The organism is Micromonospora sp. DT233, assembly GCF_049841815.1.
In the GTDB taxonomy this organism is placed as follows: domain Bacteria; phylum Actinomycetota; class Actinomycetes; order Mycobacteriales; family Micromonosporaceae; genus Micromonospora.
This window is the reverse complement of record NZ_JBNCLB010000012.1, coordinates 1-115343: the sequence shown is the minus strand read 5'-3', so window position 1 is coordinate 115343 and position 115343 is coordinate 1. Positions and strand designations below refer to the sequence as shown.

The following is a 115343-nucleotide window of genomic DNA, read 5'->3' as shown; positions in this document are numbered from 1 at the left end:
GGCCGAGGCGATCCGGCTCGCTCGTGGCCCGTCGGGCCGCCCCTACCCGGTGGGGCACCCGGTCGACGTCAACCTCAGCCACACCGGTGACGTCCTGCTCGTGGGGCTCAGCACCCGGGGGCGCATCGGCGTCGACATCGAGCGGGCCGACCGGTGGCTCGGCGGTCCCGGCGCGCTGCGCCGGCTCTGCTCCGACCGCGAGCGGGCCGCCCTCGCCGGCCTGCGCGGCGCGGCGCTCGACCGCCGTCTCGTCGGACTCTGGACGATGAAGGAGGCGTGCGCCAAGGCGTTGGGCGTGGGCCTGGCCCTCGACCTGCGATCGCTGTCGTTCGACCTCGACCGGCGGGCCGGCGGGACGCCGGCCCACGACCTGCCCGGTGGCCCGGCCGCCTGGTCGGTCACCCCGCTGCCGGTGGGCGCCGCGCACGTCGCCGCGGTCGCCCGCTGGCACGCACCGCCCGCCGAGCTTGCGCCGGGGGCGCACCCATCCCGACATGGAAGGTTCACCTCATGACCGAGACCATCACGACGGACGTCTGCGTCGTGGGCGGCGGCCCGGCGGGGTTGACCTTCGCCCTCGCCCTGGCCGCGCGGGGCCACCAGGTGGTCGTGCTGGAGAAGAACCGCTCCTTCGAGCGGTCGTTCCGGGGTGAGTCGATCGCGCCCGACTCGGTGTGGCTGCTGGAGCAGTTGGGCGTGCTCGACGCGCTGCGCCGGCAGCGCATCCTCGACGTGCGGCAGATGGAGCTGCGCGACGCCGGCGCGACGGTGCTGCGGGTCGACTTCCGCACGCTGGCCCAGCCGGCCCGGCTGCCGGTGGAGGTGCCGCAGCCGATGCTGCTCGGCACGCTGACCGAGGCCGCCGAGCGGCATCCGGGCTTCACCCTGCTCCGGCAGGCCGCCGCGACCGGGCTGGTGGTCGCCGACGGCCGGGTGCGCGGGGTGGACGCGACGACCGAGCGGGGGCCGCTGCGGGTACGCGCCCGGCTCACCGTCGGCGCCGACGGCCGGTACAGCAAGGTCCGCGACTGGGCCGGCCTGCCGTACCGGAAGCTCCCGCTGGGCCGCGACTTCCTCTGGTTCGTCGCGCCCTGCCCAGCGGTCTGGACCAACGACACCTACCGCATCCGGATCAGCGGCAACCAGCACGCCATGTGCATCCCGACGTATCCCGACCTGGTGCGGGTGGGCTTCAACATCCCGAAGAACGGGCTGCGTCAGCTGCGCGCCCAGGGCATCGGCGCGCTGCACGCCCGCATCGACGAGCTGGCGCCGGAGCTCTCCGACGCGGTGCGCGAGGCCGTGCCCGGCTGGTCGCAGACCGCCCTGCTGGAGATCTTCACCGGCGTGGTGCCGCGCTGGGGCGTGCCCGGCCTGGCCCTGCTCGGCGACGCCGCCCACACGCTGACGCCGGTGCTGGCCCAGGGCATCAACCACGCCATCATCGACGGGATCACGTTCGCCAGGATGGTCGGCCACGCGCTCACCGGCACCAGCGTGGACGAGCGGCTCGACGAGGCGACCGCCGGCTTCCAGCGGATGCGTAAGCCCTCGGTCGACCGGGCCCGGGGGTTGCAGCTGCGCCAGGAGAAGCTCTTCGCCCTGGCCAGCGCGCCCGCGCAGGCGTTGCGCCGCACGGTGTACCGCCTCGTCGACCACACCCCGCCGCTGAAGCGCCGGATCTGGACCGGGCTCTACCAGACGCCGATCGGCGGGACCGACGGCCCCGACGTGCCCGCGGCGGGGCTGCACCCGGCCCATTGACCGGGCCCGTGCCACCATCGCAGCGAGCAGGACCGACGGAACATCATCGAATGCAACGGAGCGGACAACTGGTGCGGACCATCGACACGTCGATCATGATTCTGTCGCCGGCGGAGCGGGTGTGGGAGATCCTCACCGACCTGCCCCGCTACGCCGAGTGGAACCCGTTCGTCCGCCAGGCGGTGGGGCGGGCGGCGGTGGGGGAGGTGCTGACCCTGTTCATCCAGCCCCCAGGGGACAAGGGCATGACCCACCACCCGACCGTCACGGTCGCCGAGCCGGCGCGGCACCTGCAGTGGCTCGGTCGGGTGGCCGTGCCGGGGCTCTTCAGCGCCCGGCACGAGTTCCTCCTGGAACCGGCGGACGGGGGCACTTTGGTGCGCCACCGCGAGGAGTTCACCGGCCTGCTCGTGCCGTTGCTCACGCGCACGCTGAACCGCACCGAGAGCGGCTTCGAGCAGCTCAACCGGGCCCTGAAGCAGCGAGCCGAGGCCGGGACGGACTGAGCGGCCCGCACGCGGGGCGGCGCCGCCGATCCGGGAAGCGGGCGGCGCCGGAGCCCGACCCGACACCGGTGGCTCCGGCGCCGCCGCGCGTGGTCAGCGTGGGCTGTGCGAGATCGCCCCGACCACCGCCAGGGCGCGCAGGTTGTGGGCGCGGCGCACGCTCATCACCCCGAAGCACGCGGCGAGCACGACCAGCTCCGGTCGGGGCCACGCCCCGGTGACCTCGGCCCGTACGTCCGCGCCCATCCGGGCCGACTGGTGCACGTCGATGCGGTTGCCGCCCGCGCTGAGCACCGCGTCGTAGCGACGGCGGCTGCCGCGCAGCTCCCAGGTGGCCGGCGTGGGAAGGCCGGCGATCCGGGCGCCCCGGCCGTCGAGCACGATCAGCGGGGCCTCCTCCGTGCCCACCGTCACCCGGTGGTAGCCGCGGTCGGTCCAGATGCCGAACCTGCCCTCCGGTGTCTCGATCTCACCACCGCGCATGCTCCAGTGGGCACGCAGCGCGGCGAGCTGGTTGCCGCCGGCGTCGGTGAGCCGGAAGGCTCCACCGTTCTTGCTGACCGTGAAGACAGTCACGCGGCTTCCTTTCCGTTGCGGGTGGGGAGGTGCGGGCGACCGGAGGGGAACCGTCAGCGCCGCCGGGAGGAGCTGCGGAAGGCCGGGATGATGACGGCCGCCGCCGCCAGGTGCATCGCCGCCAGGGTGGCCTTGGCGCCCGTGGAGTCGCCGCCCAGCGGGCCGAGCAGGGAGACCAGGAGCACGAGGACCGCGATGACCGTCCAGATCGTCCGCCCGGCGGCGGTCAGGCGCTCCAGCAGGGCCAGCAGCGCCCAGCCGGCCAACCCGGCGACCACGGTGGCGGCGATCACGGCGCCGACGCCGACCTCCTGCCGGGTGTCGCCGCTGCCCACCGCCAGGGACACGTCCAGCGCCCGGGCGATCAGCCAGATCGCGACGGTCACCACCGTGGCCACGGCGATGGCGAGCAGCCGCTTGCCGGCGGAACCGCCGCGTCGGGTGGGAGCTGGGGGGGCCTGCCTGGTGCTCGACATCCGTCTACCTCCGATTGGCGGTCGGGACGGGGGCCGGCCCGGATTCCGCGAAAAACGTGGTGGGTCTGGATCGTATCGGCGCATGTCCACCCCCAGCTTCGGCGGGCGAGCCGCCGCCGGTAGGTATGAGGGAAACCCTTAGCTCTGTCCCGCCCGCCATTGTTTCCGGTGGTGCCGGCGCACGATGCTCGGTGCGCGGCACCCCCAGCGGACCGAGGGATCGGCGATGACGACGACCACAGACGACGTTCCGGGCGTCCCCGATCGATGGATGACTATCGATCTCGACGCCTGGACGCGACACGTCGTGCGGCGCCACTTCGACCCGGAGACCGGCAGCCCGTACTGGCTCAAGCGCGCCGTCGAGCTGGCCTTCGACCCGCGCGACATCACCGCCTACGACCAGCTTGCCGCCCTCGGCCACACCGACCCGCGCGGCGTCGACCCGGTGGACCTGCTCCCGCAGGTCGCGTCGACCCCGCCGGCCGGCCGGCTGTGGGAGTCCACCGGCACGCTCCGTGGACCCTGCCGCTTCGTCCACACCGCCACGATGACCCTCCACCGGGAACACTGGCAGGCCCGGCACCTGCGGTCGGCCGGCTTCGCCCCGGGGCGTACCTGGCTGCGGGTCTGCCCCGGCGGGCCGCACGCGCTGGGCCGGGGCGCCGGCCAGCTCGCCCGGCACCACCGCTGCACCGTGCACACCGTCGGGGTCGACCAGCGCTGGATCCGGCGACTGCTGCGCGACGGTCTGGTCGGTGCGATCAACGCCTACGTCGACCACGTGGTGGGGCAGATCGTCGACGTGCTCCAGCAACGGCCGGTGGACTACCTGGAGGCCGCCCCCGCAGTGCTGACGACGCTGCTGTCCTGCCGTCCCGACCTGGTCTCCCGGCTCGCCGGGGTGGACCTGACCGGCACCCACCTGACCCCGGGGACGTACCGGGACGTGGTGGCGGCCCTCGACGGGGGCGTGGTGGGGCACCGCTACGTCGGCGCCGCCGGGTACGCCATCGGGCTGCCGGTGCACGACGGCGGCGAGCTGATGCCGTACCTGCCCGCGTACCCGCAGGTGACCATGGCCGTGGTGGACCCCGCCGACCCCACCCGCACCGTCGGGTACGGCGAGCTCGGCCGGCTCCGGCTCACCGTGCTGCACGAGGACCTCTTCCTGCCCAACGTGCTGCAACGGGACCAGGCGCTGCGGTACCGCCCGCCGGCGGGCTGGCCGTGCGACGGGGTGGCGAACGTGGCCCCGTTGCAGGCGATGTTGACGCTGCCCACCGGCCTCTACTGACACCCCACCGACCATGACGATCGCAGTGGTCACCGGTTACGGCCCCGGCCGCCGGGCGATGAAACGGTTCGCGGCGACTCGCCACCGTCGCGGCGCAGTACGTCGACGGCTCGTCACCCGCGAGTCGTCGCTGTCCGGCGGGACCAACCTGAGGAGAAGGTACGGATGGACGTAGGACTCAAGCGGGAACTCGAGCAGAAGGTCGCCGCGGGCGACCGGCTCAGCCGGGAGGACGGCATCGCGCTCTACGCGAGCGACGACCTGGCCTGGCTGGGCGGCCTGGCCCACCAGGTGCGGACGAAGAAGAACGGCGACGCCGTCTTCTTCAACGTCAACCGGCACCTGAACATGACCAACGTCTGCACCGCCTCGTGCGCGTACTGCTCGTTCCAGCGCAAGCCGGGTGAGAAGGACGCCTACACGATGCGGATCGAGGAGGCGGTGCGGCTGGCCAAGGCGATGCAGAACGAGCAGCTCACCGAGCTGCACATCGTCAACGGCCTGCACCCGACGCTGCCCTGGCGGTACTACCCGCGCTCGATCCGGGCGCTCAAGGAGGCGCTGCCGGCGAACGTGGCCGTCAAGGCGTTCACCGCCACCGAGATCCACTGGTTCGAGCGGATCTCCGGGCTGAGCGCCGACGAGATCCTCGACGAGCTCATCGACGCCGGCCTGGAGTCGCTGACCGGCGGCGGCGCGGAGATCTTCGACTGGGAAATCCGCCAGCACATCGTCGACCACCAGACCCACTGGGAGGACTGGTCGCGCATTCACCGGCTGGCCCACAGCAAGGGCCTCAAGACCCCGTGCACGATGCTGTACGGCCACATCGAGGAGCCCCGGCACCGGGTCGACCACGTGCTGCGGCTGCGCGAGCTGCAGGACGAGACCGGCGGCTTCCGGGTCTTCATCCCGCTGCGCTACCAGCACGACTTCCACGACTCCGCGGACGGCAAGATCCGCAACCGGATCCAGGCGCGCACCAAGATGGCGAGCCCGGCGGAGTCGCTGAAGACGTTCGCGGTCTCCCGGCTGCTGTTCGACAACGTCCCGCACGTGAAGGTGTTCTGGGTCATGCACGGCCTGCAGACCGCGGGTCTCGCCCTGAACCACGGCGCCGACGACATCGACGGCTCGGTGGTGGAGTACAAGATCACGCACGACGCCGACAACTACGGCACGCCGGACAAGATGTCCCGCGAGGGGCTGCTCGACCTCATCCGGGACGCCGGGTTCCGGCCGGTGGAGCGCAACACCCGCTACGAGATCCTCCGCGAGTTCGACGGCCCGGACACGGCCGTCCGGGAGAGCCCGCAGCCGATGCGGGTCTGAGCGACCACCCATCCGGACACGACCAACGATCAGCAGGTGATGACATGACCGCAACCGAAGAGGCCCTCGAGGTCTGGATCGACCAGGGGCTGTGCACCGGGGACGGCATCTGCGCGCAGTACGCGCCGGACGTCTTCGAGTTGGACGTCGACGGCCTCGCGTACGTCAAGGGCGAGGACGGCGACCTGCGCCGGGAGGACGGCGCCACGGTGCTGGTGCCGGTGATCAGCCTCAAGGACGTGACCGACTCGGCCGGCGAGTGCCCGGGCGAGTGCATCCACGTGCGCCGCCGCAGCGACGGTGTCGAGGTGTACGGGCCCGACGCGGACCCGGTATGACGCGCCCCGCCGAACTGCTGCCCGGCGAGGCCGCCCCGGCGTCCAGCGACCACCGGGGCGCCTTCCGCGCCCCCCGACCCCGGCCCCGGGTGGGCCACATCCAGTTCCTCAACTGCCTCCCGCTGTTCTGGGGGCTCGCCCGCACCGGCGGGCTGCTCGACCTGGACCTGACCCGGGACACCCCGGACGGGCTGAGCGACGCGCTGGTCGCCGGCGACCTCGACATCGGGCCGATCAGCATGATGGAGTTCCTCCGGCACGCCGACGACCTGGTGGTGCTGCCGGACATCGCCGTCGGCAGCGACGGGCCGATCATGTCCTGCCTGCTCGTCAGCCGGTGCCCGCTGGAGCAGCTCGACGGCGCCCCGATCGCGCTCAGCTCGACCAGCCGCACCTCGGTGCGCCTGGCCGAACTGCTGCTCAACGAGTCGATCGGGGTGAAGCCGGAGTTCTTCGTCCGGCCGCCGGACCTGGCCACGATGCTGGCCGAGGCACCGGCCGCCGTGGTCATCGGGGACACCGCCCTGCGGGCGGCGCTGCACGAGGCCCCGGCGCTCGGCCTGCAGGTCCACGACCTCGGGCAGATGTGGCAGGACTGGACCGGGCTGCCGTTCGTCTTCGCCGTCTTCGCGGCCCGCCGCGAGTTCGTCGAGCGGGAGCCGGAGATCGTCCGGGAGGTGCACGCCAGCTTCCTGGCCTCCCGGGACCTGTTCCTCACCGAGATGGACGACATCTGCGCGCAGGCCGCCCGCTGGGAGGCGTTCGACGCCGAGACGCTGCGCCGCTACTACCTGACCGCGCTGGACTTCAGCCTCGGCGACCGGCAGCTCGCCGGCATCGCCGAGTTCGCCCGGCGGGTCGGCGGACCGGACGCCGGCTTCGCGCCGGACGTCCGACTCCACCTGCTCGACGCCCACCGACCCGTGCTGCCCGGCGCAGCCGTCACCCCCTAGCTGGAAAGGCAGCCACCGTGCCGACATCCACCAGTATCGACATCGCCGAGGTCCTGGACCGGGCCGCAGGCGGCGGTCGGATCACGCCGGCCGAGGCCCTGGACCTCTACCGGTACGCCCCCCTGCACGCCCTCGGACAGGCGGCCGACGCGGCCCGTCGACGCCGGTACGCCGGCACCGAGCACATCGCCACGTACATCATCGAGCGCAACATCAACTACACCAACGTCTGCGTCACGGCGTGCAAGTTCTGCGCCTTCTACGCCCCGCCGAAGAGCGAGGCGGGCTGGATCCGCGACCTCGACGACATGCTGCGCCGCTGCGCGGAGACCGTCGAGCTGGGCGGCACGCAGATCATGTTCCAGGGCGGGCACCACCCCGAGTTCGGGGTGGAGTACTACGAGCGGCTCTTCTCCACCGTCAAGCAGGCGTTCCCGCAGCTGGTCATCCACTCGCTGGGCGCCTCCGAGGTGGCGCACATGGCCAAGGTCTCCGGGGTGTCGGTCTCCGAGGCCATCGTCCGGATCCGCGACGCCGGTCTGGACTCGTTCGCCGGGGCCGGCGCGGAGCTGCTGCCGGCCCGTCCGCGTACCGTGATCGCCCCGCTCAAGGAGTCCGGCGAGCGCTGGTTGGAGATCATGGAGGTGGCCCACGGCCTCGGTCTGGAGTCCACCTGCACGATGCTGATGGGCACCGGCGAGACCAACGCGGAGCGCATCGAGCACCTGGCCATGGTGCGCGACGTGCAGGACCGCACCGGCGGGTTCCGGGCGTTCATCCCGTACACCTACCAGCCGAACAACAACCACCTCAAGGGCCGCACCCAGGCCACGCCGCTGGAGTACCTGCGGCTGATCGCCATCGCCCGGCTGTTCCTGCACAACGTGGCGCACATCCAGGGCTCCTGGCTGACCACCGGCAAGGAGCTGGGGCAGCTCTCCCTGCACTACGGCGCGGACGACCTCGGCTCGATCATGCTGGAGGAGAACGTGGTCTCCTCGGCCGGGGCGAAGCACCGGTCCAACCTCGGCGAGCTGATTACGCTGATCCGGGGCGCCGACCGGGTGCCGGCCCAGCGCAGCACCACGTACGAGCACCTGCGGGTGCACGACGACCCGGCGGCCGACCCGGTCGACGAGCGGGTGGTGTCGCACCTGTCGTCGATCGCGGACGACGCGCCGCGGGCCCGCCGGCAGCTCCCCGTGCTCTCCGCGTCGTGAGCGGGGTGCGTCAGGGCCGGCCGACGCCGGCGCGGATCGATCGGACGGAAGGCGGCAGGGGATGAGGGTGCTGGTCACCGGCGGGGCCGGCTTCATCGGCTCGCACTACGTCCGGTCCATGCTCGCCGGGCGCTACCCCGGCTACGAGGACGCCTCGGTGACCGTCCTGGACAGCCTGACGTACGCGGGCAACACCGCCAGCCTGCCGATGGGGCACGAGCGGCTGCGCTTCGTCGAGGGCGACATCCGCGACGCCGAGCTGCTGGCCGGGCTGCTGCCGGGGCACGACGCGGTGGTGCACTTCGCCGCCGAGTCGCACGTCGACCGGTCGCTGACCGGCGCCACCGCCTTCGTCTCGACCAACGTGGTCGGCACCCAGCAGCTGCTGGACAGCTGCCTGCGGGCGGAGGTCGGCACGGTGCTCTGCGTCTCGACCGACGAGGTGTACGGCTCGATCGAGTCCGGTTCCTGGGACGAGGACGAGCCGCTGCTGCCGAACTCGCCGTACGCGGCGTCGAAGGCGGGCAGCGACCTCATCGCGCGGGCCTACCACCGCACCCACGGGCTCGACGTGCGGACCACCCGGTGCTGCAACAACTACGGCCCCTACCAGCACGTCGAGAAGCTGATCCCGCTCTTCGTCACCAACCTGCTGCAGGGCCTGCCGGTGCCGCTCTACGGCGACGGCCGCAACGTGCGGGAGTGGCTGCACGTCGACGACCACTGCGCGGGGATCCAGTTGGTGCTCACCGGGGGGCGCCCCGGCGAGATCTACAACATCGGCAGCGGGTTCGAGGCCAGCAACGCGGAGATCACCCGGCGGTTGGTCGAGCTCTGCGGCGCCGACCCGGGTCTGGTCCGGCAGGTCGGCGACCGCAAGGGCCACGACCTGCGCTACTCCGTCGACACCGGGAAGATCGAGAAGCTGGGCTACCGGCCGGCGATCGACTTCGACGCCGGGCTGGCCGAGACGGTGCAGTGGTACCGGGACAACCCCGGCTGGTGGAAGTCCTGACCGTCGTCGGGTCAAGGGGGACGGGGGCCACCGGCAGCACGCCGGTGGCCCCCGTCGATGTCGGCGTCGCCGCCGGTGGTGTCACCCGAGGGCCAGCGCGGCGGCCCGCACCTCCCCGATGACGGTCTCGACCGCCGCGTCGGACAGGTGCGGGCCGACGGGCAGGCTCAGCACCTCGTCGGCCAGCCGGGTCGCGCGCGGCAGCGCGCCCGCCGGCCAGCCCTCGCGCCCCGCGTAGGCCGGGCTCAGATGGGTGGCCACCGGGTAGTGGATCATGGTTTGCACGCCCGCCTCGGTCAGCCGGTCGCGCAGCGGCTCCCGGGCCGCGCAGCGCAGCACGTACTGGTGCCAGACGTGCTCCGCCCAGGGGCTGACCTCGGGGGTGACGACGCCCGGCAGCCCGGTGAGCGCGCGGGTGTAGCGCTCGGCGATGCTGCGCCGACGCTCGTTCCACCCGTCCAGGTGGGGCAACTTCGCGGCCAGCACGGCGGCCTGGATCTCGTCCAGCCGGGAGTTCGTGCCGCGCAGCTCGTGGACGTACTTCTCCCGGGAGCCGTAGTTGCGCAGCAGCCGCAGCCGGTCGGCGAGGGCGGCGTCGTCGGTGACGACCCCGCCGCCGTTGCCCAGCGCGCCGAGGTTCTTGCCCGGGTAGAAGCTGAACGCCACGGCGTGGCCGGCACCGACCCGACGGCCCCGGTAGCGCGCCCCGTGGGCCTGCGCCGCGTCCTCGACCACCGCGAGGCCGTGCCGGTCGGCGACGGCCGCGATCGCGGCCAGGTCGACCGGATGGCCGTAGAGGTGGACCGGCAGCACCGCCCGGGTACGCCGGGTCACCGCCGCCTCCAGCCGGTCCGGGTCGAGCAGGAAGGACCCGTCGCCGGGCTCCACGGGCACCGGCCGGGCGCCGATGGCCGAGACCGCCAGCCAGGTGCCGATGAAGGTGTGCGAGGGCACGATCACCTCGTCTCCGGCCTCCACCCCGACGGCGCGCAGCGCCAGCTCCACGGCGGCCAGGCCGGACCCCATCGCCACGCAGTGCGCGTTCTCGCAGTACGCGGCGAAGGTCGCCTCGAAGATCTCCAGCTCCGGCCCGAGCAGGTAGTGCCCGGAGCGGGACACCCGCAGCACCGCCGCGTCGATCTCGTCCTGCAGGCCGGACGCGAGGTGCAGGTTGCGCAGGTCGAAGAACGGGACCCGGGTCGCCGGGGCCGTCGCGCTCGTCATCGTCGGTCTCCCTCGGCGACGCCGGCCGGCAACAGGTCGGCCGCGTGCTGGTCCAGCCAGCCCTCGATCACCAGCGCGCCGCGCGCGGGGCCGCCGGCGGCCAGCAGGGCCGTACGCATCCGGGTGACCTGCCGCCGGACGTGGGGGTCGGCGGTGATCTCCTCGACGACCGTGCGCAGTCGCGCCGGCTCCAGCCCTTCGCCGGGCAGCGTCCGGCCCAGGCCGAGTGCCTCGGTGCGGGCGCCGTTGACCCGGTCCTCCGGGGTCCAGGTGACGACCACCAACGGTGTGTCGAAGTACAGGGCCTCGAGCATGGTGCTCATCCCGGCGTGACAGACGACCGCCGAGGCGTGGGGCAGCACGGTACGGAAGGCGATCCACTCGTGGACCTCGACGTGCTCGACGGGGGGCGGGCCGGCCGGGAGGTTGCCCGGACCCACCGTCATCACCACGTGCCAGCCGGCGTCGGCGAACGCCGTGCCGCAGGTGCGGAAGAAGTCGGGGTGGTCGTTGACCTCGGTGCCCAGGGTGATCAGCACCACCGGACGCCCGTCGGCGGGCGGCGTCCACGAGCCGGTGTCGGGCCGGTCCGAGGCCAGGCTGTGCCCGACGAAGGTGAACCGGTCGTCGAACGTCTCACCCCGCGGCTGGAACTCCCGGGGCAGCAGCACGAGGTTGCGTTCGGAGAAGTTCGCCATCAGCGACCAGACCGCGTCCGGCTCCTCGCCCTGGGCGGTGAGGTGGGCGGTCAGCAGGTCGATGCAGCGCTGGACGTTCTCCGTGGCGCCGTCGAAGACCTCCTGGGCCAGCGAGAAGTGCTCGTTCGACGCGACGTACGGGAAGAGTTGCGCCGTGGGCCGCCCCCAGGCGCGGGCGGCGCTGCGCGCGGTGAAGAAGCTCTCCAGGTCGTGCAGGACGAGGTCCGGCACGTCGTCGCGGAACGCCTCCAGGGTGCGCGGCAGGATCACCTCCATCGACTCGCGCAGGAAGGTCAACCCCAACGCGCCGATGTCCTCCCCGGTGACCGCGCCGTCGCCCAGCCGGGTGCGCCGGGAGGCGTAGACCACGGCCTCGGCGCCCACCGCGAGCACGTCGGCGGCGTACCGCTCGTCGACGACGTGGGTCACCCGGTGGCCCAGCCCGACGAGGAACCGGCTGAGCTCCAACGTCGGGTTGACGTGCCCGTAGCCCGGAAACATGAAGATCGCGACATGCTTCAACGTGGAAGTCTCCTCAGTGAACTGATCTGCCTGGCCGGCGACCGGTCCTGGTCACCGCTCGTCGAGCTCCGCCTGGGCGAGCTGCATGACGTAGCTGCCGTAGCCCGACTTGGCGCTGGCCTGGGCCCGGCGGTAGCAGGTCTCCGCGTCGACGAATCCCCGGCGCAGCGCGATCTCCTCGATGCAGGCGATCCGCACGCCCTGGCGGTGCTCGAGGACCTGCACGAACTGGCCGGCGTCCAGCAGCGACTCGTGGGTGCCGGTGTCGAGCCAGGCGAACCCCCGGCCCAGGTCCACCACCCGGGCCTTGCCCCGCTGCTGGTAGTGCCGGATCACGTCGGTGATCTCCAGCTCCCCGCGCGCCGACGGGACCAGGTTCTTGGCGATGTCGACGACCTTGTTGTCGAAGAAGTAGAGCCCGGTGATGGCCCGGTTGGTCCGCGGCCGTGCCGGCTTCTCCTCGATCCTGACCAGCAGGCCGTTCTCGTCGATCTCGCCGACGCCGTACCGCTGCGGGTCGGAGACCTGGTAGCCGAAGAGGACGCACCCGTCGAGGACCTGGGAGCTCTCGTCGAGGAAACCCGACATGCCGGGACCGTGGAAGATGTTGTCGCCGAGGATCAGCGCGACCGTGTCGTCGCCGATGTGCTCGGCGCCGATGATGAACGCCTCGGGGAGCCCGTTCGGCTCGGGCTGCACGGCGTAGCTCATCCGCAGGCCCAGGTCGCTGCCGTCGCCGAAGAGCCGGCGGAACAGCGGCTGGTCCTCGGGGGTGGAGATGATCAGGATGTCGCGGATGCCGGCGAGCATGAGCACGGAGAGCGGGTAGTAGATCATCGGTTTGTCGTAGACGGGAAGCAGTTGCTTCGACACGGCAACCGTCACCGGATGCAGTCGGGTGCCGGCTCCGCCGGCCAGGATGATGCCCTTCACGTGACCGTCACTCCTGTTGTCGTCGCTGACTCGCTGGTTTGCTTCGGACCACCGGATCCTTCCGACCGCCGGCTCAGTATTCGCCCGCGCGCGGCCAGCACCGCAGCGTCGCGATCGGAAGACTAGGGCCTTTGCTAATTCGCGCCCCCATTTGCCGGGTAGGAGGTTCACGCATCCGGCCACGTCGTCCACCCTGGTCCAGCAACCGGGGTCACCCGAGGCTCCTGTCGAGATGGCGGTTGACTATGCGTGTACTACCCACCACCCTGATTCGTAGCAAGAGAGGACTGACAACCATCGTCGCCACGGCGGCCGTGGCGGTCGGCACGGTCGCCTCGATCGGCGCCGCCGCTCCGGCGGCCAAGGTGCAGCGCGCCGAGGTGTCGCTGAACCAGATCCTTCCCGCCCCCGTCGAGGTGCGCACCAGCGACGGCGGGGCGTTCGAGCTGCGGCCGGGCACCGAGATCCACACCACCGCCGGGTCGCCCGGCGCGACGGACGCCGGCAACTACCTGGCCACGCTGCTCAAGCCGGCCACCGGATACGGCCTGCCCGTGCAGGCGATCCCGGCCGGGCGGCCCTCCGGCCGGCCGGCCGACGGCATCTCGCTGCTGCTCGGCGGCGCCGACCGGCGCGTCGGGCCGCAGGGCTACGAGCTCGACGTGACCCGCCGTTCGGTGGTTATCCGGGCCAACGAGCCGGCCGGGCTCTTCAGCGGCGTGCAGACGCTGCGCCAGCTGCTGCCGGTGCGGATCGAGTCGACGACCAGGCAGAACGGCCCGTGGACGGTGCAGACCGGGCGGGTCCTGGACTACCCCAGGTACGCCTACCGGGGCGCGCTGCTCGACGTGGCCCGGCACTTCTTCCCGGTGGAGACCGTGAAGAAGTACATCGACAACGTGGCCCGTTACAAGGTCAACTACCTGCACCTGCACATCACCGACGACGCGGGCTGGCGGGTCGCCATCGACTCCTGGCCGAAGCTCGCCACCTACGGCGGCAGCAGCGGCGTCGGTGGTCAGCTGCCCGGCCACTACAGCAAGGCCGAGTTCAGCGAGATCATCAGGTACGCCAGCCAGCGCGGCATCACCGTGGTGCCGGAGATCGAGGGCCCCGGCCACTCGCAGGCCGCTCTCGCCTCGTACGCGGAGCTGAACTGCGACGGCAAGGCCAAGGAGCTCTACACGGGCTGGGTGCCCAGCCCCGACGGCATGCTCTGCGTCCGCAAGGACATCACCTACAAGTTCCTGGACGACGTCATCCGGGAGATCACCGCGCTGACCCCCGGCCCGTACCTGCACATCGGCGCGGACGAGGCGCACTCGATGGCGCCGGAGGACTTCGCCTACTACATCTCCAAGGTCACCCCGATCGTGCGCAAGTACGGCAAGAAGCTGATCGGCTGGCAGGAGATGGTCAGCGCCCAGCCGGGCGAGGCGATCGGGCAGTACTGGATCGACGGCGTCAACAACGAGGACATCGTGGCGGCCGTGGCCAAGGGCACGAAGTTCATCATGACCCCCGCCGACCACGCCTACCTGGACATGAAGTACAACCCCTCGCAGCCGGCGTACCCGGTCGGCAACGTCTGGGCGGGCACCACCGACGTCGAGGACGCCTACAACTGGCAGCCGGACACGGAGCTGCCCGGCCTGACCGAGTCGGCCGTGACCGGGGTCGAGGCCGCACTGTGGACCGAGACGCTCTTCGCCCTCGAGCACATCGAGGCGCTGGCCTTCCCCCGGCTGCTGGCCATCGCCGAGATCGGCTGGTCACCGAAGACGAGCCACGACTGGAACGCGTTCTCCGGGCGGCTGGCCGCCCAGGGGCCGCGACTGCGCACGGCCCGGGTCAACTACACCCTCACCAGCGGCGTGCCGTGGCAGGCCTGTAGCTGAACCATCCGACGCCGACGCCGCCCCGGTCCGTGACGCGTGAGGGTCACCGGCCGGGGCGGCCCGGCAACAGGGGAGGCACCATGAGCAACGGCAGCCCGCGGGTCGCCGACCACATCATGTCCACGCTGACCGTGGCCGGCGTCTCGCACGTCTTCGGCGTCGGCGGCGCGAACATCGAGGACCTGTACGACGCGGCCCACCGCACCGACGGGCGGATCCGGGCCGTGGTCGCCAAGCACGAGTTCGCGGCCACCTGCATGGCCGAGGGCAGCGTCCGCGCCCGCGGTGGCCTCGGCGTGGTCATGGCCACCTCGGGCGCCGGGGCGATGAACCTGGTGCCCGGCGTGGCCGAGGCGTACGCCGCCCGGGTGCCGCTGCTGGCGCTGGTCGGCCAGCCGCCGCGCGACCTGGAGGGCCGGGGCGCGTTCCAGGACTCCAGCGGGCGCGGCGGGGCCTTCGACGCGACCGAACTCTTCGGCACCATCTCCCGCTTCTGCGCCCGGGTCGACGACCCGGCGGAGACCGACAAGTTGCTGGCCGCGGCGATCGACGCGGCGCGGTCCCCACGGGGCGGGCCGGCCGTGCTGCTGCTGCCCAAGGACGTCCAACAGGCTCCGGCGGCCGGCTTCGCGCCCGTGGACCTGCTGCCCACCTCGGCCAGCGGCCCCGCCCCCGGCCGGCGCGCCGCCGCGGAGCTGCTGGCCCGGACCGTCGCCGCCGGGGGAGAGATCCTCGTCGTCGCCGGCGACGGGGTCGGCCACGCCGACGCCCGCGCCGAACTGGCCGCGCTCGTCGCGCGGCTCGACGCCTGGGTGGCGGTGACCCCGGAGGGCAAGGACACCTTCCCCAACGACGATCCCCGCTTCGTCGGGGTGACCGGCGCGATCGGGCACCCCAGCGTGGGACGCCGGCTCGCCGCCGCCGCCCTCTGCGTGCTGGTGGGGACCCGACTGCCGGTGATGGCCCGCGCCGGGCTCGACGCGGCACTGGCGACCGTCGCGCTGGTCGCCTTCGACCCGGAGCCGCCCTTCGTCGCCCCGGCCGACGGCGTGCCGCTGGTGCACGTCGACGGCGACCTGCGGGCGGAGCTGCGGGCCGTCGTGGAGCTGCTGGCCGACGCGCCGCCGGCCCGCGCGGTGCGCCGCGACCCGGCCGGTCACCGCGAGTACCTGGTCACCCCGCCGTTGGACGCCCCCGGCGTACGGCTGCCGGACGCGGTCCGGGCGATCGGGGACGCCGTCCCCGCCGACGCCACCGTGGTCTCGGACGCCGGCAACGCCAGCGCCGCGGCCGTGCACCACCTGCCGGTCCCGCCCCGGGGCCGGTTCGTCATCGCGCTGGGCATGGGCGGGATGGGACACAGCTTCGGCGCCGGCATCGGGGCGGCGTTGGCGACCGGCCGGCGCAGCTACGTGCTGACCGGCGACGGCGGCTTCTACGCCCACGGCATGGAGTTGCACACCGCCGTCGAGTACGACGCGCCGGTGACGTTCGTCGTGTTCAACAACAACGCCCACGCCATGTGCGTGACGCGGGAGCAGTTGTTGCAGCACGCCGACTACTCGTACAACACGTTCAAGCCCGCGTACCTCGCCGCCGGTGTGGCGGCCATGTTCCCGTCGCTGCCGGCGGTGCGGGTCGGCACCGCCGACGAGCTGCGCGACGCCCTGCTGGCCACGAACGACCGGCCGGGCCCGGCCCTGGTCTGTGTCGAGACCGACCCGGCGGAGACCCCGCCGTTCGTGCCCTTTCTCCGACTTCTCACCGAATCCACCATTCCCCCAGGAGGCAACCGTGCCGAGCACGTCCCACCCGTTGGCTGACATCCCCGACCTCGTGCGCTGGGAGAACACCAGCCGCGACGAACTCCTGGCGCAGGCCGCCGGGATGACCCACGCCGCGTACCCGCACGAGGAGGTCTACGGCGACTTCTGCACCGTGCAGGACTACATCGACTGCCCGCCCGAGGAGGTGTTCGAGTACCTGTGCAACATCCACAACCTGGACGAGTACTCGTACAGCACGCGGGCCTTCGAGCCCACCGACACCCCCGGGCTCTACGTCGGTTGGGACACCCTGGCCGACGACACCCGGATCTACATGCGGCTGATCCCCAACGCCGAGGCGCTGACCCTGGACTACCACTGCGCGTGGGACCAGGGCGAGGACCTGTGGATGATCTACCTGTTCCGGGTGGTGCCGGCCGAGCGGGTGCTCGGCCGGCCGGGCTCGGTGGTCACCTGGACCAACTGCCACCACCCGAACTACGACAAGAACCCGTACCCGGAGCTGGCCCCGGACCCGCAGCGGCCCTGGGTGGGCGACTTCTGGCCGCTCTTCTACGCCGGCCACAAGATCGAGCTGACCAACCTCAAGCGGATCCTGGAGCACCGGCACCGCAGCGGCCAGCCGATCTCCGTGCGGGCCGTCGCCGAGGCCGCCCGGTGAGGCCGGTCAGCCTGGTCGACGTCGGCAGCTACCTGCCGGCCCGCGCCGTCGACACCCGGTACTACTTCGGCGACGAGGAGGTCTCGGACAGCCTGATGTTCCGGGCGCCGACCGAGCGGCGGCTCGTCGCCCCGGACGAGAGCGCCGCGAGCATGGCGGAGCGGGCGGCCCGGCCGATGCTCGAGCGGCTCGCCGAGGCCGGCGACGCCCAGGTCGACGTGCTGCTGACCAACGTGGCGCTGCCGGACCGGATCCACACCGGCGCGGGCGCCGACATCGCCGGCCGGCTCGGGCTCGACCCGGCCCCCGAGTGGATCATCGACCTGCACAACAGCGGCTGCGCGTCGTTCGTCTACATGATCAAGGTGGCCCGGCAGCTCATCGGCAGCGGCGCCGCCCGCACCGCGCTGATCTGCGCGGTGCAGAACACCGCCGGCAACGTCTTCGTCCAGCCCGACGTGCGCCGGCGCAAGCACGCCCCGGTGCCCGGCGACGGGTGCGGGGTCGGCTTCCTGCGCGCCGGCGACGAGTCGCCGATCCTCGACGTGGTCTCGTACCAGGGCATCGAGTACGCCAACGACATGGAGCTCGACGTCGACACCCGCAAGTACTGGGCGCCGGGCGAGGGGCAGATCGACATCGGGTTCACCGACAGCAAGGTCGACAAGATCATCAGCCGGGGCAACCGGCTGGTGCCGCAGGTCGCCAGCGAGGTGTGCGCGCGCATCGGCACCCCGACCCGGGACATCGACATGCTGGTGACCAACCAGCCCAACCGGATGTTCCTGCGCAACTGGCGGGAGGCGCTGGAGGTCAAGCCCGAGCGGCACGTGGACACCTTCGACCGGTACGGCAACCTCTTCGGCGCGGGCATCCCGGTGAGCCTGGACCACGCCCGCAACGAGGGGCTGCTGCACAAGGGCGACCTGGTCGTGCTCTCCGCGTTCGCGCACGCCGGCGACTTCGCCGCCGCGGCGGCCGTGCGGTGGTGACCGGGGCGCCCGCGCCGGCCACCCGTGGCCGGCGCGTCACGGTCCATTCCCCCCGAATCAGGAGTAGCCGCCGATGACCGACACCTTCGTCGCACCACGGGCCCGCACCGGTGAGGAACTGGCCGAGCTGGACCGCCGCCACCTGCTGCACCCGTTCACGCCGGTCGGCGTGAGCGAACAGCTCATGATCGTCTCCGGGCAGGGCTGCGAGGTCACCGACGCGCACGGCCGCAGCTACCTCGACGGGCGCAGCGGCCAGTACAACGCCACCCTCGGCTACGGCCACCCCCGGGTGCTGGCCACGCTGCGCGAGCAGTCCGCGAAGCTGATGACGTACGCCCTGCTCGGCGCCTCGAACGAGGCTGCCGTGCTGCTGGCGGCCAAGCTGGCCGAGCTCTACGGCGAGCCGCTGACGCACAGCCTGTTCTGCAACTCCGGCTCGGAGGCCAACGAGGCGGCGATCCGGATCGTGCGGATGTACCACGCGATGCGCGGCCAGCCCGACCGCACCACCGTCCTGTCGCTGGCCGAGGGCTACCACGGCACCACCATCGCCATGTCGGCGCTGACCGCGTCCCCGCTGCTCTGGTCCGGCTGCGGGCCCCTGCCCGGCGGGTTCGCCCACGTACCGACGCCCCGCTGCGTGGCCTGCGCGGGCGGCGCGGCGCACGACGAGTGCGTCGTGCCGGGGCCGGAGGCCCTGGAGGAGGCGATCCTCGCCCAGGGCGCGGAGCGGGTCGCGGCCTTCATCGTGGAGCCGGTGCTCGGGGTGGGCGGCATCCGCCCGCTGCCCGACGGCTACCTGCGGGCGGTCCGCGAGATCTGCGACCGGCACGGCGTGCTGCTGATCCTCGACGAGATCACCACGGGGCTGGGCCGCACCGGGGCCTGGTTCGCCCACCAGCGCGAGGGGATCCGCCCCGACGTGATCACCACCGCGAAGGGACTGACCAGCGGTTACGTCCCGTTCGCCGCCGTCACCATGACCTCGACCGTGGCCGAGGCGTTCGCCGGTGACCCGATGCTCGGCGGGCTGCGTCACGGCCACACCACCAGCGGGCACGCGCTCGGGGCGGCCGTCGCGCTGACCGTGCTCGACGTGCTCGCCGACGGCGTGGTCGCCAACGCCGCCGCGGCGGGGGAGCGGCTCTGCGGCCGGCTCGCCGAGCGGCTCGGCGGGCTGCCGGGGGTCCGTGAGGTGCGCGGCGTCGGCCTGCTGGCCGCCGTCGAGTTCGACTCCTTCGTGCAGGCCACCCAGGTGGTCGCCGCGTGCCGGGCCAACGGGGTGATCGTCCGCTCGGAGGGCACCGTGCTCTCCGTCGCGCCCCCGCTGATCGTCACCGCCGAGCAGGTCGACCGGATCGTCGACGCGCTGCACGCCGCGGTGCTGGCCACCGACCCGGCCCCGGCCGCGTAGTCGTCCCGGGTGGCCGGTGCTCGGGATCGCACCGGCCACCCGGGGCCGTCGCCTTGCCCGGGGCCGTCGCCTCACCCCCGGGCCGTCGCCTCACCCCGGCCGTCACCGCCGTTCGATGACGCCCTCGCGCCGCAATCGCCCGAGCCAGGCGTTCATGGTGTGCCGGGGCACCCCGTACCGGCGGGCGAGCTCGGTGACGCTGACCGCCTCCCGGTACGCCCGGACCAGCCCGGCCACCTCCGGCATCCGCCGGTAGTTGCGGGTGGTCCGTTCGTCGGCGGCGCCCGGCGGGGGCGACGGGTCCTGCCGGCCGCGCGTCGACTGCCCCGGCCCGGCCGCGCCGGGCGCCGCCGTCAGCTGCGCCGGCCCGCCCGCCTGCGGTGGCGCCGTCGGCTCCGCCGCACCGGGCCCGCCGAACGCGTCGGCGATCTTCGCCAGGTCGACCGGGGGCAGGGCGGTCGAGCAGACCACCCCGTCGGCGCCCGCCCTGACGGTCACCTCGACGATGCGCGGCCGTGGTGTGGTCTCGACGCGCAGGATGGTCGTCGACTCTCCAGGTTGTGACTCGATGGTCACCGTGTACTGCGTCATGGCGCGACTCCCGGCCAGGCTCTGACCGTCCTGACCGGTCGGCCGCAGATTTCGAGGTAGGTCAATTCAAGGATTTCGCCACGTCGGCGGGGGCGTCGGGGTCGACCGCCGCCGTTGTGGGCGGCCCGGCCGTCGGGTTCACCGCACGGTCCCAGGTCACCGGCATCTCGTGCACGCCGTAGTGCAGCATGTCCTCGCGCATCGGCAGGTCGCCCGCCGGATCGACCAGCCGCAGCGACGGGAACCGGTCGAACAGCGCCGGGTAGGCCACCCGCAGCACGGCCCGGGCGAGGTTCTGGCCGATGCACTGGTGCACGCCGTGCCCGAAGGCCACGTGCCCCCGGTGGTCCGCCGTGATGTCCAGCCGGTCCGGCTCGGCGAAGTGCGCGGGGTCCCGGTTCGCGGCCGGCAGCGCCACCACCACGGTGTCACCCGCGCGGATGCGCACCCCGCCCAGCTCGACGTCCTCCAGCGCGGCCCGGCTCGCCCCCAGGTGCGAGATGGTCAGGTAGCGCAGCAGCTCCTCGACCGCGTCGTCGACCAGGTCGGGGCGGGCCCGCAGCAGCGCCAGCTGGTCCGGGTGGCGCAGCAGCGCGTACGTGCCGAGGGCGATCATGTTGGCGGTGGTGTCGAAGCCGCCGCCGAGCAACGCCCAGGCCAGGTTCACCCGCTCGGTGTCGGTCAGCGAGGCGTCGCGGGCGAGGTCGCTGAGCAGGTCCGCCCCCGGTGCGGCCCGCTTCGCCGCGACCAGGTCCCCGAGCAGCTCGGCGATCACCGTGCACGCGGTGATCAGCTCCTCCAACGGGTACGACATCCGCGACAGTACGGCGAAGTGTTCGGCCAGCGGCGCCTGCGCCTGTGCCGGCACGCCGACCAGCTCGCACATCACCCGCATCGGCACCGGTTCGGCGAACGCGGAGACCAGGTCCACCGGGCCGGTGGCCTGCGCCATCCGATCCAGGTGCTCGTGGGTGATCCGGGTGATCATCGGGGTCAGCTCGGCGACCCCACGGACGGTGAACCGGCGGGTCAACAGCCGTCGGTAGCGGATGTGCTCCGGCCGGTCCATCTTGATGAACGCGCCCGGTGCGGCCGGCGAAGGCTGGTAGTCGTCGATCGGGAACGGCGGGGGGATCGGCAGGCCGATCAGCTCGTTGCGGTGGCTGAACCGGCCGTCGCTGAGCACCCGACGGGCGTCGGCGAGGCGGGTGACCAGCCAGCCGACGCCGCCGCCCGGCCCCACGGTGAGCCGCAGCGGGGCCACCGGGCGCTGCCGTTGCAGCTCGGCGTACTCGGCGGGCGGGTCGAAGGGGCAGCCCCGCCGCACCGGCAGGGTCACCGGCTCGTCGCCGGCAGGCGGGGTCGTCCCGCCGGTCGTTCGTGCGGCGCCGGTCATGCCACCCCCTCCAGGGCCGCCCGCAACTGCCGCTCGACGGCGTCGGCAGCGCGCGCCGCGCCGCCGGCCGCCCGGACGTGCCCGCGCATCCGGTGCACCCGGTCGCGCATCGCGGCGTCGGCCGCCACCACGGACACCGCGTCGCGCAGCGCCTCGACGGACGCTTCGTCGCGCTGGACCACCCGGGCGAGCCCCAGGTCGGTCAGCCGACGCGCGTTGACGTGCTGCTCGGGGTGGTGCGGTACGACCACCATCGGCACGCCGGCGTGCAGCGCCTGCATGACGCTGCCCATTCCGGACTGACAGAGGAAGACCGACGCGTGCGCCAGCACCGATCGCAGCGGCACCCAGCGGTGCGCCTCGACGTTCGGTGGCAGCTCGCCCAGCTCCGCCGGGTCCACCCGGGCACCCAGCGCGATCACCACGTGCCAGGGCAGGTTCGCGAAGGCGCGTACGCAGTCGCGGAAGAAGTCCGGCTGGTTGTTGACGGTGGTGCCCAGCGAGACCAGCAGCACGTTCCTACCGTCCGGCGGCGGCCGCCACCCGGGCCCGTCGTCGGCCTGCCCGGTCGGCCCGACGAAGACGTGCCGCTCGTCGAAGGTCTCGCCGGCGAACTGGAACTCGCGGGGCAGGAAGGCGATGGTGAACTCCTCCCGGCCGTGGAAGAGCTCCACCTGGCGCTCCTCGGGCAGTCCGCTGCCGGTCACCGCCTCGGTCAGCCGGGTGGCGAACTCCGCCAGCGCCGGATGCGACCGATCGATCTGGCCGGCGTACTCCTGCTGCTGGTCGGAGAGGTTGAAGTGGTCGTTGGAGACGAACGTGGGGGACAGCTGGATGCTCGGTCGTTGCCAGCGGGCGGCCAGCAGCCGCCCGGTGAGCCAGAGTGTGGTGTCGTAGACCACGACGTCCGGCGGGCCGTCGAGGCATGCCTCGATCGTGGGCAGCACCGCCAGGCTTGCGTTGAGCAGCTTCAGCGGCGCCCGCGCACACTCGTCGGCGTCGATGACGCCCGGCGGCGGGTCCGCCGACGGCGGCGGGTCGTACGGGTGCACCTGCGCGCCCGTGGCGCGGACCCGGTCGGCGAAGTCGTCGGTGGCGAAGCAGGTCACCCGGTGCCCCCGGGCGACCAACTCGGCCAGCACCGGCAGCACCGGCATCATGTGCCCGTACGCCGGATAGGGCAGGAAGAGCAGGTGCGAGGCGGTGGCGGTCATGCCCCGACCAGCCGGGCCTCGATGGTGTCCGCGGCCAGCGAGGGGCCCTTGCGGGCGGCGATGGCGGCCGCCAGCTCCGCGACCCGTCCCTGGACGCCGGTGTCGTCGCGCAGCCCGAGCACGGCGTCGCGCAGCCCTCGCGGGGTCAGCTCGGCCGGCGTGATGCAGCGGCCGAGCCCCAGCTCGACCACCCGGGCGGCGACCAGGTCCTGCTCGCCGGTGCGGGGCACCACCACCGGCGGCACGCCGAAGGACAGCGACTCCATCGTGCTGCCCATGCCGGCGTGCGACACGAAGGCCGAGGCATGCTTGAGCACCGCCAGCTGCGGCACCCACGGCCGGGCCTGCACGTGCGCCGGCAACGGGCCGAGGTCGTCCGGGGTGACCAGGCCACCCAGCGACATCACCACGTGCCACGGCAGGTCGACCAGGGCGGCGAGGGCGTCGCGGTAGAAGCCGAGCTGGTTCTCGTACCCGAAGCTGCCGAGCGCGACCAGCACCACCGGCCGGCCGTCCTCGGGCGGGGCCCACTCGCCCTGGTGGGCGCGGTCGCCGATGCACGGCCCCACGAAGACGAACCGGTCGTCGAACGTCTCGATGCCCGGCTGGAACTCCGGCGGGACGAAGACCAGCGTCTTCGCCTCCGGGGCGCCGGCGAACTCCTCGTTGGACATGTCGCCCAGGCCGTGCTCGTCGAGCGTGCGGCGCATCAGTTCCCGCTCGCGGCGCAGCGCCGGATGGTCCGGGTCGGGCGGGGTCATGGTCGCGGCGAGCTGCGCGTACGGGGAGAAGGTGTCGCTGGAGACGAAGGTGGTGGCGGTCAGCACCGAGGGCAGGTCCCAGGCCCGGGACAGCAGCCGGCCGGTGGCGTAGCCGAAGGAGTCGTAGACCAGCACGTCCGGCCGGTCGGCGTCGAGGCGTCGTTTCACCTCGGGCAGCGGGGTGAGCACCTCGGCGAGGTGCACCGCCGCCGCCTCCGCCAGGTCGTCGCCGGTGATGGTCGTCGGGATGGCCACGGTGGCCCACGACTTCGGCACCATCGACTCGTAGCTGATGACCTCCGCGCCGGTCGACGCGACCACGTCCGCGAAGTGCGACGCGACCACGTACGTGACCCGGTGGCCGCGCCGCACCAGCTCGGCCGCCACCGGCAGTGTCGGGTTGACGTGGCCGTGGGCCGGATAGTTGAAGAACGCGATGTGGCGGCCGGTCATGAACGCTCCCTGTCGGTGTGGTGGGCGGGGATCCGGATCAGCGACTCGACGGCGTCGGCGCCCCGCACCGCGCCGCCGGCCCGGTGCACGTGGCCGCGCATCCGCTCCACGGCCGTCCGGATGCGCGGGTCGACGGTGATCTCCTGGACCGCCGCGCGCAGCGCGTCCGCGCTGGTCTCCTCGCGGCGCATGACCCGGCCGAGGTCCAGCTCCACGGCCCGGTCGGCGATCACCCGCTGGTCCATGTGGTAGGGCACGAGCACCATCGGCACGCCGTGGAACAGCGACTCCATCACGCTGCCCATCCCGCCGTGGGTGACGAAACCGGCGGCGTGCCGCAGCACCTGCGGGTGCCGCAGCCACTGGTGCGCCTCGACGTTGCCGGGCAAGGGGCCGAACTCCTCGCGCCGCACCCGGTGGCCGAGGGTCAGCACCACGTGCCACGGCCCGTCGGCGAGCGCGTCCACGCAGAACCGCAGGAACTGGGCCTGGTCCGGGGTGTATGAGCTGCCCAGCGAGAGCAGCAGCACGTCCCGGCCGTCGGCCGGCGGGGTCCAGTCGCCGGTGCCCGGCGCGTCGGCAAGGCACGGCCCGACGAAGGTGAAGCGCTCGTCGAAGGTCTCCGGGGCGAGCTGGAACTCCCGGGGCAGGAAGACGATGTTGGGCCCGTGCTCCGCGCCGAACCCCTCGATCGACACCCCGGCCAGGCCACGGTCGGCCAGCATCCGCTCCCGCCGGGCGACGAACTCGGCGAACCGCGCGTCGGCCGGGTCGACCGGCTCCGGTGGCGGCCCGATGACCTCGAGGCTCTGCCGCTGCGACATGGAGAAGCCGGGGCTGGAGGCGATGGTGGGGCAGAGCTGCACCACCGGGACGTCCCAGGCGCGGGCGATGATCCGGGCGGCCTCCGAGGCGGCCAGGTCGTGTGCGACGACGTCGGGCCGGTCGTCGGCGAGCCGGGACACCGCCGCCGGCACCGGCGCGATCGCCTCCGCGAAGAAGTCGAGGATCTTCTCCACCGCCGACCCGGTCGGGCCGTCGGCCCAGGGGAAGTCGGACTCGTACTCGACGACCTCCGCCCCGCTGGCCGCGACCAGCTCGGCGAAGCGGGCGACCACGAAGCAGGTCACCCGATGGCCGCGCCGCACCAGCTCGGCGAGCATCGGCACCGCCGGGGCGATGTGCGCGTACGCCGGGAAGGTGAACACGGCGACGTGTCCCGGGGCGCGGGCGGTCGGTTTCCGATCCGGATCTGCGGCCATCGCGGGATCATCCACCCGCCGGGGCGGGCACCGGCAGGTGACGCACGGTAAGACTAGGGCTCTCGCTAGATCACCGGACGGCGTTCGGCCCCGGGCGCGCTCTAGGGGATCCCTCACTGCCTGCGGGCCGATACTGCCGACATGTCGGTGAAGGCGAGCAAGGAAGAGCTGCAGGGGCTGACCGATGACTGGCTGGCCCGGGACCTCGACGCGTGGACGCGCCACGTCCTGCGCCGCCACTTCGATCCGGACGGCGGGTCCGGCTACTGGCTGAAGCGCCGCGCCGAGCTCGACTTCGACCCCCTGGAGATCACCCGCTACGACGAGCTCTCCGCGTTCGGCAACTTCGACCTCGCCGTCCTGCGCGACCTGGACCCGGCGGAGTTCGTCCCGCAGAGCGTGCCCCGACCGCTGGCCGGCCGGGTGTGGGAGTCGGCCGGCACCACCGGCAAGCCGTGCCGGGTGCACTACACCGACGCGATGTCGGTGCACTGGGCGGCGTGGCGGCTGCGCGGGCGGCAGATGGTCGGCTTCCGACCGGGCGCGGTCTGGATCGACGCCTGCCCCAGCGGCCCGCACCTGGTCGGCGAGGAGGCCGACCAGCTCGCCGACATCGACGGCTCGATGGTCTACTCCGTCGACCTGGACCCCCGGTGGATCAAGACGCTCATCCGGGGCGGCCAGCTGGCCGAGATGAACCGGTACGTCGACCACGTCATCGAGCAGGTCACCGACATCCTGGAGAGCCGGCCCGTGGACTACCTGCGGACCACCCCCGCGGTGGTGCAGGCCCTGATCAACCGGCGGCCGGAGCTCACCGCGAAGCTCTCCGGGGTCTACCTGGGCGGCACCCAGCTCACCCCCGACGCGTGGCAGCGCTTCGCCGCCGCCATGCCCGGCGGCGTCATCGGGGCCACCTACGGCAACACCTTCGGCAACGCCAACGGCCTGCCCTCGCCCGACGGCGGCGAGACGCTGCCGTACGTGCCGAACTTCCCGCACACCACGATGACCGTGGTGGACCGGGAGCACCCCGACCGGGTGGTGGAGTACGGCGAGGTGGGCCGGGTGCGGCTGATGGTGCTGCACGAGGACCTGTTCCTGCCGAACGTGCTGGAGCGGGACCAGGCGATCCGGTTCCGCACCTCCGACGAGTGGCCCTGCGACGGCGTGGCCAACGTGGCGCCCCTGCAGATCAGCACCGACAAGCCCGAGGGCCTGTACTGAACCACCCCGTCGGGCACCGCCGGAGCGACGAGTCCCGGCGGTGCCCGACGGCGCATCCGCGTCACTTCGACACCCCCCGAGGAGCGGCGGCATGTTGCGCACCGACTTGATCAGGCCGCTGCACGAACTGCTCGCGGAGCATGCCGACCGGCTCGGGGAGCGGACCGCCTTCTCCGACGGCCGGCGCGCGGTGACCTGGGCCCAGCTGCGGCGGCGCACCGGCCGGCTGGCCGGGCACCTGGCCGCCCTCGGCGCCGACCGCGGCGACCGGGTCGCGCTGCTGCTCGGCAACCGGGTCGAGACCGTGGAGACGTACCTCGCCGTGGCCCGCGCCGGCGCGGTGGGCGTGCCGCTCAACCCGCACGCCACCGACGCCGAACTGGAGCACCTGCTCACCGACAGCGGGGCGGTGGTGCTGGTCACCGACCCGGTCCACCTCGACCAGGTCACCCGCCTGCGGCCCCGCCACCCGGACCTGCGGGTGGTGCTCACCGGCGACGACCCGGCCCCGCCGGGCGTGCGCGCGTTCGAGGAGTTGGCGGGCAGCGAGCCGCCGATGGCCGCCCGCGACGACGCCGACCTGGACGCTCCCGCCTGGATGCTCTACACCTCCGGCACCACCGGCCGGCCCAAGGGCGTGCTCTCCACCCACCGCCGGTCCATGTGGGGGGTGGCGGCCTGCTACGCGCCGATCCTCGGGCTCGACGGGTCCGACCGGGTGCTCTGGCCCCTGCCGCTGTCGCACACCGTGTCGCACAACCTCTGCGTCCTCGGGGTCGTCGCGGTCGGCGCCACCGCGCGGATCATGGACGGGCTGGCGGTCGACGAGATCGTCACCGTGCTGCGCGAGGACCGGTCCACGTTCGTCTGCGGGGTGCCGACGCTCTACCAGCACGTGCTGGCGGCCGCCCGGGAGGTCGGGCTGGGCACCTCGGCGCTGCGCGTCTGCATGGTGGCCGGCTCCGGCTGCTCGGCCGCCCTGCACCAGTCCTTCGAGGAGACCCTCGGGGTCCGGCTGATCGACAGCTACGGCAGCACCGAGACCGGCGGCCCGATCACCACCAACTCGCCCACCGGCCCCCGGGTCCCGGGCTCCTGCGGGCTGCCGGTGCCGGGCCTGACCCTGCGGCTGGCCGACCCGCGCAGCGGCGCGGAGGTGCCGGACGGTGCCGAGGGCGAGGTCTGGGTGGACAGCCCGGCGGTCATGCTCGGCTACCACGGCCGCCCCGAGGAGACCGCCGAGGTGCTCTCCGACGGCTGGTACCGCACCGGTGACCTGGCCCGCCGCGACGAGGCCGGCTACCTGACCATCACCGGCCGGGTCAAGGAGCTGATCATCCGGGGCGGGGAGAACATCCATCCCCGCGAGGTCGAGGACGTGGTGGCCGGGGTGCCCGGGGTGGCCGAGGCGGCGGTCGCCGGGCAGCGCCACGAGCTGCTGGGCGAGGTGCCCGTGGCGTTCGTGGTGCCCGGCCCGCAGGGGGTGGACCCCGACCTGGTCGTCGCCACCTGCCGGCGCGAGCTGTCCTACTTCAAGGTCCCCGAGCAGGTGTACGAGGTCGACCGGATCCCGCGCACCGCGATCGGCAAGGTGCTGCGCCCGGCGCTGTTCGACCTGCCCGCCCGGCTCCGGCTGGGCCCGCAGAGCTTCCACGACGCGCTGCTGCGCACCGAGTGGACGCCGGTGCCCCCGGTGCGCGACGCCGCCGGCATCCGCTGGACCCGCCACGGCGACGACGACGGCGGGCCGTACGACGTCGTGCTGCTGGCCTGCCTGCCGCAGGACGCCGCCGGCCCGGCACCGGCCGCGCGCCGCGTCGCGGAGCTGGTGCGACGGTGGTTCGCCGAGGAGCCCACGGCCACCGCCCGGTTGGTGGTCGTCACCCGCGGCGCGGTGGCCGCCACCGGAGACGAGGACGTCCGCGACCTGGCGCACGCCTCGGTGTGGGGGCTGCTGCGGTCGACGCAGGCGGCGCACCCGGACCGCCTCGTCCTGGTCGACCTGGACCCGCAGGCTCCCTTCGACCCGGCCCTCGCGGTCGCAGCGGCCGGGGCCGGGGAGCCGCAGCTCGCGCTGCGCGGTGACGACCTGCTGGCCCCCCGGCTGACCCGGGTGCCGGCCACGCCCGCCGGCGGGCCACCGGTCGAGCTGGACCCGGACGGCACGGTCCTGGTCACCGGGGTCACCACCGATCCCGGCCCGGACCTGGTCCGGCACCTGGTCACCCGGTACGCGGCCCGGCGGCTGCTGCTGCCCGTGCCCGGTGGCGCGACCCGGCCCACCGCCGAACGCCTCGCCGCCGAGCTGACCGGGCCCGGCGTGCAGGTCCACGTGCCGGAGTGCGACCCGGCCGACCCGGCGGCCCTCGCCGCGCTGCTGGCCGGCCTCGATCGGCCGCTGACCGCGGTGGTCGCCGTCGACGACCCGACCGCCCCGCTGCCGGCCCGCCTGGACACCGCCACGCACCTGCACGACCTGCTCCGGGACCACCCGCTGCGGCTGCTGGTGACCTGCTCCCGGGCCACCGCCCTGCCCGGGCTCGGCGCGCCGCCCGTCGGCGCGGACGCCGACGCCGCCGTCACCGCCCACCTGGACGCGCTGGCCCGCATCCGCCGCGCCGCCGGCCGGCCGGCAACCTCGGTGGCGTGGGCGCCGTGGACCGAGCGGGCCGAGCGGGGCACGCTGTCGCGCCAGCAGGGCATCGCCCTGTTCGACGTGGCGGTCGCCGGTGGGCTCGACGCCGTGGTGGCCGCCCGGCCGGAGCTGACCGCGCCGCTGCCCGGCCCGGTCCCCGGGCTGCTGCGCGCGCTGGTCGGCCCCCGCGCCGCCGCCGGCCCGGACGCCGTGCTGCTGGCCCGCCGGCTGGCCGCCGCCGACCCGCCGGGCCGCACCCGGATCCTGACCGAACTGCTCCGCTCCGAGATCACGGCCGTGCTCGGCCGCGACGGGGCGGAGCGGGTCGGCACCGACACCGCGTTCAAGGACCTCGGCTTCGACTCGATGAGCGCCGTGCGGCTGCGCGACCGGCTGGCCGCCGCCGTCGGGGTGCGGCTCCCGGCGACCCTCGTCTTCGACCACCCGACCCCCGAGGCGGTGGTCGGGCACCTGCTGACCGAACTCTTCGGGTCGGCCGCCCCGGACGACGGGTCGGCGGCCGCGCCGCCGCCCGCCACCGAGGAACCGGTCGCCGTGGTGGCGGTCGGCTGCCGCTACCCCGGCGGCGTGGACTCGCCCGAAGCGCTGTGGCGGCTGGTGGCCGACGGGACCGACGTGCTCGGGCCGTTCCCCACCGACCGCGGCTGGGACCTGGAGCACCTCTTCGACGCCGACCCCGACGCCGCCGGTCGCAGCTACGCCGCCGAGGGCGGCTTCCTGTACGACGCCGACCGCTTCGACGCCGCCCACTTCGGCATCAGCCCCCGGGAGGCCCTGGCCACCGACCCGCAGCAGCGGCTGCTGCTGGAGTGCGCCTGGGAGGCGTTCGAACGCGCCGGCATCGACCCCACCTCGGTGCGGGGCAGCCGGACCGGGGTCTTCGCCGGGGTGATGTTCGGCGACTACGGCACCCGGCTGGCCGACCGGGTGCCCGACGGGGTCGAGGGGTACCTCGGCAACGGCAGCGCCGGCAGCGTCGCCTCCGGCCGCGTCGCGTACAGCTTCGGCCTGGAGGGCCCGGCGATCACGGTGGACACCGCCTGCTCGTCGTCGCTGGTGGCGCTGCACCTGGCCGCCCGCTCGCTGCGCTCGGGGGAGTGCGCCCTCGCCCTGGCCGGCGGGGTCACCGTGATGTCCACCCCCGCGCCCTTCGTGGAGTTCAGCCGGCAGCGGGCCCTCTCCCCGGGCGGCCGGTGCCGGGCGTTCTCCGCCACCGCCGACGGCACCGCCTTCGCCGAGGGCGCCGGGCTGGTCCTGCTGGAACGGCTCAGCGACGCCCGCCGCAACGGCCATCCGGTGCTGGCGGTGATCCGGGGCAGCGCGGTCAACTCCGACGGTGCCAGCAACGGGCTGACCGCGCCGAGCGGCCCCGCCCAGCAGCGGGTGATCCGCCAGGCGCTGGCCTCGGCGGGGCTCACCGCCGCCGACGTGGACGCGGTCGAGGCGCACGGCACCGGCACCACCCTCGGTGACCCGATCGAGGCCCAGGCCCTGCTGGCCACGTACGGCCGGGACCGGGACCCCGCCGCCCCGCTCTGGCTCGGGTCGCTGAAGTCCAACATCGGCCACACCCAGGCCGCCGCCGGCGTCGGCGGGGTGATCAAGATGGTGATGGCCCTGCGGCACGGCACGCTGCCCGGCACGCTGCACGTCACCGAGCCGACCGGGCACGTCGACTGGTCCGCCGGCGCGGTGCGCCTGCTCACCGGGGCGCGACCCTGGCCGGAGACCGGCCGGCCGCGCCGGGCCGGCGTGTCGTCGTTCGGCGTCAGCGGCACCAACGCCCACCTCATCCTCGAGCAGGCGCCACCGGAGCCCGACCGGCCGGCGGCCGACCCGACCCCCGACCGGCCCGACGTGCCGTGGCTGGTCTCCGCGCGCACCGAGGAGGCGCTGCCCGCCCAGCTCGACCGGTTGGCCGGGGCGACCGGCGGACTCGACCCGTGGGACGTGGCGTACTCGCTGGCCACCGGGCGGGCCCGGCTGGCGCACCGGGCGGCCGTGGTGGGCGGCGACTTCGCCCGGGTCCGCACCGGCCGGGTCCGCGAGGGGCGGCTGGCGGTGCTCTTCACCGGGCAGGGCGCGCAGCGGCCCGGCATGGGCGACGCGCTGGCCGCCGCGCACCCGGCCTTCGCCGAGGCGTACGACGAGGTGTGCGCCGCCCTGGACCGGCACCTGGACCGCCCGCTGCGCGAGGTGGTCCGCGACGAGCCGGAGCTGCTCGACCGGACCGGCTGGGCCCAGCCGGCGCTGTTCGCCTTCGAGGTGGCGCTGTTCCGGCTGCTCGCCTCCTGGGGCCTGCGCCCGGACGCGGTCGGCGGCCACTCCGTCGGCGAACTCACCGCCGCCCACGTGGCCGGCGTGCTCAGCCTGGAGCACGCGGCGGAGCTGGTGGCCGCGCGGGGCCGGCTCATGCAGGCGCTGCCCGACGACGGGGCCATGGTCGCGCTGCGGGCCAGCGAGGACGAGGTCCGCGAACTGCTCACCGCCGACGTGGACATCGCCGCGGTCAACGGGCCGGAGGCGGTGGTGCTCGCCGGGGACCGGGAGGCCGTGCTGCGGTTGGCCGACCGGTTCGCCCGCTCCGGCCGGCGCACCCGCCGGCTGCGGGTCTCGCACGCCTTCCACTCGTCGCTGATGGAGCCGATGCTGGAGGACTTCCGCAAGGTCGCCGACCGGATCGCGTACGCGCCGCCGCGCATCCCGCTGCTGTCGAACCTGACCGGCGGCTTCGCCGGGGCCGGCGCGGTGGACACCGCCGACCACTGGGTGCGCCACGTCCGGCACACCGTCCGCTTCGCCGACGGGGTGCGGGCGCTGCACGACGACGGCGTGCGGGTCTTCGTCGAGCTCGGGCCCGACGGCGTGCTGACCGCGCTGGCCCGGGACTGCCTGGCCGACGTCGACCCCGACGAGGTGGCGTTCGTCGCCGCCCAGCGGCGCGACCTGACCGAGCCGCGCGCCCTCGCCACCGCAGTCGGCGAGCTCTTCACCACCGGGGTGGACCTCGACTGGCCCACCGTCCTCGCCGGCCCCGGGGCACGCCGGGTCGACCTGCCCACGTACGCCTTCCAACGGCGGTCGTACTGGCTGCATGCCCGGCCCGGCCCGGACGACCCGGCCGCGCTCGGGCAACGCCCGGCGGGCCACGCCCTGCTGGGCGCTGCGGTGCGCCTGGCCGACACCGACGGGGTGCTGCTCACCGGCCGGATCTGCGGCCGTACCCAGCCGTGGCTCGCCGACCACGCGGTCGCCGGAACCGTGCTCTTCCCCGGCACCGGCTTCGTCGAACTGGCGATCCGGGCCGGCGACGAGGTCGGTGCCGGCGGGCTGGAGGAGCTGCTCGTCGAGAGCCCGCTGGTGCTGCCCGAACGCGGCGGCGTGCGGCTCCAGGTGCAGGTGGGCGCGGCGGACGACGCCGGCCGCCGGCCGGTCACGGTGCACGCCTGCCCGCAGGACGACGGCGCGGAGGCGGACACCTCGTGGACCCGGCACGCCACCGGCGTCCTGGCCCCCGCGCCGGCCGAACCCGGCCTGGCCCCCGCGCCGGCCGAGCCGTGGCCCCCGGCGGGGGCCGAGGCGGTGCCGCTGGACGGGATCTACGACCGGCTCGCCGAGCACGGGCACGGCTACGGCCCGGCCTTCCAGGGGCTGCGGGCGGTGTGGCGCACCGGCGACGAGGTCTACGCCGAGGTCGCCCTCCCCGGTGCCGCCGACGGGTACGGGATCCATCCCGCGCTGCTCGACGCCGCCCTGCACGCCGACATCGTCACCGCCGCGCCGGCCGACGACACCGGCCCGCGCCTGCCCTTCTCCTGGCACGACGTGCGGCTGCACGCCAGCGGCGCGACGGCGCTGCGGGTGCGGCTGCGCTACGGCGCCGACGGCGCGGTCGGCCTCCGGGCCACCGACCCGGGCGGCGCGCCGGTGGTCTCCATCGGCGCGCTGCGGACCCGGCCGGTCGCCGGGGCCCCGGCGGGCGGGGTCCCGGCCAGCGTCCGCTCGGCGCTGTTCCACCTGGACTGGCAGCCCCTGCCGCCAACCGGAGGCGACCGGGACCGGCGGTGGGCGGTGCTCGACGAGCCCGACTCGACCCGGGCCACCGGGCTGCCCGCCTACCCGGGGCCCGGCTCGCCGGAGTTCGTGCTGCTGCCCGCCGCCGGCCCCACCAGCGGGGACGTGCCGACGGCCGAGGCGGTGCACGAGGCCACCCAGCGGGTGCTGCGCCTAGTGCAGTGGTGGCTGGCCGAGGAGCGGCCGGCCGACGCCCGGCTGGTGGTGGCCACCCGGGGCGCGGTGCGCGTGCGGCCCGGCACCGACGTGCCGGACCTGGCCCACGCCGGGGTGTGGGGGCTGGTCCGCTCGGCCCAGACGGAACACCCCGGCCGGATCGTCCTGGTCGACCTCGACCCGGCCGCCGACCCGGTGCCCGACCGGGCGGTGCTGCGCAGCGTGGCCGGCGCGGCGCAGTCCGGCCAGGAGCAGTTCGCCCTGCGGGCCGGCGCGGTGCTGGTGCCCCGGCTCGCCCGGGCGGTGGGCGCCGTGCCGACCCGCCCGGCCGCCCCGCTGGACCCGCACGGGGTGGTGCTGGTCACCGGCGGCCTCGGGCTGCTGGGCCGCGTCTTCGCCCGGCACCTGGTGGACCGGGGCGCCCGCCGGCTGCTGCTGCTCGGGCGCGGCGGCGACCGGTCCGGGGCCGGCGGCCGGCTGGCCGCCGAGCTCGCCGAGGCCGGCGTACGGGTCGACGTCGCCGCCTGCGACGCCGCCGACCGGGACGCCCTCGCCGCCCTCCTCGACGGCCTGGACCGGCCGCTGACCGCCGTGGTCCACGCCGCCGGGGTCCTCGACGACGGCGTGTTCGGGTCGCTGACCGCGCAGCGGGTGGCCCGGGTGCTGCGGCCCAAGGTCGACGGGGCGCTGAACCTGCACGAGCTGACCCGCGAGGCCGACCTCGCCGAGTTCGTGCTCTTCTCCTCCGTCGCCGGTGTGCTCGGCGGCCCGGGCCAGGCCAACTACGCGGCCGCGAACGCCTTCCTCGACGCGCTGGCCGCACACCGGCGGGCCCGGGGCCTGCCCGGCACCGCCCTGGCCTGGGGCCTCTGGGCGACACCCGACGACGAGGGGATGGCCGGCGCGCTCGCCGGGACCGACCGCGCCAGGATGGCCCGCGACGGCATGCGTCCGCTCGACGCGCGGCGGGGGGTGGCCCTCTTCGACGCGGCGCGCGAACTGGCCGAGCCGGTGCTGGTGGCGGCGGCGATCGACCCGGCCGCGCTGCCGGCGGCGGTGCCCGCGCCGCTGCGCGGGCTGCTGCGCCGGCCGGACCGGCGCAGCGCCGACGCGGGCGGCACCCGGCAGGTGGACCTGCGGCAGCGGCTGGCCGGGCGGAGCGACGCGGAGCGGGAGAGCATCCTGCTCGACCTGGTCCGCCGCGAGGTGGCCACGGTGCTCGGCGCGGAATTGGGCAGCGTCACCCCCGACCAGTCGCTCAGCGACGCCGGCTTCGACTCGCTGACCGCCGTGGAGCTGCGCAACCGGCTCTCCGCCGCCACCGCGCTGCGGCTGGCGCCCACGTTGGTCTTCGACCAGCCGAGCCCGCGCCGGATCGCCGGGCACCTGCGCAGCGCGCTCACCGGCGACGCGCCGGGCACCGGAGCGGACGCGCCGAGCGCCGGAACGAACCCGACGGATCCGGTCGAGGCGGACCCGGGCGAGACGGTCGGCGCGCTGTTCCGCGAGGCGTGCCTCGCGGGGCGTACCGGGGCGGGGTTCGCGTTCCTGCGCGGGGCGGCCCGGCTGCGGCCGACCGCCGGCTGCGCCACCGACCTGGGCCGGGAACTCACCCCGGTCCGGCTCAGCTCCGGCGATGGCATTCCGCTGGTGTGCCTCAGCTCCTACGTGGCGCGTGGCGGCGTGCACGAGTACGTGCGCTTCGCCGCCCCGTGGCGGGGCGAACGGACGGTGTGGGCGCTGCCCAACCCCGGGTTCGCCCCGGGGCAGCCGCTGCCGGCGGACGCCTCGGCCGTCGTCGACGTGCAGTCCGCGCTGGTCCGCAGGTGCGTCGGCGACGGGCCGTACATCCTGGTCGGTGCCTCCTCCGGCGGCGTGCTCGCGCACGACGTGGCGGCCCGGCTGGCGGCGGCCGGCGACCCACCGGCGGCGCTGGTGCTGATCGACACCTACCCGCCGACCACCGTGGATTCGCCGCTCAACCCGTTCCGGGACGCCCTGGTCGAGGGCATGTACGCCCGCCAGGACGCGCTGGCCCGGATGGACCACGCCCGGCTGACCGCGATGAGCTGGTACTTCGACCTCTTCGAGGGGTGGCGGGCCACCCCGTCGCCGGTGCCCACGCTGTTGGTGCGGGCCGCGTCGCCGCTGCCCTCGGTGGCGGACGGAGCGCCCTGGCGCACCTCCTGGCCGGCGGCCGACACCACGGTGGACGTGCCCGGGGACCACTTCACCATTCTGGAGGCCCACGCCGACACCACGGTCGGGGCGGTACGGCAGTGGGTGGGCACGCGTTTCGCCGGATGACGCCGGGGCGGGCGGCCGGTCGGGGGACTGGGCCGCCCGCCCCGGTCACCGGCCCAGCCGGTCGCTCAGGGCGCGCCACCGGTGCGCGGCGGGCGAAGCCGTCCGCTCAGAGCGCGACGCCGTGTTCGAAGACGGCGGCGACGGCTCGGGGCAGCGCCGCCGGGGAGTCCACGAAGACGGCGGGAAACGGGTACCGCAGGGCGTTCATCACCGGGGAGGGGCCCACCACCAGGGCGAGCTGCGCGCCGTGGCGCTTCAGCTCCTGGTTGACGTGGACCAGGCTGATCGGCCGGACCACGTTGTCGACGAACATCGCGCGGACCTCGTCGGCGGTGCGCAGGGTCCGCTGCTCCAGACAGGAACAGACCGGAAGGACCGGGTCGCTGAACGTCAGCGCGTCGATGTGCGGGCGGCTGTGCTGCCGGGCCGTCTCCCGCAGCGGGCAGTGCACGGCGAGGTCCGCCCCCTCGGTGACGGTCACCATGCCGTCCGGCTGCTCGGCGGCGTACTTCTCCAGGGCGTCGCGGTAGCCGCTGAGCATCACGATGCGGATGCGGCCATCGGCGTCGGTGCCGAAGTCGCTGCTGACGTACACCCCGTCGCGGTCGGCGACCTCGGACTCCGGGTCGGCGTCGCGCGCCAGGTACGCCGAGGCGATGCCCTCGGCCCGGTCGGCGTCGTCGCGCTCGGGGCGGTGCTCGCCGCGCGCCAGCAACTCCATCAGGTCCCGCCGGCCGACCGCGCCGGCCACACAGGCGCCGACGAGGCCGCCCAGGGACAGGCCACCGACCATCGCCGGGCGCAGCCCCTTGGCGACGAGGACGTCCTGGATGCCGAGCTGCGCGGCGGCCAGCCCGATCGACGCCACCCGGATCTGCTCCGCCTGGTCGGCGTGCTCGGCGTTCTGCCGCAGCAGCAGCTCCACGTCGATCCCGGTCCACGCCGCGGCCTGGGCGAAGGACTCGCGCACCACCGGGTACCCGTCGTAGAAGTCGATCACCCCGCCGGGCTCGTACTTGAAAAGGTTCGTGCCGAACACGGATGCGAGGGCCACGACGCCACCTCAACTGGGAAAATGTTTGCGATCGGGGCCATGCTAAGGCGCAGAGTCGAGAAACTCTCCCAGACTTGACCGCGTTACGGGCCCTGCGGGGCGGTGCCGGCCCGCGCCTGCGCGCGGCCCCGGCGCGCGGGCGTTGGTACTGTCCCGCCCATGCCGATCGGTTATCTCGTGACGGTGGTCTTCGTCGCCTGGCTGACGTTCTTCGCGGTCGCCGCGCCGCGCCGACCCCGGCTGGTCGGCGCGATGAGCTTCTACTTCGGACTGGCCGTCAACGAGCTGCCGTTCCTGGCGATCTACTGGCTGGCCGCCGCGACGACGCTCACGGTGGTCGAGGGCGACGCCGGCTCGCCGGGCGGGTTCGCGGCGGTCGCGTTGGCCGGGTTGGTGACGGTCGGGCTGCTGGTCGTCGCCGCGCGGGGCGCGCGCGCCGACCGGACGGTCCGCGCCGCCCTGGCCGACGCCCTCGGCGCCCACTGGCGGGACACCCTGGCCCCGGCGGCGCGGCGCGGGCTGCGCCGACGCCGGCCGATCGCCCGGATCCTCCTCGCGCCGTTCGCGGTCCGGCGGCGCGACGTGGAGCGGATCGCCGACCTGAGCTACGGCGACGCGGGCCGCCGCAACCTGCTCGACGTCTACCGCCACCGGTCCCGGCCGGCGGGCGCGCCGATCCTGATCCACCTGCACCGGGGCGGGTTCGTCAGCGGCCGCAAGAACCGGGAGGCCCGGCCGCTGATCTACCGGTTGGCCGGCCAGGGCTGGCTCTGCGTCAGCGCCAACTACCGGCTCCGTCCGGAGGCCGGGTTCCCCGAACACCTGGTCGACGCCAAGAAGGTCATCGCCTGGGTGCGGGCGCATGCCCACGAGTACGGCGGCGACCCGGACCGCATCGTCGTCGCCGGCAGTTCCGCCGGCGCGCACCTCGCGGCGACGGCCGCGCTGACCCCGAACGACCCGGCCTTCCAGCCCGGCTTCGCCGACGCCGACACCTCGGTCGCCGCCGCGGTCTGCCTGTACGGGTACTACGGAGCGCTGACCGCCGACCGGCGGCTGCCCTCGGCGCCCGGGGCGTACGCCGGGCCGGCCGCCCCGCCGTTCTTCCTCGCCCACGGTGACCGGGACACCGTGGTGGCGGTCGAGGGGGTCCGCGACTTCGTCGAGCGGCTGCGCGCCGGCTCCCGCAACCCGGTGGCCTACGTCGAACTGCCCGGCGCGCAGCACGCGTTCGACCTGTTCCACTCGCTGCGCTTCGACGCGGTCGTGGACGGCGTCGAGGCCTTCACCGCCTGGGTGTTGGCCAACCGCGCGCCGACGGCACGGCGCTAGCCGCGCGCCGACGTCATGGCGCCAGCCGCGCGCCGACGTCATGGCGCCAGCCGCGCCGGTCGGCGGGCGACCCGGTTCGCGGCGCGGGTCGCGCCGCCGGGCCGGATCGCCCGCCGACCGGTCACAGGTCGCGCAGGAACTCGTCGTAGTCCCGGTAGTAGTCGGACTCGTCGTACTGCTCGGACGCCAGCACCAGGCAGACCCCCTGCGGGGAGAAGTCGACCAGGTCACGCCAGACCAGGGGGCCGACGTACAGCCCGACGCCCGGGTCGTCCAGGTGGTACTCGGTCTGCTGGAAGCCGTCGTCGACGCGGACCGTGAAGCTGCCATGGGCGGCGATCATCAACTGCTCCAGGGCGCGGTGCGCGTGGCCGCCCCGGTCGGTGCCGCCGCGCATGCCATGCAGGTAGTACACCCGCCGGATGGGGAATCCGAGGGCCGCCCCCTCCTCGACGACCGAGAGTTTCCCCCGGTCGTCGGCATGCTGCTCGATGTCGATGAGTCGACAGGGCTTCACTCTGCCGACCGCCGTCCCGGTGATGCTCGCCGCCATCGCCACCTCTCTCGTCGCTTGTTCCGTCCCACCCGTCCGCGGGGCCGGGACGCCTCGCCCACGGTCATTGCCGGGCCGCTCCCGCGAGGTCCGCGTGCCGCGCCACCACCGCGGGCGCGTCGCTCACCGCGGTCCGGACCACCTCGCCGATCCGGGTGATGTCGTCGGCGTCGACCTGTGGCCCGGTGGGCAGGGCGAGCAGCCGCCCGCAGAGCGCCTCGGCGTGCGGCAGGGCCCTGGTGTCCGGGCGCAGGTACGGCCGCATCAGGTGCAGCGGCTGCGCGAAGTAGGGCCGGGCCCTGACGTTCTCGGCCCGCAGGACGTCGAGCAGGACGTCCCGGTGCAGGCCACTGCGCTCCGCCGTGACGGTGACCATCAGGTAGTGGTGGTTGTTGCGGTTCGGTCCGTCGTAGTCCAGCACGGCCACGCCCGGGATCCCGGCGAGCGCCCGACGGTACTGCTCGTAGTTGACCCGGTTGCGCGCGGAGATCTCGTCGAGGGTCTCCAGGGAGGTCAGGCCCATCGCGGCCGACGCCTCGCTCAGCTTGCCGTTGGTGCCGACCAGGTGCACCGTGCCGTCCGCGCCGAAGCCGAAGTTGCGGGCCGCCCGCAGCCGGTCGGCCAGCGCGTCGTCGTTGGTGACCACCGCGCCGCCCTCGAAGCTGTGCACGACCTTCGTGGCGTGGAAGCTGAACACCTCGGCGTCGCCGAGACCGCCGACCGGCGTGTCGCCGTACGTGCAGCCCACGGCGGGCGCGGCGTCGAAGTACAGCCGAAGCCTGTTGCTCTCGGCGATCTTGGCGAGCCGGGTCGCGTCGCAGGCCTGACCCCACAGGTGCACCCCGATGATCGCCCGGGTGCGCGGGGTCACCAGGCGCTCCGCGTGGTCCGGGTCGATCAGGCCGGTCACCGGGTCGACCTCGCAGAACACCGGGGTGAGGCCCCGCCACGCCACCGCGTGGGCGGTGGCGGCGAAGGTCAGCGCGGGCACGATCACCTCGTCGCCGGGTCGGCCACCGGTCGCCTCGTCGGCGGCCAGCAGTTGCAGGCCGACCGTGGCGTTGCAGACCGAGACGCAGTGCCGCACCCCGGCCTGCTCGGCGATCCGCGCCTCGAACTCGTGCATCAGGGGGCCCATGTTGGACAGCCACTCGCTGTCCAGGGCCCGGTTCAACCGTTCCAGGAACCGGGCCCGGTCGATCGGGTTGGGCCGCCCGACGACACGGGCCACGTCGAAGGCGGGCGTCGCGCCGAACAGGGCGAGCCGCTGCAAATCACTCTTCATTTGAACGCTCTTTCTGCACGAGCAGGCATCATCACGTGGGCTCGCCAGCGAGGTCGGCGCGGGCGCTAGCTGTTGCGGACAGCGCGCCGCGCCGCCGCGTGGTCAGACCCGGCGTCGGTACGCCCGGATCGCCAGCGGCGCGAACACGAGGGTGAGGCCGATGGCCCACCCGAGTGTCCAGTACGCGGAGTTACCGACCCGGCCCCCGGACATCAGCGCCCGCATCGCGCTGGCCTCGTGTGAGATCGGGTTGACTTCGGCCCATGAGGCGAGCCAGCCGGGCATGGTGTCGGTCTTGACGAACACGTTGCTGCCGAAGGTGAGCGGGAACAGCAGCACGCTGCTGAACAGGTGCACGGTGGTGGCGGACTTGGCGAGCAGCCCGATCAACATCGACATCCAGGCCAGCCCCATTCCGAAGGCGGCGGCGAGGCCGAGCGCGGCGAGCGTCTTCAGCGGGCCGGTGCGCAGCTCGAAGCCCTGGATCACCCCGCAGGTCAGCAGCATGATCAGACCGGCGAAGAAGCGCACCATGTCACCCATCAGGTGGCCCACCAGGGGCGCGGAACGGGCGATCGGCAGGCTGCGCAGCCGGTCGAAGACCCCGTTGTTGATGTCCTGGTTGAGGCCGGCGCCGCTGGTGAGCACCGTCATGACGGCGGACTGGGCGATCAGGCCGGGCAGCGCGTACTGCAAATAGGTGTGCGAGTCGCCGGCGATCGCCCCGCCGAAGACGTACACGAGCAGCACGATCACCATGATCGGCTGCACGACGGCGAAGCCGATGATCTCCACCGGGTTCGAGCGCAGGTGGGTCAGGTTGCGCCAGGCCAGGGTCATGCAGTTGCGGACTACCGCCGCCGGCCCGAGTGGGTGCCGGACCAACGCCTCCGGCCCGAGCGAGTGCCGTACCGGTGCCTCCGCGATCGTGCTCATGCCGCCACACCTTCCGTCGAGTCTTGGACCGGCCGGGTGTTCTCCGTGTCCGGGGAGTCCATCGCCGTGCGGCTGCGCCCGCCGGTCAGGGAGAGGAACACCTCGTCGAGGCTCGGCTGGCGCAGGGCCAACGAGGCCAGCGAGATGCCCGCCTCGTCGAGCCGGCGCAGCACGGCCGCCGGCAGTCCGGTGTCGTTGACCTGCAACACCAGTCGCTCGCCCTCGCGGATCGGCTTGGTCCCGGCCAGCTCCGCGACGATGGCCGTGCAGCGGTCCACCGTCGTGGCGTCGGCCGGGATCAGCTCCAGGGTCTGCTGGTCGATCTTCGACTTGAGCTCGGTGGGGGTGCCGCTGGCGATGGCGACGCCCTGGTCGATCACCACGATGTCATCCGAGAGCCGGTCCACCTCGTCGAGGTACTGCGTGGTGAGCAGCACCGTCGACCCGCCCGCGACGAGGTCGCGCACGATGTCCCAGAGCTCGAATCGGCTCTGCGGGTCCAGCCCCGTGGTCGGCTCGTCGAGGTAGAGCACCGCGGGATCGCCGACCAGGCTGACCGCCAGGTCCAGGCGGCGGCGCATCCCGCCGGAGTACGTGCTCGCCTTGCGGCCCCCCGCGTGGGCCAGGTCGAACCGGTCGAGCAGGTCCGCCGCCCGGCGTCGGGCCGCCGCCCGGGTCATCCCTAGCAGGCACCCCACCATCACCAGGTTCTGGCTGCCGGTCAGTCCCAAGTCCACCGAGGCGTACTGGCCGGTCAGGCCGATGATGCGGCGGACCTCGTGCGGGTACCGCAGCACGTCGTAGCCGCCGACCCGGGCGGTGCCGGAGTCCGGTCTGATCAGCGAGGCCAGGATGCGGACCGCCGTGGTCTTTCCGGCGCCGTTCGGCCCGAGCACGCCGAGCACGGTCCCCGGGCTGGCCCGCAGGTCCAACCCGTCCAGGGCGGTGACCTTGCCGTAGCGTTTGACCAGCCCTTCGGTCTCGAACGCGTACCTCATCAGTGAACTCCCTCGATCCTGTGGCCGGAGTGCGCCCAATCGGCGTCCGGTCGTTCCCGCAGCCAGCCCTCGACCACCTCGGCGGCCCGGGCCGGGCCGCCGCCGGCCAGCATGGCCTCCCGCATCCGCGCGACCCGTTGCCCGAAGCGGGGGTCGGCGACGACCTGTTCGACCGCCGCCCGTAGGCGTTCCGCGTCGAACTCCGCCTGCTCGACCATCAGGCCGAGCCCCAGCTCGGCGACGCGGGCGGCGTTCAGCGTCTGCTCCGGCGTGTGCGGGACGATCACCAGCGGCCGGCCGAAGAACAGCGCCTCCAGCACGCTGCCCATGCCGCCGTGGCACACCAGGACCGAGGCGTGCGGCAGCACGGCGCGGAACGGCAGCCATTCGTGCACCTCGAGGTGCGGGGAGCCGACCCCGGTGGCCGGCAGGTTGCCGGGCCCGACCGTCATCACCACGTGCCACCGCCCGTCGGCGAACGCGGTGCCGCAGGTGCGGAAGAACTCCGGCCGGTCGTTGACCTCGGTGCCCAGCGTGATCAGGGCCACCGGGCCGGCGCCGGCCGGGCCCGCCCACGAGCCGGTGCCCGGCTGGTCGGTGGCGAAGCTGTGGCCGGTGAACGTGTACCGGTCGTCGAACGTCTCGCCGCGCGGCTGGAACGCGCGGGGCAGCAGCGCCAGGTTGCGCCGGTCGAAGTTGGTCAGCAACGGCAAGGCCTCGGCCGGCTCTCGGCCCTCGGCGACCAGCCGCACGACCACCAACTTGATGCACTCGTACACGTGCTCACCGGCGCCGCCGAAGACCTCCAGCGCCAGCGAGAAGTGTTCGTTGCTGGCCACGTACGGGAAGAGCTGCCCGGTCGGGCGGCCCCATCGGCGGGCCGCCGACCGGGCGGCGAAGAAGCTCTCCAGGTCGTAGAGCACCAGGTCCGGCACGTCCGTGCCGAAGGCGGCCAAGGCGCGCGGCAGGATCACGTCGGCCGATTCACGCAGGAACGCCAGGCCCAGCGCGCCGATGTCCTCACCGGAAACCGCGCCCTGCCCGGTGGCGTCGCGCCGCCAGACGTAGTCGACCACCTGCGCGCCGACCGCCGTCACCGCCGCGGTGTGCCGCTGCTCCACCACGTACGTCACCCGGTGTCCCGCCGCGACCAGGTGCCGGCTCAGCTCCAGCGTCGGGTTCACGTGCCCGTAGCCCGGGAACATGAAGATCGCGGCGTGGCTCATCCGTGCTGGCTCCTGACCTTGACGGCGCGTGGCCGGGCCACCGCGCGGGATGCGGACATCGGACGTCGGGTCCGCCGGTCAGCGCCGGGCGACGGCCGGTTGGCCCAGTCGCTCGTCGATCTGCCGGATCACGTCCGCCGCGTGCGCCACCAGGTAGAAGTGGCCCCCCGGGTACGTCTTCAGTTCGAACTCGGCGTCGGTGTGCGTCCGCCAGGCGGCGACCTCCTCGTGGGTGGCCTTCGGATCGCGGTCGCCGGTGAGCGCGAGCACCGGGCAACCCAGCCGCGCCCCGCCGGTGTGGACGTACGTCTCCGCCGCCCGGTAGTCGTTGCGGATCGCCGGCAGGACCATGCGCAGCAGTTCCTCGTCGCCGAAGACCCGCTGGTCGGTGCCGGCGAGGGTGCGCAGTTCGGCGATCAGCCCGGCGTCGTCGCGCAGGTGCACCCGCTCGTCGCGGTGCGCCGACGGCGCGCGCCGGCCCGACACGAAGAGCCGCTCGGGTCGGTGCCCGGTGGCCTCGAGCCGCACCCCCACCTCGTACGACAGGGTGGCGCCCATGCTGTGGCCGAAGATCGCGAACGGCCGGTCGACGGCCGCGCGGACCGCCTCGGCGACCTGGTCGGCCAGCTCGCCGATGTTGTCGATCATCGGTTCGTGGCGGCGGTCCTGCCGGCCCGGGTACTGCACGGCGAGCACTTCCACGCGCGGGCTGAGCGCCTGGGCCACCGGGTGGAAGAACGGCGCCGACCCTCCCGCGTGGGGCAGGCAGACGAGCTGGAAGTCCGCCCGGGGGCTCGGGAAGAACCGCCGGATCCAGGAATCGGTGTCAATCATGCTGCCCTCTTTCGTCCGCGAGCACGGCCAGCATGTCGGTGGTGCGGCCCCGGCCGCCGCTACCGGCTGGGCAGTCTAGGGAAATTCGTCGAGTGTCCGGCTCCACCGGCCCCGGCCTGCGGGTCTGAGTGAACCCCTAGAGTGCGCCCGCCTCCCTAGGCCGGCCGTGTCGGTCGTGGTCACCTGGGTCACCGCCCCGGGTCGCCAGCCGGTCGCCTCGACCGTGGAGACGACTCACGAACCGGAGAGGGACCTGATGCCGCCCACCACCGGAACCGGCGTTCTCCGCCGCGACGAACAGCACCTTCAGGAGCGGTTGGCCTGGTCCGCGCGTGCGGTCGACGGGGTGGCCACCAGCAACGAGCAGTTCGAGAAGTGGTTCGCCGACCGGCAGGCGGCGCAGGTGCAGAAGGTGGACCGGATTCCCTTCGCCGACCTGCGGGGCTGGTCGTTCGCCGAGGGCACCGGCGACCTGGTGCACGACAGCGGGCGCTTCTTCTCCGTGGTGGGCCTGCACGTGCGGGTAGACGACGGCCCGGTGCGGGAGTGGTGGCAGCCGATCATCCGGCAGGCCGAGATCGGGCTGCTCGGCATCGTGGTCCGTGAGATCGACGGCGTCCTGCACCTGCTGATGCAGGCCAAGGTCGAGCCGGGCAACCCGAACGGGATGCAGCTCTCGCCGACCGTGCAGGCCACCAAGAGCAACTACACCGGCGTGCACCGGGGCCGGAGCGTGCCGTACGTCGAGTTGTTCCGCGAGGTGGCGCCGCACCGGGTGCTGGCCGACGTGCTCCAGTCCGAGCAGGGCGCCTGGTTCTACCGCAAGCGCAACCGCAACATGATCATCGAGGTCGGCCCGGAGGTGGCGGCCGGCGAGGACTTCTGCTGGCTGACGCTGGGCCAGGTGCAGCGGCAGTTGCACATCGACCACCGGATCAACATGGACGCCCGGACCGTGCTGTCCTGCCTGCCGGGCCCGGCCCCCGACGAGGGCGTGCGCACCGGCACTGAGCTGCTGCACTGGATCACCACCAATCAGGCGGTGCACGACGTCGAAACCCAGGTCGTCGGCCTCGCCGGCCTGCCCGGCTGGCACCGGTCGGACTGGGCGATCTCGCACGAACGCGGCTGCTTCTTCCAGGTCATCGCGGTCGACGTGCGGGCCGACAGCCGGGAGGTGTCCGGCTGGACCCAGCCGCTGATCGAACCGCACGCGGTGGGGGTCTCCGCGCTGCTGGTGAAGCGGATCGGCGGCGTGCTGCACGCGCTGCTGCGGGCCCGCATCGAACCGGGCTACGTCGACGTCATCGAACTCTCCCCGACCGTGCAGGGCACTCCCGAGAACCACGCCCACCTGCCCGGGCTGATCCGGGACCAGCTGCGTGACCTGGACCGGATCCGCGCCGCCGGCCGGGTGCTCTACGACGCGGAGCTCTCCGAGGAGGGTGGCCGATTCCACCACTCCCGCAGCCGCTACATGATCATCGAGGTGGGCGACGACTATCCGGAGCGGGAGCCGGACGGTTTCCGCTGGGCGACCCTGCCGCAGATCACCTGGCTGCTCCGGCACCGCCACTACCTCAACGTGCAGGCGCGCAGCCTGATCGCCTGCCTGCGCGCCTGCGTGGACTGACCGGGCCGGCACAGACGTGGGTGAGGGGAAAGGCAACGCGATGACCCTGGACATGGCAGGAGGCTCCCGCCCGGAGCCGGTCGCGATCGTCGGACTCTCCTGTCGGCTGCCCGGCGCGGCCGACCCGGCGGCGTTCTGGCGACTGCTCCGCGACGGCACCGACGCCGTCACCGAGGTGCCCGCCGGGCGGGAGCCCGTCGGTGGCCGCTGGGGCGGTTTCCTCGACGACGTCGAAGGGTTCGACGCCGGGTTCTTCGGCATCACCCCGCGCGAGGCCGCCGTCCTCGACCCGCAGCAGCGGCTCGCCCTGGAACTGGCCTGGGAGGCGCTCGAGGACGCCCGGATCGTCCCCGACGAGCTGCGGCACACCGCCGCCGGGGTCTTCGTCGGCGCGATGCGCGACGACTACGCCACCCTGCTCAACCGGGGCGGGGCCGGCGCCGCCAACCACCACGCCATGCCCGGCGTCAGCCGAGGCGTCATCGCGAACCGGGTGTCGCACGTCCTCGGCCTGCACGGTCCGAGCCTGGTCATCGACGCCGGGCAGGCGTCGTCGCTGGTCGCGGTGCACCACGCCGTGCACAGTCTGCGGCGCGGGGAGACCAGCCTGGCCATCGCCGGTGGCGTCAACCTCAACCTGGCCCGGGAGACCGGTGCCATCGCCGAGGAGTTCGGCGGGCTCTCCCCGGACGGCCGCTGCCACACCTTCGACGCCCGCGCCAACGGCTTCGTCCGGGGTGAGGGCGGCGCGGTGGTGGTGCTGAAGCTGCTCTCCGAGGCGGTGGCCGCCGGGGACCGGGTGCACGCGGTGATCCTCGGCGGGGCGGTCAACCACGACGGGACCACCGAGGGCATCGCGGTGCCCAGCCGGCAGGCGCAGGCGGACCTGCTCCGGCAGGCGTACGCGTCGGCCGCCCTGCCGCCGGACGCCGCCCAGTACGTCGAGCTGCACGGCACGGGCACCCCCGTCGGTGACCCGATCGAGGCCGCCGCGCTCGGCGCGGCGCTCGGCACCGCCCGGGAGCGGTCCCGTCCGCTGCTGGTCGGCTCGGTCAAGACGAACCTGGGCCACCTGGAGGGTGCCGCCGGCATCACCGGCCTGCTCAAGGCGGTGCTGTCGCTGACCCACCGGCGCATCCCGGCGACCCTGCACCACGACCGACCCCACCCGGACATCCCGCTGGCCGAGCTGAACCTGCGGGTGGTGCGCGAACTGACCGAGTGGCCCGCCACCGACGGCCCCCGGGTCGCGGGCGTCAGCGCCTTCGGCATGGGCGGCACCAACTGCCACCTGGTCCTCGCCGAGGCACCAACCGGCGTGGACTCGGCCACGACCGAGCCCGGCCCGGCCGTGGTGCCGTGGTTGCTCTCGGCCCGTTCGTCGGCCGCCCTGGGTGGTCAGGCGCGGGCGTTGGCGCCGTTGGCGGGTGTGGGTGATCCGTTGGGTGTGGGTTGGTCGTTGGTGTCGTCGCGGTCGCGGTTCGAGCGGCGTGCGGTGGTGGTGGGTGATCACGCGGCGGGTTTGGCGGCGTTGGCGGCGGGTGAGCCGGCGGGGAATGTGGTGTCGGGTGTGGCCGGTGGTGTGGGTCGGGTGGTGTTCGTGTTCCCGGGTCAGGGTGCGCAGTGGGTGGGCATGGGCGCCGCGTTGCTGGATTCGTCTCCGGTGTTCGCGGGGGTGGTGTCGGAGTGCGCGGCAGTGTTGTCGGGTCTGGTGGATTGGTCGCTGGTCGATGTGTTGCGTGGTACCCCTGATGCGGTGTCGCTGGGGTGCGTCGATGTGGTGCAGCCGGCGTCGTTTGTGGTGATGGTGGGTTTGGCGGCGGTGTGGCGGTCGTTTGGGGTGCGTCCGGCGGCGGTGGTGGGTCATTCGCAGGGTGAGGTGGCGGCGGCGTGTGTGGCGGGAGCGCTGTCGCTGGCGGACGCGTTGCGGGTGGTGGTGGCGCGTTCGCGGGCGGTCGCGGAGTTGTGCGCCGGTGAGGGTGCGATGGCGTCGGTGCGGTTGCCGGCTGCCGAGGTGCGGGTGTTGCTGGCCGAGTGTGGTGGCGCGGTGGGTGTGGCGGCGGTGAACAGTCCGTCGCAGGTGGTGGTGTCGGGTGAGGTCGCCGCGGTGGAGCGGTTGTTGGCGCGGTGTGAGCGTGATGGGGTGCGGGCGCGGCGGATCGCGGTGGATTACGCGTCGCATTCCCCGGCGATGGATGTGCTGGCCGACCGGTTGGCGGCGGAGTTGGCCGACGTCACCCATCAGGTGCCGCAGGTGCCGTGGTTGTCGACGGTGACGGGTGAGTACGTCGAGGTTCTGGGCCCGGGTTACTGGTTTCGGAATTTGCGGGAGTCGGTGGGGTTCGCCGACGGGATCGCCCGGTTGGCCGGTGAGGGTCACGGGGTGTTCGTGGAGGTCTCCTCCCACCCGGTGCTCACCAGCGCCGTCGAGGAGACCGTCGAGTCGCTCCACGCGGAGCCCGCCGTGGTCACCGGCACGCTGCGCCGCGACGACGGCGGCCCCGACCGCCTCCTCGCCAGCATCGCCGAGGTGTGGGTCCGTGGCGTGGACGTCGACTGGACCGCCGCGTTCCCCGCCACCCGACCCACACCGGTCGACCTGCCCACCTACGCCTTCCAGCGGCGGCGCCACTGGTTCGACACCGTCGCCCCGGAACACACCGGCGACGAGCCGGACCCGGGCAGCGCCCGCGCCCGGCTGGCCGCCGCCGGCCCCGCCGAGCGCCGCCGGATGCTGCTCGATCTGGTCCGCTCCCACGCGGCGGCGATCCTCGGCCACGGCGACGCCGGCGCGGTCCCCGCCCGCACCGCGCTGCGGGAACTCGGCGTCGACTCGCAGTCCGCGCTGCGGCTGCGGCACCACCTCGGCGCGGCGCTCGGCGTCACCCTGCCGACCACCGTGCTCTTCGACCACCCCACCGCGGCCCGGCTCGCCGAGCACCTGGACACCCTGGTCGACACCACCCCGGTGACCACCGCCCCGGCGCCGACCCCGCCCGTGCACCGCTTCGGCGCCACCGACGAGCCCATCGCGATCGTCGGCATGGGCTGCCGCCTCCCCGGCGGGGTGCACTCACCCGAGCAGCTCTGGGACCTGCTCAGCGCCGGCACCGACGCCGTCTCGCCGTTCCCCACCGACCGGGGCTGGGACCTGCGGCGGCTGCTGGCCGACCCGGACCGCCCCGGCGGCTCCACCGTCGCCCAGGGCGGCTTCCTGCACGACGCCGGCGACTTCGACCCGGAGTTCTTCGGGATCAGCCCCCGCGAGGCGCTGGCCATGGACCCGCAGCAGCGGCTGCTGCTGGAGACGTCCTGGGAGGCCCTGGAACGGGCCGGCATCGACCCGTCCCGGCTCGCCGGCAGCCGCACCGGCGTCTTCGTCGGCGCGATGGCCCAGGAGTACGGCCCGCGCATGCACGAGGCGTCCGACGGGCTGGAGGGCTACCTGCTCACCGGCACCACCGGCAGCACCATGTCCGGCCGGATCGCGTACGTGCTGGGGCTGGAGGGGCCGGCGCTGACCGTCGACACCGCCTGCTCCGCCGCCCTCGTCGCGATCCACCTGGCGGTCCGCTCGCTGCGCTCGGGGGAGTGCGCGCTCGCCCTGGCCGGCGCGGCGACCGTGATGGCCCGCCCCGGGATCTTCGTCGAGTTCAGCCGCCAACGCGGCCTCGCCCCGGACGGGCGGGTCAAGGCGTTCTCCGAGCACGCCGACGGCACCGGCTGGGGCGAGGGCGTCGGCACCATCGTGCTGGAGCGGCTCTCCGACGCCCGCCGCAACGGCCACCCGGTGCTCGCCGTCCTCGCCGGCACCGCCGTCAACTCCGACGGCGCCAGCAACGGGCTGACCGCCCCGAACGGCCTGTCCCAGCAGCGGGTGATCCGGCAGGCGCTGGCCGACGCCGGGCTGCGCCCCGCCGAGGTGGACGCCGTCGAGGCGCACGGCACCGGCACCGTCCTCGGCGACCCGATCGAGGCGGGCGCGCTGATCGAGGTGTACGGCCGCGACCGGACCCCGGAGCAGCCGCTCTGGCTCGGCTCGCTCAAGACCAACATCGGCCACACCCAGGCCGCCGCCGGCCTGGCCGGAGTCATCAAGATGGTCGAGTCGCTGCGCCGGGGTTTGCTGCCGCGCAGCCTGCACGCCGACCCGCCCTCGTCGCACGTGGACTGGTCGGCGGGGACCGTCCGGCTGCTCACCGAGGCCCGCCCGTGGCCCGCCGGAGCCCGGCCCCGCCGGGCCGGGGTGTCCGCGTTCGGGGTGAGCGGCACCAACGCCCACGTCGTCCTCGCCGAGGCCGGGGCCGAACCGGCGACCCCCGCCGCTCCGCCGACCGCCCCCGACCGGCCGGCCGGCCGGCTGCCGTACCTGCTCTCCGCGCGCACCCCGCAGGCGCTGGCCGAGCAGGCCCGGCTGCTGCGCGCCCGACTGCGCGGCGACGACCGCCCCCGACCGGTCGACCTGGCGTACACGCTGGCCACCGGCCGGGCCCGGTTCGACCGGCGGGCGGTCTTCCTCGCCGACGACCTCGACGACCTCGACGGCACGTTGGCCGTGCTGGCCGACGGCGGCGAGGCACCCCACCTGGCGTACGGGGGGCCGGCCGGGGACGACCGGGTCGTCTTCGTCTTCCCCGGCCAGGGCGGCCAGTGGCCCGGCATGGCCACCGAACTGCTCGACGCCGAGCCGGTCTTCGCCGACCGGATGGCCGACTGCGAACGGGCGCTCTCCGAGTTCGTCGACTGGTCGCTGACCGACGTGCTGCGCGGGGTGCCCGGCGCGCCGACGCTGGACCGGGTCGACGTGGTGCAGCCCGCGCTCTTCGCCACCATGGTCTCCCTCGCCGCGCTGTGGCAGTCGCACGGCGTGCGACCCGCCGCCGTGCTCGGACACTCCCAGGGTGAGATCGCCGCCGCCTGCGTGGCCGGCGCGCTCAGCCTGCGCGACGCCGCCCGGGTGGTCGCGCTGCGCAGCCGCGCCCTGCGCACCACGCTGGCCGGGCAGGGCACGATGGCCTCGGTCCTCGCCCCCGCCGAGACGGTCCGCGCCCTCATCGCCCGCTGGGACGGCCGGATCTCCGTGGCGGCCATCAACGGGCCCCGCTCGGTGGTCGTCTCCGGCGACACCGACGCCGTGGCCGACCTGCTGGCCGAGTGCGCGGCCCAGGACCTGCACGCCCGCGCCGTACCGGTCGACTACGCCTCCCACTCGGCGCAGGTCGAGACGCTCCGCGACGACCTGACCGACCTGCTCGCCCCGGTCCGGCCCCGGCGGGCCGAGGTGCCCTTCTGGTCCACCGTCACCGCGACCGCGCTCGACGGCACCGAACTCGACGCCGACTACTGGTACCGCAACCTGCGCGGCACCGTCCGCTTCGACGAGGTCACCGGCCTGCTGGCCGAGGCCGGGCACCGGGTCTTCGTCGAGGTCAGCCCGCACCCCACGCTCACCACGGCGGTGGGGGAGACGCTGGAGCACGCCGACGCCCGCGACGGCGTCGCCGTCGGGTCGCTGCGCCGTGGCGACGGCGGCCCCGGCCGCTTCCGGGCGGCCCTGGCCCAGGTGTACGCGCACGGCGTCGAACCGGACTGGGACGACGTGTTCGCCGGGCACACCCCCCGCCGGGTCGAGCTGCCCACCTACCCGTTCCAACGGCAGCGTTACTGGTGGACGCCGCCGGCCCCGACCGCCGCCGCCCCGATCGTCACCCCCGACGGCCCCGACTGGCGCTACGAGGTGGTCTGGCGGCCCGTACCCACCGTCGCCGGCCCGCTGCTGACCGGTCGGTGGCTGGTGGTGGCCGGCGCGCGGACCGCCACCTCGACGCGGTACGCCGACGTCCTCGCCGCCCTGCGCGAGCACGGCGCCGACGTCGTGCCGGTGCTGCTGCCCGACGACGCGTCCCGTCCCGCCGCGCTCGCCCCGGCGCTGGCCGGGCACACCCCCGCCGGGGTGCTCTCCCTGCTGGCCCTCGACGGGCCGGACGACCCGGTGGCGGCGGTCGCCGACCTCGCCGCGCTGCTGCGCGAACTGGACGCCGCGCACATCGCCGCCCCGCTCTGGTGCGCCACCCGGCACGCCGTCCGCGTCACCGCCGCCGAACCGGCCCCCGAGCTGGCGCAGGCCGCGCTCTGGGCGGCCGGCCGGGCGGCGGCCGTGGAGCACCCGCGCGGCTGGGGCGGCCTGGTCGACCTGCCCGACGGGTGGGACCGGCGGGCCGGGCAGCAACTCGTCGCGGTGCTCGCCGGCACCGGCGGGGAGGACCAGGTCGCCGTGCGGCCCTCCGGCGCGTACGCCCGACGGCTGCAACGGGCGACGGCCGGCGCGGCCGTGCGGAGCTGGCGGGCGCACGGCACCGTGCTGGTCACCGGCGGCACCGGCGCCCTCGGCGTACGGCTGGCCCGCTGGCTGGCGGGCCGGGGCGCGCAGCGGATCGTGCTGCTCAGCCGGCGGGGCGCCGACGCCCCCGAGGCGGGGCCGCTCGCGGCCGACCTCGCCGAACTCGGCGTGGCCCTCGACGTCACCGCCGCCGACGTGACCGACCGGGCGGCGCTGGCGGACGTCCTCGCCGGCATCGACCCGGAGCGGCCGCTGACCGCGGTGTTCCACGCGGCGGGCGTCTGCGAGCTGGACCCGGTGACCCGCACCGACGCCGGACAGCTGACCCGCGTGCTGGCCGCCAAGGTCACCGGGGCCGTGCACCTCGACGAGTTGCTGGCCGACACGCCGCTGGACGCGTTCGTGCTCTTCTCCTCGATCTCGGCGACCTGGGGGGTGGCGGAGCACGCCGCGTACGGGGCCGCCAACGCCTGCCTCGACGCCCTGGCGCACCGCCGCCGGGCCCGGGGCGGCACCGCCACCTCCATCGCCTGGGGGCCGTGGGGCGGCGGCGGAATGATCGACCCCGGCCGCTGGTCGGAGCTGGCCGCCAGCGGGCTTCCCGTCCTCGACGCCGACCGGGCCCTCGACGCCCTCCAGGTGGTCCTCGACCACGACGAGACCACCCCCGTCGTCGCCGACGTCGACTGGGACCGCTTCGTCCCGGTCTACTCCTCGTCCCGGCCGAGCCCGCTGCTGGCCGACCTGGCCGCCGCCCCGGGGGAGACCGACACCGCCGCGCCGGTCGGCGCGCTCGGCGCCCGGCTCGCCGCGCTGCCCGAGGCCGACCAGCGCAAGCTGCTGGCGGACCTGGTACGCCAGCACACCGCCGCCGTGCTCGGCCACGCCGACGCCGGGGCGGTCGCCGCCGACCGGGCGTTCAAGGAACTCGGCTTCGACTCGCTCACCGCGGTGGAGCTGCGCAACCGGTTGGCCGCCGCCACCGACCTGCGGTTGCCCACCACGCTGGTGTTCGACCACCCCACGCCCGACCGGCTGGCCCGGCACCTGTGGCAGGAGGCCCTCGGCCGGCTGCCGGTGACGGAATCGACCCGGCCCGCCCCCGTCGCCGCCGACGAGCCGCTGGCCGTCGTCGGCATGGCCTGCCGGCTGCCCGGCGACGTGGCCCGGCCCGACGACCTGTGGCGGCTGCTGCGCGACGGCGTGGACGCCGTCGGCGGGCTGCCCACCGACCGGGGCTGGGACCTCGACGTCCTGTACGACCCCGACGCGGACCGCCCCGGCACCAGCTACACCCGGGCCGGCGGGTTCCTGGGCCGGGCCGCCGAGTTCGACCACGACTTCTTCGGCATCTCCGCCCGCGAGGCGCTGGCCATGGACCCGCAGCAGCGGCTGCTGCTGGAGGCGTCCTGGGAGGCGTTCGAGGACGCCGGTCTCGTCCCCGCCGACCTGAGGGGCAGCGACACCGGTGTCTTCGCCGGCGTCCTCGCCTCCGACTACGGCCAGCCGCACGGCCTCCCCGGTGAGCTGGAGGGCTACCGGGTGACCGGCGGTGCCCCGAGCGTCGCCTCCGGGCGGCTCGCGTACAGCTTCGGGTTCACCGGGCCGGCGCTCACCGTCGACACCGCCTGCTCGTCGTCGCTGGTGGCGCTGCACCTCGCCGCCCGCGCGCTGCGCGCCGGGGAGTGCGACCGGGCCCTCGTCGCCGGTGCCGCGGTGATGTCCACCCCCGACCCGATGATCAGTTTCAGCCGGCAGCGCGCCCTCTCCAAGGACGGGCGCTGCCGCTCCTTCGCCGACGACGCCGACGGGTTCGGCATGGCCGAGGGCGTCGCCGTCCTCGTCGTCGAACGGCTCTCCGACGCCCGCCGCGACGGCCACCGGGTCCTGGCGGTGGTGCGGGGCAGCGCGGTGAATCAGGACGGCGCGTCGAATGGGTTGACGGCGCCGAATGGTCCGTCGCAGCAGCGGGTGATCCGGCAGGCGTTGGTCAATGCGGGGGTGTCGGCGTCCGATGTGGATGTGGTGGAGGCGCACGGTACGGGTACGTCGTTGGGTGATCCGATCGAGGCGCAGGCGGTCATCGCGACGTACGGGCAGGACCGTCCGGCGGATCGGCCGTTGTGGTTGGGGTCGGTGAAGTCGAACATCGGCCACACCCAGAGCGCGGCCGGGCTGGTCGGTGTGCTGAAGATGGTCCTCGCCCTGCGGCACGGGGTGCTGCCCCGGAGCCTGCACGCGGCGCGGCCGTCGTCGCGGATCGACTGGACCGCCGGTGCCGTCCGGCTGCTCGACGAGGAGCGGGACTGGCCGCGTACCGACCGGCCGCGCCGCGCGGGTGTCTCCGCCTTCGGCATCAGCGGCACCAACGCCCACGTGATCGTGGAGGAGGCGCCCGTCGACCCGGCCCCGCCCCGGGCGACGCCCACGACCGGCCCGGCCGTGGTGCCGTGGTTGCTCTCGGCTCGTTCGTCGGTTGCCCTGGGTGGTCAGGCGGAGGCGTTGGTCCCGTTGGCGGGTGTGGCTGATTCGTTGGCTGTGGGTTGGTCGTTGGTGTCGTCGCGGTCGCGGTTCGAGCGGCGTGCGGTGGTGGTGGGTGATCACGCGGCGGGTTTGGCGGCGTTGGCGGCGGGTGAGCCGGCGGGGAACGTGGTGTCGGGTGTGGCCGGTGGTGTGGGTCGGCCGGTGTTCGTGTTCCCGGGTCAGGGTGCGCAGTGGGTGGGGATGGGTGCGGCGTTGCTGGATTCGTCGCCGGTGTTCGCGCGGGTGGTGGCGGAGTGCGCGGTGGTGTTGTCCGACCTGGTGGATTGGTCGGTTGTCGATGTGTTGCGTGGTGATGCCGGTGGGTTGTTGGGTCGGGTGGATGTGGTGCAGCCGGCGTCGTTCGTGGTGATGGTCGGTTTGGCGGCGGTGTGGCGGTCGTTTGGGGTGGAGCCGGCGGCGGTGGTGGGTCATTCGCAGGGTGAGGTGGCGGCGGCGTGTGTGGCGGGGGTGTTGTCGTTGTCGGATGCGTTGCGGGTGGTGGTGGCGCGGTCGCGGGCGGTGGCGCAGTTGTGTGCGGGGTTGGGGGCGATGGCGTCGGTGCGGTTGTCGGCGGAGCAGGTGGGGGAGTTGCTGACCGGTTTTGAGGGTCGGGTGGGTGTGGCGGCGGTGAACAGTCCGTCGCAGGTGGTGGTGTCGGGTGAGGTCGCGGCGGTGGAGCGGTTGTTGGCCGAGTGTGAGCGGGTGGGGGTGCGGGCGCGGCGGATCGCGGTGGATTACGCGTCGCATTCTCCGGCGATGGATGTGCTGGCCGAGCGGCTGGCGGTGGAGTTGGTTGATGTCACGCATCGGGTGCCGCAGGTGCCGTGGTTGTCGACGGTGACCGGTGAGTACGTCGAGGTCCTGGGCCCGGGTTACTGGTTTCGGAATTTGCGGGAGTCGGTGGGGTTCGCCGACGGGATCGCCCGGTTGGCCGGTGAGGGTCACGGGGTGTTCGTGGAGGTCTCCTCCCACCCGGTGCTCACCAGCGCCGTCGAGGAGACCGTCGAGCCCTTGCAGGACGCCCCCGTGGCGGTGACGGGGACGTTGCGTCGTGACGATGGTGGCCTGGATCGGTTCCTGCTCAGCGCGGGCGCGTTGTGGGTGCACGGGGTCGACGTCGACTGGACCGCCGCGTTCCCCGCCCCCCGACCCGCACCGGTCGACCTGCCCACCTACGCCTTCCGCCGGGTCCGGCACTGGATCGAGCCACCGGCCGCCGCCACCGCCCGCCAGGAGGCCGCCCAGATCGACGGCTGGCGCTACCGCCTCGACTGGGTGCCGGTGCCCACCACCGGCGACCGCCGCCTCGCCGGGACGTGGCTGCTGGTCACCCCCCGCGCCGACGTCCAACCCGACCTGGTGGACGCGGTCGCCGACGGCCTCACCGCGCACGGGGCCACGGTGTGCCGACGTACCGCGGCGCAGCTCGCCACCGCACCGGCCGACCTCGCGGGCGTGCTCAGCCTGGCCGCCCTCGACGAGGCCCCGCACCCGGAGCAGCCGGAGGTCAGCACCGGCCTCGCCGACACCGTCACCGTCGTACGGGCCCTCGCCGCCCGGGCCCCGGACGTGCCGTTCTGGACGGCCACCCAGAACGCGGTCGGCACCGGCGCGGACGACCCCGTCCGGCACCCCACCCAGGCGCAGCTCTGGGGCCTCGGCGTGGTGCTCGGCATCGACGACCCGCACCGGCACGTCGGCCAGCTCGACCTGCCCGCCGTCGTCGACGACACCACCGTCGCCCGCCTCGCCGAGACGCTGGCCGGCACGACCGGCGAGAGCGAGGTGGCCGTACGCGGTGACCTGCTGCTCGGCCGGCGGCTCGTCCCGGCGCCCGCCGGGATCGTCGACCCCTGGCAGCCCCGGGGCACCGTCCTGATCACCGGCGGCACCGGCGCGCTCGGGGCCCACGTGGCCCGCTGGGCCGCCGCCAACGGCGCCGCGCACCTGGTGCTCACCAGCCGGCGGGGCGCCGACGCGCCCGGTGCCAAGGAGCTGCACCGGGAACTCGCCGGGCTCGGCGCCCAGGTGACCATCGCCGCCTGCGACGTCGCCGACGCCGACGACCTCGCCGCCGTGCTCGCGGCGATCCCCGCCGACGAGCCGCTGACCGCGGTGGTGCACGCGGCCGGCGTCACCCAACCGGAGATCCCCGTCGGTGACCTGACCCCCGACGTCCTCGCCCCGATCCTGCGGGTCAAGGTCGACGGCGCCCGCAACCTGGACGCCCTCACCGCCGACGTCCCGCTGGACGCGTTCGTCCTCTTCTCCTCCGGCGCCGGCACCTGGGGCGACAGCGGCAAGGGCGGCTACGCCGCCGCCAACGCCCACCTGGACGCGCTCGCCCACCAGCGGCGCAGCCACGGCCGGCCCGCCACCTCCATCGCCTGGGGCGCCTGGGCCGGTGGCGGCATGGTCGAGGGCGAGGTCGCCGACCTGCTCACCCGCCGGGGCGTACGCCTGATGCGTCCCGACTCGGCGGTGCGCGCGCTCGCCACGGCGGTCGGCGCCGGGGACGCCGCCGTCGCGGTCGCCTCCTTCGACCTGTCCCGCTTCCTGCCGCTCTACACGATGACCCGCCCCCGGCGGCTGGTCGACCAGCTCTGGGCGACCACGGCCGGGCACGACGGCGACGCGGCGGCGCAGCCGGGGCCGGCGACCGGGGAGAACACGCTGGCCGCGCGCCTCGCCGGGCAGTCCGCCGAGGAGCAGGAGGCGGCGCTGACCGCCGTCGTGCGGCGTGAGGTCGCCGCGGTGCTCAAGGCCGGCCGGCCGGAGGACATCCCGCCCCGGCGGGCGTTCAAGGAACTCGGGTTCGACTCGCTCACCGCGTTGGAGCTGCGCAACCGGCTCGCCACCGCGACCGGGCTGCGGCTGCCGGCCACGCTGGTCTTCGACCATCCGAGCCCGGCCGCCCTCGCCCGGCACCTGCGCGGCGAGCTCACCGGCGGCACCCGGACCCTGCTGGCCGACCTGGACCGCTTCGAGGCGGACCTGGCGGCGTTGCCGGAGGGCGACCCGACCCGCGCGGGCGTCGTGGAACGCCTCCGAGCCCTGCTGCTGCGGGCCGCCCCGACCGCCGGCACCGAGGGCGTCGAGGAGCCGCCCGACGACCTCAGCACTGTCTCCGACGACGAGATCTTCGAAATGATCGACCGGGAGTTGGGTATCTGATGAGCGGCGGCACGAACGAGGAACGGCTCCGGGAATACCTCAACCGGGTCACTGCGGACCTGCGGACGACCCGGAAGCGGGTCCGGGAACTGGAGGAGAAGCGGCGCGAGCCCATCGCCGTCGTCTCGATGAGCTGCCGCTACCCGGGCGGGGTCGGCACCCCCGAGGAGTACTGGGAGCTGATCTCCGCCGGCGCCGACCTCGTCGGCGACCTGCCCACCGATCGGGGCTGGGACGTCGAAGGGCTCTACCACCCCGACCCCGCCCACCCGGGCACCAGCTACACCCGGCACGGGGCCTTCCTCCGCGACGCCGCCGGCTTCGACGCCGACTTCTTCGGCATCTCACCCCGCGAGGCCCTGGCCATGGACCCACAGCAGCGGCTGCTGCTGGAGACCGCGTGGGAGGCGTTCGAACGCGCCGGCATCGACGTGGAGACGCTGCGCGGGTCCCGGTCCGGCGTCTTCGTCGGCGCCAGCAACCAGGGGTACGCCTCGGCGGTGGGCACCGCCCCGGAGGGCGTCGAGGGGCACCTGCTCACCGGTGGCTCCGGGGCCGTGCTGTCCGGCCGCATCGCGTACACCCTGGGCTTCGAGGGGCCCGCGGTCACCGTCGACACGATGTGCTCGTCCGCGCTGGTGGCGGTGCACCTGGCCGTGCAGGCGCTGCGCGCCGACGAGTGCTCCCTCGCGCTGGCGGCCGGCGCGACCGTGATGGCCACCCCGCGCAACTTCGTCGAGTTCAGCCGACAGTCCGGGCTGGCCGTCGACGGACGGTGCAAGCCGTTCTCCGACGACGCGGACGGCACCGGCTGGGGCGAGGGCGTCAACGTCCTGCTGCTGGAACGGCTCTCCGACGCGCGCCGCAACGGCCACCGGGTCCTCGCCGTGATCAGCGGCAGCGCGGTGAACCAGGACGGGGCATCGAACGGGCTGACCGCGCCGAACGGCCCCGCCCAGCAGCGGGTGATCCGGGCCGCCCTGGCCAGCGCAGGCCTCTCCACCGCCGACGTCGACGCGGTGGAGGCGCACGGCACGGGCACCGCCCTCGGTGACCCGATCGAGGCGCAGGCGTTGCTGGCCACGTACGGGCAGGGACGCGGCGACGGCGACCCGCTGTGGCTCGGGTCGGTGAAGTCGAACATCGGCCACACCCAGGCCGCCGCCGGCATCGCCGGCATCATGAAGATGATCCTCGCCATGCGGCACGGGGTGCTCCCCCGGTCGCTGCACGCCGAGCGGCCGTCCACCCTGGTCGACTGGTCGTCCGGCGCGGTGGAGCTGCTCGCCGAGGCGCGCGACTGGCCCGCCACGGAGCGGCCCCGTCGGGCGGGCGTGTCCGCGTTCGGGGCCAGCGGCACGAACGCCCACGTGATCGTGGAGCAGGCCCCGGAGCCGGCCGACGAGCCGGCCGACCAACCCGCATCGACGCCCGTGCCGCTGCCGGTGGTGCCGTGGGTGTTGTCGGCGAAGACGCCCGCCGCGCTGGGCGCGCAGGCCGCCCGGTTGGCGTCGGTGGTGCCGGGTGGGCTGGTGGACGTGGGGTTCTCCCTGGCCACGACCCGGTCGGCGTTGGAGCGTCGGACGGTGGTCCTCGGCGCGGACGTCGACGAGTTGCGTGGTGCTCTGGCGTCGGTGGTGGAGGGTGTGCCGAGTGCGGGTGTCGTGTCGGGGGTGGCCCGGGAGGGCCTGACGGCGTTCGTCTTTTCCGGTCAGGGCGGTCAGCGGGTCGGTATGGGCCGGGACCTGGCGGCGACGTTCCCGGTCTTCGAGGCGGCGTTGTCGGAGGTGTGCGCGCAGTTCGACACGTTGTTGGACCGTCCGTTGCGGGAGGTGATCGACGGTTCCGCCGACGACCTGGGTCGGACCGGTAGGGCGCAGCCGGCGTTGTTCGCCGTCGAGGTGGCGCTGTTCCGTCTCCTCGCCTCCTGGGGGGTGCACCCGGACTACCTGGTGGGTCACTCGATCGGCGAGCTGGCCGCCGCGCACGTCGCGGGGGTGTTGGATCTGCCGGACGCGTGTCGTCTGGTGGCGGCGCGGGCGTCGTTGATGCAGGCCCTGCCGTCGGGTGGGGCGATGTGGGCGGTCCGGGCCGGCCTCGACGAGGTGTCCCCGTTGCTGGTCGATGGGGCGTCGGTCGCGGCGGTGAACGCGCCGGGTCAGGTGGTGGTCTCCGGCACGCGTGATGCGGTGGAGCGGGTCGCGGCGGGGCTGCCCGAGCGGCAGGGCCGCTGGTTGGCGGTGAGTCACGCGTTCCACTCGGCGTTGATGGACCCGATGCTGGCGGAGTTCACCCGGGTCGCCGGGAGCGTGCGGATGGGGGCCCCGCGTATCCCGATCGTTTCCACGCTCACCGGTGAGCCGGTGGAGGAGTTCACCGCCGAGTACTGGGCGCAGCAGGTGCGTGGGACGGTCGCCTTCGGTGCGGCGGTGCAGAGGGCCGCCGAGCTGGGGGTGACCCGGTTCGTGGAGCTCGGCCCCGACGCCAGCCTGATCGGCGCGATCGAGGAGAGCCGCGACGACGCGCTGGCCGTGCCGGTGCTGCACCGCAAGCGGGCCGAGGCCCTGACGGCGGTGACCGCGCTGTCCCGGCTCTGGGCCGACGGTGGCACCGTCGACTGGGCGGCGTTCTACGCCCCCACCGGCGCCCGCGCCGTCGACCTGCCCACCTACGCCTTCCAACACGAACGGTACTGGCTGGCGGAGACCGCCCCGGATCGGACCGACCCGGTCGACGCCGAGTTCTGGGCCGCCAGCAGCGACCCGGGCGTGCTCGCCGACACCCTCCAGGTCGACCGGGACACCCCGCTGCACGCCCTCGTCCCCGCCCTGCACCAGTGGCGGGACCGGCGTCGCGCCCGGTCCACGCTCGACACCTGGCGCTACCGCCTCGACTGGACGCCCGGCACCGGCGGCACCCCGCAGCGGCTCACCGGAGGGTGGCTGCTGGTGACCGCCGCCGGGGTCGACCACGACCTCACCGGCACCGTCGAGGACGGGCTCACCGCCGCCGGTGCCGCCGTCACCAGGCTGACCGTCACCGACGACCTGGACCGGGCCGGCGTCGGCGACCTCCTCGCCGGCCACCCCGAGGCGGCCGGGGTGCTCTCCCTGCTGGCCCTCGACGAGCGACCCCACCCGGGCCACCCCACGATCACCGCCGGCCTCGCCGGCACCCTCCTGCTGGCCCAGGCCGTCACCGACCGCGACACGCCCATCCCGCTCTGGCTCTGCACCCAGGGCGCCGTGGCCACCGGCGACGACGACCGACCCACCCACCCGGCGCAGAGCGCCACCTGGGGCATCGGCCTCGGCATGAGCCTGGAAGAGCCGGACCGCTGGGGCGGGCTGATCGACCTGCCCCCGAACGTCGGCCCCGACGCCGCCGCGCAGGTCGCCGCCGCGCTGGCCGCCACCGACGGCGAGGACCAGCTCGCCGTCCGGGCCGGCCACACCCTCGCCCGCCGGCTGCGCCGCCACCCGGCACCCCGGGGCGACGGCCGGGCGTGGCGCACCAGCGGCACCGCGCTGATCACCGGCGGCACCGGGGGACTGGGCGCGCACACCGCCCGCTGGCTGGCCACCGCCGGCGTCGAGCACCTGGTGCTGACCAACCGGCGCGGCCCGGACGCCCCCGGCGCCCGGGAGCTGGCCGCCGAACTCAGCGCCCTCGGCCCCCGCGTCACCGTCGCCGCCTGCGACGTCACCGACGCCGACGCCCTCGCCCGGCTCGTCGCCGACGTCGAGGCGACCGGTCCGGCGATCCGCACCGTCGTGCACAGCGCCGGGACCGGGCTGCTGGCCCCGCTCGCCGGCACCGACCTGGACGGCTTCGTCGCGGGCGTACACGTGAAGCTGGCCGGCACGGCGAACCTGGACCGGCTCTTCGACCGCGCCGACCTGGACGCCTTCGTCCTCTACTCCTCCGTCGCCGCCGTCTGGGGGGCCGCCGACCACGGCGCGTACGCGGCCGGCAACGCCTACCTCGACGCGGTGACCCGCAGCCGGCGGGCCCGTGGACTCACCGGCACCACCATCGCCTGGGGCATCTGGTCCGGCGGCGGCATGGGCCGGGACGTCGACGCCGGCGACCTCAAGTGGCGCGGACTGCCGTTCATGGCACCCGACGTGGCGATCGCCGGCCTGCGCGCGGCGCTCGCCGACGACGAGGAGTTCCTCACCGTCGCCGACGTCGACTGGGAGCGTTTCGTCCCGGTCTTCACCGCCGCCCGCCCGCGCCGGCTGCTCGACGACGTGCCGGAGGTCCGCGCCGTCCTCGACCGGGAGACGCCGCCCGCCACCGCCGCAACCCTTGCCGACCGGCTCCGTACGCTGGCCGAACCGGAGCGGGACGCGGCCCTGCGGGACCTGGTCCGCCAGCAGGTCGCCGCGGTCCTCGGCCGCCGCGACGCCGACGGCATCGACGACGACCGGCCCTTCCGTGACCTCGGCTTCGACTCGCTGCTGGCGGTCGGCCTGCGCAACGCCCTCGGCGCGGCCACCGGCCTGCGCCTCGCCACCACCCTGGTCTTCGACTACCCGAGCGTCGGCCGGCTGGCCCAGCACCTGCACACCACCCTCTTCGGCACGGCAGAGCCCGCCCCCGCCCCCGCCCGCGCCACCGCCGCCGGCCCCGGCGGCGACCCCGACGACCACGCCGTCGCGATCGTCGGCATGGGCTGCCGGTTCCCCGGCGACGTCTCCGGCCCCGAGGAGCTGTGGCGGCTGCTGCGCGCCGGGGAGGACGCCGTCGGCGAGTTCCCCGACGGGCGCGGCTGGAACCTCGAGCAGCTCTACAGCCCCGACCCCGACGACGAGGGGAAGGTGTCGGTCCGCACCGGCGGCTTCCTCGGCGACGCCGGCCACTTCGACCCCGCGTTCTTCGGCATCTCGCCCCGCGAGGCGCTCGCCATGGACCCGCAGCAGCGGCTGCTGCTGGAGACCAGCTGGGAGGCGATCGAGCACGGGCGCATCGACCCGCGCAGTCTGCGGGGCAGCAACTGTGGCGTCTTCGTCGGGGCCGCCCACAGCGGCTACGGCAGCGACCTGCGCCACCTGCCCGAGGGCACCGAGGGGCACCTGGTCACCGGCACCGTCACCAGCATCGCCTCCGGCCGGATCGCCTACACCCTCGGCCTCGAGGGCCCCGCCGTCACCCTCGACACCGGCTGCTCCTCGGCGCTGGTCGCGCTGCACCTCGCCGTCCGGGCCCTGCGCTCCGGCGAGTGCGCGTACGCGCTGGCCGGCGCCGCCTCGGTGGTCTCCTCGCCGCTGGGCTTCCTCAGCTTCAGCCGGCAGCGCGGGCTGGCCGCCGACGGCCGGTGCAAGGCGTTCGCCGAGGACGCCGACGGCATGGGCTTCGCCGAGGGCGCCGGCATGCTGCTGCTGGAACGGCTCTCCGACGCCCGCCGCAACGGCCACCGGGTCCTCGCGGTGGTGCGGGGCAGCGCGATCAACCAGGATGGGGCGTCCAACGGGCTGACCGCCCCGAACGGCCCCGCGCAGCAGCAGGTGATCCGGGCCGCCCTGGCCGACGCCGGGGTGACCACGTCCGACGTGGACGCCGTCGAGGCCCACGGCACGGGCACCCCACTGGGCGACCCGATCGAGGCGCAGGCGCTGCTGGCCACGTACGGGCAGGACCGGCCCGCCGACCGGCCGCTGTGGCTCGGTTCGGTGAAGTCCAACATCGGGCATGCCCAGATCGCCGCCGGTGCGGCCGGGCTGATGAAGATGGTCCTCGCGCTGCGGCACGACCTGCTGCCCCGGACCCTGCACGTGGGGCAGCCGTCGTCGCGGGTCGACTGGTCCTCCGGCGCGGTGCGGCTGCTGGCGCAGGAGCGCGAGTGGTCGGCCGACGCGGGCCGGCCGCGCCGGGCGGGCGTCTCCTCCTTCGGGGTCAGCGGCACCAACGCCCACGTGATCGTCGAGGAAGCCCCGGCGGAGCCGGAGCCGCCGGTGCGGGAACCGGGCCGGGCGTCGACCGGGCCGGCGGTGCCGTGGCTGCTCTCCGGGCGCTCCGTGGCGGCGCTGCGCGACCGGGCCGCGGCGTTGGCCGCGCTGCCGGCCGCCGACCCCGTGGACGTGGGCTGGTCGCTGGCGGTGTCCCGGTCGAGCTTCGAGCACCGCGCCGTGGTGCTGGGCGGGCACGCCGACGGGCTGGCCGCGCTCGTCGCCGGCACGCCCGCCGACGACGTGGTCTCCGGGGTGGCCGCCGGCTCCCCGGGCCGGGTGGTGCTGGTCTTTCCCGGTCAGGGGGCGCAGTGGGTGGGGATGGGGGTGGAGTTGGCGGCGGTGTCGCCGGTCTTCGCCGCGCGATTGGCGGAGTGTGGGGCGGCGTTGTCGGAGTTCGTGGACTGGTCGTTGGTGGATGTGCTCGGCCAGGTGGCGGGTGCGCCGTCGTTGGAGCGGGTGGAGGTGGTGCAGCCGGCGTCGTGGGCGGTGATGGTGGCGTTGGCGGGGTTGTGGGAGTCGTTCGGGGTGCGGCCGGCGGCGGTGGTGGGTCATTCGCAGGGTGAGATCGCGGCGGCGTGTGTGGCGGGGGCGTTGTCGCTGGCCGACGGCGCCCGGGTGGTGGCGCTGCGGTCGCGGCTGCTGGCCGGGCTCCCCGGCGGTGGCGGCATGGCGGCGCTGGGCCTGCCCGCCGACGAGGCGCAGGAACTGCTGACCGGCTTCCCCGGCGTGCACGTGGCGGCGGTGAACGGCCCCACCTCGGTGGTGCTCTCCGGTGACCGGGCGGAGCTGGACCGGGTGGGCGTCGAGTGCGGGCGGCGCGAGGTGCGGTTCCGCGTCGTCCCGGTGGACTACGCGTCGCACTCCCCGGCGGTCGACGGCGTACTGGCGCGGCTGCGCCGGGAGGTTGCCGCCGTCCGGCCGCAGGTGCCCCGGATCCCGCTGCTGTCGACGGTCACCGGCGAATGGGTGCGCGACGCGAGCCTCGACGCCGACTACTGGTGTGCGAACCTGCGGCAGCCGGTGCGCTTCGCCGCCGCGGTGCGCACCCTGGCCTCGGCGGGCTTCGGCACGTACGTCGAGTCGTCGCCGCACCCCGTGCTGACCGCCGCCGTCGAGGAGACCCTGCACGGCGGGGGCGACGGGTGCGTGGTCGGTTCGCTGCGGCGCGACGACGGAGGCCTCCGGCGGTTCCTGCTCTCCCTGGCCGAGGCGTGGGTGCGGGGCGCGCCGGTGGACTGGACGGCGGCCTTCCCCGCCGGTGGCGCCCGCCTCGTCGACCTGCCCACCTACCCGTTCCAGCGCGAGCACTACTGGCTCACGGCGCCGGCCGACACCGCCGAGGCCCACCCGGGCGACCCGTTCGACGCCGAGTTCTGGGCCGCCGTCGAACGCGAGGACCCGGCCGCCCTCGCCGCCACCCTCGGCATCGACGCCGACGGGTCCCCGCTGCCGCAGCTGCTGCCGGTGCTCGCCGGCTGGCGGCAGCGCCGCCGGCAGGCGTCCACCGTGGACTCCTGGCGGTATGACGTGACCTGGCGGCCGGTCACCGCAGCCGCCGGGGGTCGTCTCGACGGCAGCCGGTGGCTGCTGCTGCTGCCCACCGAACCCGACCCGGCCGACCCGGGCGACGAATCCGGCCCCGACCAGTGGTCCACGCACCTGCGGCGGCAGCTCGAAGCCCTCGGCGCCCGCGTGCACCACCTGGCGGTGGCCGACCTGGACCGGGCCGCCCTGTCCGAGCGCCTGCGGGCGGACGCCGAGAGCTGCGCCGGCGTACTGTCCCTGCTGGCGCTCGGCGGGCGGCCCTCCCTGGACCGGGCGGTGACCGTCGTGCAGGCCCTCGGCGACGCGGGCAGCACCGCGCCACTGTGGTGCCTGACCGCCGGCGCGGTCACCGTCGGGCGCACCGCCCACGCCGTCGAGCCCGACCAGGCCCAGCTCTGGGGCCTGGGCCGGATCGCCGCCATGGAGTACCCGCAGCGCATCGGCGGCCTGGTGGACGTGCCGGCCATCCCGGACGACCGGGCCGCGCAGCGGCTCGTCGGGGCCGTCACCCGCGACGACGGCGAGGACCAGCTCGCGGTACGCCCCGCCGGGGTGTACGCCCGCCGGCTGGTCCGGCGCCCGACGGCCGACACCCCGCCGGTGCGCGACTGGCAGCCCCACGGCACCGTGCTGATCACCGGCGGCACCGGCGGCATCGGCGCCGAGATCGCCGCCTGGCTGGCCGAGGCCGGCGCCGAGCACCTGCTGCTCACCAGCCGGCGGGGCGACCGGGCCCCCGGCGCGGCGGAGCTCGCCGCCCGGCTGACCGCACTCGGCGCGACCGTCACCATCGCCGCCTGCGACGCCGCCGACCGCGACGACCTCGCCCGGGTCCTCGACTCGGTCCCGCCGCAGCACCCGCTCACCGCCGTGGTGCACGCCGCCGCCGTCCTCGACGACTGCCTGCTCGACGCGCTCACCCCGGAGCGGGCCGCCACCGTGCTGCGTCCCAAGATCGACGCGGCGCGGCACCTGGACGAGCTGACCCGCGGCGCCGACCTCGACGCGTTCGTGCTCTTCTCGTCGCTGGCCGGCACCCTCGGCGGCCCCGGCCAGGCCAGCTACGCGGCGGCCAACGCCTGGCTCGACGCGCTCGCCCTCGCCCGTCGCGCGCAGGGGCTGCCCGCCACCTCCATCGCCTGGGGGGTGTGGGGCGACGTCGGGCTGGCCAGCGGCGAACTGGGGCAGCGGCTGCGCCGCACCGGCATGGGACAGCTGCCGCCGCGCGCGGCGCTGGACGCCCTGCGCCAGGTCGTCGACGCCGACCTCGGCTACCTCGCCGTCGCCGACATCGACTGGACCCGGTACGCGTCGACCTGCACCGAGGGACGCTCCGGACGGGTGCTCGACGCCCTGCCGGAGGCGTCCGCCGCGCTGCGCCCGGCCGTCGACGAGCCGGCCGAGACCGGTTTCGCCGGCACGCTCGCCGGGCTCACCCCGGCCGAGCGGGAGCAGGCGCTGCGGACGGTGGTGCGTACCCAGGCGGCGGCGGTGCTCGGCCTGCCCGGCCCCGACGCGGTCGACGCCGACCGGGCGCTGCGTGACCTCGGCTTCGACTCGCTGACCGGGATGGACCTGCGGAACCGGCTCAACGCCGCCACCGGCCTGCGGCTGCCGGTCACCGTGGTCTTCGACCACGCCACCGCGAACCGGCTGGCCCGGCACCTGGCCGGCGAACTCTTCGGCGCCGGGGAAGCGGCGGCCGACCCGCAGCCGGCCCGGCCCTCGGCCGCCCACGACGACGACCCGGTGGTGATCGTCGCGATGAGCTGCCGCCTGCCCGGCGGGATCGACACCCCCGAGCAGTACTGGGAGCTGCTGGCCGCAGGCGGGGACGCCGTCTCCGGCTTCCCCACCGACCGGGGCTGGGACGTGGCCGGGCTGTACGACCCGGACCCGGACCGGCCCGGCACCTTCTACACCCGCGGCGGCGGGTTCCTGCGCGACGTCGGCCACTTCGACCCGCCGTTCTTCGGCATCTCCCCGCGCGTCGCGCCGGCCATCGACCCGCAGCACCGGCTGCTGCTGGAGACCTCCTGGGAGGCGTTCGAGCGGGCCGGCATCGACCCGGCGACGGTCCGGGGCACCCCGGTCGGGGTCTTCGTGGGCGCCAACTACAACGACTACGGCTCCCGGCTGAGCCACGCCCCCGGTGAGTACGAGGGACAGCTCGCCACCGGCAGCGCGGCCAGCGTCGCCTCCGGGCGGGTGGCGTACACGTTCGGGCTGGAGGGGCCGGCCGTCACGGTCGACACCGCCTGCTCGTCGTCGCTGGTCGCGCTGCACCTGGCCGTGCAGGCGGTGCGCAGCGGCGAGTGCGTCATGGCGTTGGCCGGCGGCGTCACCGTCATCTCCACCCCGGACACGTTCGTCGAGTTCAGCCGGCAGGGCGCGCTGTCGCCCGACGGCCGGTGCAAGGCGTTCTCCGCCGACGCCGACGGCGCCGGCTGGGCCGAGGGGGTGGGGCTGCTGCTGGTGGAGCGCCTCAGCGACGCCCGCCGCCGGGGCCATCCGGTCCTCGGCGTGGTACGCGGCGTGGCGGTCAACTCCGACGGCGCGTCCAACGGCCTGACCGCCCCCAGCGGCCCCGCCCAGCAGCGGGTCATCCGGGCCGCGCTGGCCGGCGCCGGGCTCACCGCCGCCGACGTGGATTTGGTGGAGGCCCACGGCACCGGCACCACGCTCGGCGACCCGATCGAGGCCGAGGCGCTGCTGGCCACGTACGGCCACGACCGGCCCGCCGACCGGCCGGTCTGGCTCGGGTCGGCGAAGTCGAACATCGGCCACACCCAGGCCGCCTCCGGCGTCGCCGGGCTGATCAAGGCGGTGCTGGCGATGCGGCACGGTGTCATGCCGCGCACGCTGCACGTCGGCGAGCCGACCCCACACGTCGACTGGTCCGCCGGCGCGGTGCGGCTGCTCACCGAGGAACGCCCCTGGCCCGACGTCGACCGGCCGCGCCGGGCCGGCATCTCCTCGTTCGGGGTCAGCGGCACCAACGCCCACGTGATCGTCGAGCAGGCCCCGCCGGAGGTTCCCGCGCCGTCGGCCGCCGCGCCGGGCGTCGGGTGGCTGCCGTGGACGCTCTCCGCCCGGACCGCCGCCGCGCTGACCGCCCAGGTGCGCCACCTGCTCACCGCCCTCGACGAGCGTCCCGACGCCGACGCCGCCGACGTGGCACACACCCTGGCCACCCGGGCCCGCCTCGGGCACCGCCTGGTCTGCTGGGGCACCGACGCCGACGCGCTGCGCCGGCAGCTCACCGGCTGGCTGGCCGGCCGGCCGGTCGCCCCCGGCGCGGCCGGGGTGGCCGACGCCGGTCGCACCGCCTTCCTCTTCTCCGGGCAGGGCGCGCAGCGCCTCGGCGCCGGCCGGGAGCTGTACCGGGTCTTCCCGGTCTACGCGGAGGCGTTCGACGAGGTGTGCGCGCGGATGGACCTGGAACTGGACCGGCCGCTGCGCGAGGTGGTGTTCGCCGCCGAGGGCGACCCGGACGCCGACCTGCTGGACCGCACCGACTACACCCAGCCGGCGCTCTTCGCCGTCGAGGTGGCGCTGTTCCGGCTCTTCACCTCGTGGGGGATCACCCCCGACCACCTCATCGGCCACTCCGTCGGCGGGTTGACCGCCGCCCACCTCGCCGGGGTCTTCGGGCTCGACGACGCCTGCCGGCTGGTGGCCGCCCGGGGCCGGCTGATGCAGCGGCTGCCGGCCGGCGGTGCCATGGTCGCCCTGGCCGCCGCCGAGGACGAGGTCACGCCCCTGCTGGCCGGCCGGGAGGACCGGATCGGCGTGGCGGCGGTGAACGGGCCGAACGCCACCGTCGTTTCCGGTGACCTCGCCGAGGTGGAGCGGGTCGCGGCGCACTTCGCCGAACTCGGCCGCAAGACTAGGCGTTTGCGGGTCAGCCATGCGTTTCACTCGCCTCATATGGACGCCATGCTTGCCGGATACGCGGAGACGGTTCGGGCTGTCCCGATGTCGCCGCCGACCGTCCCGGTGGTCTCCGACGTGACCGGTGCGCCGGCCACCGCCGCGCAGCTCTGCGACCCCGACTACTGGGTGTCCCAGGTGCGCCGGCCCGTGCGGTTCGCCGACGGCGTCGCCGCCCTCACCCGCGCCGGGGTCACCCGCTTCCTGGAACTGGGCCCGGACGCCGTACTCGCCGCGATGACCGTCGACTGCCGCGACGACGACGCACCCGGCGTCGTGGTGCCCGCGATGCGGCGGGGCCGCGACGAGGTGGCGGGGGTGCTGACCGCGGCGGCGCAGGTGTACGCGCACGGCGCCGCCGCCGACTGGACCTCGTTGCACCCGCACGGCCGCCTGGTCGAACTGCCCACCTACCCGTTCGAGCGGCAGCGGTACTGGCTCGACGCGCCGTCGATCGACGCGGACGTCCGGACGGCCGGCCTGGACCGCACCGACCATCCGCTGCTCGGCGCGGCCCTGCCGTTGGCCGGCGGGGACGCCCACCTGTTCACCGCCCTGCTGTCCCGGCAGCGGCACCCGTGGCTGGGCGACCACGTCATCGACGGCACCGTGGTGCTGCCCGGCACCGCCTTCCTCGAACTGGCCGTCCGCGCCGGTGACCAGGTCGGCTGCGTCCGGGTCGACGAGCTGACCCTCTCCGCGCCGCTGGTCCTGCCCGAGCGCGGGGCGGTCCGGGTGCAGGTGCGGCTGGACCCGGCCGACGACACCGGGGCCCGCGCCCTGGTCGTGCACTCCCGCCGGGCCGACGCCGACGCCACCGAGCCGTGGCAGCGGCACGCCGAGGGCCGGCTGGCACCGGCCGAACCCACCGCGGCGGCCGCCCCGCTGCACTGGCCGCCGGTCGACGCCACCCCGGTCGACCTGGGCGACTTCTACCCGCGACTGGCCGAGACCAGCGCCGACTACGGGCCGGCGTTCCGAGGGCTGCACGCCGCCTGGCGGCGCGACGGCGAGGTCTTCGCCGAGGCGGTGCTGCCCGACGGGCTCGATGCCGCCGGCTACGGCCTGCACCCGGCGCTGCTGGACGCGGCGTTGCAGACCATCGGGCTGGGCGCGGCCGGTGCGCGGGGCCGAGGCGTGATGCCGTTCTCCTGGCGGGGCACCGTCCTGCACGCCGCCGGGGCGACCCGGCTGCGGGTACGGCTGACCGACGTCGCCGACGACACCGTGTCGCTGCAGGTCTGGGACGGCGCGGGCCACCCGGTCGTGTCGGTCGACTCGCTGGCCGTCCGGCCCACCGGCGGCGGCGTCGCCCGACGGGCCGGCCACGACGCGCTGTTCCGCACCGAGTGGCTTGCGGTGCCGCCCGCGTCGCCGCCCACCGGCCGCCGCTGGGCGGTGGTCACCACCACCGAGCTGCGCCCGGAGCTGGCCAAGGCGCTGGCCGGCGCGGCGGCCCTGGAGTCGTACCCGAGCGTGGCCGCGCTCGCCGAGGCGGTCGCCGCGGGCACTCCCGTGCCGGAGCGCGTCGTGGTGGTCGCCGCCGGCGCGCCGGCCGCGACCGCGCCGACCGCGACGGACCTGGGCGGGACCGCGCCGACCGCGACGGACCTGGCCGCTACCGCGCCGACCGCCGGGGAGCTGGCCGCCGCCGCCAGGTCCACCGCCCACCGGGCGCTGGAGCTGGTCCGGTCGTGGCTGGCCGACGAGCGGCTCGCCGCTTCCCGGCTGGTCGTCGTCACCCAGGGCGCGGTGGCGGTCGACGCCGACACCGAGCTGACCGACCTGCCCGCCGCCACGCTGCACGGCCTGATCCGCACGGCCACCAGCGAGAACCCCGGCCGGTTCGGGCTGGTCGACCTGGACGCGAGCGACGCGTCCGCCGCCGCGCTGCCGGCCGCCGTCGGCGGCGACGAACCGCAGACGGTGATCCGCGCCGGTGTGGTGCGGGCCGCCCGGCTGGTCCGGGTGCCCGCCGCGCCGCCGCGCCCCGCCCACGCCGCGCCGATCTGGGACCCGCACGGCACCACCCTGGTCACCGGCGCCACCGGCACCCTCGGCCGGCTCGTCGCCCGGCACCTGGTCACCGCCCACGGCGTCCGCCGGCTGCTGCTGGTCAGCCGCCGGGGCCCCGGCGCCGACGGCGCGACCGAGCTGTACGACGAGCTGACCGCGCTGGGCGCCGAGGTCACCGTGGCGGCCTGCGACGTGGCCGACCGGGCGGCGCTGCGCCGGCTCCTTGACGGCATCCCGGCCGGGCACCCGCTGACCGCCGTGGTGCACGCCGCCGGGGTGGTCGACGACGGGGTGGTCACCGCGCTGACCCCGCAGCGGATCGACGGGGTGCTGGCGCCCAAGGTGGATGCCGCGCTGCACCTGCACGAGCTGACCGCGTCGGCGGAGCTGACCGCGTTCGTGCTCTTCTCGTCGCTGGCCTCGACCTTCGGCGGGGCCGGGCAGGCCGGGTACGCCGCCGCCAACGCGTTCCTCGACGCGCTGGCCAGCCACCGGCGGGCCCGTGGGCTGCCGGCGGTCTCGCTGTGCTGGGGGCCGTGGGCGCAGCAGAGCGCCATGACCGGCAAGCTGAGCGCCGCCGACCACGCCCGCTTCGCCCGGGGCGGGGTGGTGCCGCTGACCTCGGCGGACGGGCTGGACCTGCTCGACCTGGCCTGCGCGCGGGACGAGGCGGTGCTGGCGCCGGTGCGCCTGGACGTCGCCGCGCTCGCCGGCTCCGGCGCGGTCCCGCCGCTGCTGCGCGGCCTGGTCCGCGCCCCGGCCCGGCCGGCCGCCGCCGCGCCCGCGCCGACCCCGGCCGACCCGGCCGGCCGGTACGCCACGCTGCCCGCCGCCGAGCGGGAGCGGGCGCTGCGGGAACTGGTCCGGGCCGAGGCGGCGCTGGTGCTCGCGTACGCGGGGCCGGAGCTGGTGGACGTCGAGCGGGGCTTCCTGGAAATGGGCTTCGACTCGCTCAGCGCCGTCGAGCTGCGCAACCGGCTCGGCCGGCAGACCGGGCTGACCCTGCCGGCCACCCTGCTCTTCGACCACCCGACCCCGGCGGCGCTCGCCGCGCACCTCGCCGGCGCCTTCCCGTCCGACGGGGAACGCCTGCTCGGCCCGATCCTGGCCGAGCTGGACCGGCTCGGCGCGCAGCTGCCCGACGACCCCGCCGACGACCCGCTGCGCGACCGGGTGGCGGTCCGGCTGCGGGAGCTGCTGGCCCGGGTGGCCGGCCCCGACGCGGCGGCCCCGGCCGGGCGGGCGCCGACGGCGGTGCTCGACGGATTCGACTCGGCGACCGACGACGAGATCTTCCAGTTCCTCGACAACGAGCTGGGCAGCTGAGGACGGCGGATGGACAGCATCGCCGTGCCAGTGCCGCCCCGGCCCGGACGATTGGCGGACCGATGAGCGAGCAGCGACTCCGCGAGTACCTGAAGCGGGCCAGCGCCGACCTCCAGCAGACCCGGCAGCGGCTGGCCGACCTGCAGGAGCGCGACACGGAGCCGATCGCGATCGTCGGCATGAGCTGCCGGCTCCCCGGGGACGTCACGTCGCCGGAGGAGCTGTGGCGGCTGCTGGCCGACGGCACCGACGCGGTCGGTGGCTTCCCCACCGACCGGGGCTGGGACCTGGAGTCGCTCTACGACCCGGACCCGGACCAGCCGGGCACCTCCTACGCCACCGAGGGCGGGTTCCTGCACGACGCCGGTGACTTCGACCCGGAACTGTTCGGGCTCAGCCCGCGCGAGGCGTTGACCACCGACCCGCAGCAGCGGCTGCTGCTGGAGGCGTCCTGGGAGGTGCTGGAGCGCGCCGGGATCAGCCCCACCTCGCTGCGCGGCAGCCGCACCGGCGTCTACGTCGGCGTGATGTACAACGACTACGCCACCCGGGTCCGGCAGCCACCCAAGGGCCTGGAGGGGCACCTCGGCAACGGCAGCTCGCCGAGCATCGCCTCCGGGCGGGTGGCGTACACCCTCGGGTTGGAGGGGCCGGCGGTCACCGTGGACACCGCCTGCTCGTCGTCGTTGGTCTCCATCCACCTGGCCTGCCAGGCGCTGCGCTCGGGGGAGTGCACGCTGGCGCTGGCCGGCGGCGTCACGGTGATGTCCACCCCGGTGACGTTCGTGCAGTTCGCCCGGCACCGGGGCCTCGCCCCGGACGGCCGCTGCAAGTCCTTCGCCGACGGCGCGGACGGCACCGGCTGGGCCGAGGGCGTCGGCCTGCTCGCCCTGGAACGGCTCTCCGAGGCCCGCCGCCACGGCCACCGGGTGCTCGCCGTGATCCGGGGCACCGCGGTCAACTCCGACGGGGCCAGCAGCGGCCTCACCGCCCCCAACGGGCCGTCCCAGCAGCGGGTCATCCGGCAGGCGTTGACCAACGCCGGCCTCACCCCCGCCGACGTGGACGCCGTCGAGGCGCACGGCACCGGCACCACGCTCGGCGACCCGATCGAGGCGCAGGCGCTGCTGACCACGTACGGCCAGGACCGGCCGGCGGAGCAGCCGCTCTGGCTCGGCTCGCTCAAGTCGAACCTGGGCCACACCCAGGCCGCCGCCGGCGTGGCCGGCGTGATCAAGATGGTCCTCGCCATGCGGCACGGGGTGCTGCCGCGCACGCTGCACGTCGACCGGCCGTCCCGGCACGTCGACTGGTCCGCCGGCGACGTCCGGCTGCTCACCGAGGCCCAACCCTGGCCCGAGCGGGACCGGCCGCGCCGCGCGGCGGTCTCCGCGTTCGGCGTCAGCGGCACCAACGCGCACCTGATCGTCGAGGCGCCGCCGGCCGAACGCCCCGAGGCCGCCGGGCCGCCGCCGGCCCAGGACGCCGGGGTCGCCGGGCCGACCCCCTCGCCCCGGGCGCTGCCCGTGACGCCGTGGCCGGTCTCCGCCCGGACGCCCGCCGGGCTCGCCGCGCAGGCCCGCCGACTGCGCGACGGGCTGCCGCCGGCCCGCCCGGTCGACGTCGCCTTCTCGCTGGCCACCGGGCGGGCGCCGCTGGAGCACCGGGCGGTCGCCCTGGGCGCCGACCGGCCGGGGCTGCTGGCGGCGCTTGCGGCCGCCGCCGAAGCCACCGACCACCCCGACCTGGTCCGTGGGCACGTCCTCGGCGGGCCGGTCGCGTTCCTGTTCAGCGGCCAGGGCGCCCAGCGGGTCGGGATGGGCCGGGAGCTCGCCGAGACGTTCGACGTCTTCGCCGCCGCGCTGGACGAGGTCTGCGCGGCCCTGCCCGCCGCCGACGGCCCGGGCGTACGCGAGGTGATGTTCGGCGACGGCGACCTGCTCGACCGCACCGGGTACACCCAGCCCGCGCTCTTCGCCTTCGAGGTGGCGCTGTTCCGGCTGCTGGAGTCCTGGGGGATCCGCCCCGACCACGTGATCGGCCACTCGGTCGGCGAGCTGGCCGCCGCGCACGTGGCCGGCGTGCTGTCGCTGCCCGACGCCGCCCGGCTGGTCGCCGCGCGGGGCCGGTTGATGCAGGCCCTACCGGCCGGTGGGGCGATGGTGGCGGTCCGGGCCACCGAGGAAGAGGTCGCCCCGCTGCTGGGCGACGGCGTCGGCCTGGCCGCCGTCAACGCCACCGGCGCGGTGGTGCTCTCCGGCGACGAGGACGCCGTGCTGCGCGCCGTCGCGCCGTTCGCCGGGCGGAGCACCCGCCGGCTGGCGGTCAGCCACGCGTTCCACTCGCACCTGATGGACCCGATGCTGGACGACTTCCGGGCGGTGGCCGAGTCGGTGCGGCACCGGCGGCCCCGCATCCCGGTGGTCTCCACCCTCAGCGGGGCGGTGGTCGACGAGTTCACCGCCGAGCACTGGGTGCGGCACGTCCGCGAGGCGGTCCGCTTCGCCGACGGGGTGCGGACCCTGCGTGCCCTCGGCACCGCCCGCTTCGTCGAGCTGGGCCCGGACGCGCCGCTCTGCGCGGCCGTCGCCGACGACGTACCGGAACACTGCCTGGTGCAGCCGCTGCTGCGCCGGGACGTACCGGAGGTCGCGGCGCTGACCTCGGCGGTGGCCCGGCTCTGGACGGCCGGGGTGCCCACCGACTGGTCGGGGTTCTTCGCCGGCACCGGCGCGACCGCCGTCGACCTGCCCACCTACGCGTTCCAGCGGCGCCGGTTCTGGCTCGACGTGCCGCTGTCCCGGCCCGACCCGGCCGCCGACCACCCCGTCCTCGACGTGCGGCTGGAACGGGCCGACGCCGACGGCGTGGTCCTCGGCGGTCAGCTGGCCGTGCGCACCCACCCCTGGCTGGCCGACCACCGGGTCGCCGGCCGGATCCTGGTGCCCGGTACGGCGCTGCTGGACCTCGCGCTGCGGGCCGGCGCCCAGTTCGGCTGCCCCCGCGTCGACGAGCTGGTGCTGGCCGAGCCGCTGGCCCTGGCCGAGACCGACCGGGTCCGCCTGCAGGTCGTGGTCGGCCCCGCCGACGCCGACGGCCGGCGCGGCGTCACCGGGTACGCCCGCCCCGTCGCCGACGACGGCCCCTGGACGCGCCACTTCACCGGCACGCTCGCCCCGGACGTCGACCCCGGGCAACCCGTCGACGCCGAGTGGCCGCCGGCGGGGGCGGAGCCGGTCGACGTCGACCACGTCTACCCGGCGCTGGCCGAGGCCGGCCTCGCCTACGGCCCGCTGTTCCGGGGGCTGCGCGCCGCCTGGCGGCGCGGCGACGAGATCCACGCCGAGGTGGACCTCCCCGAGACCGCGCAGGTCGAGGCGGAGCGGTTCGAACTGCACCCGGCGCTGTTGGACAGCGCGCTGCACGCCGCCGCGCTGGGCGACCCCGGCACCGCCGCGGCGGTGCCGTTCGCCTGGTCCGGTGTGTCGCTGCGCCACCCCGGCGCCACCGCGCTGCGGGTCACGCTGCGGCGCGTCGCGGAGCGGACGTTGGAGCTGAGCGCCACCGACGGCGCGGGGACCCCCGTCGTGTCGGTGGAGTCGCTGCTGCTGCGCCCGCTCGCCGACGACCCGGCCGACGACCCGCGCCACCGCGACATGGTCTTCCAGCTCCGCTGGCAGGAACACCAGGGTGAGCTCTCCGACGCCGCCGCCCCCGAGGTCCGCGACCTGCCCGGCGGCGGCCCGCTGCCGGACGACCCGTACGAGGCCGTCCGGGTGGCCCTGCACCGCACCCTCGCCACCCTCCAGGAGCTGATCGCCGCGCCGGCCGCCGCCCCGCTGGTGCTGCGCACCCGCCACGCCACCCGGCTGCCCGACGACACCGGCGAGGTCGACCCGGTCGCCGCCGCCGTGGCCGGGCTGGTCCGCTCCGCCCAGTCGGAGAACCCCGACCGGTTCGTGCTGGTGGACACCGTCGACGACGCGGAGCTGCCCGGCTGGCTGCGCGACACCGAAGAACCGCAGCTGGCGCTCCGCGACGGCCGCTGGTACGTCCCCCGCCTGGCCCGCATCTCCGCCCCCGACCCGCGGGCCGCGACCGGCCCGCCGTTCGACCCGGACGGCACGGTGCTGGTCACCGGCGCCACCGGCCGGCTCGGCCGGGCGCTCTGCCACCACCTGGTCACCGCGCACGGCGTCCGCCGGCTGCTGCTGGCCAGCCGCTCCGGCGGGAGCTCCGCCGACGCCGCCGAGCTGGCCGCCCTGGACGCCGACGTCACCCTGGTCGCCTGCGACGTGGCCGACCGGGACGCGCTGGCGCAGGTGCTGGCCGACGTGCCCGCCGCGCACCCGCTCACCGCGGTCGTCCACCTCGCCGGCACCCTCGACGACGCCATCGTCGAGTCGCTCACCCCGGAGCGGATCGACACCGTGCTGGCCCCGAAGGTCGCCGGCGCGCTGCACCTGGACGAGCTGACCCGGGGCCTCGACCTGTCGGCCTTCGTGCTCTTCGCCTCCGCCGCCGGCACCTTCGGCGGCCCCGGGCAGGGCAACTACGCCGCCGCCAACGCCTGCCTCGACGCCATCGCCGACCGGCGTCGCCGGCAGGGCCGGCCCGCCATCTCGCTGGCCTGGGGTCTGTGGGAGGGCGACGACGGCATGGTCGGCGGGCTCACCGACGTCGACCTCGCGCGGGCCCGCAACATCGGCGTGCTCAGCCTCACCAACCCCGACGGGCTGGCGCTGTTCGACCGCGCGCTGCGCCACGACGGGGCCGCCCTGGTGCCGCTGGCGCTCGACTTCGCCCGGTTGCGGGGGCAACTCGGCCGGCAGGCGCTGCCCGCCCTGCTGCGCGGCCTGGTCCGGGCACCCGCCGCCCGGCCCCGGGCCGCCGCCCGCCCGGCCCGCATGATCGACCTGGTCCGGGCCCGGGTGGCGGCCGTGCTGCGGCACCCCTCGCCGGCCGGGATCGACCCCGACCGGGCCTTCTCCGAGCTGGGCTTCGACTCGCTGATGGCGGTGGAGCTGCGCAACGAGCTCGGTCAGGCCACCGGGGTCCGGCTGCCCGCCTCGCTCATCTTCGACCAGCCCACCCCGGCCGCGCTCGCCCGACACCTGGAGTCGCTCGACGGCGGCGCGCCCTCCGCCGCCGGGCCCGCCACCCCGTCCGCCTTGGCGGGCGCGTCCGACGAACCGATCGCCATCGTCAGCATGGCCTGCCGGTTACCCGGCGGCGTCGAGACCCCGGAGCAGCTCTGGGAGCTCGTGCTGCGCGGCGACGACGCCGTCGTGCCGATGCCCGACGGGCGCGGCTGGGACCTCGACGCCCTCTACGACCCCGACCCGGACCGGCAGGGCACCAGCTACGTGCGTGAGGGCGGCTTCCTCACCGCCGCCGACCAGTTCGACCCCACCGTCTTCGGCATCTCGCCCCGCGAGGCCCTGGCCATGGACCCCCAGCAGCGGCTGCTGCTGGAGTCCTCCTGGGAGCTGTTCGAACGCGCCGGCCTCCCGCCGCGCTCCCTCAAGGGCAGCCCCACCGGCGTCTTCGTCGGCCTGATGTACACCGACTACCCGGTGCTGCTGCACGGCCGTCGGCACGACCTGGAGGGCCACCTCGGCAACGGCAGCGCCGGCAGCGTCGCCTCCGGCCGGATCGCCTACACGTACGGCCTCGAGGGCCCCGCCGTCACCATCGACACCGCCTGCTCGTCGTCGCTGGTGGCGATGCACTGGGCGGTCAACGCGCTGCGGTCGGGGGAGTGCAGCCTCGCCGTGGCCGGCGGTGCCACCGTGATGTCCACGCCCACCGTCTTCCTGGAGTTCAGCCGCCAGCGCGGACTCGCCGCCGACGGCCGCTGCAAGCCCTTCGCCGAGGGCGGCGACGGCACCGGCTGGGGCGAGGGCGTCGGGCTGCTGCTGCTGGAACGGCTCAGCGACGCCCGCCGGCACGGCCACCCCGTGCTCGGCGTGATCCGGGGCTGCGCGGTCAACTCCGACGGCGCGTCCAACGGGCTGACCGCGCCGAACGGCCCCTCCCAGCAGCGGGTCATCCGCCAGGCGCTGGCCAACGCCGGGCTCACCGCCGCCGACGTCGACGCGGTGGAGGCGCACGGCACGGGCACGCCGCTCGGCGACCCGATCGAGGCGCAGGCGCTGATCGCCACGTACGGGCAGGACCGGCCGGCCGGGACGCCGCTGCTGGTCGGCGCGCTCAAGGCCAACATCGGGCACACCCAGGCGGCGGCCGGCGTGGCCGGCGTCATCAAGACCGTGCTGGCCATGCGGCACGGCGTGCTGCCGCGCATCCTGCACCTGGACGCGCCCTCGTCGCGGGTGGACTGGGACGCCGGGGCGGTGCGGCTACTCACCGACAACCAGGACTGGCCGGACACCGGGCGGCCCCGCCGCGCCGCCGTGTCCTCGTTCGGCATCAGCGGCACCAACGCCCACCTGGTGCTGGAGCAGGCCCCCGAGGCGCAGCCGGAGACGGCGGTGACCCGGACGGATCGTCCCGCCGCCGTGGCCTGGACGCTCTCCGCGCCCAGCGTGGCGGCGCTGCGGACCCAGGCGGCCCGGCTGCTGCCCGCCGCCGCGGGTCTGGACCCGGTCGACGTCGGGTACTCCCTGGTCACCACCCGCTCGGCGTTCGCGCACCGGGCGGTGGTGGTCGGGGCCGACGCCGATCAGCTCCACGCCGGGCTGCGCGCCCTGGCCGACGGCGAGCCGGCCGGCAACCTGGTCGAGGGCGTCGCCCGCCCGGCCGGCCGACCCGTCTTCGTCTTCCCCGGCCAGGGCTCCCAGTGGGCCGGCATGGCCGCCGAACTGATCGACACCGCGCCGGTCTTCGCCGCCTCCATTGCCCGCTTCGAGGCCGCGCTGGCGGAGTTCGTCGACTGGTCGCTCACCGACGTGCTGCGCCGCGCCCCCGGCGCCCCCGACCTGACCGGCGACGACGTGGTGCAGCCGGCCACCCTCGCGGTCACCGTCTCGCTGGCCGAGCTGTGGCGCTCGTACGGGATGGAACCGGCCGCGGTGCTCGGGCACTCCCAGGGGGAGATGGCCGCCGCCTGCTTCGCCGGGGCGCTGTCCCTGCGCGACGCCGCCCGCGTCGTCTGCCTGCGTGGCCGGGAGGTCACCGCGCTGGCCGGGCGCGGCGGCCTGGTGTCGGTCGAGGTGTCGCCCGAGGGGATCGAGGACCTGCTGACGCCGTACCGGGGGCGGGTGGTGGTGGGCGCGGTGAACAGCCCGCGCGCCGTCGTCGCCTCCGGTGACCGCGACGCGTTGGAGTCGCTCGTCGCCGACTGCCGGGCCCGGGGCATCCGGGCCAAGTGGGTGCCGATCAACTACGCGTCGCACTCGGCGCACGTGGACGAGCTGCGCGAGCCCCTCGCCCGGGTGCTCGGGCCGATCGACCCCACCCCGCCCGGGGTGCCGTTCTTCTCCACCGTCACCGCCGACTGGGTCGACGACGCCCCGCTGGACGCCGGGTACTGGTTCGACAACCTGCGCCGCCCGGTCCGGTTCGCCGAGTCGGTGCGGGCGCTGGCCGGGCAGGGCTTCGGGCCGTTCATCGAGGTCAGCGCCCACCCGGTGCTCACCGGCGCGATCGCCGAGACCCTCGCCGACACCGACTCCGACGACCCGGTGGCGGCCGTCGGCTCGCTGCGCCGCGACGACGGCGGGCTGGCCCGCTTCCTGACGTCCCTCGGTGAGGCGTACGTCGCCGGGGCGCCGGTGGACTTCGCCCGCGCCTTCGACGGCGTCGCCGCGCGGCGGGTGCCGCTGCCCTCGTACGCCTTCGACCGCCGCCGGTTCTGGCCCGAGTTCGACGACCCCGCGCCGCAGCCGGCCGCCGACCCGCAGGAGGTCGACTTCTGGCAGGCGGTGCAGCGGCAGGACAGCGACGCCGTGGCCGAGCGGATCGGCGTCGACCGGCACGCGGTGCAGACGGTGCTGCCCGCGCTGTCGCGCTGGCACAACGGCCGCCGGACCCGCTCCGTGCTGGACAGTTGGCGCTACCGCACCGAGTGGGTGCCGGTGCGGCCGGCCGAAGCGGCCGGGCTGACCGGCCGCTGGCTGCTGGCCCGGCCGGCGGCCGTCGCCACGGAACTGGCCGACGCGGTGACCGCCGCGCTGGCCGCCGCCGGCGCCGACGTGCTCGAACTCCCCGTCGCCGCCACCGACCCGGACGACGCGCTGCTGGCCGCCGTCCGCGCCGCGACCGGGGCGCAGCCACTGGCCGGGGTGCTCTGCCTCACCGGGCTCGACGAGACGCCGGACCGCCGCCACCCGGTGGTCCCGGTCGGGCTCGACCGGACCCTGGCCGTGGTCCGCGCCCTGAGCGCCCTGGCGGTCGACGCCCCGGTGTGGGTGGCGACCAGCGGCGCGATCGGCACCGGCCCCGACGACCCGCCCCGCCGCCCCACCCAGGCGCTGCTCTGGGGCGCCGGCACCGCGCTCGGCCTGGAACTGCCCCGCCGCTGGGGCGGCCTGGTCGACCTGCCCGACGTCGTGGACCCCGACGCCGGTCGGCGGCTGTGCGCGCTGCTCACCGGCGGCACCGGGGAGGAACACCTCGCGGTACGCGACGGCGGCGTCCTGGCCCGCCGGCTGGTCCGCGCCCCCGGCCGGGGCCCGGCCGCGCCCTGGCAGCCCCGCGACACGGTGCTGGTCACCGGCGGCACCGGCGCGCTCGGCGGGCACCTGGCCCGCTGGGCGGCCCGCTGCGGGGCCGGCCGGATCGTGCTGGTCAGCCGGCGCGGCGTGACCGCCGACGGGACGGCCGACCTGCAGGACGAGCTGATCGGCCTCGGCGCCGAGGTCAGCGTGGTGGCCTGCGACCTGACCGACCCGGAGGCGGTGGGGACGCTCTTCGCGAAGGTCGCCGTCGACGGCCCGCCCATCCGGGCGGTGCTGCACGCCGCCGGGATCAGCGGCCGGGAGGTGCCGGTCGGCGAACTCGACACGGCGGAACTGGCGGCGGTGCTCGGCCCGAAGGTCGCCGGCGCCCGCCACCTCGCCGAGCACGTCGCCGGGCTGGACCTGGACGCGTTCGTGCTCTTCTCCTCCGGCGCCGGCACCTGGGGCGACAGCGGCCGGGTCGGCTACGGCGCGGCCAACGCCTACCTCGACGCGTACGCCGCCGAGCGCCGGGCCGCCGGGGTGCCCGTAGTCTCCCTCGCCTGGGGGGCGTGGGGCGGCGGCGGGATGGTCGACGAGGGCACCGCCGCTCGGCTGCGCCGGCTGGGAAACCGGCCGATGGACCCCGAGCTGGCCGTCGCCGCCCTCGCCGACGCGGTGGCCCGCGACGACGGTGACCTGGTCGTCGCCGACATCGGCTGGAAGACCTTCGCGCCCGCGTACGCCGCCGCCCGGCACCGGCCGCTGATCCTCGGCGTCGCCGACGCCCGGCAGGCGCTCGCCGAGACCGAGGCGGTCGAGTCGGAGGAGACCGGCGAGGCGGAGCTGGTCCGGGAACTGGCCGGGCTGGACGACTCCGAACGGCGACGCGTGCTGCTCGACCGGGTACGCCGGGAGGCCGCCGTGGCCCTCGGCCACGCCTCGGTCGCGGAGATGCACGCCGACCGGCCCTTCCGCGAGCTGGGCTTCGACTCGTTGACCGTGGTGGCGCTGCGCAACCGGCTCGCCGCCCTCACCGGCCTGAAGCTGCCCACCACCCTGGTCTTCGACCACCCGACGTTCCCCGAGCTCACCCGCTACCTGGTGACCCGGCTCTTCGGCACCGACCCGGAGGCCCCGGCGCAGAGCGCGGAGGAGGCGGCCACCTGGGCGACGCTGCGGAGCATCCCGCTGAGCCGGCTGCGCGAGACCGGGCTGCTCGACGCGCTGCTGGAACTGGCCACCCCGGCCGAGCGGGCCACCCCGGCCGCCCCGGACGACGGCGTGGACCGCCTCGGCGACATGAATGTGGACGACCTCATCGAGCTGGCGCTCGGTGCCGGCACCGACGCACGGGAGAACTGACGATGGCGACTCCTCCCGACAAGCTGGTCGAGGCCCTGCGGGCCGCGCTGCGGGACAACGAACGGCTCAAGCAGCGCAACCAGCGGCTGGAGCAGGTGGCGCACGAGCCCATCGCGATCATCGGGATGGGCTGCCGGTTCCCCGGCGGGGTGGCGAACCCCGAGCAGCTGTGGCAGGTGCTGACCGGCGGCGTCGACGCGGTCTCCGAGTTCCCCGCCCGACCCGGCTGGGAACTGGACACGCTGCTCGACCCCGACCCGGACAGCCGGGGCACCACGTACGTCAGCCGGGGCGGCTTCCTGCACGACGCCGACCAGTTCGACGCCGGCTTCTTCGGCATCTCGCCCCGCGAGGCGCTGGCCATGGACCCGCAGCAGCGGCTGCTGCTGGAGGTCGCCTGGGAGACCCTGGAACAGGCCCGGATCGCCCCGACGTCGCTGCGCGGCACCGCCACCGGCGTCTTCACCGGCGCGACGGGCGCCGACTACGGCCCGCTGATGGCCCAGTCCGGCATCGACACCGACGGCTACCTGGCGACCGGCAGCGCCGCCAGCGTCGCCTCCGGCCGGATCGCGTACGTGCTGGGGCTGGAGGGGCCCGCCGTCACGGTGGACACCGCCTGCTCGTCGTCGCTGGTGTCGCTGCACCTGGCGGTGCAGTCGCTGCGCTCGGGGGAGTGTTCCCTCGCGCTCGCCGGCGGGGCCACGCTGATGGCCAGCCCGTCGACCTTCCAGGAGTTCAGCCGGCAGCGCGGGCTGGCGCCCGACGGGCGGGTCAAGGCGTTCTCCGACGACGCCGACGGCACCAGCTGGAGCGAGGGCGTCGGGCTGCTGCTGGTGGAGCGGCTCTCCGACGCGCGGCGCAACGGGCACCGGGTCCTCGCCGTGGTGCGGGGCAGCGCGGCCAATCAGGACGGCGCGTCGAACGGGCTGACCGCCCCGAACGGCAAGGCGCAGCAGCGGGTGATCCGGCAGGCGCTGGCCAACGCGGGCGTCACCGGGGCCGAGGTCGACGTGGTGGAGGCGCACGGCACCGGCACCACCCTCGGCGACCCGATCGAGGCGCGCGCCCTGCTGGCCACGTACGGGCAGGAGCGGGCCGACGACCGGCCGCTGTGGCTGGGCTCGGTGAAGTCCAACCTCGGGCACACCCAGGGCGCGGCGGGCGTCGCCGGGGTGATGAAGATGGTCCTGGCGATGCGGCACGGCCTGCTGCCCCGCACGCTGCACGTGACCACGCCCACCTCGCACGTGGACTGGACGGCGGGCGCGGTGCGCCTGCTGACCGAGGACCGCCCGTGGCCGGCCACGGCGGGCCGACCGCGCCGGGCCGGGGTCTCCGCGTTCGGCATGAGCGGCACCAACGCGCACGTGGTGTTGGAGGAGGTGCCGGCCGAGCCGCCGGCCGCCGCGCCGGCCGAGTCGGTGCCGGTGCTGGCGGGAGCGGTGGCGCCGTGGCTGCTGTCGGGGCGTTCCCCGGCGGCCCTGCGCGGTCAGGCCGCCGCCCTGGCCGCGCTGCCGGCCGCCGACGCGGTGGACGTGGGCTGGTCGCTGGTGACGTCCCGGGCGTCGTTCGAGCACCGGGCGGTGGTGGTCGGCGGGCATGCCGACGGGCTGGCGGCGGTCGGCGCCGGGCTGCCCGCCGACGGCGTGGTGTCGGGGGTGGTGGCCGCCGGCTCCCCGGGCCGGGTGGTGTTGGTCTTCCCCGGTCAGGGGGCGCAGTGGGCGGGGATGGGGGTGGAGTTGGCGGCGGCGTCGCCGGTGTTCGCCGCGCGGTTGGCGGAGTGTGGGGCGGCGTTGTCGGAGTTCGTGGACTGGTCGTTGGCGGATGTGCTTGGCCAGGTTCCGGGTGCGCCGTCGTTGGAGCGGGTGGAGGTGGTGCAGCCGGCGTCGTGGGCGGTGATGGTGGCGTTGGCGGGGTTGTGGGAGTCGTTCGGGGTGCGGCCGGCGGCGGTGGTGGGTCATTCGCAGGGTGAGATCGCGGCGGCGTGTGTGGCGGGGGCGTTGTCCCTGGCCGACGGCGCCCGGGTGGTGGCGCTGCGCAGCCGGGCGGTCGCGGGTCTCGCCGCTGGTGGCGGCATGGCCGTGGTGGGGCTGCCGGTGGCGGCGGCCGAGGAGCTGATCTCCGGGTACGACGGCGTGCACGTGGCGGCGGTGAACGGCCCCGCCTCGGTGGTGCTCTCCGGTGACCGGGCCGAGCTGGACCGGGTGGGCGTCGAGTGCGGGCGGCGGGAGGTGCGGTTCCGTGTCGTCCCGGTGGACTACGCGTCGCACTCCCCGGCGGTGGAGGAGCTGCGGGCCGAACTGCTCCGGGAGTTGGCGGCCGTGCGCCCCCGGCCGGGGCGGGTGCCGATGGTCTCGACGGTGACCGGCGCGGTGGTGGACCCGTCGTCGTTGGACGCGCAGTACTGGTTCCGCAACCTGCGGGAGCCGGTGCGCTTCGCCGACGCGGTGCGGGCCCTCGCCGAGGACGGGCACACCACGTTCGTGGAGGCGTCGCCGCACCCGGTGCTGACCGCCGCCGTCGAGGAGACCGTGCGGGCGGCGGCCCCGGGCGGCGACGACGGGTGCGTGGTCGGCTCCCTGCGGCGCGACGACGGGGGCGCGCGACGGTTCCTGCTGTCACTGGGCGAGGCGTGGGTCCGCGGCGTCGAGGTGGACTGGTCGGCGGCCTTCCCCGCCGGCGGGGCCCGGCTGCTCGACCTGCCCACCTACCCCTTCCAGCGGCAGAGCTACTGGCCCGAGTTCGACGCCGACGAGGCGACCGTCGACGCCGCCGACGCCGGCGACCACGAGTTCTGGGCCGCCGTCGACCGCGCCGACGTCGCCGCGCTGGCCACCACCCTGCACACCGACACCGCCGTGCTCGACCCGGTGCTGCCCGCCCTGGCCCGGTGGCACCGCCAGCGGCGCGAGGAACACACCGCCGACGCCTGGCGCTACCAGGTGACCTGGCGGCCCCGCCCCGGCGACCGCACCCGGCCCGAGCTGACCGGCGGCTGGCTGCTGGTCCGTCCCGCCACCGGCGTCGACGACGAGTTGGCCGCCGACGTCGCCGACGCCCTGACCGGCCACGGCGCGGACGTACACACCGTGACCCTGCCCGACGGCGACCCGGACCTGCGACGTGCCGTGGCCGACCGGTTGGCCGGGCTCGACGGCGTACCCGTCGGGGTGGTCAGCCTCGCCGCCCTCGACGAGCGCCCGCACCCGGCGGCCCCGGCCGTGCCGGTGGGCCTGGCCGCGACCGTCGCGCTGGTGCAGGCCCTCGCCGACACCGGCTCCACGGCCCGGCTCTGGATCGCCACCCGCGACGCCGTCGCCATCGGGCCCTCCGACCGGTCGTCCCGCCGGCTGGGGCAGGCCGCCGCCTGGGGGCTCGGCCGGGTCGTCGGCCTCGAACACCCGGACCGCTGGGGCGGCCTGGTCGACCTGCCCGCCCGGCTCGACGCCCGGGGCCGGGAACGCCTCGCCGCGGCCCTCGCCGACGGCGGCGAGGACCAGCTCGCCCTGCGCGGCTCGGGCACCTTCGTCCGGCGGCTCGTGCACGCCCCGGCGGGCGCCCGCCCGGCCCGCCGGTGGCAGCCGCGCGGCACCGTCCTGATCACCGGCGGCACCGGCGGCATCGGTGCCGCCCTGGCCCGCTGGCTGGCGACCGAGGGCGCCCAGCACCTCGTGCTGACCGGCCGGCGGGGCGCGGACGCACCCGGCGTGCCGCAGCTGCGGGACGAGCTGACGGCGCTCGGCGTGGACGTCACCGTGGTCGCCTGCGACGTGACCGACCGCGACGCCCTCGCCTCGGTGCTCGACGCGGCCGGGGAGCGGCACCCGCTCACCGCGGTCGTGCACGCGGCCGGCGTGGGCCAGTTCCAGCCGCTGACCGACACCGGCGTCGCCGACCTCGGCGCCGTGCTCGACGCGAAGGTGCTCGGCGCCGCCCACCTCGACGCCCTGCTCGGCGACCGGCCCCTCGACGCGTTCGTGCTCTTCTCCTCCAGCGCCGGCGTCTGGGGCAGCGGCGGCCAGGGTGCGTACGCCGCCGCGAACGCCTGGCTCGACGCCCTCGCCGAGGACCGGCGCGCCCGGGGCCGCACCGCCACGTCGGTGGCCTGGGGCGCCTGGGCCGACGCCGGCATGGCCGCCGACGCCGGCATGGCCCGGCACCTGACCGGCCGGGGCGTGCGGGCGATGCCGCCCGCCCTCGCCCTGACCGCGCTGCGCGGCGCGGTCGAGCGCGACGAGGCGACCACCGTGGTCGCCGACCTGGACTGGGACCGCTTCGCACCCACCTTCACCGCCGCCCGGCCCCGGCCGCTGCTCGACGAGCTGCCCGAGGCCCGCCGGGCCCTGGCCGGCGGCGACGTCCCCGATGCCGGCGACCCGGGCGACGACGGCCTGCGCCGCCGGCTCGCCGACCGGCCCGCCGCCGAGCAGGACCGCGAACTGCTCGACCTGGTCCGCACCCACGCCGCCGCCGTGCTCGGCCACGACGGCACCGACGGCATCGAGCCGGGGCGGGCGTTCCGCGAACTCGGCTTCGACTCGTTGACCGCGATCGAGCTGCGCAACCGCCTGGGCGCGGTGACCGGGCTGCGGCTGCCCGCCACCCTGGTCTTCGACCACGCCCAGCCGCGCCGGCTGGCCGCCCACCTGCGGGCCGAGCTGTTCGGTACGCAGGACGCGGCGGAACCGGCCGACGTCGGCGGCGCGACCACCGACGAACCCATTGCGATCATCGGGATGAGCTGCCGGTACCCCGGCGACGTGCACTCACCGGACGACCTGTGGCGGCTGCTGGCGGCGGGCACCGACGCGCTCTCCCCGCTGCCCACCGACCGGGGTTGGCCGGCCACCGTCGCCGGGGTGACCGAGGGCGGCTTCCTCCCCGACGCGACCGGCTTCGACGCCGCGTTCTTCGAGATGAGCCCCCGGGAGGCCCTGGCCACCGACCCGCAGCAGCGGCAACTGCTGGAGACCGCCTGGGAGGCGGTGGAACGCGCCGGCATCGACCCGGGCGCGCTGCGTGGCACCCGCACCGGCGTCTTCATCGGCGGCAACAACATGGGGTACGGCGTCGGCCCGGAGATCCCCGAGGAGGTGCAGGGGCACCTGCTGGTCGGCAACGCCACCAGCGTCGTCTCCGGTCGGGTCGCGTACACCCTCGGGCTGGAAGGCCCGGCGGTGACCCTGGACACGGCCTGCTCGTCGTCGCTGGTGGCGCTGCACTGGGCCAGCCAGTCGCTGCGCTCCGGCGAGTCGGAGCTGGCCCTGGCCGGCGGCGTGGCCGTGCTGGTCACCCCGGACAGCTTCACCGAGTTCAGCCGGCAGGGTGGCCTGGCCGGCGACGGCCGCTGCAAGGCGTTCTCCGACGACGCGGACGGCACCGGCTGGGGCGAGGGCGTCGGCGTGCTGGTGCTGGAGCGGCTCAGCGACGCGCGCCGCAACGGCCACCGGGTCCTCGCCGTGGTCCGGGGCAGCGCGACCAACTCCGACGGCGCGTCGAACGGGCTGAGCGCGCCGAGCGGCCCCGCCCAGCAGCGGGTGATCCGCCAGGCCCTGGCGAACGCGGGGCTGTCGGCCGGCGACGTGGACGCCGTCGAGGCGCACGGCACCGGCACGTCGTTGGGTGACCCGATCGAGGCGCAGGCGTTGCTGGCCACGTACGGGCGGGGTCGTCCGGCGGACCGGCCGTTGTGGTTGGGGTCGATCAAGTCGAACCTGGGTCACACGCAGGCGGCGGCGGGCGTGGCCGGTGTGATCAAGATGGTGCTGGCGTTGCGGCACGAACTGCTGCCCCGGACCCTGCACGCGCAGCCGCCGTCGTCGCACGTGGACTGGTCGGCGGGTGCGGTGGAGCTGCTGGCCGAGGCGCGGTCGTGGCCTCGGGGTGGGACGCCCCGGCGGGCCGGGGTGTCGGCGTTCGGGATCAGCGGCACCAACGCGCACGTGATCATCGAGGAGGCCCCGGCCGAGACCGGGCCCGCCCCCGTCGCCGACGTCGTCCTGCCGGTGGTGCCGTGGGTGTTGTCGGCGAAGGCGCCGGCCGCACTCTCCGGTCAGGCGGCCCGGTTGGCGTCGGTGGTGTCGGGGTCGGCGGTGGATGTGGGGTTCTCCCTGGCGACGGCGCGCTCGGCGCTGGACCGTCGGGTGGTCGTGCTGGGTGCCGACGCCGACGAGTTGCGTGCCGGTCTGGCGTCGGTGGTGGAGGGTGTGCCGGATGCGGGGGTGGTTTCCGGGTCGGCGCGGGATGGCCTGACGGGGTTCGTGTTCTCCGGTCAGGGTGGTCAGCGTCTCGGCATGGGCCGTGAGCTGGCGGCGGCGTTCCCGGTCTTCGAGGCCGCCCTGTCGGAGGTGTGCGCGCAGTTCGACACGCTGTTGGACCGCCCGTTGCGCGAGGTGATCGACGGATCGGGGGAGGATCTCGCGCAGACCGGGTGGGCGCAGCCGGCGTTGTTCGCCGTCGAGGTGGCGCTGTTCCGGCTCCTGGAGTCGTGGGGCGTCACCCCCGACTACCTGGTCGGTCACTCGATCGGTGAGCTGGCCGCCGCGCACGTCGCGGGCGTGCTCGACCTGGGCGACGCGTGTCGCCTGGTGGCGGCGCGGGCGTCGCTGATGCAGGCCCTGCCCACGGGCGGGGCGATGTGGGCGGTCCGCGCCACGGTCGACGAGGTGTCCCCGCTGCTGGTCGACGGGGCGTCGATCGCGGCGGTGAACGCCCCCGGTCAGGTCGTGGTCTCCGGGGAGCGCGATGCGGTGGAGCGGGTCGCGGCCGGGCTGCCCGAGCGGCAGGGTCGGTGGCTGGAAGTCAGTCACGCGTTCCACTCGGCGTTGATGGACCCGATGCTGGCGGAGTTCGCCCGGCTCGCCGGGACCGTGGAGTTGGGTAGGCCGAGCATTCCGATCGTCTCCACCCTCACGGGGCAGGTGGTGGAGGAGTTCACCGCCGAGTACTGGGCGCAGCAGGTGCGTGGGACGGTCGTCTTCGGTGCGGCGGTGCAGAGGGCCGCGGAGCTGGGGGTGACCCGGTTCGTGGAGCTCGGCCCGGACGCGAGCCTGGTCGGGGCGGTCGAGGAGACCTGTGCCGAGGTGCTGGCCGTGCCGGCGTCGCGGCGGGACCGGCCGGAGCCCGGCACCGCCGTGACCGCCCTGGCCCGGCTCTGGGCCCACGGCGGCACCGTCGACTGGGCGGCGTTCTACGCCCCCACCGGCGCCCGCGTCGTCGACCTGCCCACCTACCCCTTCCAGCACCAGCGCTACTGGTTGCAGGGCTGGCCGGCCGAGCAGCCGGAGACCGCCGACCGGTGGAGCTACCGCGTCGACTGGCGGCCCGTCGCCGACCCGGCGGCCGATCGGCTCACCGGCCGCTGGCTGCTGCTGACCCCCACCGCCGCCGACCCGGGCCTGACGGCCACGGTCACCGACGGGCTGCGGGCCGCCGGTGCCACCCCGGCACCGCTCACCGTCGACCCGGCCGCCGACCGGGCGGCCCTGGCCGCCCTGCTCACCGGGCACACCGACGTCGACGGCGTGATCCACCTGCCCGTCGCGTCGACCGGCGTCGCGTCGGCGGCACCCGGGACGCTCGCCCGGGTGACGCAGGCACTCGGCGACGCCGGCATCGCCGCGCCCCTGTGGTGCGTCACCAGCGGGGCCGCCCAGGTCGCCGACACCGACCCGCCACCCGCGCCGGAACTCGCGGCGGCCTGGGGGCTCGGTCGGGTCGCCGCCCTGGAACACCCCGACCGCTGGGGTGGCCTGGTCGACCTGCCCCCGTCGCCCACGCCCGCCGACGGCGTCCGCCTCGCCGGGCTGCTCACCGGCGCCACCGGCGAGGACCAGCTCGCGCTCCGCGCCGACGGCACGTACGCCCGCCGGCTCGTCCGGCACGCCCCGCCGCCCGCCGCGCCGCAGAGCTGGCCGCTCGGCGGCACGGTGCTGGTCACCGGGGGCACCGGGGCGCTCGGCGGGCACGTCGCCCGCTGGCTGGCCGCCCACGGCGCCGGACACCTCGTGCTGACCAGCCGCCGCGGACCCGACGCCCCCGGCGCCGGCGACCTGCGCGACGAACTCGTCGCGGCCGGCGTCGGGGTCACCGTCGCCGCCTGCGACGCCGCCGACCGCGCCGCCCTCGCCGCGCTCCTCGACGGCCTGGACGCCGACGGGGTACGCGTCGACGCCGTGGTGCATGCCGCCGGGGTGCTGCACGACGGGCTGCTGCACACCATGGACCCCGCGCACCTGGCCGACGTGTGGGCCGCGAAGGCCGCCGCCGCGGTGAACCTGCACGAGCTGCTGGCCGACCGTGACCTCACCGCGTTCGTGCTCTTCTCCTCGCTCGCCGGCACGCTGGGCAGCGTCGGCCAGGCCGGGTACGCGGCGGCCAACGCCGCCCTGGACGCGCTCGCCCAGACCCGGCACGCCGCCGGCCGACCGGCCCTGTCGGTCGCCTGGGGCCCGTGGGCCGGCACCGGCATGGCCGCCACCGCAGACCTCACCGACCAGCTCCGGCGCGGCGGACTGGACCCGATGGACGCCGCCCCCGCCCTCGCCGCCCTGGAACGGCACCTGGCCGGCGACGCGCCCTGCGTCGCGGTCTCCGACGTCGACTGGGCCCGCCTCACCGCCGACGGCGCCCGGCCGTTGCTGGCCGAGCTGACCGGCGCGGCCGACCACCCCGACCCGGCCGACGACGGGCCCGCCCTGCGCCGCGAGGTGCTCGCCCTGCACCCCACCAGCCGGCACGCCGCCGTGCTGGAGGCCGTCCGCACCCAGATCGCCGACGTGCTCGGCCACCCGTCCATCGAACCGGTCGAGCCCACCGCGCCGCTGTCGGCGCTCGGCTTCACCTCGCTGCTCGCCCTGGACCTGCGGGGCCGGCTGAACGCGCTGACCGGTCTCGCGCTGCCCGCCACCCTGGTCTTCGACCACCCCGACGCCGACGCGCTCGCCCGCCACCTGCTCGGCGAGATCGCCGGCACCGCCGTCACGGAGACCGTCGTGGCCACCGGCGGCGACCACGGTGACGACCCGATCGTGGTGGTGAGCATGAGCTGCCGCTTCGCCGGCGGTGTCGACACCCCCGAGGAGCTGTGGCGGCTGCTCTCCGACGGCGACGACGCCATGTCGGCGTTCCCCACCGACCGGGGCTGGGACACCGACTCCCTCTACCACCCGGACCCCGACCACGAGGGCACCAGCTACGCCCGGGAGGGCGGCTTCCTGCCCGGCGTCGGCGCCTTCGACGCCGACCTGTTCGGCATCAACCCCCGCGAGGCGCTGGCCATGGACCCGCAGCAGCGGCTGCTGCTGGAATGCTCCTGGGAGGCGTTCGAACGGGCCGGCATCGACCCCCGGTCGGTGCGCGGCAGCCGGATCGGCGTCTTCGCCGGCACCAACGGCCAGGACTACCCGGCGGCGCTGCACAACTCGGCGGAGAACCTCGCCGGCTACGTCGCCACCGGCAGTGCCGCCAGCGTCTTCTCCGGCCGGCTGGCGTACACCTTCGGCCTGGAAGGGCCGGCGCTGACCGTGGACACCGCCTGCTCCGCCTCCCTGGTCGCGCTGCACCTGGCCAGCCAGGCGCTGCGGGCCGGTGAGTGCACCGCCGCGCTGGTCGCCGGGGCGACGGTGATGACCACCCCCGGGGTGTTCGTGGAGTTCAGCCGGCAGCGGGCGCTGTCGCCGGACGGCCGCTGCAAGGCGTTCTCCGACGACGCCGACGGCACCGGCTGGGGCGAGGGCGCCGCCGTCGTCCTGCTGGAACGGCTCTCCGCGGCCCGCCGCCACGGCCACCCCGTGCTGGCCGTGCTGCGCGGCACCGCCGTCAACTCCGACGGCGCGTCCAACGGGCTCACCGCCCCCAACGGCTCCGCGCAGCAGCGGGTGATCCGGCAGGCCCTGGCCAACGCCGGGCTGACCACCCTCGACGTGGACGCGGTGGAGGCGCACGGCACCGGCACGTCCCTCGGTGACCCGATCGAGGCGCACGCCCTGCTGGCCACCTACGGGCAGGACCGCCCCGCCGACCGGCCGCTCTGGCTCGGCTCGGTGAAGTCGAACATCGGCCACACCCAGGCCGCCGCCGGCCTCGCCGGGGTGCTGAAGATGGTGCTGGCGCTGCGCCACCGCACCCTCCCCGCCACCCTGCACGTCAGCGCCCCCTCCCGGCACGTCGACTGGGGCGACGGCGGGGTGCGGCTGCTCACCGAGCCCCGGCCGTGGCCGCAGCGGGACCGGCCGCGCAGGGCCGGAGTGTCGGCGTTCGGTGTCAGCGGCACCAACGCCCACGCCATCCTGGAGGAGGCCCCGCAGCCGGCCGGGCCGCCCGGCCGCGTCGACGTGCCGGCGGCACCGGTCGTACCGTGGCTGCTGGCCGGGCGGACGACGGCCGCCCTCGCCGCCCAGGCCGACCGGCTGCTGCCCACGGTGACCGGCCCCGACGCGCCCCCGCTGCGCGACGTGGCCCGGTCCCTGGCGGTGTCCCGGGCGGCGTTGGAGCACCGCGCGGCCGTCGTCGGCGTCACCCGCGACGAACTCGCCGCGGGGCTGACCGCGCTCGCCGCCGGCCGGGACGCCCCGCACGTCGTCACCGGCACCGCCGGCACCCCCGGCCGGACCGTGTTCGTCTTCCCCGGCCAGGGCGCCCAGTGGGTCGGCATGGCCACCGAGCTGGCCGCCGCCGCACCCGTCTTCGCCGACCGGCTCGCCGAGTGCGAGCAGGCCCTCGCCGAGTTCGTCGACTGGTCGCTGACCGACGTGCTGCGCGGCGCGCCCGACGCCCCCGGCCTGGACCGCGTCGACGTGGTGCAGCCGGCGCTGTTCGCGGTGATGGTGTCGCTGGCCGCGCTGTGGCAGCACCACGGGGTACGCCCGCATGCCGTGATCGGCCACTCCCAGGGCGAGATCGCCGCCGCCTGCGTGGCCGGTGCCCTCACCCTGCGCGACGCCGCCCGGGTCGTCGCCCTGCGCAGCCAGGCGCTGACCGCCCTCGCCGGCCAGGGCGGAATGGTCTCCGTGGCGGTGCCCGCCGACGCCGCCGCCGACCTGCTGGCCGGCTACGACGGCCGGGTCACCGTCGCCGCCGTCAACGGCCCCGCCTCGGTCGTCGTCTCCGGCGACCCGGCCACCCTCGACGACCTGTTGGAGCGCTGCGCGCAGCGGCAGCTCCGGGCCCGGCGGATCCCGGTCGACTACGCCTCCCACGGCGCGCACGTCGACCGGATCCGCGACGAGCTGGGCACCCTGCTCGCCCCCACCACGCCCCGCCCGCCGCAGATCCCGATGCTCTCCACGGTCACCGGGGACTGGATCGGCCCGGCCGAGGTGGACGCCGACTACTGGTTCCGGAATCTGCGGCAGCCCGTCCTGCTGGACCCCACCGTGCGGACCCTCGCCGCCGCCGGGCACCGCACGTTCGTCGAGCTCAGCCCGCACCCGGTGCTCACCGTGCCGGTGCAGGAGACCCTCGACGACCTCGCGGTCACCGCCGGCGGGGTGTACGTCGGCGGTTCCCTGCGCCGCGACGACGGCGGCCCACGCCGCTTCGTCACCTCACTCGCCGAGGCGTACGTCTGCGGCGTCGACGTCGACTGGACCACGGTGGTCGACGGGGACCTGGTCGAGCTGCCCACGTACCCGTTCCAGCGGCGGATGTTCTGGCCCCGCCCGGCGGCCGCCGACGAGGCCGCCCCGGCCGGTGACGAACGCGACGACGCGTTCTGGGCCGACGTGGAACAGCGCAACCTCGACGGCCTCGCCAGCACCCTCGGTGTCGACACGACCGCCCTGGCGGACGTCCTGCCGGCCCTGGCCGACTGGCGGCGCGCCCGCCGCGAGGCGGCGGCCCTCGACTCGTGGCGCTACCGGATCACCTGGCGGACCCTGACGGAGCAGCCGGGCCGCCCCACCGGCAACTGGCTGGTGCTCACCCCCGAGGGCGTCGACGCGCAGTGGTGCGCCGAGGTGACCGGCGCCCTGCACGGCGCCGACCTGCGCGTGGTGGCCGTCGACGCGGGCACGCTCACCCGCGCCGACCTCGCCGACCTGCTGCCCACCCGGCCCGGCGCGGTCCACGGCGTGCTCTCCCTGCTGGCCGTCGACGAGCGGCCCCACCCCACGTACCCGGCGGTCTCCGCCGGGCTGGCCGCCACGCTGCTGCTGGCCCAGGCGGCGGCCGACGTGGCCCTCACCGCGCCGCTGTGGCTCGCCACCCGCGCGGCCGTGACCGCCGCACCCGGCGACCGCCTCGCCGGCACCGCCCAGCCGCAGGTGTGGGGCCTCGGCCGGGTCGTCGGCCTGGAACACGCCGACCGCTGGGGCGGCCTGGTCGACCTGCCGGCGACCATCGACGAGCCGGTCGCCCGGCGGCTGCGCCAGACCCTCGCCGGCACCGGCGGCGAGGACCAGGTCGCGGTCCGCGCCCGTGGGGTGTACGGCCGACGCCTGGTCCCCGCCCCGGTCGGCGACACCCCGCCCGCCGGCACCTGGCAACCCCGGGGCACGGCGCTGGTCACCGGCGGCACCGGCGGCATCGGCGCCCGGGTGGCCCGGTGGCTGGTCGACGCCGGCGCCGAACACCTGGTGCTCACCAGCCGGCGCGGTGCCGACGCCCCCGGCGCCCGGGACCTGGCGGCCGAGCTCACCGCGCTCGGCGCGCGGGTCACCCTCGCCTCCTGCGACGTCGCCGACCGGGCCGCCCTGGCCGGGCTGCTCGACGGGCTGCGCGACGCCGGTGACGAGCTCCGCACCGTCGTGCACGCCGCCGGGGTGGTGCAGGCGACCGCGCTGGCCGAGATGACCCTCGGCGAGTGCGCGGAGGTGCTGGCCGCCAAGACCCTCGGCGCGACCCACCTCGACGAGCTCCTCGCCGACCAGCCGCTGGACGCGTTCGTCCTCTTCTCCTCCAACGCCGGTGTCTGGGGCAGCGGCGGACAGGGCGCGTACGCGGCCGCCAACGCCCACCTCGACGCCCTCGCCCAGTCCCGGCGGGACCGCGGCCGGACCGCCACCTCGGTGGCCTGGGGTGCCTGGGGCGGCGGTGGCATGGCCGCCGACCCGGCCGCCGAGGAGCACCTGCGCCGCCGGGGGGTGCTGGTGATGCCGCCGGAGCGCGCCCTGGCGGCGCTGCGCCAGGCCATCGAGCACGACGAGACCGTGCTCACCGTGGCCGACGTGGACTGGGCCCGCTTCGCGCCCAGCTTCGCCGCCGCCCGGTCCCGGCCCCTGCTGGCCGACCTGCCGGCGGCGCAGCGGGCCCTGCGGCCGACGGCCACCGACGACGCCGACCGCGCCACCGTCGCCGGGCGGGGCGAGCAGTTGCAGAACATGCCCCCGGCCGAACGGGACGCCGCCCTGCACGACCTGGTCCGCTCCGCGGTGGCCACCGTCCTCGGCCACGACGACCCGCAGGCCGTCGACGCCGGGCGGGCGTTCAAGGACCTCGGCTTCGACTCGCTCACCTCGGTCGAGCTGCGCAACCGGCTGACCACGGCGACGGGGCTGGCCCTGCCGGCCACCCTGGTCTTCGACCACCCCACGCCGCTGGACCTGGTCACCCTGCTGGGCGGCCTGTTCGGCGGTGCGCAGCAGGCCCCGTCACCGGAGCAGGCCGTGGAGGTGGCCCTGGACAAGCTCGAGGCCGGAATTTCAGCTCTTTCCCCAGACCACCAGCTCGACGCGGTGCAGGCCAGGTTGCGAAGCCTAATCTCGACGCTGGGTGACAGGCAGTCTGCGGGAGCCGCTGAGCCGGTGTCCCGGCAACTGGAGACGGCCTCCGACGACGAGCTGTTCGAATTCATCCACAGGGAGTTCGGTAAGTCCTCTTGACGGCGTAGGCCACGGCTACCGACTCCCTGGGCCACGCCGACAGGAGACGGTCCGCCAGTGAACGAAAACAAGCTCCGCGACTACTTGAAGTGGACGACCGCTGATCTCCACGAGACGCGCCAGCGACTCCGGGCGGTCGAGGACGCCGCGCGGGAACCGATCGCCATCGTGGCGATGCACTGCCGGTTCCCGGGCGGCGTCCGCTCCGCAGAGGACCTGTGGAAGCTTGTCGAGGACGGCGTCGACGCGCTGGGCGACGTGCCGCCCGACCGGGGCTGGGACCTGACCGCGCTGCCCGACCTGGGCCCCTCCTCGCTGCGGGGCGGCTTCGTCGACGGCGTCGCCGAGTTCGACGCCGGCCTGTTCGGCATCTCCCCGCGCGAGGCCCTGGCCATGGACCCGCAGCAGCGCCTGCTCCTGGAGTGCTCCTGGGAGGCCCTCGAACGTGCCGGCATCGGCCCGCTCTCCCTGCGCGGTGGCCGGGTCGGCGTCTTCGTCGGCGGCTCCCCGTCCGGCTACGACACCTACCTCACCGGCGAGGACGGCGTCGACGGTTACCTGCTGACCGGCAGCTCCGGCAGTGTGCTCTCCGGCCGGCTGTCGTACGCCCTGGGCCTGGAGGGGCCGGCGGTCACCGTCGACACGGCCTGCTCGTCGTCGCTGGTGGCGCTGCACCTGGCCGTGCAGTCGCTGCGGTCGGGGGAGTCCCACCTCGCGCTGGCCGGCGGCGTCACCGTGATGTCCACCCCGACGGCGTTCGTCGAGTTCGCCCGGCAGGGCGGCCTGGCCGGCGACGGCCGGTGCAAGGCGTTCTCCGACGACGCCGACGGCACCGGCTGGGGCGAGGGCGTCGGCCTGCTCGTCCTGGAACGACTCGGCGACGCCCGCCGCCACGGCCACCCGGTCCTGGCGGTGGTGCGGGGCAGCGCGGTGAACTCCGACGGGGCGTCCAACGGGCTGACCGCCCCGAACGGCCCGTCGCAGCAGCGGGTGATCCGCCAGGCCCTGACCAACGCCCGGCTCTCCACCGCCGACGTGGACGCCGTCGAGGCCCACGGCACCGGCACCGCCCTCGGTGACCCGATCGAGGCGCAGGCGTTGCTGGCCACGTACGGGCAGGATCGTGGCGCCGACCGGCCGTTGTGGCTGGGGTCGATCAAGTCGAACCTGGGCCACACCCAGGCGGCGGCGGGCGTGGCCGGTGTGATCAAGATGGTGCTGGCGTTGCGGCACGAGAGCCTGCCGCGCACCCTGCACGTCGGCACGCCGTCGTCGCACGTGGACTGGTCGGCGGGCGCGGTGGAGCTGCTGGCCGACGCGCGGTCGTGGCCCCGGGGCGAGACGCCCCGGCGGGCCGGGATCTCCGCGTTCGGCGTGAGCGGCACCAACGCGCACGTCATCATCGAGGAGACGCCCGCCGACGACCCGGAGCCCGCCGCCACCGGCGGTGGCTCGACGCTGCCGGTGCTGCCCTGGCTGGTGTCGGCGAAGACGCCTGCCGGCCTGCCCGCGCAGGCGACTCGGCTGGCGAACGCCGTCCGGGACCTGCCCGCCGCCGACGTCGCGTACTCCCTGGCCACGACCCGCTCCGGCCTGGAACACCGCGCGGCGGTGCTCGGCGCGGACACCGAGGAGCTGGGCGCCGGCCTGGCGGCGCTGGCCCGCTCCGCGCCGAGCGCCGACGTGGTGTCGGGGGCCGTCCGCGCCGGCCGGACCGCGTTCGTCTTCTCCGGTCAGGGTGGTCAGCGCCTCGGCATGGGCCGTGAGCTCGCGGCGGCGTTCCCGGTCTTCGAGGCCGCCCTGTCCGAGGTCTGCGCCCAGTTCGACGCGCTCCTGGACCGTCCGCTGCGGGAGGTCGTCGACGGCTGCGCCGAGGACCTTGCGCAGACCGGCTGGGCGCAGCCGGCCCTGTTCGCGGTCGAGGTGGCCCTGTTCCGGCTGCTGGAGTCCTGGGGGGTCACCCCCGATCACCTGATCGGGCACTCCGTGGGCGAGTTGGCCGCCGCGCACGTCGCGGGCGTGCTGGACCTGCCGGACGCGTGTCGGCTCGTCGCGGCGCGGGCGACGCTGATGCAGGCCCTCCCGTCGGGTGGGGCGATGTGGGCCGTCCGCGCGACGGTCGACGAGGTGACGCCGCTGCTGGTCGACGGGGCGTCGATCGCGGCGGTGAACGCCCCGGGTCAGGTGGTGGTCTCCGGCACGCGCGGCGCGGTGGAGCGGGTGGCCGCCGGGCTGGCCGACCGGCGGGGCCGTTGGCTGACGGTCAGTCACGCGTTCCACTCGGCGCTGATGGACCCGATGCTGGCCGAGTTCACCCGGGTCGCCGGGACCGTGCGGATGGGGACCCCACGTATCCCGATCGTCTCCACCCTCACCGGCCAGCTCGTCGAGGAGTTCACCGCCGGCTACTGGGCCGACCAGCTCCGCGGCACCGTGCTCTTCGCCGACGCGGTGCGCCGGGCCCGGCACCTCGGCGTGTGCCGGTTCGTCGAGCTGGGACCGGACGCCGGCCTCGTCGGCGCCGTCACCGAGACCGGGGACGACCAGGTCCTCGCCGTGCCGATGCTGCGCCGGGACCGACCCGAGCCGGCCGCCGCCGTACGCGCCGTCGCCCACCTCTGGGCGGACGGCTGCCCGGTCGACTGGGCGGCGTACCTCGCCCCGACCGGCGCGCGCGTCGTCGCGCTGCCCGCCTACGCCTTCCAGCGGGAACGCTACTGGCCGCGCCCCACCCGTCGGCGCCCGACCGCCGGCACCCTCGACGCCGCCCTGTGGGACGCCCTGGACCGTGGCGACGTCGCCACGTTCGCCGCCGAACTCGGCGTCGGCCCCGACACCGCGCTCGGCGCCGCCCTGCCCGCCCTGAACGCGTGGCGGCGGCGGGCCGACGAGCGGGCCACGATCGAAGGGCTGTGCTACGAGGAGTCCTGGGTCCCGCTCGGCGTCCCCACCGACCGGCCGGTCTCCGGTCACTGGTTGTTGGTGGAGTCCGACGTCTCCGACGAGTGGTCGGAGGCGTTGGCGGGGGAGTTGGCCGCGCGTGGGGTGGAGGTGTCGCGGCTGCGGGTGGCGGTGGGCGAGCTCGACCGTGGCCTGCTGGCCGGGCGGTTGGCGGGGTTCGCCGACGTGGACCGGGTGGTGTCGTTCCTCGGTGGGGACGCGTCGGTGTTGCCGGGTGCTGCGAATGTGCCGGCGGGTCTCGCGGCGACGGTGGCGCTGGTGCAGGCGTTGGGTGATGCCGGGGTCGGTGGGGCTCTGTGGGTGGTGACGTCGGGTGCGGTGTCGGTGGGTGCGACCGATGCGGTGACCGCGCCCCTGGCGGCGGGCGTGTGGGGCCTGGGCCGGGTGGTGGCGTTGGAGGAGCCGGGCCGTTGGGGTGGTCTGGTCGACGTGCCGCCCGTGGTGGACGCCGGGTCGGTGCGCGGTGTGGTGGCGGTGCTGGCCGCCGCCGGTCCGGCCGCCGAGGATCAGGTCGCGGTGCGGGGCTCGGTGGCGCTCGGCCGGCGGTTGGTCGCGGGGTCGCTCGCCGGCGCGGGGTGGGCGCCGCGCGGCACCGTGTTCATCACGGGTGGGACCGGGGCGTTGGGCGCGCGGGTGGCGCGGTGGGTGGTGTCGCGGGGTGCGGCGGGTGTGGTGTTGGTGTCTCGGCGCGGCCCGGCGGCCGACGGCGCGGAGGCGCTGCGGGACGAGTTGACGGCGGCGGGCGCCCGGGTGGACGTGGTGGCCGCGGACGTGGCCGCGCCGGGTGTCGTCGAGGAGCTGCTGGGGCGGTTCGAGGTGTCGGCTGTCGTGCACGCCGCCGGTGTGGTGGCCGACGGGGTGCTCGACGGGTTGTCGGTGGAGAGTCTGTCGACGGTGTGGGGTGGCAAGGCCGACGCGGCGTGGCACCTGGATCGGGTGTTGGGTGACCGGGAGTTGGACGCGTTCGTCGTCTTCTCGTCGGCGGCGGGTGTGTGGGGTGGTGCGGGTCAGGGGGCGTACGCGGCCGCGAACGCGGCGTTGGATGCCCTGGTCGCGGCGCGTCGGGCTCGGGGTCTGGTGGGTACGTCGGTGGCGTGGGGGCCGTGGGCCGACGGTGGCATGGCCGACGACGAACTCGTCCTGGCCCGGGCCGAGCGCGGCGGCATCGTCCCGTTGGACCCCGACACGGCGGTGAACCTGCTCGGCGCCGTCTCCGGCTGCGTCACCGTCGCCGACGTCCGGTGGGAGCGGTTCGTGCCGGCGATGACCGCGCTGCGCCCGAACCACCTGTGGGACGAACTCTTCACCCCCGCGCCGGGCGGCACGGTGACCGCCACCACCGGCGGGCTACGGGACGAGCTCTCCGGCCTGCCCACCGGCGTACGCCGCGCCCGGCTGCGCGACCTGGTCCGCGACCGGGCCGCCGCCGTGCTCGGCTTCGCCGACCGCAACGCGATCGGCCCGGATGCGCCCTTCCGCGACCTGGGCGTGGACTCGCTCATGGCCCTCGAACTGCGCAACGCGTTGAGCGCCGCCACGGGCCTCACGCTGCCGTCGACCGTGGTCTTCGACCACCCGTCCGCGCAGGCCCTGGCCGACCTCCTCGACGACACCCTCTTCGCCGACGTCGCCGGCCCGGCCGACGCACCCCTCCCGGCGCTGGTGGGCGCCGACGACACCGACCCCGTCGTGGTGGTCGGCATGGGGTGTCGCTTCCCGGGAGGCGTGGCGTCTCCGGAGGAGCTGTGGCGGTTGCTGGCCGACGGTGTCGACGCGCTGGGTGCCTTCCCGGTCGACCGGGGCTGGGACGACACCACCACCGGCGTCGGTGGCTTCATCGACGGCGTCGCGGACTTCGACGCGGATCTGTTCGGTATCTCGCCGCGCGAGGCGGTGGTGATGGATCCGCAGCAGCGGTTGCTGCTGGAGGTGGTGTGGGAGGCGTTGGAGCGGGCCGGGGTGGGCCCGATGTCGCTGCGCGGTGCCCCGGTCGGGGTCTTCGCGGGCACCAACGGCCAGGACTACCCGATGCTGCTGGCCGTCTCCGACGAGTCCGCCGACGGCTACGCCTCCACCGGCTCGTCGGGGAGTGTGTTGTCGGGTCGGGTGTCGTATGCGTTGGGTTTGGAGGGGCCTGCGGTGACGGTGGATACGGCGTGTTCGTCGTCGTTGGTGGCGGTGCATTTGGCGGTGCAGTCGTTGCGGTTGGGTGAGTGTTCGTTGGCGTTGGCGGGTGGTGTGACGGTGATGTCGACGCCGGGGGCGTTTGTGGAGTTCGCGCGGCAGGGTGGGTTGGCGTCGGATGGGCGGTGTAAGGCGTTTTCGGATGGGGCGGATGGTACGGGGTGGGGTGAGGGTGCGGGGGTGTTGGTGTTGGAGCGGTTGTCGGATGCGCGGCGTCATGGTCGTCGGGTGTTGGCGGTGGTGCGGGGCAGTGCGGTGAATCAGGATGGTGCGTCGAATGGGTTGACGGCGCCGAATGGTCCGTCGCAGCAGCGGGTGATTCGGCAGGCGTTGGCCAGTGCGGGGCTTTCCGCCGCGGATGTGGATGCGGTGGAGGCGCACGGCACCGGCACGTCGCTCGGTGATCCGATTGAGGCGCAGGCGTTGTTGGCGACGTATGGGCGTGGTCGTCCTGCGGATCGGCCGGTGTGGTTGGGGTCGGTGAAGTCGAATGTGGGTCATACGCAGGCGGCGGCGGGTGCGGCGGGGTTGATGAAGATGATCCTCGCGCTCGAGCACGGGATGTTGCCGCGCACGTTGCATGTGGGGACGCCGTCGACGCACGTGGACTGGTCGGCGGGTGCGGTGGAGTTGTTGACGCAGGAGCGGCCCTGGCCGGGTGGGGGTCGGCCGCGTCGGGCGGGTGTGTCGGCGTTTGGTTTGAGTGGCACGAATGCTCACGTGATCGTCGAGGAGGCGCCCATCTCTGACCCTGTTCCTGTGCAGGGGGAGTCGGTTGGGCTTGGGGTGGTGCCGTGGGTGGTGTCGGGGAAGACGTCGGGTGCGGTGGCCGGGCAGGCGCGTCGGCTGTTGGCTGGTTTGTCGGGTGGTGTGGTGCCGGTGGATGTGGCGTTGTCGCTGGCGACGACCCGGTCGGGTCTGGAGCATCGCGCGGTGGTGCTGGGCGCAAACGCCGACGAGTTGCGCGCGGATCTTGCGACGCTGGCGGCTGGCACCCCGTCCACGGGGACGGTCACCGGAACGGTTCGCAGTGGCCTGACGGGGTTCGTGTTCTCCGGTCAGGGCAGTCAGCGGGTCGGTATGGGCCGTGAGCTGGCGGCGGCGTTCCCGGTCTTCGAGGCCGCCCTGTCGGAGGTGTGCGCGCAGTTCGACACGTTGTTGGACCGCCCGCTGCGTGAGGTGATCGACGGCTCCGCCGACGATCTGGGTCGGACCGGGTGGGCGCAGCCGGCGTTGTTCGCCGTCGAGGTGGCGTTGTTCCGGCTCCTCGCCTCCTGGGGGGTGCACCCGGACTACCTGGTCGGTCACTCGATCGGGGAGTTGGCGGCCGCCCACGTCGCGGGCGTCCTTGACCTGGGCGATGCGTGTCGGCTGGTGGCGGCGCGGGCGTCGTTGATGCAGGCCCTGCCCACGGGTGGGGCGATGTGGGCGGTGCGGGCGACGGTCGACGAGGTGTCCCCGTTGTTGGTCGACGGGGCGTCGATCGCGGCGGTGAACGCCCCTGGCCAGGTCGTGGTCTCCGGCACGCGGGACGCGGTCGAGCGGGTGGCGGCCGGCCTGCCCGACCGGCAGGGCCGGTGGTTGACGGTCAGTCACGCGTTCCACTCGGCGTTGATGGACCCGATGCTGGCCGAGTTCACCCGCATCGCCGAGACCGTAAAGCTGGGCAGGCCGAGCATCCCGATCGTCTCCACCCTCACCGGTGAGCCGGTGCAGGAGTTCACCGCCGAGTACTGGGCGGACCAGGTGCGCGGCACCGTCGCGTTCGGGGCGGCCATCGAGGAGGCCCGCGAGCTGGGGGTGACCCGGTTCGTGGAGCTCGGCCCCGACGCCAGCCTGATCGGCGCGGTCCAGGAGGCCCGGGAGGACCTCCTGGCGGTGTCGCTGCTGCGCCGGGACCGGCCGGAGCCGACCACCGCCGTGACGGCGCTGGCGCGGCTCTGGGCCGACGGCGGCACCGTCGACTGGGCGGCGCTGCTCGCCCCCACCGGGGCGCGGACCGTCGACCTGCCCACCTACGCCTTCCAACACCGGCGCTACTGGCCCCGGATCTCCCGGCGGCCCGACGCCGGCCCCGGCAACAGCCTCGACGCGGCGTTCTGGGACGTGGTCGCGCACGGCGACCTCGACGCCTTCACCGCCACCCTGGGCCTCCCCGCCGACGCCGACCTGCCCGACGTCCTGACCGCGATGGACGCCTGGCAGCGCCAACGGCAGCAGCTCGGCACGGTCGGGCGGCTCTGCTACCGGGAGACCTGGACGCCGGTCGGCCCCGTCGCCGACCCCGCCCTGCCCGACCGTTGGCTGATCCTGGAGCCCGCCGGCGGCACCGACCCGTGGGCCCACGCGCTCGCCTCGGCGCTGACCGCCCGGGGCGTCGACGTCGACCGGCTGACGATCGACCCGACGGAGCTCGACCGGGCGACGCTGGCCGCCCGGCTCGTCGACCACGACCGGTTGATCTCCTTCCTCGGCCAGGACGACACCGAACACGACGGACACCCGGGGCTGACCCGTGGAGTGGTCGCCACCACCGTGCTGGCGCAGGCGGCGCACGACGCCGGTCTGGCCGGCCGGATCTGGGCGGTCACCTCCGGCGCGGTCTCCACCGGGCCCGGCGATCCGCCGTCGCGCCCCGCCCGGGCCGCCGTGTGGGGCCTCGGCCGGGTCGTGGCCCTCGAGGACCCCGACCGGTGGGGCGGTCTGGTCGACGTGCCCGCAACGCCGACGGCGCCGGCGGCGGCCCGGCTGGCCGACGTGCTGGCCGGCGGGGCCGGCGTCGAGGACCAGGTGGCGCTGCGCGGCGCGGCCGTCCTCGGCCGGCGACTGACCCCGGCCGACATCCCGGCCGGTGGTCGGCCGTGGGTCCCCACCGGCACCGTCCTCGTCACCGGCGGAACGGGTGCCCTGGGCGCCCGGGTCGCCCGCTGGGCGGTGGCGCGCGGGGCCACGCACGTGGCGCTGCTGAGCCGCCGCGGTCCCGACGCGCCCGGTGCCGCCGAGCTGCGCGACGAGCTCGTGGCCGCCGGCGCGACCGTCACCATCGCCGGCTGCGACCTGACCGACCGGGCGGACCTCGCCGCCGCGATCACCCGCATCGAGGCGGACGCACCGCCGATCCGGTCGGTGTTCCACACCGCCGGCATCACCCGGGCCACCGCGCTGGCCGAGTCCACCCTCGCCGACCTGGCCGAACCGGCCGCGGCGAAGGTGGCCGGCGCGGCGCACCTCGACGCCCTGCTGGGCGAGCGTGACCTGGACGCCTTCGTCCTCTACTCGTCCATCGCCGGCACCTGGGGCAGCGGCACCCAGGGCGGGTACGCGGCCGCCAACGCCTTCCTCGACGCCCTCGCCGCCCGCCGCCGGGCGCGGGGCCGGGTCGCCACGTCCGTGGCCTGGGGTCCGTGGGGCGGTGGCGGCATGGCCGCCGCCGAGGGGGCCGAGGAGGACCTGCGCCGCCGTGGTCTGCCGCCGCTGACCCCCGACGAGGCCCTGGCCGCGCTGGGGCTGGCCCTGGCCGGCGACCAGCCCTGCGTCACCGTCGCCGACGTCGACTGGGACCGCTTCGTCGCGACCTTCACCGTGCGGCGGGGCAGCGTCCTCTTCGCCGACCTCACCGCGCCGGCCCCGGCCCCGGAGGCGGCGTCCGAAGACGGCGCGCTGCGGGCCCGGCTGCGGACGCTGACCGACCGCGACCGCCGCCGCCACGTGCTGGACCTGGTACGCGGTGCCGCCGCCGCGGCGCTCGGCCACCTCGACGGCAGCGCCGTCGACCCGGGCCGGTCCTTCCGCGACCTCGGCTTCGACTCGCTCACCGCCGTCGAGTTCCGCGACCTGCTGGGTACGGCCACCGGCCTCCCGCTGCCCGCCACGCTGGTCTTCGACCACCCCACCGCGACCGTGCTGGCCGACCACCTCGTCGACGAGGTGATGGGCGCCGACCGGCTCCCCGAGCTGCCTGAGAGCCCCCGCCCGGCCACCGACGAACCGGTCGCCATCGTGGCGATGAGCTGCCGCCTGCCCGGTGGGGTCGCCGACCCCGAGGGCCTGTGGCGGTTGCTGGCCGAGGCGTCCGACGCCCTCTCGCCGTTCCCCACCGACCGGGGCTGGGAACTCGACGGCCTCCCCGACGCCACCTCCGGCGGGTACGCCCGCGTGGGTGGCTTCCTGCCCGACGCCGGCGACTTCGACGCCGCCTTCTTCGGCATCTCCCCCCGCGAGGCCCTGGCCATGGACCCGCAGCAGCGGCTGCTGCTGGAGACCGCCTGGGAGTCGCTGGAGCGCGCCGGCATCGCGCCACTGTCCCTCACGGGCCACCGGGTCGGTGTCTTCGTCGGTGCCGGCAGCTCCGGCTACCTCAGCGGGGTCCACGACGTCCCGGACGGCGTCGGCGGGCACCTGATCACCGGAAACTCCGGCAGCGTGCTCTCCGGCCGACTGTCGTACGCCCTGGGCCTGGAGGGGCCGGCGGTCACCGTCGACACGGCCTGCTCGTCGTCGCTGGTGGCGCTGCACCTGGCCATCCAGTCGCTGCGGTCCGGGGAGTGTTCGCTGGCGTTGGCCGGCGGGGTCACCGTCATCGCCAGCCCGGACGCCTTCGTCGACTTCGCCCAGCAGGGTGGCCTGGCCGGCGACGGCCGCTGCAAGGCGTTCTCCGACGACGCCGACGGCACCGGCTGGAGCGAGGGCGTCGGGTTGCTGCTGGTGGAGCGGCTCAGCGACGCCCGCCGCCACGGTCACCCCGTCCTGGCGGTGGTGCGGGGCAGCGCGGTGAACTCCGACGGGGCGTCCAACGGGCTGACCGCCCCCAACGGCCCGTCGCAGCAGCGGGTGATCCGGCAGGCACTCGCCGACGCCGGCCTCACCACCGCCGACGTGGACGCGGTGGAGGCGCACGGCACCGGCACGTCGTTGGGCGACCCGATCGAGGCGCAGGCGTTGCTGGCCACGTACGGGCAGGAACGTGGCGCCGACCGGCCGTTGTGGTTGGGGTCGATCAAGTCGAACCTGGGCCACACCCAGGCGGCGGCGGGCGTGGCCGGTGTGATCAAGATGGTGCTGGCGTTGCGGCACGAGAGCCTGCCGCGCACCCTGCACGTCGGCACGCCGTCGTCGCACGTGGACTGGTCGGCGGGCGCGGTGGAGCTGCTGGCCGACGCGCGGTCGTGGCCCCGGGGCGGGACGCCCCGACGGGCCGGGGTGTCGGCGTTCGGGATCAGCGGCACCAACGCGCACGTCATCCTCGAGGAGGCGGCCGAAGAAGCCCCCGTGGCGGTGGAGTCGCTGCTGCCGCGCCCGGCGCTGCCGGTCATCCCGTGGCCGGTGTCGGCGCGCTCACCGGAGGGGGTGGCCGCGCAGGCGGCGCGGCTGCTGGCCGGGCCGGCGGAGCCGGAATCCGGGCGGGCACCGGAGGACGTCGGGCTCTCGCTGGCGACGACCCGCTCGGCGCTGGAGCGCCGCGCGGTGGTCCTCGGCGCGGACGCCGACGCCATCCGGGCCGGCCTGGCCGCCCTGGTCGAGGACCGGCCGCACGCCGACCTGGTCACCGGCGTCGCCACCCGTGGCGGCCTCACCGGGTTCGTGTTCTCCGGTCAGGGTGGTCAGCGTCTCGGCATGGGCCGTGAGCTGGCGGCGGCGTTCCCGGTCTTCGAGGCCGCCCTGTCGGAGGTGTGCGCGCAGTTCGACACGTTGTTGGACCGCCCGTTGCGTGAGGTCATCGACGGATCGGGGGAGGATCTGGGTCGGACCGGGTGGGCGCAGCCGGCGTTGTTCGCGGTGGAGGTGGCCCTGTTCCGTCTCCTCGCCTCCTGGGGGGTGCACCCGGACTACCTGGTCGGCCACTCCATCGGCGAGCTCGCGGCCGCGCACGTCGCGGGCGTGCTCGACCTGGGCGACGCGTGTCGCCTCGTCGCGGCGCGGGCGTCGCTGATGCAGGCCCTGCCCACGGGCGGGGCGATGTGGGCGGTCCGCGCCACGGTCGACGAGGTGTCCCCGCTGCTGGTCGACGGGGCGTCGATCGCGGCGGTGAACGCCCCCGGTCAGGTCGTGGTCTCCGGGGAGCGCGATGCGGTGGAGCGGGTCGCGGCCGGGCTGCCCGAGCGGCAGGGCCGGTGGCTGGAAGTCAGTCACGCGTTCCACTCGGCGTTGATGGACCCGATGCTGGCGGAGTTCGCCCGGCTCGCCGGGACCGTGGAGTTGGGTAGGCCGAGCATTCCGATCGTCTCCACCCTCACGGGGCAGGTGGTGGAGGAGTTCACCGCCGAGTACTGGGCGCAGCAGGTGCGTGGGACGGTCGTCTTCGGTGCGGCGGTGCAGAGGGCCGCGGAGCTGGGGGTGACCCGGTTCGTGGAGCTCGGCCCCGACGCGAGCCTGGTCGGGGCGGTCGAGGAGACCTGTGCCGAGGTGCTGGCCGTGCCGGCGTCGCGGCGGGACCGGCCGGAGCCCGGCACCGCCGTGACCGCCCTGGCCCGGCTCTGGGCCCACGGCGGCACCGTCGACTGGGCGGCGTTCTACGCCCCCACCGGCGCCCGCGTCGTCGACCTGCCCACCTACGCCTTCCAGCGGGAACGCTACTGGCTACAGGGATCGAACGGGCCACGGCACGTCGGCGCCATCGGCGCCGATCCGGTGTCGCACCCGCTGCTGAGCGCCGTGGTGGAACTCGCCGACGGCGGCGGGCACGTCTTCACCGGCCGGCTCTCCACCCGCACCCAGCCGTGGCTCGCCGGGCACCGGGTTGACGGGGACCTCGTGTTCCCCGGCACCGGGCACCTCGAGCTGGCCGTCCGCGTCGGCGACCACCTGTCCTGCGACCGGGTCGACGAACTCGTCCTCGAAGCGCCCCTCGTGCTCCCCGAGGAGCAGGCCGTCCGGGTGCAGGTCGTGGTGGACGCGGCCGACGACACCGGGAACCGGCGGTTCGCCATCAGCTCCCGCCCGGAGAACGAGCCGACCTGGACGCGCAACGCGACCGGCGTCCTCGGCACCGGCCAGGGCCGGCAGCACCCCGAGCTGACCGCCTGGCCGCCCGCCGGCGCCACCCCCGTCGACGTCGCCGACCACTACCGGAACCGGGAGGCGCAGGGCTTCCACTACGCCGACGTCTTCCAGGGCCTGACCGCCGCGTGGCGGGCCGACGGGGCGCTCTTCGCCGAGGTCGCCCTCGCCGACACCCACCGGGGCGAGGTGGACCGGTTCGGCCTGCACCCGGCCGTCCTCGACGCCGCCCTCCAGGCGCTGTCGTACGACGAGCGGCCCGGCGAGGTCCCGTCGATGCCGTTCTGCTGGACGGGCGTCACCCTGCACGCCACCGGCGCGTCGCTGCTGCGCGTCGCGATCCGCCCCGCCGGCCCGGCGGAGAGCTGGACCGTCACCCTCGCCGACACCGCCGGCCAGCTCGTCCTCACCGCCGACGCGCTGACGCTGCGCCCGTACACCGGTCGCTCGACCGCCGTCACCCCGGCGGCCCGGCCGGCGGCCGGCGGCACGCCCGCCCGACGCCGCGCGGCGGCCGCGGTCTCCGGCGGCGGCAACAACCTGCGTACGCGCCTCGCCGCGCTCCCCGAGGACGAGCAGCGCACGGCGCTGACCGAGATCGTGGGCCGCCGCGCCGCGATCGTGCTGGACCAGCCCCGGCTGCAGAGCCTCGACGTGGACCTCGCGTTCCGGGACCTCGGCTTCACCTCGCTCACCGCCGTGGAACTGCGCGAGGCGCTGGCCGAGGAGACCGGGCTGCGGCTGCCCGCCACCCTCGTCTTCGACTACCCGACCGCCCGTACCCTCGTCGAGCACCTGCGCCGCGAGCTGGTCGGCGGGCCGGCGGAGGCCGCCGCCCCCGCGACCCGCGCCACCACCGCCCTCGACGAGCCGATCGCCATCATCGGCATGAGCTGCCGTTACCCCGGCGGGGTACGCAGCGCGGACGACCTGTGGCGGCTCGTCGCCGACGGCGTCGACGCCATCTCCGGCTTCCCCACCGACCGGGGCTGGGACCTCGACGCCCTGTACGACCCGGACCCGGACAACCCGGGCACCTGCTACGTGCACGAGGGCGGCTTCCTGCACGACGCCAGCCAGTTCGACGCCACCTTCTTCGGCATCAGCCCCCGCGAGGCCGTGGCCATGGACCCGCAGCAGCGGTTGCTGCTGGAGATCTCCTGGGAGGCGATGGAACAGGCCGGGCTCGACGCGCAGACCCTGCGCGGCAGCCGCACCGGCGTCTTCGCCGGGGTCACCTACCAGGACTACGGCGGCCTGCTGGCGGTCGCCAAGGACGACTTCGAGGGCTTCCTCGGCACCGGCAACTCGCCGAGCGTGCTCTCCGGCCGCGTCGCGTACTCGTTCGGCCTGGAAGGGCCCGCGCTGACCATCGACACCGCCTGCTCGTCGTCCCTGGTCGCGCTGCACTCGGCCTGCCAGGCCCTGCGCGAGGGCGACTGCACCATGGCGCTGGCCGGCGGCGTGACCGTGATGTCCACCCCGATCTCCCTGGTCGAGTTCAGCCGCCAGCGGGCCCTCGCGCCCGACGGCCGGTCCAAGCCGTTCTCCGCCGACGCGGACGGGGCGAGCTGGGCCGAGGGCGCCGGCGTGGTGCTGCTGGAACGGCTCTCCGACGCCCGCCGCAACGGCCACCGGGTCCTGGCGGTGGTGCGGGGCAGTGCGGTGAATCAGGACGGTGCGTCCAATGGGCTGACCGCCCCGAATGGTCCGTCCCAGCAGCGGGTGATCCGGCAGGCGTTGGTCAATGCCGGGGTGTCGGCGTCCGATGTGGATGTGGTGGAGGCGCACGGTACGGGTACGTCGTTGGGTGATCCGATCGAGGCGCAGGCGGTCATCGCGACGTACGGGCAGGACCGGCCGGCGGATCGGCCGTTGTGGTTGGGGTCGGTGAAGTCGAACATCGGCCACGCCCAGGCCGCGGCCGGCGTCGCCGGGCTGATCAAGATGGTGGCCGCGATGCGGCACGGGGTGCTGCCCCGGACCCTGCACGCCGGAACCCCCACCCCGCACGTCGACTGGTCGGCCGGCGCGGTGCAACTGCTCGCCGACGCCCGGGACTGGCCGGAGGCAGGACGCCCCCGCCGGGCCGCCGTGTCGGCGTTCGGCATGAGCGGCACCAACGCCCACGTCATCCTCGAACAGGCCCCGGAGCAGCCCCCCGCCCCGGTGGCCCCGGAACAGCCTCTCCCCGCTGCGGTGCCGTGGCCGCTCTCGGCCCGCTCGACGGCCGCCCTGAGTGGTCAGGCGCAGGCGTTGGCCCCGCTGGTCGGCACTGCCGACGCGCTCGGTGTGGGTTGGTCGTTGGTGTCGTCCCGGTCGCGGTTCGAGCGGCGCGCGGTGGTGGTGGGTGATCACGCTGCGGGGTTGGCGGCGCTCGCCGCCGGTGAGCCGGTGGGCAACGTGGTGTCGGGTGTGGCCGGTGGTGTGGGCCGGACGGTGTTCGTGTTCCCCGGCCAGGGGGCGCAGTGGGTGGGCATGGGCGCCGCGTTGTTGGAGAGCTCTCCGGTGTTCGCCGAGGTGGTGACGGAGTGCGCGGCAATGTTGTCGGGTCTGGTGGATTGGTCGCTGGTCGATGTGTTGCGTGGCACCCCCGATGCGGTGTCGCTGGGGCGCGTCGATGTGGTGCAGCCGGCGTCGTTCGTGGTGATGGTCGGTCTCGCCGCGGTGTGGCGCTCCTACGGGGTGCGTCCGGCTGCGGTGGTGGGTCACTCGCAGGGTGAGGTGGCGGCGGCGTGTGTGGCGGGAGCGCTGTCGCTGGCGGACGCGTTGCGGGTGGTGGTGGCCCGATCGGCTGCGGTCGCGGAGTTGTGCGCCGGTGCGGGCGCGATGGCGTCGGTGCGGCTGCCGGCTGCCGAGGTGCGGGAGTTGCTGGCCGAGTGTGGTGGCGCGGTGGGTGTGGCCGCGGTCAACAGTCCGTCGCAGGTGGTGGTTTCGGGTGAGGTCGCCGCGGTGGAGCAGGTGTTGGCGCGGTGTGAGCGGGATGGGGTGCGGGCGCGGCGGATCGCGGTGGACTATGCGTCGCACTCGCCGGCGATGGACGCCCTGACCGATCGTCTCGCGGTCGAGTTGGCCGACGTGACCTCCCAGGAGCCGCAGGTGCCGTGGTTGTCGACGGTGACCGGTGAGTACGTCACGTCCCTGGGCCCGGATTACTGGTTCCGGAATCTGCGGGAGCCGGTGGGGTTCGCCGACGGGATCGCCCGGTTGGCCGGGGAGGGGCACGGGGTGTTCGTGGAGGTGTCGCCGCATCCGGTGTTGACCTCCGCCGTGGAGGAGACCGCCGAGTCGGCCGGTGACGCGCCTGCCGTGGTCACCGGGACGTTGCGCCGTGACGACGGCGGCCTGGATCGGCTGCTGCTCAGTGTCGGCGCGTTGTGGGTGCACGGGGTCGACGTCGACTGGACCGCCGCCTTCCCGGTGCCCCGACCGACGCCCGTCGACCTGCCCACCTACGCCTTCCAACGGCAGCGCTACTGGCCGACCGTGACCCTCGGCCAGACCGCCGAGGCCGGCCCGGACGACACCGCCGACGGTGAGTTCTGGGCCGCCGTGGAACGCCAGGACACCACCGCGTTGGCCAGCGCGCTCGGCACCGACCCGGCCGTGCTCGACCCGCTGCTGCCCGCGCTGGTCAACTGGCGCCGCCAGCAGCGCGAACAGCACACCACCGACGCCTGGCGGTACCGCGTCTCCTGGGCCCCGCTGCCGCCGGCCGCCCAGCCGCAGCCGGTCACCGGCACCTGGCTGGTGGTCACCTCGTCGGGCGACCCCGCCGGGCAGGGCTGGGCCGACGCGGTGGGCACCGAACTGGCCGCCCGTGGCGCCACCCCCCGTACGCTGCGGCTCACCGACGCCGACCTCGACCGCGTGGCGCTCGGCGCGCTCCTCGGCGAGTACGACCAGCCGGCCGGCGTGGTGTCCCTCGTCGGCCGGGACGAGCGACCCGTACCCGGTGTGCCCGGCCTCACCGCCGGGTTGGGCCTGACCACCACCCTGCTCCAGGCCCTCGGCGACGCCGGGGTGACCGCCCCGGTCTGGGCGTTGACCAGCGCGGCCGTCTCCGTCGCCCGCTGGGACACCGTGGCCCACCCCGGACAGGCCGCCGTGTGGGGCCTCGGCCGGGTGGCGGCGCTGGAACACCCGGACCGCTGGGGCGGCCTCATCGACGTACCCGACGACGCCGACGTGCGGGCCGCCCGGCGCGTGGTCGACGCGCTCACCTTCGGCGGCGAGGACCAGATCGCCGTCCGCGACTCCGGCCTCTTCGCCCGACGGCTGCTCCGGGCACCCCGCCCGGCCGGCGCGGACGCCACCTGGCAGCCCTCGGGCACCGTGCTGATCACCGGTGGCACCGGCGCCCTGGGCGCCCGGATGGCCCGCTGGGTCGTGGCCAACGGCGCCGCCCACGTGCTGCTGGCCAGCCGGCGCGGGCCGGCCGCCCCGGGCGCCGACGACCTGCGGCGCGACCTGGAGTCCCAGGGCGCCACCGTCACGGTCGCCGCCTGCGACACCACCGACCGCGCCCAGCTCGCCGCGCTGCTCGACGGCGTCCCCGCCGCGCAGCCGCTCACCGCCGTCGTGCACGCCGCCGGTGTGCTCGACGACGGCATCCTCGACTCGCTCACCCCCGAGCGGATCGGCGCGGTCCTGGCCCCGAAGGCCACCGCCGCCCTGCTCCTGGACGAGCTCACCCGACCCCTCGACCTCGACGCCTTCGTGCTCTTCGCCTCCACCGCCGGCATCTGGGGCGGGCCGGGCCAGGCCAACTACGCGGCGGCGAACGCGGTGCTCGACGCGCTCGCCGAACACCGCCGCGCCGCCGGCCACGCCGCCACGTCGATCGCCTGGGGGCCGTGGGCGGACGCCGGCATGGCCGACAGCGCCGCGGTCGAGGCCCGGCAACGCAAGGGTGGGATCCACCCGCTGCCGCCCGAGTCGGCGGTCACCGTCCTGCACCAGGTGGTCGGTGACGGTGAGGCGACGCTGACCGTCGCCGGCGTCGACTGGCAGCGGTACGCCCCGGCGTTCACCGCGAGCCGGCGCAGCCCGCTGCTCGACGCGATCCCCGAGGCGCGTACCGCCCTCGAAGCGGCCGACGGCGACACCGGTGGCAGCCCCGACGGCCTCGCCGCCCGGCTGGCGCAGCTCACCGTCGCCGAGGGCGAGCGGGAACTGCTCGACCTGGTACGCCGGCACGTGGCCGGGGTGCTCGGCTTCGCCTCGCCCGCCGAGGTGGAACCGACGCACGTCTTCTCCGCCATCGGCTTCGACTCGCTGACCGCGATCGAACTGCGTAACCGGCTCGGCCTGGCCAGCGGCCTGCGCCTGCCGGCGACGATGATCTTCGACTACCCGACGCCGGCCGCGCTCGTCCGTCACCTGCGCCGGGAGCTCGTCGGCGACGCCGCGCCCGCCCCCGTCGTACCGGCCGTACGCGCGGACGACACCGCCGGCGACCCGATCGCCGTGGTCGGGATGAGCTGCCGGCTGCCCGGCGGCGTCAGCAGCCCCGAGGAGTTCTGGCGACTGCTGGTCGAGGGCGGCGACGCCATCACCGAGTTCCCCACCGACCGCAACTGGGACGTCGACGCCGTCTACGACCCGGACCCCGACCGGGCCGGCACCACGTACACCCGGCACGGCGGGTTCGTCACCGGCGTCAGCGAGTTCGACGCCACCCTCTTCGGCATCAACCCCCGCGAAGCGCTCTCCATGGACCCGCAGCAGCGGCTGCTGCTGGAAGCGGTGTGGGAGGCCGCCGAACGCGCCGGAATCGACCCGCTGTCGCTGGTCGGCAGCCGGACCGGGATGTTCGCCGGCAGCAACGGCTCCGACTACGGCGGCCTGCTGATGGCCAGCCCGCAGGGCGCCGACGGGTACTTCATGACCGGCAACGCGGCGAGCGTGCTCTCCGGCCGGGTCGCGTACGCGCTCGGCCTGGAGGGACCGGCGGTCACCGTCGACACGGCCTGCTCGTCGTCGCTGGTCGCCCTGCACCTGGCCACCCAGGCCCTGCGCAACGACGAGTGCGACCTCGCGCTGGCCAGCGGCGTCACGCTGATCTCCACGCCCACCCCGTTCGTCTCGTTCAGCCGGCAGCACGGGCTGGCGGTCGACGGCCGGTGCAAGGCGTTCTCCGACGACGCCGACGGCACCGGCTGGGCCGAGGGCGTCGGGGTGCTGGTGCTGGAACGGCTCTCCGCCGCCCGGCGCAACGGCCACCGGGTCCTCGCCGTGGTGCGCGGCAGCGCCGTCAACTCCGACGGGGCGTCCAACGGGCTCACCGCCCCCAACGGCCCCTCCCAGCAGCGGGTGATCCGGCAGGCCCTGGCCAGCGCCGGCCTCCGCACCGCCGACGTCGACGTGGTGGAGGCGCACGGCACCGGCACGTCGCTCGGTGACCCCATCGAGGCGCAGGCGTTGCTGGCCACGTACGGGCAGGACCGCCCGGCCGACCGACCGGTCCTGCTCGGCTCGGTGAAGTCGAACATCGGTCACACGCAGGCCGCCGCCGGTGTGGCCGGGGTGATGAAGATGATCCTGGCGCTGGGACACGAGGTGCTGCCCCGCACCCTGCACGTCGGCACGCCGTCGACGCACGTCGACTGGTCCGCCGGGGCGGTCGAGCTGCTCACCGACGACCGGGCGTGGCCCCGCGACGGCCGCCCGCGCCGCGCCGGGGTGTCCTCGTTCGGGATCAGCGGCACCAACGCGCACGTGATCATCGAGGAGGCTCCCGACGACGACTCTGCTCCGGCGGGGCCGGTGCTGCCGCGCCCGGGGCTGCCGGTCCTGCCGTGGCCGGTGTCGGCGCGGTCGGCGGAGGGGGTGGCCGCGCAGGCGGCGCGGCTGTTGGCCGGGCCGGCCGACCCGGAATCCGGGCGGGAGCCGGTGGACGTCGGGTTCTCGCTGGCCACCACCCGCTCGGCGCTGGAGCGCCGGGCCGTGGTGTTGGGTGCGGACGGCGCCGAGTTGCGGGCGGGTCTGGCGGCGTTGGCGGCGGGTCAGTCCGTGCCGGCCGT

Annotated in this window: 40 protein-coding genes (1 of these 40 running past the window's edge); 23 read left to right on the top strand and 17 right to left on the bottom strand. The window is 75.3% G+C overall.

The window, feature by feature from the left end; translation table 11 throughout:
• The 3 genes in view from ACLQ2V_RS22075 to ACLQ2V_RS22065 are tightly spaced (at most 50 nt apart) and all read left to right on the top strand, a layout consistent with a single transcriptional unit that may run on beyond the window.
• On the top strand, nt 1-514 hold the 3' portion of the coding sequence (locus ACLQ2V_RS22075; RefSeq protein ID WP_425720456.1) for a 4'-phosphopantetheinyl transferase family protein. Its footprint begins 272 nt before the window's first position; the window shows 514 of its 786 coding nt (coding positions 273-786); its start codon lies off the left edge, out of view; its stop codon occupies nt 512-514.
• Entirely contained in the window at nt 511-1764 is a 1254-nt protein-coding gene (locus ACLQ2V_RS22070; RefSeq protein WP_425720455.1) for an FAD-dependent oxidoreductase, read from the top strand. Before ACLQ2V_RS22075 ends, ACLQ2V_RS22070 begins: the two co-directional genes overlap by 4 nt.
• A 50-nt stretch (nt 1765-1814) precedes the next feature.
• Complete coding sequence (locus tag ACLQ2V_RS22065; protein WP_425720454.1) at nt 1815-2270, top strand: SRPBCC family protein; 456 nt, start codon at nt 1815-1817, stop codon at nt 2268-2270.
• Nucleotides 2271-2363: 93 nt separating this feature from the next.
• Here ACLQ2V_RS22065 and ACLQ2V_RS22060 read toward each other — a convergent pair whose 3' ends face one another.
• Both ACLQ2V_RS22060 and ACLQ2V_RS22055 read right to left on the bottom strand, forming a co-directional pair.
• Nucleotides 2364-2846, bottom strand: coding sequence for a hypothetical protein (locus ACLQ2V_RS22060; RefSeq protein WP_425720453.1), 483 nt, complete (start codon nt 2844-2846; stop codon nt 2364-2366).
• Between the two features lie 53 nt (nt 2847-2899).
• Nucleotides 2900-3322 carry a DUF6069 family protein gene (locus tag ACLQ2V_RS22055; protein WP_425720452.1) on the bottom strand — a complete coding sequence of 141 codons (423 nt, stop codon included), beginning with the start codon at nt 3320-3322 and terminating at the stop codon, nt 2900-2902.
• 271 nt (nt 3323-3593) lie between these two features.
• Between ACLQ2V_RS22055 and ACLQ2V_RS22050 the strand changes: the two genes are divergently transcribed.
• The 6 genes from ACLQ2V_RS22050 (at nt 3594) to rfbB (ending at nt 9477) form a co-directional block, all read left to right on the top strand.
• Entirely contained in the window at nt 3594-4619 is a 1026-nt protein-coding gene (locus tag ACLQ2V_RS22050; RefSeq protein WP_425720451.1) for a hypothetical protein, read from the top strand.
• A 165-nt stretch (nt 4620-4784) separates the two neighbouring features.
• Nucleotides 4785-5951 (top strand): aminofutalosine synthase MqnE, encoded by a 1167-nt coding sequence (gene mqnE / locus ACLQ2V_RS22045; RefSeq protein ID WP_425720450.1) that lies wholly within the window; start codon nt 4785-4787, stop codon nt 5949-5951.
• A 44-nt stretch (nt 5952-5995) separates the two neighbouring features.
• Nucleotides 5996-6289, top strand: a complete 294-nt coding sequence (locus ACLQ2V_RS22040; protein ID WP_425720449.1) for a ferredoxin — start codon at nt 5996-5998, stop codon at nt 6287-6289.
• Complete coding sequence (locus ACLQ2V_RS22035; RefSeq protein WP_425720448.1) at nt 6286-7242, top strand: menaquinone biosynthetic enzyme MqnA/MqnD family protein; 957 nt, start codon at nt 6286-6288, stop codon at nt 7240-7242. Before ACLQ2V_RS22040 ends, ACLQ2V_RS22035 begins: the two co-directional genes overlap by 4 nt.
• Nucleotides 7243-7259: 17 nt before the next feature.
• Nucleotides 7260-8462, top strand: coding sequence for a cyclic dehypoxanthinyl futalosine synthase (gene mqnC, locus ACLQ2V_RS22030; protein WP_425720447.1), 1203 nt, complete (start codon nt 7260-7262; stop codon nt 8460-8462).
• 61 nt (nt 8463-8523) lie between these two features.
• A complete protein-coding gene (gene rfbB / locus ACLQ2V_RS22025) occupies nt 8524-9477 on the top strand; it encodes a dTDP-glucose 4,6-dehydratase (RefSeq protein ID WP_425720446.1) in 954 nt (317 codons plus the stop codon).
• An 81-nt stretch (nt 9478-9558) separates the two neighbouring features.
• Here the strand turns inward: rfbB and ACLQ2V_RS22020 are convergent, their stop codons facing one another.
• From ACLQ2V_RS22020 to rfbA, 3 genes are read right to left on the bottom strand one after another with little or no spacing between them, the layout of a single operon-like run.
• A complete protein-coding gene (locus tag ACLQ2V_RS22020; protein ID WP_425720445.1) occupies nt 9559-10701 on the bottom strand; it encodes a DegT/DnrJ/EryC1/StrS family aminotransferase in 1143 nt (380 codons plus the stop codon).
• Nucleotides 10698-11921: a macrolide family glycosyltransferase gene (locus ACLQ2V_RS22015; protein ID WP_425720444.1), complete on the bottom strand. Its 1224-nt coding sequence runs from the start codon at nt 11919-11921 to the stop codon at nt 10698-10700. Before ACLQ2V_RS22015 ends, ACLQ2V_RS22020 begins: the two co-directional genes overlap by 4 nt.
• Before the next feature lie 51 nt (nt 11922-11972).
• Complete coding sequence (gene rfbA, locus ACLQ2V_RS22010) at nt 11973-12854, bottom strand: glucose-1-phosphate thymidylyltransferase RfbA (protein ID WP_425720443.1); 882 nt, start codon at nt 12852-12854, stop codon at nt 11973-11975.
• Between the two features lie 245 nt (nt 12855-13099).
• Here rfbA and ACLQ2V_RS22005 point away from each other — a divergent pair, with 245 nt between their 5' ends.
• From ACLQ2V_RS22005 to ACLQ2V_RS21985, 5 genes are all read left to right on the top strand, one after another.
• Entirely contained in the window at nt 13100-14752 is a 1653-nt protein-coding gene (locus ACLQ2V_RS22005; protein WP_425720442.1) for a beta-N-acetylhexosaminidase, read from the top strand.
• 80 nt (nt 14753-14832) lie between these two features.
• Nucleotides 14833-16575, top strand: a complete 1743-nt coding sequence (locus ACLQ2V_RS22000; protein ID WP_425720441.1) for a thiamine pyrophosphate-binding protein — start codon at nt 14833-14835, stop codon at nt 16573-16575.
• Entirely contained in the window at nt 16547-17200 is a 654-nt protein-coding gene (locus ACLQ2V_RS21995) for an SRPBCC family protein (protein ID WP_425720440.1), read from the top strand. The genes ACLQ2V_RS22000 and ACLQ2V_RS21995 overlap by 29 nt, the downstream gene beginning before the upstream one ends.
• Nucleotides 17197-18192, top strand: a complete 996-nt coding sequence (locus ACLQ2V_RS21990; protein WP_425720439.1) for a 3-oxoacyl-ACP synthase III family protein — start codon at nt 17197-17199, stop codon at nt 18190-18192. Before ACLQ2V_RS21995 ends, ACLQ2V_RS21990 begins: the two co-directional genes overlap by 4 nt.
• 73 nt (nt 18193-18265) lie before the next feature.
• A complete protein-coding gene (locus tag ACLQ2V_RS21985; RefSeq protein WP_425720438.1) occupies nt 18266-19609 on the top strand; it encodes an aspartate aminotransferase family protein in 1344 nt (447 codons plus the stop codon).
• Nucleotides 19610-19711: 102 nt separating this feature from the next.
• Here ACLQ2V_RS21985 and ACLQ2V_RS21980 read toward each other — a convergent pair whose 3' ends face one another.
• The 5 genes from ACLQ2V_RS21980 to ACLQ2V_RS21960 all read right to left on the bottom strand — a co-directional run bounded on the left by ACLQ2V_RS21980 (nt 19712) and on the right by ACLQ2V_RS21960 (nt 25286).
• Nucleotides 19712-20200 (bottom strand): hypothetical protein, encoded by a 489-nt coding sequence (locus ACLQ2V_RS21980; protein WP_425720437.1) that lies wholly within the window; start codon nt 20198-20200, stop codon nt 19712-19714.
• 61 nt (nt 20201-20261) lie between these two features.
• The gene (locus ACLQ2V_RS21975) at nt 20262-21596 is read right to left on the bottom strand and encodes a cytochrome P450 (RefSeq protein WP_425720436.1); all 1335 of its coding nucleotides are present in this window, start codon (nt 21594-21596) and stop codon (nt 20262-20264) included.
• Nucleotides 21593-22810: a macrolide family glycosyltransferase gene (locus ACLQ2V_RS21970; RefSeq protein WP_425720435.1), complete on the bottom strand. Its 1218-nt coding sequence runs from the start codon at nt 22808-22810 to the stop codon at nt 21593-21595. The genes ACLQ2V_RS21975 and ACLQ2V_RS21970 overlap by 4 nt, the downstream gene beginning before the upstream one ends.
• Nucleotides 22807-24024 carry a macrolide family glycosyltransferase gene (locus ACLQ2V_RS21965; protein WP_425720434.1) on the bottom strand — a complete coding sequence of 406 codons (1218 nt, stop codon included), beginning with the start codon at nt 24022-24024 and terminating at the stop codon, nt 22807-22809. Before ACLQ2V_RS21965 ends, ACLQ2V_RS21970 begins: the two co-directional genes overlap by 4 nt.
• Nucleotides 24021-25286, bottom strand: a complete 1266-nt coding sequence (locus ACLQ2V_RS21960) for a macrolide family glycosyltransferase (protein ID WP_425720433.1) — start codon at nt 25284-25286, stop codon at nt 24021-24023. Before ACLQ2V_RS21960 ends, ACLQ2V_RS21965 begins: the two co-directional genes overlap by 4 nt.
• Nucleotides 25287-25427: 141 nt before the next feature.
• Here ACLQ2V_RS21960 and ACLQ2V_RS21955 point away from each other — a divergent pair, with 141 nt between their 5' ends.
• Together ACLQ2V_RS21955 and ACLQ2V_RS21950 are read left to right on the top strand one after the other, a co-directional pair.
• Nucleotides 25428-26513, top strand: a complete 1086-nt coding sequence (locus ACLQ2V_RS21955; protein WP_425720432.1) for a hypothetical protein — start codon at nt 25428-25430, stop codon at nt 26511-26513.
• Between the two features lie 91 nt (nt 26514-26604).
• Nucleotides 26605-35706, top strand: coding sequence for an SDR family NAD(P)-dependent oxidoreductase (locus tag ACLQ2V_RS21950; protein ID WP_425720431.1), 9102 nt, complete (start codon nt 26605-26607; stop codon nt 35704-35706).
• A gap of 106 nt (nt 35707-35812) precedes the next feature.
• Here the strand turns inward: ACLQ2V_RS21950 and ACLQ2V_RS21945 are convergent, their stop codons facing one another.
• The gene (locus tag ACLQ2V_RS21945; RefSeq protein WP_425720430.1) at nt 35813-36760 is read right to left on the bottom strand and encodes an acyltransferase domain-containing protein; all 948 of its coding nucleotides are present in this window, start codon (nt 36758-36760) and stop codon (nt 35813-35815) included.
• 159 nt (nt 36761-36919) lie between these two features.
• Here ACLQ2V_RS21945 and ACLQ2V_RS21940 point away from each other — a divergent pair, with 159 nt between their 5' ends.
• Entirely contained in the window at nt 36920-38092 is a 1173-nt protein-coding gene (locus tag ACLQ2V_RS21940) for an alpha/beta hydrolase (RefSeq protein WP_425720429.1), read from the top strand.
• A 121-nt stretch (nt 38093-38213) separates the two neighbouring features.
• On the opposite strand, the gene ACLQ2V_RS21935 is transcribed toward ACLQ2V_RS21940, so the two are convergent.
• The 6 genes from ACLQ2V_RS21935 to ACLQ2V_RS21910 all read right to left on the bottom strand — a co-directional run bounded on the left by ACLQ2V_RS21935 (nt 38214) and on the right by ACLQ2V_RS21910 (nt 43924).
• A complete protein-coding gene (locus ACLQ2V_RS21935; protein ID WP_425720428.1) occupies nt 38214-38645 on the bottom strand; it encodes a sugar 3,4-ketoisomerase in 432 nt (143 codons plus the stop codon).
• A 64-nt stretch (nt 38646-38709) separates the two neighbouring features.
• Nucleotides 38710-39930: an aminotransferase class I/II-fold pyridoxal phosphate-dependent enzyme gene (locus ACLQ2V_RS21930; RefSeq protein WP_425720427.1), complete on the bottom strand. Its 1221-nt coding sequence runs from the start codon at nt 39928-39930 to the stop codon at nt 38710-38712.
• A gap of 102 nt (nt 39931-40032) precedes the next feature.
• Nucleotides 40033-40866 carry an ABC transporter permease gene (locus ACLQ2V_RS21925; RefSeq protein ID WP_425720426.1) on the bottom strand — a complete coding sequence of 278 codons (834 nt, stop codon included), beginning with the start codon at nt 40864-40866 and terminating at the stop codon, nt 40033-40035.
• A complete protein-coding gene (locus ACLQ2V_RS21920; RefSeq protein WP_425720425.1) occupies nt 40863-41864 on the bottom strand; it encodes an ATP-binding cassette domain-containing protein in 1002 nt (333 codons plus the stop codon). The genes ACLQ2V_RS21925 and ACLQ2V_RS21920 overlap by 4 nt, the downstream gene beginning before the upstream one ends.
• Nucleotides 41864-43090 (bottom strand): macrolide family glycosyltransferase, encoded by a 1227-nt coding sequence (locus tag ACLQ2V_RS21915; RefSeq protein ID WP_425720424.1) that lies wholly within the window; start codon nt 43088-43090, stop codon nt 41864-41866. Before ACLQ2V_RS21915 ends, ACLQ2V_RS21920 begins: the two co-directional genes overlap by 1 nt.
• A 78-nt stretch (nt 43091-43168) precedes the next feature.
• Nucleotides 43169-43924, bottom strand: coding sequence for a thioesterase II family protein (locus ACLQ2V_RS21910; RefSeq protein ID WP_425720423.1), 756 nt, complete (start codon nt 43922-43924; stop codon nt 43169-43171).
• 166 nt (nt 43925-44090) lie between these two features.
• Here ACLQ2V_RS21910 and ACLQ2V_RS21905 point away from each other — a divergent pair, with 166 nt between their 5' ends.
• From ACLQ2V_RS21905 to ACLQ2V_RS21880, 6 genes are all read left to right on the top strand, one after another.
• The gene (locus ACLQ2V_RS21905) at nt 44091-45557 is read left to right on the top strand and encodes an NDP-hexose 2,3-dehydratase family protein (protein ID WP_425720422.1); all 1467 of its coding nucleotides are present in this window, start codon (nt 44091-44093) and stop codon (nt 45555-45557) included.
• Between the two features lie 40 nt (nt 45558-45597).
• The gene (locus ACLQ2V_RS21900) at nt 45598-57594 is read left to right on the top strand and encodes an SDR family NAD(P)-dependent oxidoreductase (RefSeq protein WP_425720421.1); all 11997 of its coding nucleotides are present in this window, start codon (nt 45598-45600) and stop codon (nt 57592-57594) included.
• The gene (locus ACLQ2V_RS21895) at nt 57591-72368 is read left to right on the top strand and encodes a type I polyketide synthase (protein WP_425720497.1); all 14778 of its coding nucleotides are present in this window, start codon (nt 57591-57593) and stop codon (nt 72366-72368) included. The genes ACLQ2V_RS21900 and ACLQ2V_RS21895 overlap by 4 nt, the downstream gene beginning before the upstream one ends.
• Nucleotides 72369-72430: 62 nt before the next feature.
• Nucleotides 72431-82354, top strand: coding sequence for a type I polyketide synthase (locus ACLQ2V_RS21890; protein ID WP_425720420.1), 9924 nt, complete (start codon nt 72431-72433; stop codon nt 82352-82354).
• Entirely contained in the window at nt 82351-96177 is a 13827-nt protein-coding gene (locus tag ACLQ2V_RS21885; RefSeq protein WP_425720496.1) for a type I polyketide synthase, read from the top strand. The genes ACLQ2V_RS21890 and ACLQ2V_RS21885 overlap by 4 nt, the downstream gene beginning before the upstream one ends.
• A gap of 57 nt (nt 96178-96234) precedes the next feature.
• On the top strand, nt 96235-115343 hold a 19109-nt coding region (locus ACLQ2V_RS21880; RefSeq protein WP_425720419.1), incomplete at its 3' end, for a type I polyketide synthase.

Excerpts from the sequence above, each read along its gene's own strand:
- ACLQ2V_RS21930 (WP_425720427.1), bottom strand. The coding sequence starts at position 39,930 with ATGAAGAGTGATTTGCAGCGGCTCGCCCTGTTCGGCGCGACGCCCGCC.
- ACLQ2V_RS21935 (WP_425720428.1), bottom strand. The coding sequence starts at position 38,645 with ATGGCGGCGAGCATCACCGGGACGGCGGTCGGCAGAGTGAAGCCCTGT.
- ACLQ2V_RS21980 (WP_425720437.1), bottom strand. The coding sequence starts at position 20,200 with ATGACGCAGTACACGGTGACCATCGAGTCACAACCTGGAGAGTCGACG.
- ACLQ2V_RS21890 (WP_425720420.1), top strand. The coding sequence starts at position 72,431 with ATGAGCGAGCAGCGACTCCGCGAGTACCTGAAGCGGGCCAGCGCCGAC.
- ACLQ2V_RS21970 (WP_425720435.1), bottom strand. The coding sequence starts at position 22,810 with ATGACCGCCACCGCCTCGCACCTGCTCTTCCTGCCCTATCCGGCGTAC.
- ACLQ2V_RS21920 (WP_425720425.1), bottom strand. The coding sequence starts at position 41,864 with ATGAGGTACGCGTTCGAGACCGAAGGGCTGGTCAAACGCTACGGCAAG.
- ACLQ2V_RS21950 (WP_425720431.1), top strand. The coding sequence starts at position 26,605 with ATGTTGCGCACCGACTTGATCAGGCCGCTGCACGAACTGCTCGCGGAG.
- ACLQ2V_RS21940 (WP_425720429.1), top strand. The coding sequence starts at position 36,920 with ATGCCGATCGGTTATCTCGTGACGGTGGTCTTCGTCGCCTGGCTGACG.
- ACLQ2V_RS22040 (WP_425720449.1), top strand. The coding sequence starts at position 5,996 with ATGACCGCAACCGAAGAGGCCCTCGAGGTCTGGATCGACCAGGGGCTG.
- ACLQ2V_RS21965 (WP_425720434.1), bottom strand. The coding sequence starts at position 24,024 with ATGACCGGCCGCCACATCGCGTTCTTCAACTATCCGGCCCACGGCCAC.
- ACLQ2V_RS21975 (WP_425720436.1), bottom strand. The coding sequence starts at position 21,596 with ATGACCGGCGCCGCACGAACGACCGGCGGGACGACCCCGCCTGCCGGC.
- rfbB (WP_425720446.1), top strand. The coding sequence starts at position 8,524 with ATGAGGGTGCTGGTCACCGGCGGGGCCGGCTTCATCGGCTCGCACTAC.
- ACLQ2V_RS22050 (WP_425720451.1), top strand. The coding sequence starts at position 3,594 with ATGACTATCGATCTCGACGCCTGGACGCGACACGTCGTGCGGCGCCAC.
- mqnE (WP_425720450.1), top strand. The coding sequence starts at position 4,785 with ATGGACGTAGGACTCAAGCGGGAACTCGAGCAGAAGGTCGCCGCGGGC.
- ACLQ2V_RS21900 (WP_425720421.1), top strand. The coding sequence starts at position 45,598 with ATGACCCTGGACATGGCAGGAGGCTCCCGCCCGGAGCCGGTCGCGATC.
- ACLQ2V_RS21955 (WP_425720432.1), top strand. The coding sequence starts at position 25,428 with ATGTCGGTGAAGGCGAGCAAGGAAGAGCTGCAGGGGCTGACCGATGAC.
- ACLQ2V_RS22055 (WP_425720452.1), bottom strand. The coding sequence starts at position 3,322 with ATGTCGAGCACCAGGCAGGCCCCCCCAGCTCCCACCCGACGCGGCGGT.
- ACLQ2V_RS22070 (WP_425720455.1), top strand. The coding sequence starts at position 511 with ATGACCGAGACCATCACGACGGACGTCTGCGTCGTGGGCGGCGGCCCG.
- ACLQ2V_RS21985 (WP_425720438.1), top strand. The coding sequence starts at position 18,266 with ATGACCGACACCTTCGTCGCACCACGGGCCCGCACCGGTGAGGAACTG.
- ACLQ2V_RS22065 (WP_425720454.1), top strand. The coding sequence starts at position 1,815 with ATGCAACGGAGCGGACAACTGGTGCGGACCATCGACACGTCGATCATG.
- ACLQ2V_RS21915 (WP_425720424.1), bottom strand. The coding sequence starts at position 43,090 with ATGAGCCACGCCGCGATCTTCATGTTCCCGGGCTACGGGCACGTGAAC.
- ACLQ2V_RS21910 (WP_425720423.1), bottom strand. The coding sequence starts at position 43,924 with ATGATTGACACCGATTCCTGGATCCGGCGGTTCTTCCCGAGCCCCCGG.
- ACLQ2V_RS22000 (WP_425720441.1), top strand. The coding sequence starts at position 14,833 with ATGAGCAACGGCAGCCCGCGGGTCGCCGACCACATCATGTCCACGCTG.
- ACLQ2V_RS21925 (WP_425720426.1), bottom strand. The coding sequence starts at position 40,866 with ATGAGCACGATCGCGGAGGCACCGGTACGGCACTCGCTCGGGCCGGAG.
- ACLQ2V_RS22005 (WP_425720442.1), top strand. The coding sequence starts at position 13,100 with ATGCGTGTACTACCCACCACCCTGATTCGTAGCAAGAGAGGACTGACA.
- ACLQ2V_RS21960 (WP_425720433.1), bottom strand. The coding sequence starts at position 25,286 with ATGGCCGCAGATCCGGATCGGAAACCGACCGCCCGCGCCCCGGGACAC.
- ACLQ2V_RS22020 (WP_425720445.1), bottom strand. The coding sequence starts at position 10,701 with ATGACGAGCGCGACGGCCCCGGCGACCCGGGTCCCGTTCTTCGACCTG.
- ACLQ2V_RS22035 (WP_425720448.1), top strand. The coding sequence starts at position 6,286 with ATGACGCGCCCCGCCGAACTGCTGCCCGGCGAGGCCGCCCCGGCGTCC.